Genomic DNA, 111,702 nt, shown 5'->3' with positions numbered 1-111,702 from the left:
GCTCGGCAAAGGTCTGGATGGATGCGGGCGTGTAGCCGCGGCGGCGCAGGCCCACGATGGTGGGCATGCGGGGGTCGTCCCAGCCGCTGACCTTGTGGTCGTACACCAATTGGGCGAGCTTGCGCTTGCTGGTGATGACGTAAGTGAGGTTCAGGCGCGCAAATTCGTACTGGCGGGGGGGCGGGCTGGTCAGCAGGCCACCTTCGGTCAAACGTTCCAGCAGCCAGTCGTAGAAGGGGCGCTGGTCTTCAAACTCCAGCGTGCACAGGCTGTGGGTGATCTGCTCCAGCGCGTCCTCGATGGGGTGCGCGTAGGTGTACATGGGGTAGATGCACCAGGTGTCGCCCGTATTGTGGTGCGTGGCGCGGCGGATGCGGTAGATGGCCGGGTCGCGCATGTTGATGTTGGGGCTGGCCATGTCGATCTTGGCGCGCAGCACCATCGATCCGTCTTCGTGCTGGCCGTCCTTCATCTCGCGGAAGATGCGCAGGTTTTCTGCCGGGGTGCGGCTGCGGAAGGGGCTGTCCACGCCGGGCTTGCTGAAGTCGCCCCGGTTCACGCGCATTTGTTCGGCGGTCTGTTCGTCCACGTAGGCGTGGCCGGCTTCGATCAGGTATTCGGCCGCGCGGTACATGAAGCCGAAGTAGTCGCTGGCCTGGTAGGGGGCGGCGCTGCCGGGGGCCTGGCCGATCTGTGTCCAGTCAAAACCGAGCCACTTCACGGCGTCGATGATGCTGTTGACGTATTCGGTGTCTTCTTTTTCGGGGTTGGTGTCGTCAAAGCGCAGGTGGCACACGCCGCCGTAGTCACGCGCCAGGCCAAAGTTGATGCAGATGCTCTTGGCGTGGCCCACGTGCAAGTAGCCGTTGGGTTCGGGCGGGAAGCGGGTGCGGATCTTGGCGGGGTCGGGCTCGCCCTGGGCGTGGTGGGCGGCGTCGCCGGGGGTGCCGGCCCAGCGGCGGGTGGCGTAGGTGCCTTTTTCCAGGTCGTGTTCGATGATCTGGCGCAAAAAGTTGCTGGGCTTGACGGTTTCAGCGGCCGCAGAAGTGGCAGTGGCGGCGGTATTGGCGGGGGAGGGGGTGCTCATCCAGCCATTTTAGGCGGCGGTTTCGTGACGGTTTACGCATTAAAACAAGCGCGTGTACGTTCAGACACAACGTAAAGACGGTTTTGTGCCATCCTTTTAGGCACTTGGTGCGTTGTGTACCGGTGAGGTGTGTCCTTTTGGTGGGCCGCCCTCATTCACTAGGAGATTTCCATGACGAAAACCCGTTCTGTTTCTACTGCGGCCGCTGTGGCGGGTGTGGCACTGGCCCTGTTGGCTGGTGCTGGCTCCGCCCAGGCCCGCGATGTCAATTGGTCCGTGGGCATTGGCGTGCCCGGCGTGGTGGTGGGGGCCAGCAATGGCTACTACGCCCCCGCCCCGGTGTACGTGGCACCGCCCCCACCGGTGTATTACGCTCCCCCTCCACGCCCCGTGTATTACAGCGCTCCCCCGGTGTACTACACACCACCCCCAGCGGTGGTTTACGGCGGTTATGGCTATGGCCATCGCCACCACGGGCACGGCCACGGTCGCCACTGGGACCGTTGACTAGCCCCCAGCGGCTGGTCTGTCACCAACCTCTTGGGCGCGAGTCGCTCACAGGCAGCGTTGCACAGGCTGCCTTTTACAGCGGTCCTTCGGGGCCGCTTTTTTCTTGGCGCCTCATAATCCCGCACTCTGGCCTGCCAGCGTGGCAGGCGCATCGCCCCGGAGACTTGTCTGTGACTGCCAATAAAACCGTTTTTGTCCTCAATGGCCCCAACCTGAACCTGCTGGGCACCCGCGAGCCCGCCGTGTACGGCGCCGCCACCCTGGCCGATGTGGAAAAGCTCTGCACTGACGCCTGCAATCGCCACGGTTTTGCGCTGCGTTTTCACCAAAGCAACCACGAAGGGGCCTTGGTGGACTGGATTCATGAGGCTGGGCGCCTGCATGCAGCGGGCGAGCTGGCAGGCGTGGTCATCAACGCCGGGGCCTACACCCACACCAGCATTGCCCTGCACGACGCCATCAAGGGCACGGGCATCACCCTGATCGAGCTGCACATCAGCAACGTGCACGCGCGCGAGGCCTACCGCCACCATTCGTACATGGCGGCCGCCGCCAAGGCGGTGATGTGTGGATTTGGCGTGCTGGGCTATGGCCTGGCGATTGACGGGCTGGCGCAGTTGCTGGCCCAGCAGCCAGCGGCCTGATGACCGGGCGCGGGGGATCTCACCACCATGGCCCCGCTGCCCCTGCAGGTCTCTGAGGACGAGGTTGAAATCACCGCCATGCGCGCGCAGGGCGCGGGCGGGCAAAACGTCAACAAGGTATCCAGCGCCGTTCACCTGCGGTTTGACGTGGCGGCATCGTCGCTGCCCGAGGGCGTGAAGGAGCGCCTGCTGGCCCTGCGCGACACCCGCATCACCCAAGACGGTGTGGTGGTCATCAAGGCCCAGCAATACCGCAGCCAGGAGCTGAACCGCGCCGACGCCCTGGAGCGCCTGAACGCGCTGGTCAACAGCGTGGCCGTGCCGCCCCGCGTGCGCAGGGCCACCAAACCCACCTATGGCTCGCAACAGCGGCGCCTGCAAAGCAAGACGCAGCGGGGCGAGACCAAGGCGCTGCGGGGCCGGGTGCGCGACGGGTCCTGAGGCTTGCGCGTCAGGAGGGATGTGCAGGTGTTGCCCACAGTGCGCCATCGGCCTGTCAATGGTTGATTGGCATCACCCGTAGAACAATCTGTCTGCCCTGCAGGGCTTGGTATCGCAGGCTATCAGTCCTACATTCATGGCATCCCTTGTTGGAGTTGTCATGTCTGCCTCTGTCCAAGCCCCCGTTCCAGTTTCTGCTGCCATTCCCGCCCTGTTTGTGTCGCACGGCGCGCCCTTGTTTGCGCTGGATGCGGGCACCACCGGCCCGGCGCTGACGCAATGGGGCCAGAGCCTGAAGTCGCAGTACCCGGGCTTGCGGGGCGTGGTGGTCATGTCGCCGCACTGGATGGCGCGGTCTGCGCAGGTGATGACCGGGCCGCAGCCCGCCACCTGGCACGACTTTGGAGGGTTTCCCCCTGCGCTGTATCAGCTGCAATACCCAGCCCCCGGCTCACCCGCGCTGGCGCAGGAGGTGCTGGGCCTGCTGCAAGCCGCTGGCGTGGCCGCCCAAGGTGACGCCGCACGCCCCTTTGACCATGGCGCCTGGGTGCCGCTGATGCATCTGTTCCCGCAGGCCGACGTACCCGTGGTGCAGGTGGCCCTGCCCGTGGGCGCTGGCCCGGCCGATGTGTATGCACTGGGCGCCGCTTTGCGCAGCCTGCGCAGCCAGGGCGTGCTGGTGGTGGGGTCGGGCAGCATGACGCACAACCTGGCCGAGTTTTTTGGTGGAGAGCGCGAACCTGCGCCCTATGTGCTGGAGTTCAGCCGCTGGATCGAGGACGCTCTGGCCCGTGGCGACATGGCCGCGCTGCTCAACTACCGCAGCCAGGCCCCCCATGCCCACCGCGCGCACCCCACCGAAGACCACTTTTTGCCCATCTTCTTTGCGCTGGGTGCAGCGGGCGACGACCTGCACGCAAACTACTTGAGCCGGGAGGTGATGTACAGCATGCTGTCAATGGATGCTTTTGCGCTGGAGCCGGTGCACTGACACGGAACTTCTCGCACTCCACACGTTTTTGACCCTAAACCGTTCGAGGCGCTCACATATGCTTAACTTGCCGCTCACATTTTTGCAGCGCCCCGCTGCCGCCACCACACCCCGGCCCTGGCTGCTGGTGCTGATGCATGGCGTGGGCAGCAACGAGCAGGACCTGTTCAGCCTGGCCCCGCAGATCCCGGACCGGTTCCATGTGCTGAGCCTGCGGGCGCCGTTTCGCATGGGGCCGGGCTCGCATGCGTGGTTTGATTTCTCCATCGAGCCCAATGGCGAGCGCACCATCAACGAAGAGCAAGAGTCGCAAAGCCGCGCCCTGGTGGCCCAGGCCCTCGAGTCTGCTGCCGAGCAGCTGGGCATTCCGCCCGAGCGGGTGGTGGTGGGCGGCTTCAGCCAGGGCGGCATCATGGCGTTGTCGCTGCTGCTGACCCGGCCTGCCTTGATGCAGGCGGGCTTGGTGTGGCACAGCCGCCTGCTGCCCCAGGTGGTGCCGCTCACCGCGCCTGCCGACGCGCTGCGCGGCAAGCAGCTGTGGCTGAGCCATGGCACGCATGACAACGTGATCCCGCTGGCCAACGCTCAGGCCATTGCCCACCACATGGCGCCGCTGCCGGTGACTGTGACGTACCGCGAGTTCCCCAGCGCACACGAAATTCGCCCGTCCGAGCTGGCGGCCACGGTGGCCTGGTTGGAGTCGCTGTCCACCACACCGACGGCGTTTTAAGCAGGGCCTGTTCGCGGGCCGGCCGGGGCGGGCTACATCGCGTTACCGGGGCCTGGGTGTGCGGTTGTCCAATCGTGTGCGCCCCATGTGGGACTGAGAGGGAACGCCTGACGCTGCGTAGGCTCGGACAAGGGTTGTTCCTGTGTTGAAGGAGAGCCCATGCCCGATCAAGACACCGCAGAATTTCGCCCCGCGCCAGAGCGCACTTCTCCCGCCCTATGGATCGTGCTGGTCACCTTCGCATGCGTAGTAGCGGCTGGCGCTGCCTGGTGGTTCTGGCTGCGGCCGGTAGAGCCAGCGGCAGCGCCACCCCCTGTGGTCGCCGCTCCAGCCGCACCGGCAGCGCCCCCGCCCGCCCCCGAGGCGTCGGGGCCGCAGAACCCGGTGGATGCGCTGGCGCCGCCCGACGCTGCCTTGCCCGCGCTGGCTGAGTCCGACGCCCGGGTGACAGAGCTGTTGGCCGAGCTGCTGGGCCGCGACAAGCTGGCGATGTTTCTGCAGACCGATGGTTTTGTGCGCCGCGTGGTGGCCACGGTGGACAACCTGGGGCGTGCCCACGCGCCATCGCGCATGTGGCCGGTGCAGCCCGCGGCGCAGCGGTTTGTCGTGGATGGCACGGGCGACGCGCCCACCACCATAGCAGCGGCCAATGCCGCACGCTACAGCGCGTTCTTGGCGTTTGCCGAAGCGGTACCGATGGAGCCCGCCGTGGCGCTGTACGCGCGGCTGTACCCGCTGTTTCAGCAAGCGTATGAAGAGCTGGGCTACCCCCGGCGCTACTTCAACGACCGCCTGGTGGCGGTGCTAGACCAACTGCTGCAGGCGCCCGAGCCCGCGGGCCCGCTACAGGTCAAGCTCACGCCCGTGAATACCGACGTGCCCAACCTGCGCCCCTGGGTGCGCTACGAGTTTGTGGACCCCGCGCTGGAGGCGCTGCCCAGCGGCCAGAAGATCCTGCTGCGCATGGGCCCTGCCAATGAGGCACGTGCCAAGGCGCTGATCCGCGAGCTGCGCAAGCGGGTGGCGACGAGTGACGTCGCGCGCAAGTAAGGCCCTCTAGCCTGTCATGGGGTGGGAAGTGGCAGAGCCGTCTTGTAGCGCACCTGCTTGAGTGCAAAGCTGGACCGGATCTTCTCCACGCCTGGAATGGGCGACAGCTGCTCCAAGATGAACCGCTCCAGCGCCCCGATATCGGCCAGCGCCACGCGGATCAAGTAGTCGCTGTCACCGCTCATCAGGTAGCACTCCATCACCTCGTCGTGCTCGGCAATGCGGCGTTCAAAGTCGGCCAGGGCTTCTTTGCTTTGCGTCTTGAGGCTGATGCTGATGAACACATTCAGGCCCAGCCCCAGCGCCGCCGCGTTGGCCAGCGCCACATAGCGGCTGATGACGCCTGCGGCCTCCAGCGCCTTTACCCGTGCAAGGCAGGGCGAGGGCGACAGGTGCACGCGCCGCGCCAGCTCCACGTTGGACAGAGAGCCGTCGGCCTGCAGCTCGGCCAGAATGCGCAAATCAAGGGTGTCCAGTTTCATGTGCTGCAGTTTACGGCTTTGGCGGCATAAAGTGCCATGACGGCACGGCGCAAAAGGCAAAACGGCAACTCATTTGGAGCCAGCCTCGCTACAGTGGCTGCCATGAACGCCCTCACACCCCACGCCCTTCTGCAACAAGCCCCCGGCGCCCCGCTGGACGCCGACCCCGAAGAAACCGCCGAGTGGCGCGATGCCTTCTTGGCGCTGGTCGCCACCGAAGGCCCCGAGCGAGCGCGGCACATGCTGCAAGAGCTGGTGCGGGTGGCACGCGCGCAACGCATTGGCTGGCAGCCCGACCTGAACACCCCCTATGTGAACACTGTGGCGGTGCGGGACCAGCCCGTGTTCCCCGGCGACCTGGCCATCGAGGAGCGCGTGGCCTCCATCGTGCGCTGGAACGCGCTGGCCATGGTGGTGCGGGCCAACCAGGCGTATGGCGAGCTGGGCGGCCACATCGCCAGCTACGCCAGCGCGGCGGATCTGTTTGAGAGTGGCTTCAACCACTTCTTCCGCGCCCGCGAGGGGCTGGGCGATGGACAGCACCGTGGGGATCTGGTGTTCTTCCAGCCGCACAGCGCGCCGGGTGTGTATGCGCGGGCTTTTCTAGAAGGGCGCCTGTCCGAGCTGGACCTGCAGCACTATCGCCAGGAGCTGACAGCGCCGGGCGCAGGCGCGCAGGGGCTGTCGAGCTATCCGCACCCCTGGCTGATGCCGGATTTCTGGCAGTTCCCCACCGGCTCCATGGGCATCGGCCCCATCAGCAGCATTTACCACGCGCGCTTCATGCGCTACCTCACGCACCGGACCCTGCTCAACTGCGAGGGCCGCAAGGTGTGGGGCGTGTTCGGTGATGGCGAGATGGACGAGCCCGAGAGCATGAGCGCCCTGACCCTTGCCGCGCGCGAGGGCCTGGACAACCTGGTCTGGGTGGTCAACTGCAACCTGCAGCGCCTGGACGGCCCGGTGCGCGGCAACGGCCGCATCATCGACGAGCTGGAGCGCCTGTTTGCGGGCGCGGGCTGGAACGTGGTCAAGCTGGTCTGGGGCAGCGACTGGGACGGCCTGTTCGCCCGCGACCTGACCGGCGCGCTGGTGCGCACGCTCGAAGGCACGGTCGATGGTCAGATGCAGACCTTCGCCGCCAAGGACGGCCGCTTCAACCGCGACAACTTCTTTGGCCAGAACCCCGAACTGGCTGCGCTGGCCCAGGGCATGACGGACGAGCAGATCGATCGCTTGAAGCGCGGCGGGCACGACCTGGTGAAGATCCACGCCGCCTACGCCGCCGCTGCTGCCCACAAGGGCCAGCCCACCGTGATCCTGGCACACACCAAGAAGGGCTACGGCATGGGCACGGCCGGGCAGGGCAAGATGACCACGCACAGCCAGAAGAAGCTGGACGACACCGACCTCATCGAATTCCGCAACCGCTTCAACCTGCCGCTCACCGACGAGCAGGCGACCAGCCTGGCGTTCTACAAGCCTGCGGAAGACAGCCCGGAGATACAGTACCTGCGCCGCCACCGCCAGCAGCTGGGCGGCTACCTGCCGCGCCGCCAGACGGCCTGCGACGTGCTGCCCGTGCCGCCCCTGGCCAGCTACGCCCAGTTCGCGCTGCAGGCCGATGGCAAGGAAATGAGCACCACCATGGCCTTTGTGCGCATGCTGGGCAGTTTGCTCAAAGACGCCACATTAGGCCCGCGCATCGTGCCCATCGTGGCCGACGAGGCGCGCACCTTCGGCATGGCCAACCTGTTCAAACAGGTGGGCATCTACAGCAGCGTGGGCCAGCGCTACGCGCCCGAAGACATCGGCTCGGTACTGAGCTACCGCGAGGCGCTGGACGGCCAGATTCTGGAAGAGGGCATCAGCGAAGCCGGTGCGATTGCGAGCTGGACGGCAGCCGCCACCAGCTACAGCGTGCACGGCTTGGCCATGCTGCCTTTCTACATCTACTACTCCATGTTCGGCTTCCAGCGCGTGGGCGACGCCATCTGGGCGGCTGCGGACCAGCGTGCGCGTGGCTTCTTGCTCGGCGCCACGTCGGGCCGCACCACGCTGGGCGGTGAGGGCCTGCAGCACCAGGACGGCACCAGCCACCTGGTAGCGGCCACCATCCCCAACTGCAAGGCCTACGACCCGGCCTATGCGGGCGAGATGGCCGTCATCATCGACGCCGGCATGCGCGAGATGGTGACCGAGCAGCGCGACGTTTTCTACTACGTCACGCTGATGAACGAGAACTACGCCCAGCCCGACTTGCCTGCCGATGCGGCAGAAGGTGTGCTGCGTGGTTGCTATGTTTTCAGGAGCTACTCAGGCAATATGCACGAGCGCGACAGCGCGATTTCGCCCCAAAGCGTCACCCTGATGGGCTCTGGCGCCATCCTGACCGAGGTGGTCAAGGCCGCCGAGCAACTCGCCAGCGAAGGCGTGGATGTGACCGTGCTCAGCGTCACCAGCTGGAGCGAGTTGGCCCGCGATGGTGTGGCCTGCGAACAGCGCTGGCTGGCGGGCGATGCCCAGCCTGCCCCCGCATGGCTGACCCAGCAACTGGCCGCAACCCGTGGACCGGTGATCGCCGCCACCGACTACGTACGTGCCGTGCCCGAGACGGTGCGCGCGTTCATCCCCGAAGGCCGCAAGTACATCACCTTGGGCACCGACGGCTTTGGCCGCAGTGACACGCGAGCGGCGCTGAGGCAGTTTTTTGGGGTGGATGCTGCGAGCGTGGCCCAGGCCGCGCGGCGCGCGCTGGCTGCTGGCTGATGACTGGCTGGGTGCTGCACGAGCGCCTGCCGTCGTTTTGCTTTGCTTCCCGCTCTGTTGCCGGATGGCTGCGGGGGTGGGGTGAACGCCATTGCCCAATTTCGCCCAGGCTTCCTACAATGGTTCAGCAACCGTGAGAGGGCGCCATGGCACATGTTATCTGGGACCATAACCCGCCGACCACCTGGATAGCCAACGTGGACGGGCAAGCACTTTGCTCCATCAAGCGCAAAGACATTGGCGGGTGGACCGCCGCCTGGACAGACGACCGCCTGTGGCCGCCACCCGCCCATCTGCCCAAGGCCATGCCGCAGCCCACCCAGTTTTTCAGCAGTCTGGAAGAAGCCAAGCAGGCGGTGGAAAGCGCTCTGGGCGCTTGAGGCGGCGCCATGGAGCACGGCTGCAGTCTGAGTGACTGCGCTTGCATATACCGGCGGCGGCGGGCGCTGCGACTCCAATCATTCTATGAGGGGCGTGGGCTCCCACGCATGCGGCTACGCTCAGCCCGCAGGGCGATGGAAGAACGCATCCAGCACTGGCATCAATCCCGGAAACTCCTGGGCAAACCGTTCGCGGTTCACAAAGTACGCCTCGCAGGCCACCGCAAAGAACTCGGACTGCGAGGTGGCGCCGTACGCGTCCAGCCAGGGCCGTTCGGCGCCGAAGCGCTCGGCCATGATCACGCGCTCGCGAAACTGTTCGTAGGCGGGCTCCCAGGCTGCCCACCACGCCTCATACGCCGCACGGCCGGTGCGTGCGCCCATAAAGCCTGCGGGCAAGGGCGGGCAGCCGTTGGGTTGGCCGTTCTTCATGTCGAGCTTGTGCACGAACTCGTGCACCACCACGTTGTGTCCGCGCGCCGTGTTCTCGGTGGCGTTGCTCACATGCTGCCAGCTGAGCATGATGGGGCCGCGCTCCATGGCCTCGCCCAGCAGCACCTGGGTGTGCTCGTGCACCACTCCTGCCTCGTCCATCGTTTGGCGGCGGGCCACGGCTTCGCCAGGGTGCAGCACGATGCCCACAAAATCGTCGTACCAGTCGAGTGCCTTGGCGGGGTCGCCCCAGTGCAGCAGGGGCAGGCAGGCCTGCGCGGCAATGTCGATGGCCATGGCGTCGGTCACCGTGAGGCCATGGGCGCCGTGGAATTCCTTGTGGTGCAAGAAGAGGGCGCTCAGCACGCGCAGTTTGGCCTGGTCGTGCAGCGACAGCGCGGCCAGAAACGGGTAGCGCTGCACGGTCTGCAGCCACAGCGTGGCGGAGAGGTCCGGCACCGGGGCCACGGTGGCGCGCACGCGGCGCCAGAGGCGGTTGAGCAAGGGGGGCATGGCGATCGGGCTGCGGGAGGTGAGCCCGCTCAGTTCATGACCGCTGTTACTTGGGGGCCAAGGACAGCCGTTCCAAGCCCGTGCTGGACAAACGCAGTGTTTCCAGACGGGGGGGCAATGCCGCAGCATCCCAGTCGCTCAGCACCACGCGCTGCAGCCCAGGGGCCAGCACATGCTGGGCAGGCCGGTGGGTGTGGCCGTGGATGAGGGTGTGTGCGTCAGCGGCCTGCAGCCAGGCGACGGCGGCGGGGCCGTCCACATCGGCATAGCTGGCGCCGGATTGTTTTTTGGCCTCGCTCTCCTGGCGGATGCCACGCGCCTGCACGCGGCGCTTGGCCAGGGGCTGGGTCAGAAACTGCTGCTGCCAGTCGGCACTGCGGGCCTGCAGGCGAAAACGCTGGTAGTCCACATCGTCCAGGCACAGCAGGTCGCCGTGGCTCAGGACATACCGCTGGCCGCCAAAGACCAGGACTGTGGGGTCTGCCAGGCCGGTGATGCCGCACGCGGCCAGGAAGTCAGGGCCCGCCAGAAAATCGCGATTGCCGTGCATGAAGTACACCGGCAGGCGCTGCGTGGCGGCCCGCAGAAGTGCGCAACCCTGGGCCTCGAAGCTGCCGGGCTCGCGCAGGGCATCGTCGCCCACCCACACCTCGAACAGGTCGCCCAGGATGAAGAGGGCGTCTGCCGGAGTGCTCTCCAGATACTGCTGGAACGCAGCCACCGTGGCGGGCTCGCTGGCCTGCAGGTGCAGGTCCGAAATGAAATCGACCGTGCGCCAGTACGGTGGAGCAACAAGCTCCTCGAACGGGGGCACGGTCGTCAACGGGGCGGCAGTCAAGGCCCGGATCAGGCGGTGGATTTACAGGGCCACGGCCTTGTCGATCACGACGGCGTCGAAAGGCACGTCGTCATGGAAGCCCTTGCGGGTGGTGCGCACGGCCTTGATGGCGTCCACCACGTCCTGGCCCTTCACGACCTTGCCGAACACGGCGTAGCCCCAGCCTTGTGCGGTGGGCGAGCTGTGGTTCAGGAAGGCGTTATCCACCGTGTTGATGAAGAACTGCGCGGTGGCGCTGTGGGGGTCGCCAGTGCGGGCCATGGCCACGGTGTACTTGTCGTTCTTCAGGCCGTTCTTGGCTTCGTTCTCGATGGGGGCCTGGGTTTCCTTTTGCTTCATGTCGGCCGTCATGCCCCCGCCCTGGATCATGAAGTTCTTGATCACGCGGTGGAACACGGTGCCGTTGTAGAAGCCGCTGTTCACATAGCTCAGGAAGTTGGCGGTGGACTTGGGGGCTTTCTCGGCGTCCAGTTCCAGGGTGATCACGCCTTGGGTGGCGGTTTCGGCCACGTTGATGGTCACGTGGAGTTCAACTTGTGGATTGCTCATAATTTGATTCCTTAATTAATTATTCTGACAATATGAAATTTAGAGAGGATTCATTTTTTACGTTGATGAGTTTAATCAGCGTGCCACCTTGAGTTTTTCCAGCCACCTCCCAGGTTACAGATGTGACTATGAAATACTCGCCAGTCGGTATATTTTTAAAAGTAAAACGTCCCTGAGCATCTGCGGTTGTATCTCGGGTGTAAGCGGCAGCCTTTACATTATGTGTAGTGAGTGGATATGGGTAGTGCGATTGATTTTTGTAATATTCTTTTGCGAAAGGTGTTGCTGGTTCCAGAAAAACCTTATTTCCGGCCGCATACTTCACATCGCCTCCTCGAGTTTTGAGAAATGCCTGCCCTGTAACCTCAGTTTTTCCATTTTTTTCCAGTGTTTGATACTGATTTTCCGGGAAAGTCGCTTGTGAAGCCGTGTCTGAGGAAGCAGAAATAATGTAGACGGGTGTGGTGGGCACGTTCTGGTGCGGGCCCTTGTTGCCGGTGGCCACAGCCTTGATCTTGTCCACCACGGCGGTGCCTTCTACCACCTTGCCGAACACGGCATAGCCGTAGCCGTCGGGGCTGGGGGCATTGAGCATGGCGTTGTCCTTCACATTGATGAAGAACTGAGACGTTGCCGAGTTGGGATCACCGGTGCGCGCCATGGCGATGGTGTAGGTGTCGTTCTTGAGGCCGTTCTTGGCTTCGAGCGGAATGGGTGCCTTGGTGGGCTTTTGCTGCATGTCGGGGGTGAAGCCGCCGCCCTGGATCATGAAGCCGTCGATCACACGGTGGAAGATCGTGCCGTCGTAGTGCTTGCTGTTCACATAGGCCAGGAAGTTCTCGACCGTCTTGGGAGCCTTGGCCGCATCGAGCTGCACCACGATGTCACCCATCGACGTGGCCAGCTTGACCTTGGGAGCATCTTGCGCCTGTACGGGTGCTACTGTAAACATAGCGGCCAGGGCAATGCTTGCCAGCGCTACGGTCGAATTTCTTCTGGAAATCATCCAATCACTCCCTCGAAAAAGATCTGCCATTGTTGGCCGCGGCGCGTCCAGTACTGGCGCTTGACCGGCCCCGTGCGTGCGCCTTCGGCGACTTCGCCGAACGTTACCACCATGGTGTCGGCCGAGTCTGTCCACCGCAGGTAAGACTTGTCCTTGAGCTGGAGTTCCCGTCCCTTGAGGGCGCGGGCCTCGGCCTGCAGCACCTGGGTCCATTCGTCCAGCGGCTTCTTGCGGTAACTCTGGAAGTCGGACGCATAAAAGCCCAGCAGGCGCTTCATGTCCCCTTCCGTCTTGGCGGTGCGCCAGGCATTGAGCACCGCGTCGAACGATTTGCGGTCGGCGGCCACGCTGTGGGGCGGCACCCATTGCAGTTGCCGCGCAATGACCACGGGGGTGGAGCGGGGCTCCACCGTGCGCAGGATGCGTTCGAGGTCGGGGTTGGCCAGCACCAGGCAGCCGTCGGTGGCCAGGGGCGCGCGCGAGAACTGGTCGGGCGGCGTGCCATGCAGCCAGATGCCGCTGCCGGTCTTGCCCCGGCTCTGGTCCAGCGGGTTGGGGTAGTTGATGGGCAGGGCGCCCGCGCCGTAGAAGTCCTTGAGCTTGGCCGGGTCCAGGCGGCTGGTGATGAAATACACACCCAGCGGCGTGCGCTGGTCGCCTTCCACCTCTTTTTCGATACCGAGCTTGCCCACGGAGGCGTAATAGTCGGCCACCAGCCGCAGGCCCTGCGCGGTGTTTTCAAAGAGGTACAGCCGCGAGCGCGAGGTGTCCACCGCAATGGCGTGGCGCGAGCGGGGCGACAGCTCCAGGAACTGCGCGGGGATGGCGTTGGCGGGGGGGCGGCTGCGTTGCGCATCCACACGCTGGCGCGATTCGGTGCGCAGCTCGGCCAGCGCCGCTGCCGCCTGGATGCTGCGGGCCGAGTCTGGCTCGGGGGCCACATCGCCCAGGTGCCGTAGCGGGCGCGTGCGCGACATCAGCAGGTCGCCTACGGCCAGTTGGGCCAGTTGGAAGTTGGGGTAATCGCGCGCCAGGCTTTCGGCCTGGGCCAGGGCTTCCCGCCCGCGCCCTTCGGCTACCAGCTTGTAGACCGCCATAAGGCGGGCCTCCGCCTGGCCGTCGCGCAGCTCTGCCGGCGCGGGGGCGACAGGGGGCGTGGTGGATGCTGCGTGCGCAGCGGCCGCACGCCGTGCCTTGGCGCCCTGCGGCAGGGCGGGCGTGGCCAGCGAGATGCCCAGCAGCAACAGCATCGCCGATGCGGCCCGGCGGCCCGGGGAGGTCAGGGGCACGAACATGCGAAACATCAATCAGCTGTGCGCTGGGGCAAAAAAAAAGCCCGCGCGGAAGGCGCAGGCGCCGCCTCGGGGAGCATGGTCAACCGCCCGTGGATTCGCGGACGATGGTCCAGCGACCGTTGTTGTGAACCAGGTCCAAGGTCTTGCGGCTGCTGACGTTCAGCGAATCAGCGCTGTAGGCCTGGCGGAAGCGGGCGGTGGCCTTGTCGCCTTGCACCGACACGTTGATGTCGGACAGCTTCACGCTGATCTTGGACTTGCCGACGATGCGCGCCTCGCGCTCCTTCTCCCAGACAGCACGGCCCTGGCGGCCTGGCGGGTCGAACGACTTGTCGTAGGCGCCCAGATAAGCCTTCATGTCCTTGGCGGCCCAGGCTGCTGCCCAAGCCTGAACGGCGGCGGTCACCGCCTGGGTGGACGCGTCAGCCGCCGCTGCTGCGGCAGGGGCCGGCGCGGGCGCCGCGGCAGTGCTGGCCGCTGGTGCCGGGGCGGCCGCAGGCGCTGGAGTCGGGGCAGGTGCCGGAGCCGGGGTGGCCGGCGCTGGTGCAGCCGCTACAGGGGCGGGGGCTGGCGTGGGCGCAGGAGCGGCTGCGGGACGCTGGGTCACCACCACGGCGGGGGCTGGTGCGGCGGCGGCAGGGCGACCGGCCTTGCTGCCGGGCTCGTTGGAGAACAGCTCGCGGATCAGCGCCAGCTTGGGTTTGACGGAGTTGGCGTTGTTGGCATCCAGCTGCAGCGCCTTGTTGTAGGCCTGGCTGGCCAGCTTGGCGTAAATGTCGCCCAGGTTTTCCTGCGCGGTGGCGTAGCTGGGGTTGGTGCGGATCGCCATTTCCAGCGCTGTGCGGGCCTTGTCCAGCTGATTCTGGTTGGCATACAGCACGGCCAGGTTGTTGTAGGGCTCGGGCAGCTCAGGGTACTCTTCGGTGAGCTTGGTGAAGGTGGCGATGGCGTCGGCCTGCTTGCCCGAGTCCGTCTGGGCCACGCCGCGCAAGAAGCGCAGTTGGGGGTCACGCGGGTTGGCAGCCAGGCGCTGGTCGGCCTTGGCCAGCGCCTCGGACGCCTTGCCCGCCTTGAGCAGCTGGGTGATGTCGGCATAGTCGTCCGCGTGGACCACACCCGTGCCCATCAGGGCGGTCAGTGCCAGAAGGCGCAGGAGGCGTGGGAGTGTGCGTCGGACTTGCTTCATGGGGGTACAAAGGAGTTGGGCGGCAGCCAGCCCGGGCGGGGGCTTATACTGCGGCGGATTGTAGCTGAGGGGGTTGTCATGACGGTACGCTGTTGCCGCTGGTGATTTTGCTGGACGCCCCTTGCCGGGCCACCCCCTTCCCAGGGCTGAGTTCCGCTGCTGCCGGGTGAGTCTCAGGCGCTCACCCACCCCCATCAAGTCTCCCGTTACTGAAATCCCATGAGTTTGCGCATCTACAACACGCTGTCGCGTGCATTGGAGGACTTTTCCCCGCTCGAACCTGGCCATGTGCGCATGTATGTGTGCGGCATGACCATTTACGACCTGTGCCACATCGGCCACGCCCGCATGATGATGGCGTTTGACGTGGTGCAGCGCTGGCTCAAGGCCAGCGGCCTGCGCGTGACCTACGTGCGCAATATCACCGACATCGACGACAAGATCATCAAGCGCGCGCTGGAGCGGGGCATCACCATCCGCCAGCTCACCGACGAGATGATTGCTGCGATGCACCAGGACATCGGCCTTTTGGGCATCGAGCCACCCTCGGTGGAGCCGCGTGCCACTGAATACGTGCCGCAGATGCTCTCGCTGATCGGTCAGCTCGAAGGCAAAGGCCTGGCCTACCGCGCGAGCAACGGGGATGTGAACTACTCGGTACGCAAGTTCGATGGCTACGGCAAGCTCTCGGGCAAGTCGCTGGACGAGCTGCGCGCTGGCGAGCGGGTGGCCGTGCTGGACGGCAAGGAAGACCCGCTCGACTTTGTGCTGTGGAAGTCCGCCAAGCCCGAGGAGCCGCCCGAGGCCAAGTGGGACAGCGCTTTTGGTGCGGGCCGCCCCGGCTGGCACATCGAATGCTCGGCCATGAGCTGCGCCACGCTGGGCGAAACCTTCGACATCCACGGTGGCGGCGCGGATCTGCAATTCCCCCACCACGAGAACGAAATCGCACAGAGCGAAGGCGCCACGGGCAAGCCGCTGGCCAAATTCTGGGTGCACAACGGCTTTGTGCGGGTGGACAACGAGAAGATGTCCAAGAGCCTGGGCAACTTCTTCACCATCCGCGACGTGCTCAAGAACTATGACGCCGAGACGGTGCGCTTTTTCATCGTGCGGGCCCACTACCGCAGCGCGCTGAACTACAGCGATGCCCACCTGGACGACGCACGCCAGGCGCTCAAGCGTCTGTACACGGCCCTCAGCCTGGTGACCCCGGCGCAGGTGGCGTCCATCGACTGGACCAGCCCCTTCGCAGCCCGCTTCAAGGCTGCGATGGACGAGGACTTTGGCACGCCCGAGGCGGTGGCCGTGCTGTTCGACCTGGCGAGCGAGGTCAACAAGACCCGCTCTGCAGAGCTGGCCGGGCTGCTGAAGGCGCTGGGTGGTTGCCTGGGCATCTTGCAGGGCGACCCGCAAGCGTTTCTTCAGTCGGGTGCTGCGGGGGTGGATGAGGCCGAGATTCAGGCGCAGATTGCCGCCCGGGCCGCAGCCAAGGCGGCCAAGAACTTTGCCGAGGCCGACCGCATCCGCAACCACTTGCTGGCCCAGGGCATCGTGCTCAAGGACTCTGCCGCCGGTACCACTTGGGAAGCCGCCCAATGAGCATGGTTTTGAAGCCAAATATGCCAGTAGTGCAGGTGGAATAAGCGGTGGCAGCTTCTAAAAAGATAGCAAGCGACGCCGCGGCGCCGCCACTGGTGCTGGCCACGCCCGACTACTGGGCCGAGGCCTGTAAGCACCTGGTGAAAAAAGACCGGGTGATGAAGCGCCTGATCCCGCAGTTTGGCGACGCCGCGCTGCAAACCAAGGGCGACCCCTTCATCACCCTGGCGCGGTCCATCGTGGGCCAGCAGGTGTCCGTGGCTTCAGCGCAGGCCGTGTGGGAGCGTTTTGTGGCGCTGCTGCCGCGCGGCCTGAAGCCCGCCAGCGTGCTCAAGCTCAAGATCGATGACATGCGGGCCGCAGGCCTGTCGGCCCGCAAGGTGGACTACCTGGTGGACCTGGCCATGCACTTTGAGGGCGGCAAGCTGCACGTCAAGGACTGGGCCGCCATGGACGACGAGGCCATCATTGCCGAGCTGGTGGCCATCCGGGGCATTGGCCGCTGGACGGCCGAGATGTTTTTGATCTTCTATTTGATGCGGCCCAATGTTTTGCCCCTGGACGACCCGGGGTTGATCAGCGGGATCAGCCAGAATTACTTCTCTGGCGACCCGGTGAGCCGCAGCGACGCCCGCGAGGTGGCCGAGGCCTGGAAGCCCTGGTGCAGCGTCGCGACTTGGTATATTTGGCGGTCTCTGGACCCCCTGCCTGTAACCTATTGACACCACTACAGGCACGCCGGTTACAGTGCGTGCCATTCGTGGCAACCCCGCCGGGTGCGATCCCCAAGGAGAAAAACGTTGGCGAAAAAGACCTTTCTGGATTTCGAGCAGCCCATCGCCGAGCTGGAGTCCAAAATTGAAGAACTGCGCTACGTGCAGACCGAGAGTGCCGTCGATATCTCGGAAGAGATCGACCAGCTGAGCAAAAAGAGCCAGCAGCTCACCAAAGACATCTACAGCGAACTGTCGCCCTGGCAGATCACCAAGATCGCCCGCCACCCCGAGCGCCCCTACACGCTCGACTACGTGCGCGACATCTTCACCGACTTCGTCGAGCTGCACGGCGACCGCCACTATGCGGATGACCTGTCCATCGTGGGTGGCCTGGCCCGCTTCAACGGGCACGCCTGCATGGTCATTGGCCACCAGAAGGGCCGTGACACGAAGGAGCGCGCTATGCGCAACTTCGGCATGAGCAAGCCCGAGGGCTATCGCAAGGCCCTGCGCCTGATGAAGACGGCCGAGAAGTTCAAGCTGCCCGTGTTCACCTTTGTGGACACGCCCGGCGCCTACCCCGGCATCGATGCCGAGGAACGCGGTCAGTCCGAAGCCATCGGCCGCAACATCTTCGAGATGGCGCAGCTCGAAGTGCCCATCATCACCACCATCATCGGCGAAGGTGGCTCCGGCGGCGCCCTGGCCATCAGTGTGGCCGACCAGGTCGTGATGCTGCAGTACGCCATCTACTCAGTCATCAGCCCCGAAGGTTGCGCGTCCATCCTCTGGAAGACCAGTGAGAAGGCGCAAGAGGCGGCCGACGCCCTGGGCATCACCGCCCACCGCCTCAAGGCCCTGGGCCTGGTGGACAAGATCGTGAGCGAGCCCGTGGGCGGCGCCCACCGTGACCACAAGCAGATGGCAGCCTTCCTCAAACGCGCTTTGGGTGATGCCTTCCGCCAGGTGGCAGACCTCAAGACCAAGGACCTGCTGGACCGCCGCTACGAGCGCCTGCAGAGCTACGGCCGCTTCAGCGACACCAAGGCAGACGCTCGCTGAGCAGCCTTGAACCCGGCGCTGGCCGGGGCTTTTGCACCAGTCCGGTGCGCTTTCAACGACCCTTCGGGGTCGTTGTTGTTTTTGGCGCCGAATCGTTCACGCGGCGCCTGTTTCCCCTCTGGCGCGCAGACTGCTACCGGATGTAACATCTTCGAACACCGCCTGCGCGGGCGGTTGAAGGGGTGCTCCATGTCGCTTCTGAAGACGCTCAAGGGCCAGATCCTGGTGGTGTCTGCCGCCTGTATGGTGGCAGCCCTGTTGGTGCTCACGCTGGTCAACTATTTCTCCGCCCGCGCACAAGCGCGGGTGGCGTTGGCAGAGGAGGGGCAGGCCACCGCCAAGAGCCATGCGGAGGCCATCGAAGAGTGGACCCGCGCGAAGGCGGGCATCATCGCGGCCTCCATCGCCGCGTTTGAAGAGCCAGAGCCCGCCAAGTCCCTGGCCATGCTGCGTGATGCGGGCAAGTTCAGCACGGCGTACTTTGGCTACGCAGACAAAAAGTACGTTTTCTCCGAAGCCCGCAACCTCCCCGCCGACTACGACCCCACTGCACGCCCCTGGTACAAGCAGGCTGCCCAGGCTGGCACGTCCGTGGTCACGCCGCCCTACATCTCGGCCTCCGACCAGAAACTGGTGGTGACCTTTGCGACGCCGGTGGGTGCGGGCTCCGCACTCAAGGGGGTGGCTGCCGGGGATGTGTACATGGAATCGGTCGTGGCCAATGTCGCGTCCATCCAGCCCACGCCGCAAAGCTTTGCCTTTCTGGTGTCCGCGGACGGCAAGATCATTGCCCACAAAGACCAGGGGCTCACGCTCAAGCCCATCACTGAACTCTCCAAAGACCTCGCGATCGAGCCGCTGCTGGCTGCTGCCAAGAACAAAGGACTGCTGCCGACCGACATCGCCGGGCGCAGCCGCCTGCTGAGTGTGGTGCCGATCGCTGGCACGTCCTGGATGCTGGTCGTGGCCCTGGACGAGAGCGAAGCCATGGCGCCGATCCGCGCCATGTTGGCCACATCGCTGATCTCCAGTGTGCTGGTGCTGGTCGTGGCCGTGGCGTTGCTGGGGGTGGTGCTCACCCGGCGTCTGCGCCAGCTCACGCTGGTGCGCGATGCCATGCACGAAATCGGCGCGGGCGACGGCGACCTGTCACGCCGCATTGACGCGCACGGCGAGGATGAACTGGCCCAGATCGCCGGCAGCTTCAACAGTTTTGCCGGCAAGCTCTCGGGGGTGTTGGCTCAGATCCGGGACGCCAGCAGTTCGGTGCGTGTGGCCGCCGAAGAGATCGCCACCGGCAATCACGACCTGAGCGGGCGCACTGAACTCACGGCATCCAGCTTGCAGCAGACCTCGGCCTCCATGCAGCAGCTGACCGAAACGGTGCGGCACAACGCAGACTCTGCGCGGCAGGCCAACCAGCTGGTCGCCCAGGCCTCCAGCGTCGCGCAGCACGGTGGTCAGGTGGTGGGCAATGTAGTGACCACCATGGACCAGATCAATGCGGCCTCGCGCAAGATCAACGACATCATCGGCGTGATCGACGGCATTGCGTTTCAGACCAACATCCTCGCGCTCAACGCAGCGGTGGAGGCCGCGCGCGCAGGCGAGCAGGGCCGGGGCTTTGCGGTGGTGGCGGGTGAGGTGCGCAGTCTGGCCCAGCGCAGTGCCGAAGCGGCCCGCGAGATCAAGACCTTGATCAATACGTCGGTCGAGCAGGTGGAAAACGGCTCGCGGCTGGTGCACGACGCAGGCACCACGATGACCGACATCGTGACCTCGGTGCAGCGCGTGACGGACATCATGGCCGAGATCACCGCGTCCACCAACGAGCAGAGCACCAGCATCAACGAGGTGGGGCAGGCCGTGGCCCAACTCGACCAGATGACCCAGCAGAACGCAGCGCTGGTGGAAGAGAGCGCTGCAGCGGCGCAGAGTCTGAAGGATCAGTCGGTGCGGCTGTCGGAGGTGGTGGGTACCTTCCGCCTGTCCACCGATTCTGCCCACGTTTCGCCACGGCTGTCCCCGCCGGGCGGTTGAGTCGCAAGGGTCGGGGCGTCGCGGCGCCCCTAGTGCACCTTGCTGCCGGAGAACGGGGCCCCGTGATAATCGGCGCCCATGAACTGTTGCCCCTGTCCAGATGCTTGTAGCCGTGAGTTGACTCCAATGGCTGCTGGTCCGAGCGCTGGGCCTTCAGCGCCTGGGGGCCAGGCGCCATGACTCAATCCATGGACGTCGCCCTGCAAGCTTTCGCGCCCGCCTTACCTCTGGCGGTGGCGTTGAGCGGCGGAGCGGACTCGACCGCGTTGTTGCTGGCCTGTGCGCACCGCTGGCCGGGGCAGGTGTTGGCCATCCACGTACACCATGGGCTGCAGGCGGCTGCCGACGGATTTGAGCAGCATTGCGTGGCCTTGTGCGGCCAGCTGGGTGTGCCTTTGCGCGTGCAGAGGCTGGATGCGCGCCCAGCGCCCGGTCAGAGCCCGGAGGATGCTGCCCGGCAAGCCAGATACCAGGCTTTGACGGCTGTAGCGCTAGAAGATCATGTCTTGGGTGCTATTCAATCCATAGCAATCGCACAGCACGCCGATGACCAGGTCGAAACCCTGTTGCTGGCCCTGTCGCGCGGAGCGGGCGTCGCGGGCCTTGCCGCCATGCCGGCCCAGTGGGAGCGGGGAGGGCTGGTCTGGCATCGTCCTTTGCTGCAGGTGGCCGCGTCGGATGTGCGCCAGTGGTTGAAGGCGCAGGGCCAAGCGTGGGTGGAAGACCCCACCAACCGCGACGAGCGCTACACCCGCAACCGCATCAGGGCGCAACTGCTCCCGGTTCTCGAGGCTGCATTCCCGTCCTTTCGGGAGACCTTCGCGCGGTCAGCGGCCAACGCCGCCCGGGCGGCAGAACTGCTGCAAGAGCTGGCCCAGCAAGACCTGTTGCAGGTAGGCCAGCCCCCGGAGATCAAGGCCCTGCAAATGCTCAGTCGCGCCCGCCAGGCCAACGTGCTGCGCCACTGGCTGCGCCACACCCACCTGACAACCCCGACGGCCGCACAGCTGAGCGAGCTGCTGAGTCAAATCAGCGCCTGCTCCACGCGGGGCCACCAGATCCGTATCAAGGTAGGCAGCGGCTTTGTGGTGCGCTCGGGCACTACGCTGGATTGGCTGAAACCCTAGGCGGCGTCTGACTTGGCCGGGCGGCAACTGTGCTGCGGGTGTTCGTTATCTTATGGGGCGTGTCGCCCTAGGCTATGGAGACTCACCGCTTGGCGGTTTGCACGAAGTGCCCCTGGAGCCCGTCCATGGTTTTCGGGAGCACGGCGTAGTTTGGCAAAGGCTGACCTCGGCGGGACCCCGTCCAAAATGAGGCATAATAGCGGGATTGGAAACGTGACCGAGTGGCCGAAGGTGCTCCCCTGCTAAGGGAGTATGGGGTGTAGAGCCTCATCGAGGGTTCGAATCCCTCCGTTTCCGCCAAGATAAGCCCCAAGTGCTCAAGCGCTTGGGGCTTTTTCTTTGGCGCCTGCTGCCGCCCCGTTCTTTCAGGCATCGCCTGCGAACTGTCAGGCTCCTCGCTCAGGTCACTCGTCGATGGATGCACTCCATCGGCTGCCCCAATCGTTTCCTTTGTGGACCTTGTCGATCTCGCGGCGGTCGCGTTTGGTCGGGCGCCCTTCCTGCAGCGTGGCTGCAGGTTCGGGAGCCAGACGGCGCATTTCCGCTGCCTTTTCGCGGGCGGCGATGCTGTCAGGGGTTTCCTCATACAGCTGCTGGGCCACAGGCGCGGGGCCCCGGGCGCCGCTCAGGCCCCGCACGAGCACCGTGCGTGCCACGGGCCCTTGGCGCAGCGCCACGGTGTCGCCGCAACGCAGGTCGCGGGCAGGTTTGGCCAGTTGGCCATTGACGGTGACCCGGCCCTTGCCGATTTCTTCCGTGGCGAGGCTCCGGGTTTTGTAAAAGCGGGCGCACCAGAGCCATTTGTCCAGCCGCATCGTCTCCATCGTGTTCATGGATGAGATTGTGCCGCCTGCATCGCCGGCGCGCTGTCAGTCAGTGGCGCAGGAAGTGGCAGGCGGACTACCGCATCCAGCCCGGTCACCTTGTGGCCCTGGACCCGGTTGGTCAGCACGATGCTGCCTTCCAGCGCCTGCACGATCTCATGGCAGATGGCCAAGCCCAGGCCACTGCCGGTGCGCACGTCGCCCGCCGAGAAGGGCTGGAACAGGCGGGCCGCCAGTTCGTCATCAATGCCGGGGCCGTGGTCGCTGATGGTGAGCGCCACATGCCGTCCGTCGCTGCGCAGGTCCACGGTCAGCTCGCTGCCCGGTGGTGCGTGGCGCACGGCGTTGTGCAGCAGGTTGCGGCTCAGCTCGCGCAGCATCCATTCGTGCGATTGCACCAGAGCGGGCTCGGTGTGGATGCCGAAGTCGAGGTCGCGCTGGGCGATGAGGGGCGAGATTTCCAGCGCCACTGCGCGCAGGACCTCGTCGAACCGGGTAGCGGGCGGCGCGCTTTGCTGGCGCAGTTGCTCCACCTTGGCCAGGGCCAGCATCTGGTTGGCCAGCAGCGTGGCGCGGTCTACCGTGTCGCTGATTTCGTGCAGGGCTTGCTGTGGCTCCACATCGCCGTGCAGGGCGGACTGCACCTGGGTCTTGAGCACGGCCAGCGGCGTGCGCAACTGGTGCGATGCATCACGCACAAAGCGCTTCTGGTGCCGCAGCAGGTGGCGCAGGCGCTGCATGACCTCGTTGGTTGCGTCCACCAGCGGTTGCAGCTCGCGCGGGGCCAGCGGGGCGGCGATGGGGCTCAGGTCACCTTCGCGCCGGGCCTGCAGCTGCTGGCTGAGCTGGCGAACGGGCTGGGTGGCGCGCTGCACCACCAGCACCACGGTGAAGGCGATCACCGCGATCAGCAGTGCCTGGCGCAGCAGGGTGTTGCGCAGGATCTGAAGGGCCAGGGTTTCGCGCACTTCCAGCGTCTCGGCCACCTGGATCACCGCCATGGCCCGCCCCTGGGAGCTGGCCACCGGCTGCAGCAGCACGGCGACGCGCACATCGCGGTCACGAAAGCGGTCGTCGTAAAAGTCCACCAAGGCAGCGTAGGGCGGGCGGGCAGGGATGCGGCCGTGCCACATCGGCAGGTCTTCAAAGCCCGACACCATCTCGCCCTTCAGGGTCGAGACGCGGTAGAACATCTGGCTCTGGTTGTCGGCTTCAAAGGCCTCCAGCGCGGAATACGGCACGATGGCGCGCAGCTGCGCTTCCTCGTCAAACCCCTTCACATCCAGCTGTTCGCTGATGCTCTTGGCAGATGCCAGCAGGGTGCGGTCGTAGGCCGTGTTGAGGGATGCCAGGGTCTGGTGGTACAGGCTCCAGGTGTTGAAGCCTATGAACAGCACCACCGGCAGCAAGATGCCCAGCAGCAGGCGCCGCCTTAGCGAGTGGTGGCGCACGCCTTCGGGGCTCATGTGTCGGCCCGCAGCAGGTAGCCCAGGCCGCGCAGTGTCATCAGGGTCAGGCCCGTGCCTGCCAGCTTTTTGCGCAGCCGGTACACCACGACCTCGATGGCTTCGTACTGAACGTCCAGCTGGCCCGGAAACACCAGCTCATACAGCCTTTCCTTGGTCACCGCATGGCCGGGCTGGGCCAGCAGGGCGTGCATCAAAGCGAGCTCGCGCGGCGTGAGCTCCATCACCTCGCCGTGGAGGTACAGGGCGCCGCTGTCCTTGTCGTATCGGATGGCGCCGATCTGCACGGTGCTGGGGGCGAGGGGCGCCACTGCGGGGTCTGCGCTGCGGCGCACCAGAGCGCGCAGACGGGCCTCCAGTTCGTCCAGGTCAAAAGGTTTGGGCAAATAGTCATCGGCCCCGGCGTTCAGGCCCATCACCCGGTCGCCGACGGTGCCGCGCGCTGTCAGGATGAGCACGGGGGTGCGCAGGCCGCGCGACCGGGCCTGCTGCAGTACCTGCAGGCCGTCCAGGCCGGGAAGGGTCAGGTCCAGGATGACGGCATCGGGCTGCAGCGCGGTCCACTGGCTGAGAGCCGCGCGCCCGTCGCCCACGGCCGTCACTTCCATGCCGCGCCGGGTCAGCGCGCGGTGCAGCGTGGCCTGCATGGTGGGGTCGTCTTCTACAAGGAGCAATTGCATGCGCGGCACCATAGCACCGTCTCGCCGGGCCCCGCGCATGAGTGTTTTCCCTGAGTCTGAGGACAGCCGTTTGACAGGCAGCGCGCGCATCATCGGGCGGTTCGCAAACCTTATCAGGAGACAGACACCATGCGTCGCGATACCTTTCTGAAATCCCTGGCCGCCCTGGCCGCAGCGGGTGCGCTGCCCGTCTCGGCCCAGACGGCATCTGCCATCAAGATGATGATTCCTGCCAACCCGGGTGGAGGCTGGGACACCACCGGTCGCGCGTTGGGCAAGGCAATGCAGGACGCAGGGGTTGCCAGCTCGGTCACCTACGACAACAAGGGCGGTGCCGCCGGCGCGATCGGCCTGGCCCAGTTCGTCAACGGCAGCAAGGGCGACCCGAATGCCGTGATGGTGATGGGTGCGGTGATGCTGGGCGGCATCATCACGGGCAAGCCCCCGGTGGGTCTGGACAAGGTCACGCCACTGGCACGCCTGACCAGCGAATACAACGTGTTTGTGCTGCCTTCCAACTCGCCTTTCAAGTCGATGAAGGACGTGGTGGACCAGCTCAAGAAGGATCCTGGCAGCGTGAAATGGGGTGGCGGCTCGCGCGGCTCCACCGAGCACATCGCAGCCGCCATGATTGCCCGTGAAGTGGGTGTGGACCCGGCCAAGATCAACTACGTGGCGTTCCGTGGGGGCGGCGAGGCAACCGCCGCCATCCTGGGCGGCAACGTCACCATCGGCGGCAGCGGCTACAGCGAGTTTGCCGAGTACATCGCTGCGGGCAAGATGCGGGCCATCGGGGTCACGTCCGGCAAGCGCCTCAAGGGCGTCGAGGTGCCCACGCTCAAGGAGCAGGGCATCAACGTCGAGATCGGCAACTGGCGTGGTGTGTACGGTGCTCCCGGTATCGACAAGGCCCAGCGTGACGCGCTGATCGCCTCCATCGAGAAGGCCACAAAGAGCAAGGCCTGGAGCGAGGCGCTGGCCAAGAACGACTGGACCCCCGCGTGGATGGCTGGCGATGCGTTTGCCAGCTTCGTGGACCAGGAATTCGCCAGCCTGCGCGCCACCATGGTCAAGTCCGGGATGGTGTGATGACTGAAGGCAGCACCATTCCATCGCCGCGCGCGCAGACCATCGTCGGCGCCGGTGTGCTGCTGGTGGCCGGAGGCATGGCCTTCGGCGCCTTGCAGATTTCCGGCGAGGCCGGCTACGGCGGCGTCGGCCCCAACTTCCTGCCGTGGCTGTGTACCGTGGTGCTGGCCATTTGCGGCGCGTGGCTGGTGTGGGAGGCACGCACCGGCGGCTACCGCGAGATGTCCGAAGCCAGCGGGCACCCCAAGGCCGATATCGGCTCTTTCGTGTGGGTGTCTGCGGGCCTTCTGGTCAACGCCGCATTGATTGGCACCGTGGGCTTCATCGTGAGCTGCACGATCTGCTACGTGCTGGCCGTGCAAGGCCTCCGCCGCGCAGCACGGCAGCCCCAAGCCGGCTCCGTCGGCACGTGGGTGAAGGATGTGCTGACCGGGCTGGCGATCTCGGCGCCTGTGTTCTGGGCCTTCACGCAGTTTCTCGCCATCAACCTGCCGGGCCTGACGGGAACGGGCTGGCTGTAAAGCCCCCCCATCCTCTGTCGCAGCCCGGCAAGACCCCTGACAACAACATCAAGAAGAGGTTCTGATGGAAATCTTTGATGCGCTTCTGGCGGGCTTTGCCACCGCCATCACGCCAGCCAACCTGCTGTGGGCGCTGGTGGGCTGTGCCCTCGGCACGGCCGTGGGCGTGCTGCCTGGCATCGGGCCCGCCGTGGCTGTGGCCATGTTGCTGCCCATCACCGCCAAGGTCGAGGTCACGGCCTCGATGATCTTTTTTGCCGGTATCTACTACGGCGCCATGTATGGAGGGTCCACCACGTCGATCCTGCTGAACACGCCGGGGGAGACGGCGAGTATGGTGACCGCGATGGAGGGCAACAAGATGGCCAAGAGTGGCCGCGCCGGTGCGGCGCTGGCGACCTCGGCGATTGGCTCCTTCGTGGCGGGCACCATTGCAACGGTGGTCGTGACGCTGTTCGCACCGGGCGTGGCGGAATTTGCCGTCAAGCTGGGGCCGCCGGAATACTTCATGCTGATGGTGCTGGCCTTCACCACCGTGAGCGCGGTGCTCGGCCAGAGCGCTTTGCGCGGCATGACAGCCCTCTTTGTGGGGCTGGCCCTGGGCTGCGTGGGCATGGACCAGATCTCTGGTGCCGCGCGCTACACCGCAGGCCAGATGGAGTTGCTGGATGGCATCGACATCGTGCTGGTGGCCGTGGGGCTGTTTGCCGTGGCCGAGGTGCTCTACGCAGCCATTTACGAAGGCAGCGTGAACGAGACGCAGAACAAGATGAGCCGTGTGCACATGACCGCACGGGACTGGAAACGGTCCTGGCCCGCGTGGCTGCGCGGTACGCTCATCGGCACACCGTTTGGCTGTATCCCTGCGGGCGGCACAGAGATACCCACCTTCCTCAGCTACGCCACCGAGAAGAAGCTTGCCAAGGGCGAGGACAAGGCCGAGTTTGGGGGCAAGGGCGCCATTGAAGGCGTGGCCGGCCCCGAGGCGGCGAACAACGCCACCGTGACGGCTGCGCTGATTCCGCTGCTGACGCTGGGCATTCCCACCAGCAACACCACGGCCGTGCTGCTGGGCGCTTTCCAGAACTACGGCATCAACCCGGGCCCGCAGCTGTTCACCAGCTCGGCGGCACTGGTGTGGGCGCTGATCGCCTCGCTGTACATCGGCAACATCATGCTGCTGGTGCTGAACCTGCCGATGGTGGGCTTGTGGGTCAAGCTGCTGAAGGTGCCACGCCCGCAGCTGTACGCAGGCATCCTGATCTTCGCCACGGTGGGGGCCTACGGCATGCGCCAGAGCGCGTTCGACCTGTTCCTGCTGTATGCCATCGGCATTCTGGGGGTGGTGATGCGCCGGTTCGACTTTCCGACCGCGCCGGTGGTGGTGGGCATGATCCTGGGCCCCTTGGCCGAGGCGCAGATGCGTAACGCCGTGGCGCTGGGCGAGGGCAGCTGGTGGATCTTCCTGCAGCGCCCGATGTCGCTCACGCTGGTGGTGATCGTGGCGCTGGTGTTGATCGTTCCGCGCGTGATGCGCCGCATGGCGGCACGCAAGCTGGCGTCTTCATAGAGGCCCCTGCGTCTGCGCACTCGTGGCGCACGATGCACGTAAAAAAACCGCGCTCCAGGGCGCGGTTTTTTCGTTTTCAGCTTGGGTTGTTGTGGCAAGCCTGGCACCGGGTTGTAGATCCCGAGCCTCCCCACCAGGAGACTTGCTCAACGGGGCTAGATGATAACATAAAATGCGAATAATTCTTATTTGCAAGGTGATGCATGGATTCACTTCCCCAGGAATTTATGGCGTTGTGCCGGCAGTGGGGTGAGGCGCAGCAACGCTGCAGCAAGCTGGTGGCCGCTCAGGCCGCGCAACTGGAAGCGCTGTCGGCGGAGGTGATGCGCTTGCGTGCTGCAGTGATCATCCGGGACACGCGCCTCGCGTGGGCGCAGGATGCCCTGGCACAGTGGCAGGCGGCTCAGCCGGGCCTGCCGCGGCGACAGTCCATGGCCCGCCATATCGGCGGGCTGGCAGAGCGCATCACCGCCTTGTCGCGCGAGTGCCTGCGATGGAAGCTGGCCGCATCGGCGCCGAGCACGTCGTCCCAGGCCCCCGCTGACTCCCAGAACGCGTACAGAGGCAAAGAGGTGGCCGTCGAGGAGAGGGCGCCAGCCATCAGCGACGTGGCACTGCATACCAGCCTGGCGGCCGCAGACTGGGTGATTTGCCAGACCGGCTGCATCAGCCATGACCAGTACTGGCGGGTGCAGGACCATTGCCGCCGCACCGGCAAGACTTGCATCCTGATGGACCAGCCCCTGGCGGCGCAGCCGGTGCAGCCGCCGTCCGCAGTGGTGCTGCAGTGGGGGCATACCGAAGAGCGTCAGGCGGCTGACAAGGTGCAGTAAATGCCTGATGCGCAGATAAATCATGCCTTGAATGCTATAAATAGAGTAGCAAATGGCTGAGGGCTACGCGCTGTCCTCCCGATGACCGTGGCAGGGACACGGATCCGCGTGCACCTCCGCGCTACCATCCGCCCATGCCCCTTCTCACCGATGACGCCCCCGCCTTGCCGCTGGATGCCCAGGGCATTCTGGAACTGGCGGCACGCTCCATGTTCCAGCTGTTCTCCAGCGTCAGCCAGGGCATGTTCCTGGTGGACCGCAGCGGGCGCATCGTGTGGGTGAATGAAGGCTATCAGCGCTTTCTGCCGGACCTTGGTTTTTCGTCGGTGGACCAGTTCGTCGGCCGCACGGTGGAAGAGGTGATCCCCAACACCCAGATGCGCCGCGTGCTGGAGACCGGCCAGCCCGTGCTGATCGACCTGCTCACCAACAAGGCGGGCACCTTTGTGGTCAGCCGTATCCCGCTGCGCGACGATGCGGACCGCGTGATTGGCGCCATCGGCATCGTGCTGTTCGACCACCCCGAAACCACGCTGCAGCCGCTCATCAGCAAGTTCGCGCTGCTGCAGCGCGACCTCGACGACGCCCGGCGCGAGCTGGCCAGCCAGCGCCGCCGCAGCCTGGCGGTGGCGGGCGATGGCGAGCGGCGGTCCAAATACACCTTTGCCAGCTTCATCGGCTCCAGCCCTGCGGCGGCCGAGGTCAAGCGCCAGGCGCGCCGTGCAGCGCAGTCCACCAGCCCCGTGCTGCTGCTGGGCGAAACCGGCACCGGCAAAGAGCTGCTGGCCCACGCCATTCACGCCGCATCGAGCCGCGCCAGCGGCCCGTTTGTGAGCGTGAACATCGCCGCCGTGCCCGACACGCTGCTCGAAGCGGAGTTCTTTGGCGTGGCGCCGGGCGCCTACACCGGCGCTGACCGCAAGGGCCGCGACGGCAAGTTCAAGCTGGCCGACGGCGGCACGCTGTTCCTCGACGAAATCGGCGACATGCCGCAGAGCCTGCAGGCCAAGCTGCTGCGCGCATTGCAAGAGGGCGAGATCGAGCCGCTGGGCAGCAACAAGCTTGTGCCCTTCAATGTGCGCATCCTGGCCGCCACATCGCGCGACCTGGCCGCGCTGGTGCGCGAGGGCAAGTTTCGCGAGGACTTGTTCTACCGCCTGCATGTGTTGCCCGTGCGCGTGCCGCCGCTGCGCGTGCGACGCAGCGACATTCCTGCGTTGGTCGAAGCCCTGGGCGAAGACCTGGCCCTGCGCAACGGCACCGCGCCTCCCGAGCTGCTGCCCGACGCCATGGCCCTGCTGGCGGGCCAGCCCTGGCGCGGCAACATCCGCGAGCTGCGTAATGTGCTGGAGCAGGCGGTCATGCGCAGCGACTCGCAGTCCATCGACGCCGCGCAGCTGGAGCGCATCCTGCGCGAGGCCGGCGTGGAGCCCGCCGCCCCCGCCCCGGTGCAAGACCCGGGCCACGCCACCGATGCCGACGACGAAAGCCGCTACCTGCGCCCGCTGGCCGAGCAGGTGGCCGAGCTGGAGCGCAAGGCCATTGCCGCCGCCCTGAAGGCCCATGGCGGCAACAAGCTGGCCACGGCGCGGCAGCTGGGCATCTCGCGCGCCACGCTCTATGGACGTCTGGAAAACCCTGAATAAAAATCAGACAAATGTCTAATATTTGGACATTTAATGTGTATTGAAATTAGTCAGTGTCGCCAGGGTGTCAGTAAAAGTATCTTTGAAATCAAGCACTTGGATGCTGGCACAGACTGTGCAATAAAGAAGCATCACAACAGGAGACATCGCCATGCAACGTCGCACTCTGGTCGCCCTCGCTTCCGCAGCCGTTACCGCCGCCACACTTTCTGCCCCCGCGTTCGCGCAGACCGGTGAAATCCGCATTGCCCACGTGTACAGCAAGACGGGTCCGCTGGAGGCCTATGGCAAGCAGACCCAGACCGGCCTGATGATGGGCCTGAACTACGCCACCGGCGGCAGCATGACCGTCAATGGCAAGAAGCTCGTCGTGATCGAGAAGGACGACCAGGGCAAGCCTGACCTGGGCAAGAGCCTGCTGGCTTCGGCCTACTCGGACGACAAGGCCGACATCGCCGTCGGCCCCACCTCCAGCGGCGTTGCCCTGGCCCTGCTGCCGGTGGCTGAGGAATACAAGAAGATCCTGCTGGTGGAGCCCGCAGTGGCCGACGCCATCACCGGTGACAAGTGGAACAAGTACATCTTCCGCACCGGCCGCAACAGCAGCCAGGACGCCATCTCCAACGCCGTGGCCATCGACAAGGCGGGCGTGGCGGTGGCGACGCTGGCGCAGGACTATGCCTTCGGCCGCGATGGCGTGAAGGCCTTCAAGGACGCGCTCAAGAACGCCAAGCTGGTGCACGAGGAATACCTGCCCACCACCACCACCGACTTCACCGCCGGTGCCCAGCGCCTGATCGACAAGCTCAAGGACGTGCCGGGCCGCAAGGTCATCTTCATCATCTGGGCCGGTGCAGGCAACCCGTTCAAGATCGCTGACATGGACCTCAAGCGCTATGGCATCGAGATCGCCACCGGCGGCAATATCCTGCCCGCCATGGCTGCCTACAAGAACTTCCCCGGCATGGAAGGTGCCACGTACTACTACTTCGGCATCCCCAAGAACCCCGTGAACGAAGCCATGGTGGCTGCGCACTACAAGGAGTTCAAGACCCCGCCGGACTTCTTCACGGCCGGCGGCTTCAGCTCTGCCATGGCGCTGGTCACGGCCCTCAAGGCCACCAATGGCGACACCAACACCAACAAGCTCATCAAGACCATGGAGGGCATGAGCTTCGAGACGCCCAAGGGCAAGATGACCTTCCGCAAGGAAGACCACCAGGCCATGCAGAGCATGTACCACTTCAAGATCAAGGTGGACCCGGCCTTTGCCTGGGGTGTGCCCGAGCTGGTGCGCGAGATCAAGCCTGAAGAGATGCAAGTTCCGATTCGCAACAAGCGATAAACGGTTTGCGTGGCCCCGCTGGCTGACGATTGTTCAGCCCAGCGGGGATCCATCCTCGCAGGGGCGGCCGCCCCTCTTTTTCCAGTGAATTGATGCATGAACCCCCGGGTGTACACGGGGGCTGGGTCGGTTTTTCTCAAAAATTATTTGGAGACAAGACAACATGGCTTTCAATTTCATCCGGGCGGCTGCGGCAGGGGCTGCGATGGCACTGTGTGGCGTGGGCAGTGTTCACGCTGCCGTCAACCTGCCAGCACTCAAGATCGACAAGACACAGACCACGGTGTCGGGCCTGTCCTCGGGCGGCTTCATGGCCGTGCAACTGCACGTGGCGTACTCGGCCACGTTTGCCAAGGGCGCGGGCGTTGTGGCGGGCGGCCCGTTCTATTGCGCCGAAGGGTCCATCGTCAACGCCACCGGGCGCTGCATGGCCAGTCCTGCAGGCATTCCCACCAGCACGCTGGTCAGCACCACCAACACCTGGGCCAGTCAGGGAGTCATTGACCCCGTGGCCAATCTGCAGAACTCCAAGGTCTACCTGTTCTCGGGCACGCTCGACAGCGTGGTCAAAACCGGGGTGATGGACGCGCTGCGCACCTACTACAACAGCTTCGTGCCCGCCGCCAACGTGGTCTACAAGAAGGACATTGCGGCAGAACACGCGATGGTGACGGACGACTACGGCAACGCCTGCTCCACCAAGGGCGCGCCCTACATCAGCGACTGCAACTTCGACCTGGCCGGCGCCATGCTGCAGCACCTGTACGGCACGCTGAACGCCCGCAACAACGCCACCCTGCCCACCGGCAATTACATCGAGTTCAACCAGAGCGAATTCATCAGCAACCACGGCATGGCCACCACGGGCTGGGCCTATGTGCCCCAGGCCTGCCAGGCGGGCGGCACGGCCACCTGCAAGCTGCACGTGGTGCTGCATGGCTGCAAGCAGAACATCAGCGATGTGCAGCAGCAGTACGTGCGCAACACTGGCTACAACCGCTGGGCCGACACCAACAACATCGTGATGCTGTACCCGCAGACCAGCACCGCAGCCACCAACAGCTGCTGGGACTGGTGGGGCTATGACAGCGCCAACTACTCCAAGAAGTCCGGCCCGCAAATGGCGGCCATCAAGGCCATGGTGGATCGCGTTTCCAGCGGCACGGGCGGTACCACGCCCCCCGACCCTGTGGCCCTGCCTGCCCCCACGGGCGTGAGCACTTCGGGCGCCACGGCCAACAGCATGGCCATCGGCTGGGCCGCCGTCACCGGCGCGGCCAGCTACAACGTGTACCGCAACGCCAACAAGGTCAACGCGCTGCCTGTGACCGCCACCAGCTACACCGACACCGGCCTGGCTGCCTCCACCACCTACAGCTGGACGGTGCGCGCTGCCGATGCCAACGGGGCCGAAGGCGCCACATCGGCCGCTGCATCGGGCACCACGCTGGCCGCATCGGGCGGCGGCACGGCCACCTGCACTACGGCCAGCAACTATGCACACACCCTGGCCGGGCGCGCTTATGCCGCCGGGGGCTACACCTATGCGCTGGGCTCCAACCAGAACATGGGCCTGTGGAACGTGTTCGTCACCAACACCCTGAAGCAGACCAGCACCAACTACTACGTGATTGGCACTTGTCCTTAAAGTGCGGGGCGCGCTGCCGCAGGGCAGGGCGCCCCACCCATTCCATCGATTGACTCAGACCGTGAAAGTGAACCCCCACCCATGAGCACCTTGGCCACCAAGGACTTGACCATCCGCTTTGGCGGCCACGTGGCGGTCAACGGCGTGACCTGCTCTTTCGAGCCCGGCACGCTGACCGCCATCGTGGGCCCCAACGGTGCGGGCAAGACCACCTACTTCAACCTGATCTCGGGGCAACTCAAGGCCACCAGCGGCAGCGTGATGCTGGGCGGGCAGGACCTCACAGGCCAGTCCGTTTCGGCACGCACGCACGCGGGCCTGGGCCGGGCGTTCCAGCTCACCAATCTGTTCCCCAACCTCAGCGTGCTGGAGAACGTGCGCCTGGCCGTGCAGGCCACACAAGAGGGCAAGCACCGCCGGGGCATGAACCTGTGGAGCATCTGGAGCGACCACAACGCGCTGACCCAGCGCGCCCGCGTGATCCTTCAGGCCGTGGCCATGACCGACCGGGCCGACACGCCCGTGGCCAGCCTGCCGCATGGCGACCAGCGCAAGCTCGAAGTGGCACTGCTCATGGCGCTGGAGCCGCAGGTCTACATGTTCGACGAGCCCACGGCTGGCATGAGCCATGACGAGGCGCCCGTGATCCTGAACCTGATCCGCGAGCTGAAGAAGGACAAGACCAAGATCATCCTGCTGGTAGAGCACAAGATGGACGTGGTGCGCGAGCTGGCCGACCGCATCATCGTGCTGACCAATGGCACGCTGGTGGCCGACGGCCCACCGGCCGAGGTGATTGCATCGCCCGTGGTGCAAGAGGCTTACCTGGGCGTCTCCAAGGACGCAGAGAAGGAGGCCGCATGAGCACGACACCAACGACCAACCTGCTCGAACTCAAGGGCGTGCACACGCACATCGGCGCGTACCACATCCTGCACGGCGTGGACCTGGCGGTGCCCAAGGGCCAGCTCACCATGCTGCTGGGCCGCAATGGTGCGGGCAAGACGACCACGCTGCGCACCATCATGGGCCTGTGGCATGCGTCGAAGGGCTCCATCCACTTTGGCGGCAAAGACATCACGGCGATGAACACTCCCGCCATTGCGGGCATGAACATCGCCTATGTGCCCGAGAACATGGGCATCTTTGCCGACCTCACGGTGAAGGAAAACATGCTGCTGGCCGCACGCAGCGCGCGCAACGCCGCGCAGATGGACGAGGCGCGGCTGCAGTGGATCTTCAAGCTCTTCCCCGCCGTGGAGAAGTTCTGGAACCACCCGGCTGGCAAGCTCAGCGGCGGCCAGAAACAGATGGTGGCCGTGAGCCGCGCCATCGTCGAGCCGCGCGATCTGCTCATCGTCGATGAACCCAGCAAGGGCCTCGCGCCCGCCATCATCAACAACATGATCGATGCGTTCGACCAGCTCAAGAAGAGCGGCGTGACCATCCTGCTCGTCGAGCAGAACATCAACTTTGCCAAGCGGCTGGGTGACACCGTGGCCGTGATGGACAACGGCCAGGTGGTGCATGCGGGCAGCATGGCCGCACTGGCGCAAGACGAAGAACTGCAGCGCTCGCTGCTGGGGTTGGCGCTATGAGTCGTATGAGCAATTTCAAGTGTTTTCGGGTGGTAGCGCAGGTATCTATTGCCGTGGCAGCTATCAAATATGTAGCTGATGTGCGTGGTGCGGCAGTGGCTGCTGGAGGTCGGGCATGAGCATCACCCGCGATTTCGACTGGAAGCCGCTGGCGCTGGTGCCGGCGCTGGCGCTGCTGGTGCTGCCCTTCATCGGCTCGCCCAGCACCTGGCTCACGCTCACGGTGGCGGGGCTGGCCATGGGCATGATCATCTTCATCATCGCCTCGGGCCTCACGCTGGTGTTTGGCCTGATGGACGTGCTGAACTTTGGCCATGGCGTGTTCATTGCACTGGGTGCGTTTGTGGCCACCAGCGTGCTGGGCGCCATGGGCGACTACACCCAGAGCGCCGAACTGTGGCGCAACCTGATGGCCGTGCTGCCGGCCATGGTGGTGGCCATGGCGGTGGCGGGGGCCGTGGGCCTGGCGTTCGAGCGCTTCATCGTGCGCCCCGTGTACGGCCAGCACTTGAAGCAGATCCTCATCACCATGGGCGGCATGATCATTGGTGAAGAACTCATCAAGGTCATCTGGGGCCCCGCGCAGATCCCGCTGCCGCTGCCCGAGGGCATGCGTGGCTCGCTGCTGGTGGGTGATGCGGCCATCGAAAAGTACCGCCTGGTGGCGGTGGCTGTGGGCTTGCTGGTGTTTGGTGTGCTGGCGTGGACGCTGTCGCGCACCAAGGTCGGCCTGCTCATCCGCGCCGGCGTACAAGACCGCGAGATGGTCGAAAGCCTGGGCTATCGCATCCGCCGCCTGTTTGTGGGCGTGTTCGTGGTGGGCTCGGCCTTGGCGGGCCTGGGCGGCGTGATGTGGGGCCTGTACCAGCAGAACGTCGTGCCCCAGATGGGCGCACAGGTCAATGTGCTGATCTTCATAGTGATCATCATCGGCGGCCTGGGCAGCACCGGCGGCGCGCTCATCGGTGCGCTGCTGGTGGGGCTGATGGCCAACTACACCGGCTTCCTGGTGCCCAAGGTGGCGCTGTTCTCCAACATCGCGTTGATGGTGGCCATTCTCTTGTGGCGCCCGCAGGGCGTCTATCCCGTGGCCAACCGCTGATGAGGGGCCGACTGACATGCTGAACCGACTTCTCTCCGGCGACTATCCGCGCAGCAAGGTGCTGGCGGTGATTCTGGTGGCCATCTTTGTTGGCCTTGCTTTTGCACCTTTCCTCTTCCCCGGCGTCAAGGCGCTGTCTGTGGCGGCCAAGGTGCTGATCTTTGTGGTGCTGGTTGCCAGCTTTGACCTGCTGCTGGGCTACACCGGCATCGTGAGCTTTGCGCACACCATGTTCTTTGGCATCGGGGCCTACGGCATTGCCGTGGCCACCACGCGCATGGGGCCCACCTGGTCTGCGCTGCTGGTGGGGCTGGCCGGCGCGCTGGTGCTCTCGCTGCTGCTGTCGCTGGCGGTGGGGCTCTTCTCGCTGCGCGTGCGGGCCATCTTCTTCGCCATGATCACGCTGGCCGTGGCTGCTGCGTTCCAGACGCTGGCCTCGCAGCTGTCGGACATCACAGGCGGCGAAGACGGCCTGACCTTCAAGGTGCCCGAGTTCCTTTCGCCCAGCTTCGAGCCGTTTGACGACCCCTTCCTGGGCGTGAGCATCGACGGGCGGCTGATCTGCTACTACCTGCTCTTCGTCACGGCCGTGGCGCTGGTGCTGGCGCTGCTGCGCATCGTCAACTCGCCCTTCGGCCGCGTGCTGCAGGCCATCCGCGAGAACGAGTTCCGCGCCGAGGCCATTGGCTACCGCGTGGTGGTGTACCGCACCACGTCCAGCGTGCTGTCGGCACTGTTTGCCACCATGGCGGGTGCCATGCTGGCGCTCTGGCTGCGCTACAACGGGCCGGACACATCGCTCAGCTTCGAAATCATGATGGACTGCCTGCTCATCGTGGTGATCGGCGGCATGGGCACGATCTACGGCTCGGCCATTGGCGCGGTGCTCTTCCTGGTGGCGCAAAGCTACCTGCAGGATCTGCTGCGCCTGGGCAGCGAGGCCGCCTCAGGCCTGCCCTGGCTGTCTGCGCTGCTGTCGCCCGACCGCTGGCTGCTGTGGCTGGGCGTGCTGTTCGTTCTGTCCGTTTACTACTTCCCCACCGGTGTGGTGGGGCGCCTGCGCGCGGCAGCTGCGCGCAAGGTGGGGTGAGTGGCCCGGCCGCGCCGGGTGACTGGCGTGGCCTGGGTGTGTGGGTGAGCTGTGCAACAAAGACGCAAAGAAAAAACTCCAGGAGACAAGCACATGAAGATCAGCATGAAGAACCCGCGTTTTCGTCCCTTTTCTCGTCCGTTCGTTCCCGCAGTGCTCGCCGCTGCGGTGTTGGCTGCCTGCGGCGGCAGTGATGGCGACAGCGCCGCACTCAACACCAAGCCCGCCTACCTGGGCGCCATCAGCGAGATCACGTACGACGGCACCAGCAACGACCTGCTGACGGCTGGCCTGGGCGCCACGGGGCTGGCGGCGGCCGTGCCACCGGCCTATGCCGACCCGCTCAAGCCCACCGCAGCCGAGCTGCGCCGCACAGCCATCCACACCAACTACCGCGCCATGCTCGACATGACGGCGGCCGGTGGCTACGGCACGCTGTATGGCCCCAACGTGGATGCACAGGGCAAGGTCACCACCGGCGAAGGCAAGGTCGCAGGCACTGAGTACATCGCATTTGCCGACGACGGCACAGGCCGCAAGAATGTCACCCTCATGGTGCAGGTGCCTGCCAGCTTCGACCCCAAGAAGCCCTGCATGATCACCGCGACGGCATCGGGCTCGCGCGGTGTGTACGGCGGCATCTCCACCGGCGAGTGGGGCCTGAAGAAGGGCTGCGCTGTGGCGTACTCTGACAAGGGCACCGGCGGCGCGCCGCATGACCTCATGAATGACACCGTGCCGCTGATCGACGGCACCCGCACCACGGCCACCGCAGCGGGCAAGAACGCGGCTTTCAACGCAGGCCTCACTACTACCGAGCTGGCCGCCTTCAACACCGCTACGCCCAATCGCTTTGCCTTCAAGCACGCCCACTCGGGCCAGAACTCTGAAAAGGATTGGGGCACCACCACCTTGCAGGCGGTGGAGTTTGGCTACTACGTGCTCAACCAACGTTATGGCGCCACCGATGCAGCGGGCCAGCGCCTCAAGACGCTGACCCCGGCCAACACCATCGTGATTGCATCCAGCATCTCCAACGGTGGCGGCTCCGCGATTGCCGCGGCCGAGCTGGACACGCAGGGCCTGATCAGCGGCGTGGCCGTGTCCGAGCCTGCCATCGAGATGCCTGCCAACCCCGGTGTCACCGTGCGCCGTGGCAGTGCTGAGGTGGCCGTCACCGGCAAGACGCTGGTGGACTTCACGACCTACGCCAACCTGTACCAGGCCTGCGCATCGCTGGCGCCATCGGTCAGCACCAGCCCTTACGCCGCCGCTTTTGCCGCCGGCTTTGGCAGTGCGGCCCTGCCGATTGCGCCCAATCGCTGTGCCTCGCTCAAGGCGGCAGGCCTGCTCACGGCCTCCACCACGGCCACGCAGGCCGAGGAGGCTTTGCAAAAGCTGCGCGCCTACGGCTGGGAGCCCGAGTCCAACGACTTGCATGCGTCGCTGGCTGCGTTTGAAGTTGCTCCGGCGGTCGCCGTCACCTTCGCCAACAGCCTGTCGCGCGCCAGCGTCAAGGACCACCTGTGCGGCTTCAGCTACGCGGCCACGGCGGCTACAGGCGCGGTGACAACACTGGCCCCCGCAGCGCTCGCTGGCATGTTTGCCACGGGCAATGGCGTGCCCCCATCGGGCGGTATCAACCTGGTCAACAATCTGGGCAAGCTGGGCCCGGCACGCGACTTCCTGTCGGTGTCGGACGCGGGCGTGGCCGACTGGAACCTGAGCGGTGCGCTGTGCCTGCGCAACCTCGTCACCGGCAACGATGCCGCCGCCAAGAAGCTGCAGGCCGGTGTAGACGAAACCCGCCGCAACGGCAACCTGCGTGGCAAGCCTGCCGTCATCGTGCATGGCCGTGCGGATGCGTTGCTGCCCGTCAGCCACACCTCGCGCCCCTACGCCGCACTGAACAAGAAGGTCGAAGGCGCTGCCAGCAAGCTCAGCTATGTAGAAGTGGCCAACGCCCAGCACTTCGACAGCTTCATCGGCCTGCCCACCGTGCTGCCGGGTTATGACAGCCGCTACGTGCCGCTGCACGTGTACCTGAACCACGCACTCGACGCCGTGTACGACCACCTCGCCAACGGCAAGGCGCTGCCCGCCAGCCAGGTGGTGCGTACGGTGCCACGTGGCGGCACACCGGGCAGCGCACCGGCCATCACCGCCGCCAACGTGCCGCCGCTGGCCACCACGCCCGCTGCCGCCAACGCCATTGCCATCACGGCGGGCGCCATCTCCATCCCTGACTGACCAGGACGCTGAACGATCTCTGTGGAAGCCCGGGACCCGTGCACTGCAGGTGCATGCCCCGGGCCATTCCAGGCGCAGTCATCACAAGGACGGAAGCAATGAACACTGTGAAGAGTTGGGTAGGCCGCGTGTCGGCCACCCTGTGGTGGGGTGGACCGATGGCGTTGGCATTGGCCGTGGGGGCGCTGGCCCCCGCGCGGGCCGCCGAGGTGGTGGTGGGGCAGGTGGCCCCGCTGTCGGGCGTGCTGGCCAGCACCGGCGCGCAGATGGTGCTGGGCGGCAAGATTTACTTTGACTGGGTCAACGCACAAGGCGGCGTGCACGGCGCCAGCATTCGCCAGGCGGTGGCCGACGATGGCTACAAGGTCGCGGACACGTTGACCCGCACCCGCGAGCTGCTGGCCAAGCCCGAAGTGGTGGCCCTGTACGGCTTTGCGGGCACGGCCAACATCACCCAGCTGCTGGCCGATGGCGTGCTGGAGCAGGGCGGCGCCGCACTGGTGGCTCCGTACACGGGTGGCGAGTCGCTGCGCAACCCGTTCAACCCCTGGATCTTTCATGTGCGTGCCGGTTATGCCGACGAAACCGAGCACATGGTGCAGCAGCTCACCACGCTGGGCATGAACCGTGTGGCCGTGATGTACCAGGACGACGGCTTTGGCAAGGCGGGCCTCGCGGGGGTGGAGGCGGCGCTGGGCAAGCGTGGCCTCAAGCTCGTGGTGTCTGCGGGCTACGAGCGCAATACCGACAAGGTGGACGACGCCGTCAAGGCCATCAAGGCCGCCGATGTGCACGCGGTCATCATGATTGCGGTGAACAAGCCCGCGGCGGCCTTCATCCAGCGCTACCGCGAGCAGGGCGGCGGCGCGCAGCTGTACAACATCTCGGTGGTGGACCCGACGGAGCTGGTCAAGCTCGCGGGCCTCAAGAACGCGCACGGCCTGGGCATCAGCCAGGTGGTGCCCTACCCCTACCGGCCGCAGCTGCCCGTGGTGCGCGAGTACCAGACGCTGCTGAAAAAGTACGCGCCCGACGCCGAGGTCAACTACACCAGCTTTGAGCAGTTCCTCGGTGCCAAGGTGCTGGTCGAGGCCCTGCGCCGCGCCGGGCCTGCGCCCACACGCGCCAAGGTCGTGAAGGCGCTGGAGTCACTGCAAAGCTATGACCTTGGCGGCATCACGCTGGGCTATTCGCCCACCAACCGTATCGGCTCGCGCTATGTCGAGGTCACTGTCATCGGCAGCAACGGCCGCCTCATGAAATGAGCGCGGCTCCAAAAACTCTCCTGGCGTTGTTGTTGCGTCTTGCCGTACTTTCAGTACTGTCTGCAACGCAACGCCTCGCCAGGACCGCCTCGCTGAGTTTTGTGAGCCGCTACCCGTCCACAGGTTGTTTTGTCCGCAGCCTGCATCTATCCACCGACTCACAAGGTTGACCACCATGACTCCGTTATCGCGCTACACCACCTGCGCTGGCTATGAAATCCATTACATGGAGTGGGGCGCGCCGGATGCCCCGGTGGTGATCGCGTGGCACGGGCTGGCGCGCACCGGCCGCGACATGGACCCGCTGGCCGCCCACCTGGCATCGCGCTACCGCGTGATCTGTCCCGACACATTGGGACGGGGCCTGAGCCAGTGGGCGCGCGCGCCGCAAGACGAGTACCGCCTGTCGTTCTACGCACGCATCGCGGCCGACCTCTTTGACCAGCTGGGCATCGAGAAAGCGCACTGGGTGGGCACATCGATGGGCGGGGCCATCGGTACGGTGTGCGCATCGGGATTGTTCGAGCCGCAGCTCAAGGGCCGCATCCAGAGCCTGCTGCTCAACGACAACGCCCCGCGCCTGGCGGATGCGGCGCTGGAGCGCATCAAGGCCTATGCAGGCCATCCGCCTGCGTTCGACACGGTGAAGGAGCTGGAGGCGTTCTTTCGGCAGGTATACAAGCCGTACGGCTGGCTCAGCGATGAGCAGTGGCGCCTGCTCACCGAGAGCAGCACCCGCCGCCTGCCAGACGGCCGTGTCACGCCGCATTACGACCCCGCCATGGTGCAGCAGTTCACGCACCACACCAACGACTACCTCATCTGGGATCACTACGACGCGCTCGACATTCCCGTGTTGTGCCTGCGCGGGGCCGAGTCCGACCTGGTGCTGCCAGACGTCACGGCCGAAATGTTGACCCGGGGCCCGGGATCACGCGGCCAGGCGCAGGTGGTGGAGGTGCCCGGCTGCGGCCATGCCCCTGCGCTCAATGTGCCCGAGCACTACGCGCTGGTGGACGGGTTTTTGGCCAGTGCGCAAGGCGGGCAATAGCCCGTTTGCCCGTTTGCCCGTCCGCACACCCGCCCGCGCTGAGGCCGTCAGCGTGGCACGCCGGGCCCGCAGCCCAAGGCCTGGCTCAGCTGCTCGGCAGGGATGGCCCAGTCTGCATCCGCCGCAATCGCCTCGCGCAAGAACTTGGCCTGGGCGGGCGACCATACCGCCACATCCGGCAGCGTGAAATTGACAGCCGTCGTGCGGTGCGTTGCGATGAACGTGGTCATCGACGCCTCGTCGGACGGCAGTCCCAGTTGGTCAAACAGGTCGGACATGGTGTGAATACCGGTTTCCATGGGTGCATCCTTGGTGTGTGGGGTGAAGATCGATCACGCGGCGGCTATCGCCCGCCTCCGTGGCCCGAGCGCTATTGCAGCATGGGCCGGCCCGGCGGAATGTAGGACGGTCTCGGAGTTGTTGGGCTGTCTCCATGCCGCTGAAGAACCTGTTCAAAGGCATAGGGCACATGAGGGGAGCTGGCCCACAGCCAATGCCAGCACCGCAGCCGCCACGCTGCAGCTGCTGCCGGGGGCTTGCCCGGGCCTTCAGAGGCACAGTTGTGCCAGCGCAGCTTGCAGGCCAGCCAGCCCACCCACACGCTGGTCGTTGATGAAAATCTGCGGCATCTGCCGCACCGAGGGGCCGCACTTGGCATAAAACGCCAGGCGCTCGGCCTCGTCATCGATCTTGATTTCTTCGTAGGGCAGCGAACGGGATTTGAGGAGCATCTTGGCCGACTCGCACTGCGGGCAGGCGGACTTGGAGTACACGGTGATTTGAAGGGTCATGGTGCGAGTTTACGGGGCGTGGAGCGGGCACCTCGGCACGGCAACTCACAGGCCCGCACCCCGACCTGTATGGAGTGGTTTACCATTCGGTTTGTTTTGTGACTGATTGGTAATTTATGTCCTTGCTATTCCCTTGGGTGCGCCGTTCCGTGCTGCTGGTGTCCACAGCTCTGTTGCTCGCGTTGGTCGGTTGCTCCTCCACCACTCCGCCCTCCGGCATCACCCCCGTCACGCCATTTGACCTGGCGCGGTACGAGGGGCGCTGGTACGAGGTGGCCCGGCTTGACCACTCTTTTGAACGTGGCATGACCGATGTATCTGCCACCTACCAGCGCCAGAGCGATGGCGGCGTGCGCGTGCTCAACCGGGGTTTTGACACTGGCAAGAACGACTGGCGGCAGGCCGAAGGCAAGGCCAAGTTCACGGGCGATACCAACACGGCGTCGCTCAAGGTCTCGTTCTTTGGCCCGTTCTACGGCGGCTACCATGTGGCCGCGTTGGATGCCGACTACCAATGGGCGCTGGTGGTGGGGCCAGACCGCAGTTACTGCTGGATTCTGTCGCGCACCAAGCAGTTGGCCCCTGCCGTTCGCGAGCAGCTCATCGCCCGCGCCCAGGCACTGGGCATCGACACGCAGGCCCTCATCTGGGTAACCCACGACCGCACCGAACCGCAGCCATGAGCGCACCCATTCCCAAACTTCCTATCGCCGTCATCGGCGCAGGCCTGGCGGGCCTGTCGTGCGCACAAGCCCTGCTGCAGGCGGGCCACTCGGTGCATGTGTTCGACAAGAGCCGCGGCCCCTCAGGCCGTATGAGCACGCGCCGTGCTGAAGACGCGGCAGGCCCCTGGCAGTGTGACCACGGCGCGCAGTACTTCACTGCACGCGATCCGCAGTTCCGCGCCGAAGTCGCCCGCTGGCAGCAGGCTGGTGTGGCCGCCCTGTGGGACGCACGCCTTGCCAGCTTTGACGGCGCAGTCTGGACCACGCCCGCCACCCCACTGGAGCGCTTTGTGGGCACCCCGCGCATGACATCGCCCGCCGGCTGGTTTGTGCAGGGCTTGCAGCAGGCGGGTGACCGGGCGCTGGCGCAGTGGCAAACCACCGTGCAAAAGCTGGAGCGCAACGCCGATGGCTGGTCGATCATCTCTGCCGAGCATGGCCTGCACTCGCAGCGCTACAGCGCCGTGCTGCTGGCCGTGCCCGCCCCGCAAGCCGTGCCCTTGCTGCAACCTGTGGCCCCCACGGGCGCTGCGGTGGCTGCCAGCGCACGCATGCGCGGCAGCTGGGCGGTGATGGTGCGTTGCCCCGCACCCGTGGCCTTGGCGTGGGACGGTGCCTTCATCAACACCGGCCCGCTGCGCTGGGTGGCGCGCGACAGCAGCAAGCCCGGCCGCACGGCCCCTGCAGGCACCGAAACCTGGCTGCTGCACGCCAGCCCCGAGTGGAGCGATGCCCACATCGAAGACACCGCCGACAGTGTGACCGCCACCTTGCTCGCTGCATTCCAGGCACTGGGCGGCCCCGCTCCTACGCAGGTGCAAGCCACGGCCCACCGCTGGCGCTATGCCGACACCGAACCCGCCCTCACGCTGGGGTACTGGTGGGATGCCGATGCGCTGCTGGGCCTGTGCGGCGACTGGATCAGCGGCGGCAAGGTCGAGGGCGCATGGCTCAGCGGCCAGTCACTGGCCCGCGCCGTGGCGGGCTGATCGCGGGCTAACGGGGCCAGAGCGGCGCAGGGCAGGGCATGAGCTACACCGTCGTCTGGTTCAAACGCGACTTGCGCGTGCATGACCACGCGCCGCTGCACCACGCTGCCGCCCAGGGCCCGGTGCTGTGTCTGTATGTGATTGAGCCCAGCCTGTGGGCCCAGCCCGATGCGGCCCTGCAGCACTACCACTTTGTGCAAGAAAGCCTGCACGACCTGGCCCAGGCCCTGCAGCGGCGCGGTGCCACGCTGCAGGTGGCCGTGGGCGAGGTGGTGGACGTGCTGGCCCGCCTGCACGCGCTGGCTCCCTTCCACACCCTGGTGGCCCATGAGGAAACGGGCAACGCCCACACCTACGCCCGCGACCAGGCCGTTGGCCGTTGGTGCCGCACGCAGGGCGTAGCCTGGCGCGAATGGCCCCAGCACGGCGTGGTGCGTCGCCTGCGCTCGCGCGATGACTGGCAACAGCAATGGCAGGCCTTCATGCACGCGCCCGTGGTGCCTGCCCCTGTGCCAGAGGCCCTGCACAGCCGCACGCTGCCGTGGCCCGCACAGCCCTGGCCCAGCGCGGCCGAGCTGGGTTTGGCGGCGCACGACCCACCCCAACGCCAGCGCGGCGGCCGCAAAGAAGGTCTGCGCGTGCTGCAAGATTTTTTGGCAGAGCGCAGCCAGGGCTACCGGGGCGGCATCTCATCGCCGCTCACCGCGCCCAGTGCCTGCTCGCGTCTGTCTCCCTATCTGGCCCTGGGCAGCCTGGGTATGCGCGAGGTGGTGCAGGCCACCCAGCGCCGCCAGCAACAGCTTAAAGGCAGCACTGAGCCTGGAGCCGCATGGCAGCGCAAGGGGCTCACCGCCTTCATGAGCCGCCTGCACTGGCACTGCCATTTCATCCAGAAGCTCGAATCCGAACCCGCGCTGGAGCACCACAACCTGCACCGGGGCTACAACGGCCTGCGCGAAGGCGAATGGAACCCCGCCCACTTCGAGGCCCTGGTCGCGGGGCGCACCGGCTGGCCCATGGTGGATGCCTGCGTGGCCATGCTGCGCGAGACGGGGTGGATCAACTTCCGCATGCGGGCCATGCTGGTGTCGGTGGCCTCGTACCCGCTATGGCTGCACTGGCGGACCGTGGGCGAGTGGCTGACCCGCCAGTTTCTGGATTACGAGCCCGGCATCCACTGGAGTCAGATGCAAATGCAGGCGGGCACCACGGGCATCAACACCACCCGCGTCTACAACCCCATCAAGCAGGCGCAAAACCACGACCCCCACGGCCACTTTGTGCGTCAGTGGCTGCCCGCCTTGCGCCGCGTGCCCGATGCCTGGCTGCTGGAGCCCTGGCGCATGCCGCCCGATGTGCAGGCCCGCTGCGGCGTGCGCGTGGGCCACGACATTGCCGTGCCGCTAGTGGAGCTGGACACCGCCACCCGCACGGCCAAGGCCCGCGTGCACGGCCTGCGCGCCCAGCCCACCGTGCGCGCCGCCCAGGCTGCGATTGTGGAAAACCACGGCTCCCGCCAGTTTCGCGATGGCGGCAGCCCGCAGGCCCGCGCCCGGGCTCGCGCACGCAACGCCGCCCAGCACCCCCAGCAGCAAACCCTGGACTTTTGAACCATGCGCATGCGCAAAAAATCCGACCTTCCGCAAAAGACCTGCCAACACTGCGGCCTGCCCTTTGCCTGGCGCAAGAAGTGGGAAAAGGTGTGGGACGAAGTGAAGTACTGCTCCGACCGCTGCCGCAGCGAACGCAAGCGCGCCGACAAGCCTGCAGGGGAGGGCGCAGCATGAGCACCGTGCTGTTCTGGTTTCGCAACGACCTGCGCCTGCACGACCAACCCGCGCTGCGCGCAGCCCTCACCAGCGGTGCCACCCACCTGCTACCCGTGGTGTGCCTGCCCGCGCCGGATGAACGCACGCCCTGGGGCTTTGCCCGTGTGGGCGCACACCGCCGGGCCTTCACGGCCGCAGCACTGCGCGGGCTGCAAGGGCAGATGAGCGCACTGGGCAACCCACTGCTCATCTGCCAAGCCCCACCCGCCACCGCCTTGCCGCAACTGGCAAAGGCCGTGGGTGCCACCACCGTGGTGTGCGAAGACATTGCCGCCCCCTATGAGCAGGCTGAGGTGGCCGCACTGCGCGCCGCAGGCTTGCAGGTGCGCACCGTGTGGCACAGCAGCATGCTGCCCCCGGCGCGCATGCCGTGGGCTGTGGACCAGTTGCCCGGCGTGTTTACCACCTTCCGCCAAAAGGTGGAGCGCGCAGGCATCACCCCCGCTGTGCCATTGCCTGCACCCGCCCGGCTGCTGCCGCCACCTGACGTGCCCGCGCCCGTGTTGCAGGCCGTGGGGGCAGAGCTGGGCGCCGAAGCCATCCAGCAACCCGCACCTCCGCAGGGCAGCGATGCCCGTTCCTCCTTCCCGTACGTAACGCCCGCGTGCGATGGCAGCGAGGCCGCCGCGCTGGCCCACCTCGCGCAGTACCTGGCCCGCAAGTTGCCCCACAGCTACAAGGACACGCGCAACGGGCTCACGGGGCTGGATTACTCCAGCAAGTTCTCGCCCTGGTTGGCGACGGGCGCGCTGTCTCCGCGCCAGATCTATGCCGATCTGAAAAATTTCGAGCGCGACCACGGCGCCAATGACGGCACCTACTGGCTGTGGTTTGAGCTGCTGTGGCGCGATTACTTCCGGCTGCTGCACCTGCAATACGGTGCAGCGCTGTACCGGGCGCGGGGGCTGTCAGAACTGCCGCCCGCCCCGCACAACCCGCGCGGTTTTGATCGCTGGTGCCGGGGCGATACGGGCCAGCCCCTGGTCGATGCCGCCATGCGCGAACTGGCTACCACCGGCTACCTCAGCAACCGCCTGCGCCAGGTGGTGGCCAGCTACCTCATCTACGACCTGCGGGGCGACTGGCGCGCGGGCGCGGCGTGGTTTGAATCGCAACTGGTGGACTACGACGTGTACAGCAACCAGGCCAACTGGCTCTACATCGCCGGGCGCGGCACCGACCCGCGCGGGGGGCGGCGCTTCAACCCCACCAAGCAGGCGCAAGACCACGATGCCGACGGCAGCTACCGCCGCCTATGGGGCACGGCATGAGCACGCCACAACCCTCTACCCCACAGCGTGCCCACACGCTTCGCCTGCTTCTGGGCGACCAGCTCAACCCCGAGCATTCATGGTTTGCCACGCCGGACGAAGGCGTGGTCTACGTGCTGATGGAAGTGCGGCAAGAGACCGACTACGTGCTGCACCACGCACAAAAAATCCTCGCCATCTTTGCCGGCATGCGCGACCTGGCCCGCCACCTGCGCGAGGCCGGGCACCGCGTGCGCTATGTGGCGATTGACGACGCCAGCAACCGCCAGTCGATGCCCGACAACCTGGCCGCCCTCATGGCCCACTACGGTGCGCACACGCTGCAATACCAACACCCCGACGAATGGCGGCTGGACGAGCAACTGCGCGCCTGGGGCGCAAAGCAAGCCTTTGCCGTGCAGGCCGTCAGCAGCGAGCACTTCTACACCACCCGCACCGAAATGGCCGAGGTGTTCAAGGGCCGCAAGCAGTGGCTCATGGAGCACTTCTACCGCCGCATGCGCCAGCGCCACAGCGTGCTCATCGATGCAGCGGGCGAGCCCGAAGGCGGCCAATGGAACTACGACCACGACAACCGCAAACCCTGGCCAGGCACCCCCGCGTTGCCGCCTGACGCCCGCCCCGCGCACGACCACAGCGCCCTGTGGGCCACCATCCAGGCCGCAGGAGTGAAGAGCTTTGGCAACCCTCAGGCCCACGCACTGCGCTGGCCGCTGAACCGGGCCGAGGCACTGGCATGGCTTGACCACTTCATCACCACCACGCTGCCCGACTTTGGCGCGTATGAAGACGCCATGAGCACCAAGAGCGCGCGGCTGTTCCATTCGCTGCTGTCCTTCGCGCTCAACACCAAAATGCTGCGCCCGCACGAGGTGGTGCAACGCGCTCAAGTCGCCTACCACGCAGGCACCGCGCCCTTGCCAGCGGTGGAGGGCTTTATTCGCCAGATATTGGGTTGGCGCGAATATGTGCGCGGCATCTACTGGGCCCACATGCCCGGCTATAACGAGCGCAACGCCCTCGGCCACAGCACACCGCTGCCGGAATGGTTCTGGACGTGCGAGACCAAAATGCGCTGCATGCAGCACGCCGTGGGCCAGTCGCTTCAGGATGCATACGCCCACCACATCCAGCGCCTCATGGTCATCGGCAACTTTGCGCTGTTGGCGGGGCTCGACCCTGCCGCCGTGCACCGCTGGTACCTGGGCGTGTACATCGACGCCTTTGAATGGGTGGAAGTGCCCAACACTGTGGGCATGAGCCAGTTTGCCGACGGCGGCCTGCTCGCCACCAAACCCTATGTGAGCAGCGCCGCCTACATCGACCGCATGAGCGACTACTGCAGCGGCTGCCACTACGACAAAAAGCAAAAAGTCGGTGAGCGGGCGTGCCCGTACAACGCGCTGTACTGGGACTTTTTTGCGCGCAACGAGGGCACGCTGGGCAACAACTTTCGCCTGGGCATGGTGTACCGCCAGTTGCAGAAGATGCAGGGCCCGCAGCTGGATGCGTTGCGTGAGCATGCGGCCAGTCTGCGAACTAGACTCGATGCGCTTTGATTCGACCCATCACGTCACCATGAAAATCCACGAGTACCCTGTGCCGCGCCTATCTGCCCAGATCATTCAGGAGTGGGCGCCTGAGCTTGCCGCCCGGTACGGCTGCACGGTAGAAGCGTTTTTGGCAAAGCCCGGCCACATAATCTTTTTCCCCTCCCAGACGCTTCGTCTCGAGCTCATGGATGAGTCTGTGGTGGAGTTCAAGTACGCGTTCGCGCTGGTGAGTGAGGCACGCCGCACCATCGCGGTTTTCACTGAGCACTGTGGACACCACGTGTTCCCGCACTACCAAACTAAAGTGCTCTGCGATGGCTCCCTGGTCTATGCGCAGGCCACACACCCCGGCGACTGGTCTTCACCATGAATTCACTGCCCCATGGCTACCGCGCCCTGGTCATCGGCGCCACCGGTGCCATCGGCAGTGCCTTCCTCGCCCACCTGCAGGCCGATCCGCGCTGCGCCTTGGCCGTGGGCCTGGGCCGCCACACCCAGCCGGCCGTCGATTTGGACGACGAGGCCACCATCGCCGCAGCAGCCCAGCAGCTCAAGGCACAGGGACCATGGCACTGCATCATCCACGCCGCAGGCCTGCTGCACGGTCCCCACGGCATGCCTGAAAAGCGTCTGGGCCAGTTGAACTACGCGCAGATGGAGGCCACCTTCCGCACCAACACCTTCGGCCCCGCGCTGTTGTTGGCCCACTTTGCACCGCTGCTGCCCAAGCAGGGGCGCGGCTTGCTGGCGGTGCTGTCGGCCAAGGTGGGCAGCATTGGCGACAACCGCCTGGGCGGCTGGTACAGCTACCGCGCCAGCAAGGCCGCGCTCAACATGCTGGTCAAAACGGCATCCATCGAAGTGGCCCGCACCCACCCGCAGGCCGTGCTGGTGGCGCTGCACCCGGGCACCGTCAATTCAGCCTTGTCAGCCCCGTTCAACGGCGCAGAAATTGGCCGCCCGGCAGTGGATGCGGCGGGCGACATGCTGCGGGTGCTGGATGGACTAACGCCTGAGGAGACGGGCAGCTTCTACGCCTACAGCGGCGCGCCGCTCCCCTGGTAAGCGTGGCGGGCGGTGCTATGGTTTTGATACCGCTTCCGCACCAGCAGTAAGCGCTGGCGGGCATTTTTCTCAAAGGCATGTCATGTGCCACTGTCCATGCGCGCCCTTCGTACGGCTTGCATGCAGAATGCCGCATGCATCCAACCCCATCGCCCGACACGATCCTTTTTGCTTCCCACACCACGGCCACAGCCGGGTCTGTGGCGCAGTGGGTAGAACGCCACTACGACCTGCCCGTGCAGCAGTGCTACCTGATCCGCCGCAACCTCAATGACAACTATGCGGTGCGAGCCGCGGATGGCAACCGCTACGTGGCAAGGCTCTGCGCCATTCGTCCGCGTGGTCCGTTCAATGTGGACTTTGAGCTGGCGTTGTTGACCCATTTGGAGTCGCAGGGCGTGGGCGTGGCCTCCCCCGTGTTGGCTGCAAACGGCGCAACCAGCGTGACCCTGCCGTTCCCGGAGGGCCCTCGTGTGCTGGTCCTCTTCCGTCACTGCGAAGGCGCTGTGCCCGATACCCCCGAAGACCTGCACCTGACCGGCGCCACGTTGGCCCAGATTCACAGCGCCGCGCAAAGCTACACCGGCCCCGCAAGCCTCTACGTGCTGGACGGCCACCATCTGGCAGGCCGCACGCTGGACTACCTTGCCGCCCATCCCGAGCTGGCCCCATCCGTGCTGGATGCCTACCGCGAACTGATCCACCGCCTTCTGGGGGAGTTGGCAGAGGTTGAAGACACCTTGACCCGCGTGATGTGCCACGGCGACACGCATGGGTTCAACAACCATGTGTACTCCGATGCCGAAGGTGTGCGCCGCGCCGCATTCTTTGACTTTGATGACGCCGGGCCTGGGTTTCTGGCCTATGACCTGTGTGTGTGGCTGTGGTCGAACCTGCCGCGCAAAGCACCCATGGAGCCTGACGAAGCCTTGCTGAGGCGCTGGCAGCAATACCTGGCTGGCTACCGCGCAGGCGGCGGCCATGTCACCGATGCCGACCTCGCCGCCTTGCCGCTCTTTGTGCAGTTGCGGCACCTGTGGAACATGGGGGAGGGAGTGGCGCGCATCCACCACTGGGGCGCCAACATGATGTCGGCCGACTGGATCAAGAAGCAGCCGGAGGTGATGGCCGCCTGGGCTCGCCTGGATTTGCCCGCTTGATGGGGCTTGCCCGGGCCCCTGCGGGTTGCGCGGGCACCCAAGCTCAGGTCATGTGGCGCGGGGCTGCGGGGTGCGTTAGCTGCTGCGCATCGCTGGGGTCTTGCTCCAGGCTGTACGGCACCGAGACAAAGGCCACGCTCAACACAAAAAACAGCGTGGCGGATACGGCCCGGGCGACGGGGAGCACAAAGTTCTTGAGGTCGGTGTTCATGGTGGTTCCTGCAGCGGCTAGAGGTGGAGAAGGGGCGGGGGTCATATGCCGCCTTGACCCTTGCAGCCATGTTGCCGGTGCAAGGCTGAACGGGTGCTGAACACGTGCTGAAAAGGTGCCGAGCGGCGCTTGCTCATCGCCTACTTGTAGTTCTCCCGCCGTTCCCCAAACTGTCTCACCCGCTTGCGCCACGCCCTGTAGCTGCCCGGCGCCAGGTGGGTGCGCATCAGCGCCTTCACTTCATCGTGGTGCAGGCCGTGGGCGGCGCGGATCTGCGCAAAGCTCACGTGATCGCTCAGCGCCATCTGGATGATCTCGCCCACGGTAGCTGCGTCAAGTGAGGCGTGTGGCGGGTTCACGGCGTGCGGTGTCGTCATGTTCATCAGGGTGCTGGCGTTGTTGCGAGGGTAGTGCGCCTGCATTCACCTTGCGCGGCGGTGGCCCTTTCTCCGTTGCCCTGCTCGCCCTCCACAGACCTTCGGTGCCGGCGTTCAGCGATCCACCGCCAGCCCCTCGGCCAGCGCCTCAAACACCACCCGTATCCGCCGTGATGTGCGCAGCTCGCGGTGCGACACCAGCCAGACGGGAAAACGCACCGGCGCCACGTCGTCCAGCACGCGGACGATGCCCGGCGTTTCGCGGGCGATCTCGTCCATCATGGCGCCGATGCCCATGCCCTGGCGCACCAGCGCCCAGTGGGTCACGGTGTGGTCTGCGTAGCAGGTGAAGTTGTCTTCGCTCAGGTTCAAGCCGTAGTGGCGCAGATAGGCAAGGTACCGGCCAGCGCGGTCTGAACCCACAAACTCCGCATTCACCGCGTCCTCCGCGCTGCGCGGGTGGCCGTGGGCCTGCACCCAGCTCTCCGACGCGTAAAAGCACGCCCGGGCATCGCGCACCAGGCGGGCAATCAGCTCGGGCTGCTCGGGCTGCACGTGGCGGATGGCAATGTCTGCCTCGCGGCGCTGCAGGTCGCTCAGCGCGTTGGACGAGATCACCTCCACGGCAATGCCGGGCGCCTGCGCTCGCAGGCGTTGCAGGATGGGCGGCAGCAAGTGCGTCGCCACTACATCGGTGGCCGACACCGACACCACGCCCCCTACTGCTTGCGACCGCCCGCTGGCAGCCAGGCCCAGGGCCTCTGCCGCAGTGCCCATGGTGCGGGCATGTTCCAGCAGATCCAAGCCGGTGGGCGTGAGCACCATGGCTTTGCCCACGCGCTCAAACAGGGTCACGCCCATCTGCTGCTCAATGGCGGCCACCTGCCGGCTCAGGGTGGGCTGGGTCAGTCCCAGCTTGCGTGCGGCGGCCGACAGCGAGCCGGTCTGCGCCGTTTGCAAGAACGCCTTCAGTTGGTTCCAGTCGAGGTTATCCATGCGTAAACGTATATGTTCACTGCAATTTATCGCAGTTTCCTGCGCTTCAATGCATGGATAGCATCTGTGTGTTGCTCATTGCACCTCTGTACTTCGCTGCTTCAGCTCTTCACCCGGTCTGCACACCATGTCGTCTTCTGCCATTGCTCCCGCCTCCCGCGCATTGCCCTCCGCCGCCAACCCGTCGGCTGCGTCCGCCAAGGCACGGTTCTGGGACCGCATTGCACCCAAGTACGCCACCGACCCCATTGCCGACCTCGCTGGGTACGAGGCCACGCTGCAGCGCGTGCAGGGCCTGCTGTCGCCCCAGCATGACGTGCTGGAGATTGGCTGCGGCACCGGCAGCACGGCACTGCGCCTGGCGCCCTTCACCCGCAGCCTGCTGGCCACCGATGTGTCGTCGCAGATGATCGCCATCGCCCACCAGCGGCTGGCCGCGCAGCCGTCGCCCGCCTTGCGTTTTGCTGTGGCCGACGCCGAGGCCATGGCCCCGGGGCCCGAGGTGTATGACGCAGTGCTGGCCTTCAACGTGCTGCACCTGATGACCGACCTGGACGACGCGCTCAGGCAGCTGGCAAAGGTGCTGCGCCCGGGTGGTTTGCTGATCTCCAAGACCGCTTGCGTTGCCGAGATGAACCCGCTGATCCCCTACCTGGCCGTGCCCCTGATGCGCGCCATTGGCAAGGCCCCGCCGGTGCTGTGCTTTGACGAGCAGCGGCTGCGCTCGGCCATGGTGCAGCAGGGCCTGCAAATCGTCTGCACCGAGCGGCACGGCACGCGCGGCAAGGACATTCGCGCCTTCATCGTGGCCCGCAAGCCGGGCTGAGTTTTACCCACCCCCTGCAACACAGCCTGGCGGCTTTGCAAGGCCGCAGGGCGGAGCTTTGCCTACAGATGTGCTGCCGGGCCCCCGCGCTCATCCCATGGACTGCAGAAGGGCGCCCTGACATTTGCCCTGCTGCGGCCCTGCCGTCATCACCCACCTCTTTGCCCACACGGCTTCGACCGCTCACCCACAACCTCCCATCACTGCCATTCACACCATGAACAACCGCAACCACCCCCTGTCCCTCACGCACGTCGCTGGCCTCGTCGCAGCCGTGACATTCCTCGCCGGCTGCGCGTCCACCCTCGACCAGGCGGGCCTGGAGCAACGCACGGGGCAAGCCATTGGCCGCACGGCAGGCCAGTTCACCATCACCGACCGGCAGGAGGAAACCGGCGGCCGCATCAACTACACCGTCAACACCCGCGACGGCGCCAGCTACCGGTGCTACGTGTACGGAGTAACGGGCTTTCAGAAGGCCATGACCTTCGGCCAGACACCCCACTCCGACGCCATCTGCACCGCCATGGTGGGCAGCGCGGGCAACGGCGGCGCACAGGCACCGGCAGCGGCAGCCCAGCCACAGGGCCGCAGTGCGCCCAAAGAATGCAATGCAGTGCTGCGCACGGCAGGGCGCTGCTGAATGGCACCGCACCGCTTTGGCCTGCGGGCCACATCCCTGTCTGCAACGGGCCTTGCACCATGAAGCCATGGCACTGGGCCAGCCTTCTGCTGGCAGTCTGCTTGAGCGGTTGCGCCAGCCTGCCCGGCGCCACCACCGACACGGTGGACGGGCGCACGGTGGAATACATCCAGGCAGGGCAGGGCACCCCCGTGGTGGTGTTTGAGAATGGGCTGGGCGCCCGGCTGGACTGGTGGTCCAAGGTCTGGCCCGACACCGTGGCAGAAACCCGCGCGCTGGCCTACAACCGCGCGGGCTACGGCCGCAGCGATGCGTCCCCCCAGCCGCGCGATGGGGCGCAGGTAGTGCAAGAGCTGCGGGCCTTGCTCAGGGCCCGCCAGCTACCGCCGCCCTATGTGCTGGTCGGGCATTCGCTGGGCGGCCTGTACATGCAGCTGTATGCGCGCCAATACCCCGCAGAGGTGGCCGCGCTGGTGCTGGTGGACTCCACCCACCCCGAGCAGATGCGTGGCGCTGGCAACCCCGACCTGTGGCCGACCTGGCTGAAAGTCGCCTTCCGTCTGGGCACCTCAGACGTGGTCAAACAAGAGCTGGCAGCGCTGGACGCCACCGGGCAACGCGTTGCCAGCCTGCCGGTGGACCCATCGGTGCCCGTGTTTGTGCTCAGCGCACTGCAAACCCCGGGGGCTTCATCTGCGCTGGCCGAAGATGTGCGCCAAAAGCGCGCCGACTTCGCCCACCTCTACCCCGGCTCCACCCAGGTGTGGGTGGACAGCGGGCACGGCATTCCGCTGGAGAAGCCCGAAGCCGTGGTCAGCGCAATTCGCGCCGCACTGCAGGCGGCCCGCGCGCCACGCTGAAAGCGGTGGCGGCCACGCTAGTGGCAATTTCATCGTGGCGCGCTGGCCAGACCCCGTGCCAGAATGACCCGATGAGCACCACCACCTCCTCCTTCCAGTCCAAGGCCGACGGCACCCGGGTCACCACCTACACCTGGGCCGAAACCCCGGGCCAACCGGTAGGCGTCGTCCAAATCTCCCACGGCCTTGCCGAGCATGGCGAGCGCTACGACCGCTTTGCGCGGGCGCTGAACGCCGCAGGCTTCATCGTCCACGCCGTGGACCATCGCGGCCACGGGCGCACGGCCGGTGGCAAGCTGGGTGACTTTGGCAGCGCAGGCTTCGGCGGCCTGATTGCCGACGTGGCCCAGTTCGGCGCACTGCTGCTCGCGCAGCATGGGCAGCAACTGCCCGTGTTCCTGTTCGGCCACTCCATGGGCTCGTTCGCAGCGCAGGCGGCCATCCTGGACCATTCTTCCACCTGGTCTGGCGTCATCCTGTCAGGCTCCACCGCCCTCGACCTGCTTGCCGCCGCCATGGCCAACGCCCCCGCCGATGCGCCCGCTGGGCTCGCGGCATTCAACGCAGGCTTTGAGCACCGCACCGGCTACGAATGGCTGTCGCGCGACGCTGCCGAGGTCGATGCCTACGTGGCCGACCCGTGGTGCGGCTGGGACGTGCCGCCCGATGTGATCCCCTCACTCTTCGCCCCCGCGCCCCGACTGGCCGACCCCGCACAACTCGCGCGCATTCGCAGCGACCTGCCCATCCTCATCGCATCCGGCGACGCAGACCCGTTGGCCGCAGGCGGCGTCTTGTTGGAGCAACTGGGGCAGCGGTATCGGGATGCCGGTGTGGCCGATGTGACAGTCAAGCTGTACCCGGCGGCGCGGCATGAGATATTGAATGAGACGAATCGGGATGAGGTGACGGGGGATGTGGTGGCGTGGCTGCGGGGGCGGGGCGACGTGGCTTAGCGCGTGCTCGACGTTTTGATTCCGATCTGATCAATGCTTGTTTTTGGGATAGGACAGATCGGTGCCGCTTTGCAAAGCTGACGCTCAACGTGGGCTAGGCAGCAATCGCGCGGCGCAACCTTTTCAGAATGTGTGCCCCGTCGGTGGTCATGTTGACCACCGTACTAGGCGCGCTCAGCGCTGAAAATCTCCTGGGCATACTCAAAACCTTTCGGGTTGGTGTTTTCAATTGATAGCAGCGCAACCTGTGCGAGTGTGGTGCGGCTTAGGTATTGGTTTAGCAATTCAAGCATAAGTATGAGGTAGCTCTTCTCTGCTTCATTTTCCACCCCCCGACCACGCTCGTTCGACTGCGAATACGTTGCAAATGGAGAGCCGTGGGAATGATTTGAAAGCAGTCGGTAGATGGGCTTGAAATGACCTCCAATCAAAGAAAAATGCTCTGCCACTTCGTCATCTGTGAGGTACATGTCGGAATGTCCTCTTTTAATTTTATCTGCTTTTACTTTTGCAAGTTTGGAATATGTCGTAGATCCTATTATTTTGGATTTTGCGCGAGGTAGGTTTTCTTCGAAGCTGTTTAGTATTTCTTGATTTGCGCCGAATTCTTTGTATAGTCGGTACTTTTCGGAATTCATGTGATAGAAATATAGATCCATCCGAAATGCTGATTCATCCTCGCTCAACCCTGGTTGGCTCAAATAGAGGTGACGGTGACATGTCTCTATCAAAGCACGGGTCAATGTGGCAACTGATGGAAAGTCCCAAAGGCCAGTGTTATTGATTTTGTTTCTTGGCAGCAGTGCATTGATTGACATTGCACTTAACGTTATTCGAGTGTAGATTTTCGTACTTTCAATGCCCAGGGTGGTTGTATGAATTCCACCGGATGAATCAGAAAAACTGACTGCAATTAGGACTAGTCGTTCAAACTTGTCGAGTGCTTCGCGATAGTTGACTTCAAGTGTTTTTGGATCGGAAGCCATGATGAATTTTGCGTAATATAAATTGAAAAATCTTTCGGTAGAGCTGGGTCGTGCGGAGTGTAAAAACTACATTCTGTATTGGTGGCTTGCGGTCTGCGCCTGCAAGCGCTGCGCCGCTTGAATTGTGGATTTAAAAATTCCTTGATTCAACTAAGATAAAATCGAAAGTTATATCGGATCTGCATTAAGGGCTTGGCCCATCGTCTGAACGTTTGACCGTAAATACAGCGGTTTCGGAAGTATGCCTAATGTCGGATTTTCCTCAAAAACACCATTGAGGAAAAACTGTTTCAAAGCTGGCTTTGATTAGTAGCCGCTGGCTTGTAGTTCGGAGCACGCCGACCGTAAGTCCATGCAGTGTCTAGAATATTCCGCAAGGCTCAGCATTTACCCCGCAAGTCCTGCGGGATGCATCACGTCAGACATCATCGAAAGAAGCTGCGGCATGGTAACAATTGAAGACCTTTATTCGACCCTGATCCGAGAAGGCGTACGCCGAAACCTCGACGTCGTGGCGGAGTTCTGCGTTGCTCCCCGCAACCGGCTGTTCGAGAAGAAAATCGATCTCGCGTGGGTCCGTAGGCGTGAAGACGCAAATCGCTTCGGCTCTCTGAGACGTTGGCAGATCGTGGCTGCGTTCGAAATTGAGGGGTACGACGTGCCTCTTGATCGCCTGGAATTGCACACGTCACAGATCAAGCAGCTCTGGGAAGAAGAGAGGGAGTGCTTCCCGTGCTTCGTACCCTTATACACGCGGGCGTTTCACCGCACTAATCCTGACTGGGGCAATGACAAGCCGGAACGCAAGATTCGGCAACGTGTTGAAGAGGCTCGGCGTCTGGGTGGCGTCGTGGATGTAAGGGACGGCCGTGACATGAGTTGGCTTGACGCTGTGGCCCGATGATGTCTACGTTAGGCGCCAAGCCGCGCACAACAATGCATAACGACCAGGCTCCAACCGAGGGAACTTGCAAGCTTACCGGCAAGACAGGCCCTTTCGTTGCGTCTCACATCATCCCTGAAGCGCTAACGCGACCCTCTGTGCGAGGACGTCCCTTGTTTCAGTATGAGGAAGGCCGGCCTCCTACCCGACGCTGGACGAGTTGGTACGACTCGGCACTTGTGACGGCGGACGGCGAGAGATATCTTTCTGACTTGGACAGTTGGGCGATTTCCGAGCTTCGGAAGCATCGTTTGGTTTGGAGCGGATGGAGGAGCGATCAGCAACTAGGAGAACTGAACACCATCTTCTTCAAGTCTCTTGGTATCAGATCTATTGAGAACATGGATACGAAGCGGCTTCGCCTCTTCTTTCACAGCCTTCTCTGGCGCGCGGCTGCAAGCGATAGAGACGAGTTCAGCGAAATTACGGTTTCACCTGAAGATCTTGCGGTACTGCGCGACGAAATATTGGGTTCGCTTGAATCTCCATTGAGCTTTTTCCCGGTTCAACTGACGCAACTTTCAACAAAGGGGGTCGTCCACAACCACGCTCCGATTCGCGACGTCAAGTACTTGCCGAATCCGTATATGTCGAATGGCTCCCCAGTCGCGTTGCCGACGTTTCGCTTTTACTTCGACGGGCTCATTGCACATATTCACTGTGCGACTCCGCTGGGGTATGGCTGCGAGGCATTGGGCGACCTGTTGCTCGGTAGCTCCACCTCGGTGGTGATCTCCACGATTCCTTTCGAGGATTCCGCCCAGGCGCTCAATTTGTCTAAGGTGTTGTCTGAATCCGGCGCCCGATTTGCTCCACCCGATGGGTTCGTAGCCAGATAATCCCGTTGAGGAGATGTCGGTTGCGCTGTCTTGCCACCTCTTATGTCGAGCGTTGAGCGCCCGCTTTAGGCTGCGACACTTAATGCGCTCGGCCGACAGTGCTCGTTCGACGGTTGCTGACTACTAACGCTGTTTGGCTGCCGGTACCCCAACCTTCGATTCGGTGTGTCGCGGACCTCTCTACCGCCCCCGTACCCCTCGCCCCTTCCGCGCACCCCCCGCCACCTGGCAAGCCTTCCGATACGCCCGCAGCGTCACCTCCGCCCGCTGCATCACCGTGTCCTCCACCGTGGCGGCACCGCCGGCCAACTCATCGGCCTGCGCCTGCAGCAACTCCGCCGGGCTCATGCCCGACGCCTCGCCCGTCAGCAGCGCAATCCCCTCGCTCACATGCCCCATGGTGTAGACGTGGAACAGCCCGCGCCGCACCGCGTCCAGCAGGCTGCGGTCCAGCATCAGGTGGCGTTGGTTGCGGGCGGGGATCAGCACGCCGTGGGTGCCGTCCAGCCCCGCCGTCGCGCAGGCGCGGAACCAGCCTTCGATCTTTTCGTTGATGCCGCCCACGGGCAGCACCTCGCCGTGCTGGTTCAATGCGCCGGTCACGGCAATGCCCTGGCGCAGCGGCAGGCCTGACAGGCTGGACAGCAGCGCGTACAGCTCGGCGCACGAGGCGGAGTCGCCTTCCACGCCGCTGTACTCCTGCTCGAACACGATGGAGGCGTTGAGCGCCAGCGGCGCGACGTGGCTGAACAACGCGGTGAGGTAGCTGTGCAGGATGAGTACGCCCTTGTCATGGATGGGGCCGGACATATCGACCTCGCGCTCGATGTTGAGCAGGCCCTCTTGCCCGGCAAAGGTGCGCGCGGTGATGCGGACGGGGAAGCCAAAGCGGTAATCGCCCAGGTCGATCTGCGTCATGGCGTTGATCTGGCCGGTGATGGAGCCCTGCAGCGTGATCAGGCGCTCGCCTTCGGTGATGGATTCGTGCAGTTCTTCTTCGGGCTGGTTGTGGCGCAGGGTGCGGGCGGCCAGGGCGGCTTGCACGTCGGCGGCTTGCACCACGGTGCCTGCGCGGGCCTGGCACAGGGCGGCGCTTTCGATGGCGAGTGCTTCGGTGTGGGCAAAGCGCGCGCTCTGGCGGCCTTGGTCGTCGGCCTCGCGGTGTGATTGCTCCAGCAGCAGGGCCACGGCACCGGCGGCAAAGTGGGGCAGGCCGCGCTTTTTGCAGACTTGCGCGACCAGGATGGCCGAGGACTGGTGGGTGCCGGGAGTGGCGATGAACCGGTCTGAAAAGTCCACCTTCACGCGAAAGCGGCGGGCGGCGTCGGGGTCGGCCTCTTGCAGGGCGTAGTACTCCTCCACCGATCCGATCAGCACGATCTTCACGTCCACGTCCACCGGCTCGGGCTGCAGTGCACCGGCCCCGCCGGGCGCATGGGCGGGGCCGCCGCCGCCACTGCCGTCCTCGATCTGCAGGCGCCCACAGCGCAGAAAGCGGCGCAGGCGCGGCCACAGGCCTTCTTCGGCGGCCAGGTCGTGCAGGTGCAGCAGGATGAAGCCGCCATGCGCTTTGAGCAGGCTTCCCGCGTGGATGCTGGCGTGGTCGGCCTGCACGGTGTCGGCGTCGGCGCCGTGTTCAATGCTGCCAAACAGGGTGCGGGCCGTGGGGTTGTCTTCCACCACCACAGGGGCGCTGGTGCGGCCGTGGTTGTCCACCACCACGTTCACCTGGCAGCGGGCCAGCAGGTCGTCCAGCGCGTCCTTGCGGTCGTCTTCGGCGTCCTGGCCTTGGTCGGCGTCGCCGGGCTCAAAGAGGTCGATGTGGTCCAGCACGGCGCGCTCTACCTGGTCCAGCCACTGCGTGAGCTTGACGGCGTCTTTGATCTGCTTGCGCAGGCCCTGGCGGATGCCGTGCAGTGCGTGCTCCACCAGGGGCTTGATGGTCTGGCGGCGCAGGGCGGCCAGGGCGTCGTCGCGCGTGCGCTCCAGCGGGCGGGTGGTTTCCAGAAACTTGGCGATCTCGGCGCGCAGCTCCAGCTCGGCGGCGTCGATCTCGGCGCGGCGCTCGCGGGGCAGGGCGCGCGCTTCGCCTTCGGTCAGCGGCTGGCCCTTGGGGCCGGTGAGGGTGAACACCATGTGCCCGGCCTCGCGGCTCAGGCGGAACTGGCGCGCTTCGGCAAATGCGTCCAGCGCGGCAAAGGCTTCGTTTTCTTGCGCTTGCCAGGTTTTTTCGATGCGCTCGGCCTCGGCCTTGAAGTCGGGGCTGGTCAGGCGCTTGGGGATGTCGGCCTGCAGGCTGCGCGCCATGTCGGCCATGCCCTGGCGCAGCAGGCGGCCTTCGCCCGCAGGCAGGCGCAGCGCGCGGGGGCGGTCGGGCTGGTCAAAGTGGTGCAGGTAGCACAGGTCGGGGGGCACGGCGCGTTTTGCGGCTTCGGCCTGCATGGCTTGGCGCAGCAATGACGCGCGCCCGCTGCCCACTTCGCCCAGCACAAACAGGTGGTAGTCCGGCTGCTGCATGGCCAGACCAAATTGCGCGGCTGCCTGGGCGCGCTCTTGCCCGATCCAGGGCAGGGGCAGGTCTTGCAGCTCGGCGGTGCTGGCAAAGCCCAGCGTGGCGGGGTCAATGGTCAGACGCAACTGGTGGGGGGCAAGGGCAAATGCGGGCATTGATGTGGGTGGAGGAGGGCGAAAGGGCGTAAGGGCAGAAGGGCGGTGCGGAGGGCGTGGCAGGCAGCCGTGCAGCACCTGGCGACCAAAATATGAGCCAAAACGGGCAGATGCGCTAGTGCAATATGCCCTGGTTGCTATCAATAATGTAGTGAATGGCGCTGGGTGTGCAGGCCGCCCGGTGCCATTCGCTTTCCCATTCGGATGCGCAATGGCATGGGCGTCTGCAGAGGCAACTGCATCAATGCGCAACCGGGCATACCCCGGCGGGCGCACCACCGGCCAGCGCGTGGCTGCGCGCATCGGCCAGTGCGGCGGCAGTGGGGGCCTCGGTGGGCCAGCCAGCCAGGTGCTGCTGGGCCACGCGGCTCAGCGCCGTGATCCAGTGGTGGTTGTCGTTCAGGCAGGGGATGTAGTGAAACTCCTTGCCGCCCGCGTGCAAGAAGGCCTCGCGCACTTCCATGTTGATTTCTTCCAGCGTCTCCAGGCAGTCGCTGGTGAAGCCGGGGCACACCACGTCCACCCGCCGCGTGCCCGCCTTGCCCAGCGCCTCGATGGTGGGCTGGGTGTAGGGCTCCAGCCACTTGGCCTTGCCAAAGCGCGACTGGAAGGTGATGCTGTAGCGCTCCTCGCGCAGGCCCAGGCGCTCGGCCAGCAGGCGGCCAGTCTTGCGGGCTTCGCAGTGGTAGGGGTCGCCCAGGTGCAGAGTGCGCTCGGGCACGCCATGAAAGCTCATCACCAGCTGGTCGGGCTGGCCGTGGTGCTTCCAGTGCGTTTCGATGGTGCGGGCCAGGGCGTCGATGTAGCCAGGGGCGTCGTGGTAGTGGTTCACAAACCGCAACTCGGGCACGTTGCGCGTGGCGGCGGCCCAGGTGTAGACGGCGTCAAACACGCTGGCTGTGGTGGTGGCGGAGTACTGCGGGTACAGCGGCAGGATGAGGATGCGCGTGGCGCCCTCGGCCTTCAGGGCATCGAGCTGGCTGGCGATGGACGGGTTGCCGTAGCGCATGGCGTGGCGCACCAGCACCGCGTGGCCCGCCTCGCCCAGCCAGCCGCGCAGCAGCGTGGCCTGCTTGGCCGTCCAGTGCGCCAGGGGCGAGCCCTCGGGCGTCCAGATGCTGGCGTATTTGGCGGCCGACTTGGCCGGGCGCGTGCGCAGGATGATGCCGTGCAGGATGGGCATCCACAGCAGTTTGGGAATCTCCACCACGCGGTGGTCACCCAGGAACTGCGCCAAATACCGGCGCACGGCCGGGGCCGTGGGTTCGTCGGGCGTGCCCAGGTTGCACAGCAGCACGGCAGTGCGGTCGGCCTGGCCGTGGGTGAAAGGGGGTTCGGGGTGGAAGGAAGGCATGCGGCATTTTCACCCACGCGCCGAGCCAGTGCGGGCTGGGAGCCTATTTGCGGCCTGGCGCACCACTGCCTGTGAGACCAGAGCGGGATACAGCGTCTTCATGCGTTGTTAGCCCCTTTTTGGGGTGCATCGGGTATTCCCTGATGTGGTTATGAAACCGGTTTCATAAACTGGCGCCACTTTGGAATAACGACTGTCCACCGTGAATTACCAGTTCCAGTTCGATGCCGTGTTTGCCGCGTGGCCCTTGCTGCTCAAGGGCACCTGGATCACCGTGCAGCTGTCGCTCACCGCCACCTTGCTGGGGCTGGTGGTGGCCATCTTTTGCGCCTGGGGCAAGACCGGCGGGCCGGGCTGGCTGCGGTTTTTGATCAACGCGTACATCGAGGTCATCCGCAACACGCCGTTTCTGGTGCAGCTGTTTTTCTTCTTCTTTGCGCTGCCATCCATCGGCCTGCGCTGGTCGCCCTACACGGCTGCGCTCACCGCCATGGTGGTCAACCTGGGGGCCTATGCGGCAGAGATCGTGCGGGCGGGCATCGAGTCCATTCCCAAGGGGCAGATCGAGGCGGGCAAGGCGCTCAACCTCAAGCCGTGGGAGATCTTCCGGTTTGTCATCCTCAAGCCCGCGCTCAAGGCCATCTACCCGGCGCTCACCAGCCAGTTCATCTTGCTGATGCTCAGCTCGGCCGTGGTGTCGGTGATCTCGGCGGACGACCTGACCTCGGTGGCGGCCAACCTGCAGTCGCAGACCTTCCGCAGCTTTGAGATCTACATCGTGGTGACGGCCATCTACCTGGCGCTGGCGCTGAGTTTCTCTGCGCTGTTCAAGCTGATTTATCAGCGCATGCTGAATTACCCCGACCGTCGCTGAGGAAGACCTGCCATGCGTACCTTCGGACTCTCCGAGTTTTTATTCATCGTGCAGGCCGCGCAGTGGACGCTGGCGCTGTCGGCCATTGCCTTCGTGGGCGGTGCGCTGCTGGGGCTGGTGGTGGCGCTGTCGCGCACCTCAGAGAACGCGGCGGCGCGCAATGCGGCGCGGGTGTTCATCCAGGTGTTCCAGGGCACGCCGCTGTTGCTGCAGCTGTTCCTCATTTTCTTTGGCGCACCGGTGCTGGGGTTTGACATCAACCCCTGGGTGGCGGCGGGCGTGGCGCTGGTGCTCAACAGCGCGGCCTTTCTGGCCGAGATCTGGCGCGGGTGTATCGAGGCCGTGCCGCGTGGCCAGTGGGAGGCCGCCCAGGCGCTGAACCTCAAGTACGTGGCCCGCATGCGGTTTGTGGTGCTGCCCCAGGCTTTCAAGATTGCGCTGCCGCCCACGGTGGGCTACATGGTGCAGATCATCAAGGGCACATCGCTGGCGGCCATCATCGGCTTTACCGAGATCACGCGGGCGGGGCAGATCATCAATAACGCCACGTTTCAGCCGCTGCATGTGTTCACCACCGTGGCCGCGCTGTATTTCGTGATCTGCTGGCCGCTGTCGCTGCTGGCCGCACGCATGGAGCGCAAGCGCGCCCGTGCTCTGGCGCGCTGACCCACGCGCCGCAACCTTCTTTTTTCTTTCTGTTCTCGTTCACACCAACCACCAGGAGACATGCGATGACTTTTTCTTTGCAACGCCGCACCGCTACCGCCGCTTTGGCTGCTTTGGGCCTGGGTGCCGCCCTCACGGCGTTTGCGCCGCTGGCCTCGGCACAGTCCGTGGCCGACATCAAGAAGAAGGGCGAGATCACCATCGGCATGCTGGTGGACTTTCCGCCCTACGGCACCACCAACGCACAAAACCAGCCCGACGGCTACGACGCCGACGTGGCCAAGCTGCTGGCCAAGGACCTGGGCGTGAAGGCCAACATCGTGCCCGTCACCGGCCCCAACCGCATTCCGTTTTTGCTGACCAACAAGGTTGATGTGCTGGTGGCCTCGCTCGCCATCACGCCCGAGCGCTCCAAGCAGGTGCAGTTCTCGCAGCCCTACGCGGCCGCGACCATCGTGCTGTACGGCAAGACCGGCGCCAACATCAAGAGCGCTGCCGATCTGAAAACCGTGCGCGTGGGCGTGGCCCGTGCCAGCACCCAAGACGTGGCAGTAACCAAGGCCGCGCCCGAGGGCACCGAAATCCGCCGCTTTGACGACGACGCATCGGCCATGCAGGCACTGATCTCGGGCCAGGTCGATGCGATCGGCTGCTCGGTCACCGTGGCCGCGCAGATCGCCAAGCGCGTGCCCGCCAACACGTTTGAGAACAAGTTCAACCTGCTGCAGCAAGCCATGGGCATTGCCCTGCGCCCCGGCCAGGACGAGCTGACCAAGGCCGTGAACGACTTTGTGGCCCGCAACACCGCCAATGGCGAGCTGAACAAGCTGTACCAAAAGTGGCTGGGCGCCGACCTGCCCAAGCTGCAGTAAGCCGGCCTGAACGATAAGGAGCCATTGATGAGCGACGCAGTCACGACCGCCCCCGGCACACCGCCGATCATCCGCATGGAAGGGGTCAACAAGTGGTACGACAGCTTCCAGGTGCTCACCGACATCAACCTGTCGGTGCGGCCCGGCGAGCGCATCGTGATCTGCGGGCCATCGGGCTCGGGCAAGTCCACGCTGATTCGCTGCATCAACCGGCTGGAGACGGTGCAAAAGGGCCGTATCGAGGTCGATGGCATCGACCTGACCGCTGGCGGCAAGAACGTGGATGCCGTGCGCGCCGAAGTGGGCATGGTGTTCCAGCAGTTCAACCTGTTCCCGCACCTGACCATTCTGGAAAACTGCACGCTGGCCCCCATGCGATCGCGCGGCATGAGCAAGGCGCAGGCCGAAGAAGTGGCCATGAAGTACCTGACCCGCGTGCGCATCCCCGAGCAGGCGCACAAGCACCCCAGCCAGCTGTCGGGTGGGCAGCAGCAGCGCGTGGCCATTGCGCGGGCGCTGTGCATGGCGCCCAAGGTGATGCTGTTTGACGAGCCCACCTCGGCGCTCGACCCGGAGATGGTCAAGGAAGTGCTGGACACCATGATCAGCCTGGCCGAAGACGGCATGACCATGCTGTGCGTGACGCACGAAATGGGCTTTGCCCGCAGCGTTGCCGACCGGGTGATCTTCATGGCCGACGGAAAGATCCTGGAGCAGGCGCCGCCGCAGCAGTTCTTCGGCCAGCCGCAGCACGACAAGACACGGCAGTTCCTGGGCCAGATCCTGACTTCCCACCACGCACATTGAGACCCGGCACGTCGTGCGGTTGATGGCCTCTGCCCTGGTGGGCAGAGCTTGAAAGAAACACATGAAGGTATTGATTTCCCTGTCCTCCTTCGGCGCGGCCGAAACCGGCCGCCACGGCCAGCTGTGGTGCACCGACCTGGCCCAGCAAGCGGGCGCGGATGGCGTGGAGGTGCGTGGCGAGCTGCTGCGCGACGCAGCCACCGAGCTGCCCGCGCTGGCGGGTCGGGCGGCGGTGTACTCCAGCCCTGAAGGCCTGTGGACCCCGCAGGGCGCGCTGGATGAAGCAGCCCTTGCGCGTGGCGTGCAGGCCGCGCAGGTGCTGCGCGCGCCACGCCTGAAGATGTCGATTGGCGGCTTTGGCTCGCCGTCGCATGCCTCGCTGCACCGCCTCCAGGCCCTGCTGCAGGCCGCCCCGCAGGTGGAGCTGGTGATCGAGAACGACCAGACCGCCACCGCTGGCACGCTGGCGGCCATGCAGGCCTTTTTTGCAACCCAGGCGCAGGCGGGGCTCGATCTGGGCATGACCTTTGACATGGGCAACTGGCACTGGCAGGGCGAATGCCCGCTGCAGGCCGCGCAGGCACTGGCACCCTATGTGCGCTATGTGCACTGCAAGGGCGTGCAGCGCCTGCCCGCCAAGTGGGTGGCGGTGCCGCTGGCCGATTCGGTGGCGCCCTGGCGCGCCGTGTTGCGTGCCTTGCCAGCCGATGTGCCGCATGCCATTGAATACCCGCTGGTGGGTGACGACCTGGTGGCGGTCACGCGCGAACAGGTGGCCTTTATCCGCGCTGCACGGGAGGCCGCATGACCGCCCCGGCTTTTGACGTCGCACTGTTTGGCGAGGCCATGCTGCTGCTGGTGGCCAACGAGCCCGGTCCGCTGGAGAACGCCACCGGCTTTCACAAGCGCACAGCCGGGGCTGAGACCAATGTGGCCATTGGCCTGGCGCGCCTGGGCCTGAAGGTAGGCTGGGCCAGCCGCCTGGGCACCGATTCGATGGGCCGCGCGCTGCTGGCCGCCATGCAGGGCGAGGGCATTGATTGCTCGCACGTGGTGTGCGATGCCACACAGCGCACGGGCTTTCAGTTCAAGGAGCGAGTGACCGATGGCCGCGACCCGCAGGTGGAATACCACCGCAAGGGCTCCGCCGCCAGCCAGATGGGTCCCGCCGATGTGGACGAGCCCTGGCTGCGGTCCGCGCGCCATCTGCATGCCACAGGCGTGTTTGCCGCCATCTCTGACACCAGCCTGCAGGCGGCCATCCGCACGCTGGAGGTGATGCGCGCTGCGGGCCGCACCATCTCGTTTGACCCCAACCTGCGCCCCACGCTGTGGTCGTCGCCCGAGACCATGCGCCACTGGATCAACACCCTGGCGACCTATGCCGACTGGGTGCTGCCGGGCATGGAAGAGGGCGTATTTTTGACCGGTGAGACCACCCCTGAGGGTGTGGCACGCTTTTACCGTGAGCGAGGCGCCAAGCTCGTGGTGGTCAAGCTTGGCCCCGAGGGCGCTTACTACGACAGCGATGTGGCCGGCACCGGCCGCGTGCCCGGCGTGCCCGTGGCCCAGGTGGTAGACACCGTGGGCGCGGGCGACGGCTTTGCGGTGGGCGTGATCAGCGCGCTGCTGGAAGGCCTGCCCGTGCCCGCCGCCGTGCGCCGGGGCGCCTGGATTGGCGCGCGCGCCGTGCAGGTGCTGGGGGACACCGAGGGGCTGCCCACCCGCGCACAACTGCAGGAGGCGGGCCTGTGAGCCTGACGCTACCTTCAACAGACGGCAGCACAAGCCCCGCGCGCAAACAGGTGCTGGTGTTTCGCGAACTGCCGCCCGACCAGCTCGCGCGGCTGACCGCCATGCACGACGTGACCGTGGCCGACCCGCGCAAGCCCGATGAACGTGCGCGATTCGATGCCGCGCTGGCACAGGCGCACGGGCTCATCGGCTCCAGCTTTCCCATCGATGCCGCCGTGCTGGGGCGTGCGCCCCGGCTGCAGGTGGTGTCCAGCATTTCGGTGGGCGTGGACAACTACGCGCTGGACGTGCTGCAGTCGCGCGGCATCATGCTGTGCCACACCCCCGGAGTGCTTGACGAAACGGTGGCAGACTCGGTGTTTGCCCTCCTTATGGCCACCAGCCGCAGGCTGGTAGAGCTGTCGCAGCTGGTGCGCGAGGGCCGGTGGACCAAGAACATTGGAGAAGACCTGTTTGGCAGCGATGTGCATGGCAAGACGCTGGGCCTGCTCGGATTTGGCCGCATTGGCCAGGCCGTGGCGCGCCGCGCCGCACTGGGGTTTGGCATGCCGGTGATGTACCACGCCCGCCGCCCGGTGGACCTGGCAGCCCAAGCCCCTGAATTGGAGGGCAAGGCCGTCCACACCCCACTGCCCGCGCTGCTGGCGCAATCAGACTTTGTGGTGGCCATGCTGCCCTTGTCGGACAGCACGCGGGGCATGGTCAACGCCGAACTGTTTGCCGCCATGAAGCGCGGCGCTATTTTTATCAATGGCGGCCGGGGCGCCACGGTGGTGGAGCAAGACCTGCTGCACGCGCTGGACCATGGCCCGCTGCGCGCAGCGGGGCTCGATGTATTTGCCACGGAGCCGCTGCCGCTGGCGTCGCCCCTGCGCACCCACCCGCGCGTGACACCGCTGCCCCACATCGGCTCGGCCACGCACGACACGCGCCATGCCATGGCGGCGCTGGCCACCACCAACCTGCTGCAGGCTCTGGCGGGCGAACGGCCCGCCGCTGTGTACAACCCCGTACCCGCATGAGCCCGCCGACACCCGCATCCTCCGCCACGCCCCGCGCCCGCCCCACCATTGCCGATGTGGCGGCTGAGGCCGGGGTGTCCAAGGCCACGGTGTCGCGCTACTTCAACCACCGTGAACGCCTGCTCAGCCCCGACATTGCGGCGCGGGTTGAGGCCGCCATCGCCAAGCTGGCCTACGTGCCCAGCCCCATGGCCCAGGCGCTGAGCCATGGCCGCTCGCGCCTGATTGGCCTGGTGGTGGCCGACATCACCAACCCCTATTCGGTGGCCGTGTTGCGGGGCGCCGAGAAAGCCTGCCAGGATGCAGGCTACCTGGTCATGCTGTTCAACCTGGGCAACGACCGCGAGCGCGAGCGCGCGGCCATCGACGCGCTGGCCAGCTACCAGGTGGATGGTTTCATCCTCAACACGCTGGGGCAGGGCGAGGGGCAGGCGGATGTGAACACCTTGCACGGCAAGCCCGCCGTGCTGGTGGACCGGCGCCACGCCGGGCTGGCGGCAGACTTCGTCTCGCTGGACAACCAGGGCGCCATGCGCGAAGCCTGTGCCCACCTGCAGCAGCAAGGCTGGCAGCGCCTGCTTTACATCACCCAGCCCTTGTTGGGCGTGAGTTCCCGCATCGAGCGCACGGAGGCCTTCCGTGCGCTGGTGTCCTCCAAGGGCTCGGCGGTGCGCGGCGCGGTGCTGGAGCTGGCGGCCGAGCAGGGCGATGAGGTGCTGGACCAGGCACTCACCGATCTGCTGCGGCAGGCCCGGCCCGGCGAGCGCTGCGCGGTGGTGGCGGGCAATTCGGTGGTCACGCTGCGGGTGGCTGCGGCCGTGTCGCGCATGGGGTGGACGTTTGGGCAACAGCTCGGCTTTGTGGGCTTTGACGACCCTGAGTGGGCGTCGCTGATCCGGCCCGGCCTAAGCGCCGTGGCACAGCCCACCGATGCCATCGGGCAACGCGCGGCGCAGTGCCTGCTGGAGCGCATCAACGGCCTGGAAGGCCCTGCACGCGAGAGCCTGCTGCCGGGCCTGCTGGTGGTGCGCGGATCTTCGTTGGGGCCTGCGGGCGCTTCATCCACAGACTGAACGCGCTGCATCCCCGGGGACCCTCTGCACGAATCTCGCTGGCCAAGTGGGCGCAGCGGATCGGGAAGGGCTGCAAGGCGCAAAACGCAGCAATAGCGGTAGCTATTGCGAGTATTTGCAACGCGGCAGACCGCCCGAGCCCGCTGATGCACACGGCGCGCTGATTTGTGCAGAGGGTCCCTAGGGCCTGCGGTATGCTTTGCGGCCCTCGCCCCGGCGCATCGCCGGGGCCTCTTTTTCGCCTTCATCCTTCAGGTGCGCCCTGTGCCAAATCCCTCTCTGGATACCTCCCGCATCCGTGCGATCTCCATCGACCTGGATGACACGCTCTGGCCCATCTGGCCCACCATCACGCGGGCCGAAAGTGTGCTGCTGGACTGGCTGACCCACCACGCGCCCGCCACGGCGGCACTCTTCTCGGACACCGAGGCCCTGCGCGCCATCCGCAACCAGATGGTGACCCTGCGCCCTGACCTGAAGGGCGACCTGAGCGCGTTGCGGCGCGAGTCCATCCGGCTGGCGCTGACGCAGGCCGGTGACGAGCCCGCGCTGGCCGAACCGGCGTTTGATTTGTTCTTTGCCGAGCGCCAGCGGGTGGAGCTGTTTGACGATGCGCACGACACGCTGGCCTTCCTGTCGGCGCGCTACCCGGTGGTGGCGGTGTCCAACGGCAATGCCGATATCCACCGCATTGGCATCGGCCACTACTTTCGCCACAGCATCAGCGCGTCGGACTTTGGCATCGCCAAGCCCGATATGCGCATCTTCCATGCGGCCGCCACGGCCGTGGATGTGCTGCCCCACGAGGTGCTGCACGTGGGCGACGACGCCACGCTGGATGCGCAGGGCGCGCTGAACGCGGGCATGCAGGCGGTGTGGATCAACAGTGCCAACCACCCCTGGCCGCACGACGACACACCGCCCCATGCCACGGTGGACAGCCTGACCGCGCTGTGCCGGCTGTTGGCCTGACGGGTTCTACTGGGTTCGGTTTCTTGCCTCAGGTCAAGGTTTGGGCGCGCGGCGGTTGAAGCTGCGGCCCGATCAGGTCACACTCCATCGTCGCTCAGCGACCCCTCCCACCATGCCCCGTACTCCCCCACCAATACCTGCCATCCGCACCATCGGCCTGATGCAGCCCATGACCTGGCTGGTGCTGGCCTGGCGCGACATGGCGCGGGCGGGCTGGATCAGTTTTGCGCATGGCCTGGCGCTAACCCTGTTTGGCGCCGCCATCTTTGCGGTGGCCCACCACCGCTTCTGGCTGCTGGCGGGGGCTCTGTCGGGCTTTCTGGTGGTGGCGCCGGTGTTGGCCACCAGCCTGTATGCGCTGAGCCGCGCGCTGGAGCGTGGCGAGGCCGCCAACCTGGGCGTGGTGCTCAAGACCTGGCTCAACTGGCAGAACAGCCATGTGAACAAATGGGGCAGAGACTACTGGTGCATGCTGCAGTTCGGGGCGCTGCTGGCGCTGGCCGCCTCGGGCTGGGTCATGACCTCGGCGGCGCTCATTACGCTGCTGGCGCCCGTGCCCATCGAGACGCCGCTCGACTTTCTGCGCCATGTGGTCATGGCGCGGGACGGCTGGTTGTTTGAAATCTGGCTGGCGCTGGGCAGCCTGATGGCCGCGCCCATTTTTGCATCCAGCGTGGTGGCCATGCCGCTGCTGCTGGATCGCCGCGCCACGTTGCTGCAGGCCGTGCTCACCGGCTGGCAGGCGGTCATCACCAACCCGCTGCCGATGGCGTTCTGGGCTGCCATCATCCTGGGCTTTACCTTGCTGGGCCTGGGATCGCTGCTGCTGGGCCTGATCGCTGTGATGCCCATGCTGGGCCACGCCAGCTGGCACGCGTACCGCGACCTGGTAGATGCATCCAGCCTGCCCGAGCGTGACCTGGTGGCCCCCGCTGTACCGAATGCCTCTGTGCGTCGGCCTGGAGGGACATCGTGATTTTTGGATTTACCGAGGCGCAGATCTCGGGCTTCTTCCTTACCTACGGGGTGGGGGCGTTCATTGCCTACATGCTGTTCATCATCGGGCAGCTGGCGTGGGAATCGAAGGCCGGACGCTTTGGTACGTTCGTGATCTTCCTGGGGCTGGGCGTGGGTTTTCTGGGGTTCCTGGCCAAGGTGGTGATCCAGTGGTGGCTGGAGCGATAGCCGCCCAGGCGGCCTGCTGCTCAATGCCCCGCGCTCTAGATTGCGTGCTTTGCGGGGCTTGGCACTGAGGCCTGCGCATTCATTTCTTTCCGTTGTGTTTTGTTTCATGTAGAAACTAATTGCAATGGCAGGAGGTGGTTGTGATGCTGCGTAACTCCCTGATCGTCGCCCTGCTGGGGCTGCTGGCCGAGGCGGCGGAAGCCCTGTCCCTGGGCGCGCCGCAAGGCAAGGTGTGGCTGGGGCAGCCCATCGACCTGGGCTTTGAAGTTCAGCTGGACCCTGGCATGTCGGTAGACGCCTTGTGCCCGCAAGTGCGGCTGGTGTCCGGCGATGCGGCTGTGCCGGCGGGGCGTGTCCAGGTGAGCGTGCGGCCGGGCGACCAGGAGCGCAACCCGGTGCTGCGGGTGCAGTCCTCCCACTTGGCCGACGAGCCGGTGCTGACCGCCCAGGTCTCCGTGCATTGCACGGGCCGCGTGATGCGCGAATACACCTTTCTGGCCGATCTGCCCGCCACCGTTGCGGCCGGGCTGAAGCCAGTGGCGATTCCCTGGGAGGTGCCGTTGGCAGATGCCTCCCCCTCACGGGCGGCTGGGGTGGCTGCCGGAGAAGCGTCCTCCGCAACCGCAATGGGCCCCTCGCGGCCGCGCAAGGTGTTGGCCGCCAGCCGGGTGGCCCGCAAGGGCGCAAGGGTGGCCGCAAAGTCTACCGGGGCTCCTGTAGCGCGCACCCCGTCCCCTGACACAGCGGCGATGGCCGGTGCGACCAGCGGGACGCAGCCTGCGCCCCAGGAACCACCCAGCACCGCGCCCAGCGTGGCGCCCGAGACCCCAGCAGCGCCCCCCGCACAGGCGTCGGCATCGTCCACCGCCTCGGTGGCTCCGGCTGCGGCAACTGCTGCGCCCGGCCCGGCCAAGCCCCGGCTGGTGATGGAGCCGTTGACCGCGCTGGTCACGCCGCCCGCCTCGGGCGAAGGGGCTCCATCCGACGGTGCGGCGCTGACGCCGCTAGCGGCTTCAACCCCAGAGGTCAACGCTCTGGACGGCGCAGGGACTGCCAGCGCGCGCATGCAGGCCTTGCAGGTGGAAGTGGATCGCATGCGCGCGCAGGCCGAGCAGGACCATCAGGCCACGCTGGCATTGCTGGCGCGCGTGGAGCAACTGAATGCAGGGCATTTCCCGGCGTCCCTGGTGTACGGGCTGCTGGCCATGTTGGCCTTGACGGTGGGTGCGGCCGGCTGGCTGCTGGCACGCATGCGGCGTGCCATGGATGCGTCGAACGAAGAATGGCGCAACACCTTGACAGCCTATGTGGCGCAGTCCTCTTTGCCCGCAGCGGTAGATGCCGAGGCCGAGCGCCGCACGGCCGTGCTGCCTGCCGACGATCGGCCCGCCGGGTTGCCGGAACTGCATGGTGCTGGCGTGTTGCCAGCGTAGAGTCGAGGTGGTGCGTGGCGCAGCTCAACGCGGCCAGGACCGCAGCCCCAGGTCCTGCGCCAGGCGGCGATAGTCGGCCAGGCTGCGCTGCACATAGTCGTCCAGGGCGGCGCCACTGAGCGCAAAGGGGTACAGCCCATGGCGGGCGCACAGGGCGGCATAGCCGGGTGCCGCCTGCGCTTCCTGCAGGGCAGTCGTCCAGGCGTGGGCGACTGCGTCGGGCACGCTGGCGGCCATGTAGAGGCCGCGCACGGTGGTCCATTGCAGGTCAATGCCCTGCTCGCGGGCCGTGGGCAGGGCGGCCAGGGTGCCGGGCAACCGCGTGGGGGCTAGCACCGCCAGGATGCGCACCGGCAGGCCTTCTGCAGCGGCCCGGGTGGCCTCAGCGGCGTCGCCAGTGAAGAGGTCGATGTGCCGGCCGCCCAGCGCCTTGAGCGCTTCGCCGCCGCCTTCAAACGACACAAAACGCACGCGCTTGTGGTCTTGCCCCGCTGCGCGCACCAGCAGCGCGGCCTTTACCCAGTCCTGGCTGCCCAGCGTGCCGCCGGCGCCAAATACCACGCGGCCTGAATCTTTTTGCAATGCGGCGACCACGTCCTGCAAGCGCTGGTAGGGGGCGTCACGGTGCACCGCCACCACGCCGTAGTCGTTGCCCAGCGTTGCGATCCAGCGCACGGCGCTCACCGGGTGCGGGCCGAAGCGGCCCTGCGCCAGGTTGAGCAGCGAACCGCTGGAGAACGCCACCAGCGTGCCGGGCCCTCCCAGGCGGCCCGTGGCCACCTGGTCAAATGCGACCGCACCAATGCCACCGGGAAGGTAGCGGGTGCGCAGCGGCGTGCGGCCAGGGCGTACGACTTGCAACGCCTGAGAGGCCAGGCCACAGGTCAGGTCAAATCCGCCGCCGGGGCGTGATGGCGCAATGCATTCCGCCGGCTCACGGGATGCGTCTGCTGCCGCCGGCAAAGGCGCCAGGCCCGCGCCAGTGCTGGCGGCGGCCGCGAGCGTCTGCAGCAGCTGGCGGCGGCTGCAAGGCGCGGTCAGCAGGCGGTGCGTGGCGGGCAAGGGCTGCGGCATGGGGTGTGCAACGTTCAATGGTTCAGCGGGCCGCGTCAGGCGCGGGGCCACCAGAGTATCGCCAGAAGCCCCGGCCCCTCGGCGCGCGCCTGCAGCCGCAGGCTGCCCCGGTGCCGCTCGGCAATCGACCGTGCAATCGCCAGCCCCAGGCCGGACCCGCCCGCCGTGGCCTGCGAGCCGCGCCGGTAGCGCTGGCCCAGGGCGTCGCGCTCGTCGGCGGGCAGGCCGGGGCCGTTGTCCTCCACGCTGATGCTCCAGCCCAGGCTGTCACCCGCGGCCGACACCGTGACCGTGCCGTGCGCCGGGGTGTAGGCGATGGCGTTGGCGGCCAGATTGGTCAGGGCCTCGCGCAACAGGCCACTGTCGCCCACGGCCTCGATGCCAGCGGCAGGCGTATGGATGCCAAAATCGATCTGCTTGGCGCGCGCCTGGGGCAGCAGCTCCAGCGCCACCGTGCGCAGCAGCGCGGCCAGGTCGAACGGCGTCAGCTCCACCGCCGCCGTGTCGCTGCGGCCCAATGCCAGCAGTTGCTGTGTGCTGCGCGTGGCGCGGGCGATTTCGCCCCCGATGGCGGCCAGCGTGTGCTGCACCTGCGTGCTGTCGCCCTCGCGGCGCGCGTAGTCGATCTGCATCTGCAGCGTGGTGAGGTGGGTGCGCAGCTGGTGCGAGGCGTCGTCCAGAAACTGCCGCTGCTGCGCCACCAGGTCTTGCGTGCGCGCCATCTGCTGATTGACCGCGTCCACCAGTGGGCGGATGTCGGCGGGCAGGTCGTTGGATGCCAGCGGGGTCATGTCGTCGCTGCTGCGGGCCTGCACTTCGCGCGCCAGCCGCGCCAGCGGGCGCAGCGCCACGGCCAGCAATGCCGCAGTGCCCAGCACCATCAGGGCCAGCACCAGCGCATCGCGCTGCACCGCGCGGCGCACAAAGCGGTCGGTGAAGTCCTGCCGCGACCGGGTGCTTTCAGCCACCTGCACCAGCACGGTGGATGCAGGCTCTGCACGTTCCAGCGCGCGGCGGTAGGCGGCCAGCCGCACGGATTCGCCAAAGTAGGTGGCGTCATAAAAACGCGGCACGCCGGGCTCCAGCGGCCCGGCGGGCAGGGGCAGGTCTGCATTGCCCAGCTCCACCAGCCCGTCGGACGACGCCACGCGAAAGTACACGTTGCCGCTGGCCGTGAGTTCAAAGAATTCCAGCATGCTGTACGGCAACTCGGCCGACAGGCCTCCCGAGGCGGTGGAGATGTTGGCGTCGATGGACTTGAGCGCGCCGAGCAGCGAGCGGTCGTAGGCTGCATTGGCAGCCTCCAGCGCATCGTGCCGGGTCATCCACAGCTCCACACCCGTCACCAGGGCCAGCAGCGGCAGCAACAGCATGGCCAGCAGGCGCCACAGGCTGGCGCGGCGCAGGCGTGCGGTCAGGCCCATCGGTCAGTCAGCCTCTAGCGCGTAGCCCAGGCCGCGCAGCGTGGTGATGCGCACACCGCTGCCGTCCAGCCGCTTGCGCAGGCGGTGCACAAACACCTCCACGGCTTCGGGGTGCACGTCGTCATCGTCGGTGAACACGCGGTCCAGAATTTGCTGCTTGGAAAACGGCTCGCCACTGCGCTGCACCAGCACGCGCAGCACGGCATGTTCGCGCGGGGACAAGGCCAGGGGCTCGCCGCGCAGCGTGAACTGCTTGCGGGCGCTGTCATACACCAGCGCGCCGCAGGCCTGGCGCTGGTGCTCGTTGCCGCGCGCGCGGCGCACCAGGGCGTGCAGGCGTGCCTCCAGCTCCGCCAGCTCAAAAGGCTTGGCCAGAAAGTCGTCGGCCCCCGCGTTAAGCGAGCGCACGCGCTCGTCCAGCGAGTCGCGCGCCGTCAAGATCAGCGCGGGTAGGCGCTGGTCGCGGTCGCGCAGGCGCTGCAATACGGCCTGGCCGTCCAGCCCGGGCAGGCCCAGGTCCAGCACCAGCGCGTCGTAGTTGTCGTGCTGCTGCAGCGCGCGGTCTGCCAGGCGGCCATCGTTCACCCATTCGACCTGGATGCCCGCATGCTCCAGCGCACGGCTGAGCCAGGTGCCCAGGTTGTGGTCGTCTTCGGCCAGGAGGATGCGCATAGGGGGATGCTACCGTTTGTGCGGAAGGCGCAGGGCTTGCATTCAGCGTGGAGCCATTCAATGCGGAGCGGTCAGGGCGCGCAGGCGCCAGCAGCCACACTGTGCGCACGCGCTGCCCAGGCCAGGCAGCCGTGCAAGGGCCGCCCCGCCGCACGGGATGCGTCCCCCTTCCCGCCCCGCGCAGCGGGGCGAGAGCAAGGGGGAAGACGCGAAGCGGCTCAGGGGGCTTCTTAGTCTGGCTTCACCTTCGCGCGCAGCAGCACCTTCTTCCATCGCTCCTGTTCGGACGCAATGAACTGCGCAAACTGTGCGGGCGTGCCGCCAATGGCCTCGGCCGCGTCCGCGTTCAGGCGCTCCAGCGAGCCGGGGGCCTTGACGGCCTTGGCGGTCTCGGCCGCCAGTTTTTCGAGGTTGGCCGGTGCCAGGTTGGCGGGGGCCAGCATGCCGTACCACTGCGTCATCTCAAAGCCCGGGAAGCCCTGTTCGGCCACGGTAGCCACGTCGGGCAGTTGGGGCAGGCGCTTGGCCGACCCGGTGGCAATGCAACGCACCTTGCCGGCCTTGATGAAAGGCAGCAGGGCGGCAGCGCCCACGGCAGCGGCATCAAGACGGCCCGAGAGCAGGTCGGTCATCATGGGGCCGGTTCCACGGTAGGGCACGTGCAGCATGAAGATCTCGGCGGTCATCTTGAGGTATTCAAACGCCAGGTGGCCCGCGCTGCCGTTGCCCGCCGAGCCATAGCTGAGCTTGGCCGGGTTCTTCTTGGCGTAGGCGATGAACTCCTTGAGATTCTTGGCGGGCACGTCGGGGTGCACCACGTACAGGCTGGGCACCTTCGCCAGCAGGCTCACGGGCTTGAAGTCCTTGTTGGCGTCGTAGGGCAGCTTGTCGAAGATGAAGGGGTTGACGGCCAGCGTGCCGATGTGGCCCAGGATCAGCGTGTGCTGGTCGTCCGAGCGTGCGACTTCACCCATGGCGATGTTGCCGGCGGCGCCGGGCTTGTTGTCTACATACACGCTCTGGCCCAGCGTCTTGCCCAGCTCGGCAGCGGTGGAGCGGGCCACGATCTCCGAGCTGCCGCCCGGAGCGAACGGCACCACAAACCGCACTGACTTGGAAGGCCAGGCCGCCTGGGCCGATGCACCGGTGGGCAGCAGGCCGCCCAGGGCCAAGGCGCCGCTGGCGCCCAGCAGGTGGCGGCGGGTGGGGGACCAGAGGGCGGGGTGTTCGTGTGAAAGCATGGGGGTGTCTCCGTCAAAACGATAGGCCAGAAGGCCAAAAGGCGAACAAGGCACATGCGGTATGCGTGTGGCGCCATGGTGCCCGGGCCGTGCTTTCGGAATGCTGTCAGCGGGCTTGGTAGTTACCCGGGGGTGGCCCGCTGGCCCTGGTGGTGTTGTGTCAGCCCGCCGCCGCGCAGGCTGCCACGGCGGTGCCGCTGAGCAACGCACCTTCCAGCGTCGCTGGGTAGGGCCCGTCCACATAGTCGCCGCAGGCCGTCAGCCCCGGCAACACCTGCATGGCGGGCCGCTTTAGGCCGGGGGTGCACGCAAACGTAGCGCGCTTTTCGACCACGGTCTGCACAGGGCGCAGGCCGGGCAGGCCCAGCTGCGCGGCAGCCTGCTGCAGCACCTGTTGCTCGATGAGTGCCCGGTCGCCATCGCTGGCGCTCACCACAAACGCCAGCAAGCCCTGCTGGCCGTCAAGCTGGCCCCGGTCGAACACGAACTGTGCCGGGTGCTCTGCCGTGTTGCGCAGCGCCAGCATGGGCAGGGGCAAGCGCGCGCCGCTGGCGTGGGCGTATACGGTGGTGATGGCCTCAAACCGCAGGGCATTGGCAGTGGTGCTCCAGCGGGCCGCAGCGGTCAGGCCCGCCGTGCTGGCAAGGCCGTCGACAAGACGCGCGGCCTCCCACGAGGGGGAGGCCAGGGTGATGTGGTCGAAGGCGTCGGGTTCTTCCGCCCCGTGCGCCGCGCCCACAGTCCCCGCTAACTGCCAGCGTCCGCTGGGCAGGGGCACCAGCCGCTGGATGCGTTGGCCGGTGACCACCTGGCCGCCTTGCTGCACCAGCCAGCGCATCGCGGCCTCGGGGAACAGCGCGCCCAGGTCGGTGCGGGGCAGCAGCAGGTTGGAACCACCGCGCCCGCTGAACAGGCTGTCTTGCAGCACCCGCAAAAACACCTGGCCGCTGGCCTCGCGTGCGGGGGTGTTGAGTGCCGACACGCACAGCGGGTCGATGAACTCGGCCATCAGCCGGGGCGTGAGCGGGGCGCACAGGTCTGCCACCGAGGTGTGGGGCGCGCAGCGAAAGCCGCGCAGCTGCCAGGCGGTGGCCGTGCGCAGCAGCGCGACCTTGTCTTGCCAGCCCCAACCTTTGGCGCGCACGATGCCCACCAGCGCATCGAGCGGCGGGGCCAGGTCGGGCAGTTGCAGGCCCTGGCCGTCGGGGAACTGCAGGGTCAGCGGCAGGCGCAGCAGCGCGGTGGTGGGGGCTACGCCCACCAGGCGCATGAGGCGCAGGCTCTCGGTGTAGGCACCAATCAGGATGTGCTGACCGTTGTCGAGCGTGGCCGCTGTGCCATCGGGCAGCGCGCCCGGCACGGCGCGGGCGCGGCCGCCTACGGTGCGCGCGGCCTCGAACACGGTGACCTGGCGGCCAGCCTGCCGGTGGGCGATCGCCGCGGCCATGCCAGCCCAGCCAGCCCCGATGACGGCAACTTTCTGCGGTGCCACGCCGGGCTACATCCTGCCCAGGGCCTGCATCTTCCAGGCCAGCCAGAACTTGCGCAGCGGCGTGAGGCGGATGCGCTGGTGCAGCACCTGGAAGTTTTCGTGCTCGATCTCGCGCAGCAGGGTGCGGTAGATGCTGGCCATCATCAGGCCGGGCTTCTGGGTGCGGCGGTCTGCGTCGGGCAGCAGGGCAAAGGCCTCGTCGTACAGCCGGTGGGCGCGCTCGGCCTGAAAGCGCATCAGGGCCGTGAAGCGGTCGGAATACTGGCGCTTCAAGATCTCGTGCGCTTTCACTTCGAACTGCTGCAGCTCGCTGACGGGCAGGTAGATGCGGCCCAACATGGCGTCTTCGCCCACGTCGCGGATGATGTTGGTGAGCTGGAACGCCAGGCCCAGCCGGTGGGCGTATTCGGTGGTGCGCGGGTCAGTCTGGCCGAAGATGCGCGCGGCCACTTCACCCACGATGCCCGCCACCAGGTGGCAGTAGCCCTTGAGGCCTGCAAAGTCGAGGTAGCGCGTCTGCTCCAGATCCATCTGGCAGCCGTCGATCACGGCCTGCAGGTGGCGCTGATCGATGCCGTAGTCGGCCGCGAGCGGCATCAGCGCCAGCATCACCGGGTGCGTGGGCTGGCCTGCGTAGGCCTTGGTCACTTCGGCCTGCCACCAGGCCAGCTTGGTGCGGGCCACGCCCGGGTCGCTCACTTCATCGACCACGTCGTCCACCTCGCGGCAAAACGCATAGAACGCCGTGATGGCCGCGCGGCGGGGCGCGGGCAGAAAGAGAAAGGCGTAATAGAAGCTGCTGCCCGAGGCCACGGCTTTTTGCTGTACGTACTGCTGCGGTGTCATGGGGCGAGATTGTCCCATGGCGCACTGGGGCGGGCCGGTTGTCGGGGTTTGAGGTGTTTTCGGGCGGATGCGCTAGTGCAGCATGCCCGGGTTGCTATTCAAATAATAGCTTTAGGGTGGTGTTGCAGAGGCGGCGGGTGCAGGGGCAGGCGCCTCGGGTTGCGACATCTCGCGCATCAGCGCGTCCAGGTCTTCGCCCTGGATCGACATCTCGGGCAGTGTGGCGGGTGTGCTGCGCAGCCACTGCGTGGTGGCGGGCACGGTCATCACCAGGGCAATCACGCCGGCCAGGCAGAGCAGGTAGGGCGCCAGCGCGCGCGCCACCGCGCCCATGGCGGGCCGGGGCGCCACCTGGGCGCGGGACAGCACCAGCGCGTAGCCCAGCGGCGGCAGCAGGAACCCCGCCTGCAGCACCAGCAAGGTGAGCGCGGCCACCCAGGCCGCGTCGTCCACCAGCGCCAGCAAAGGGGGCATGACGATGGGGATGATCAGGAAGATCAGCTCGAACGCATCGAGCACAAACGCCGAGCCCAGCAGCACGGCCAGCACCACCCCCATGGCCAGCAGGGGCTGGCCCTGCAGGGCACGCATCCATTCGGCCACCAGCGCATCGGTGCCGTAGGCGCGCAGCACCAGCGAGAACGTGACCGCCGCCACCAGCAGCGCAAACAGCGCACCGGTGAGCGCCATGGCGTCGTCCAGCACCTGCGCCAGCCGCCGCAGCGTGAGCTGGCGCGACGCCACGCCCCACACCAGCAGCAGCACCCCGGCGGTGGCGGCTGCCTCCACCGCCCGGACGCGGCCGGTGGTGACCAGTGCCAGCAGGGCCACGATGAGCGTGGGCACCACGCCCAGCGTCCAGCGCTCGCCGCGGGTCAGCGGCACGGGTGCTGAGGATGCGGCCCCTTGATCTGCGATGCCGCCAGTGCGGCGCTGGGCCAGCCACCAGGTCACGCCCATCCACAGCACCAGCAGCAGTGCGCCCGGCGCCAGGGCGGCCTGCAGCACGTCCTGGGTATTGATGATGCGGGTGCCTGCGTGGGCGCTGGCCAGCCCCAGCTGCGTGGCCAGGGTCAGGCCCTCGGTGTGGGCGCGCAGCATGGCATCGCCCAGCAGCAACAGCACCAGCGACGGTGGCACGATGATGCCCAGCGTGCTGGCCACGGCGACCAGGGCAGTGCGGCGGGCGGGCGGCATGCCTTCGTGGGCCCAGGCCTGCCCGGCGGTGTGCGACAGGGTCACCAGGCTGGCCCCCACCGAGCCGTTCATGGGCGCCATCAGCATGCCCACGCCCAGGCCCGCCATGTCGGGCGCCGCCCGTTGCCCTACCACGCGCGTCAGCACCTTGCTCAGGCCGCTGTACAGGCCGTTGACGAGTGCCAGATGGTTGAGCAGCGCACCCACCACGGCGTACAGCACCAGCGCCTGCAGCAGGTCGTGTTCGAGCAGGCCCACTACGCGCTCCGGCAGGCTGCGCAGCACCGCGCCATCAAACGCGCCCAGCGCCAGGCCCGCCACCGCGCCCAGGGTGCTGACGCCCAGCAGCACGGCGTAGGTGGCCCAGCCGGTGGTCATCATCAGCACCAGGGCCAGCACCAGCAGCAACAGGCCGATGGTGTTCATGGGATGGGACTCATGCAGGGTCCGCCGGTGTGCCAGTGGGCGTGCGCAGGGTGTGAACGGCCCTCCACAGGTCGGCCAGTGCTTGCAGGGCCAGCAGCACGGCCAGTATCAGCAAGGCCAGCTTGATGGCGAAGTAGCCGGGGTTGGCGGTTTCAGGAAAACTCTCCAGCCCCCGCACCGACCGCCACACCGTGGGCGCGGCGTTGATGCACACAAACACCGCCCAGGGCAGCACGGCCAGGGGTGCGCCCAAAAGGCGCATGGCGCGCACCGGGCCCCGGCCCGCATGGGCGAGGTCTGGGCGGCTCACCAGGTGAGCGCCGCGCCGGTCCGCATGGCGCAGGGCCACGGCCACATACAGCGCAAACAGCACCTGCGCGAGGTCGTTGGCCTGGCTGGACCCCGCACCCCACCCGTCGCGCAAAGGCCATTGCAAAAACAGCAGCAGCACGACCATCAGCGCCAGCGGCATCACCAGCGCGCCCAGGCGGTTGAGCCAGCGCTCCAGCGGCAAGGGGATGGGCAGGTCGGGCGGCAGATGCATGCAGGTGAAGGGGCTACGAAACGTGCCGCGAAGCGAGGTGCGAGAGGGATTGCGATAAGGGCCGGTGGGCGGCGCGGTTCAGCATTCGACCACATTCACCGCCAGCCCGCCGCGCGATGTCTCCTTGTATTTCACCTTCATGTCCGCGCCGGTCTGCATCATGGTCTTGATGACCTTGTCGAGCGAGACCACGTGCTGCCCATCGCCGCGCAGCGCCATGCGGGCGGCGTTGATGGCCTTGATCGCGCCCATGGCGTTGCGCTCGATACAGGGGATCTGCACCAGCCCGCCCACGGGGTCGCAGGTCATGCCCAGGTTGTGCTCCATGCCGATCTCGGCCGCGTTCTCCACCTGCTCGGGCGTGCCGCCCATCACGGCGGCCAGTGCGCCGGCGGCCATGGAGCACGCCACGCCCACCTCGCCCTGGCAGCCGACCTCGGCGCCCGAGAGAGAGGCGTTCTCCTTGTAGATGATGCCGATGGCGCCTGCGGTGAGCAAAAAGGTGGCAATGCCGTCGTCGTTGGCCGGGATGGGGCCCTGCAGAAAGTTGACGTAGTAGTGCAGCACGGCCGGGATCACGCCTGCCGCGCCGTTGGTGGGCGCCGTCACCACGCGGCCGCCAGCGGCGTTTTCTTCGTTCACGGCCATGGCGTACAGGTTCACCCAGTCCAGCATGGAGAGCGGGTCGCGCAGGGCGGCCTCGGGCGAGCGGCTCAGGTTCTTGTGCAGCTCGGCCGCACGCCGGCGCACATGCATGGGGCCGGGCAGGGTGCCGGTGCTGGCGCAGCCGCGCTGCACGGCGCCCGCCATGGTCTGCCAGATGGCCAGCAGCTGGCGCCGCACCTCGGCCGGGCTGCGCCAGTGCTGTTCGTTGGCGGCCATGAGCTGGGCCATGCTCAGGCCCGTAGTGCGGCACTGCGCCAGCAGCTCGGCCCCGGTGCGGAACGGGTGTGGCAGGCCCTGGCCATGGCCTGCGGTGTCGGCGCTCGCGCTGGCTGGGGTGTTGAGCACACGCTGCCCGGCTGCATCGACCACAAAGCCGCCGCCCACGGAGTAGTACTCGCGCATAGCGATGTCGTTGCCCTGCGCATCCAGTGCATGGAACGCCATGCCGTTGGGGTGCAGCGGCAGGCTTTTGCGGCGAAACAGCAGGTGGTCCTTTTCGACAAACGGCACGGCATGCTCGCCCAGCAACGCCAGCGTGCCGCTCTGGCGGATCTGTGCGATGGCGGGGGCGATCTGGTCGGGGTCGATATGGTCTGGCTCATGCCCGGCCAAGCCGAGCAGCACGGCCCGGTCGGTGCCGTGGCCCACGCCGGTGGCCGAGAGGGAGCCGAACAGCTCCACCGTGACCTGGTGCACGGCCGCCAGGCCGACGGTGTCGCGCACATGGCAGGCAAACTGCCGGGCCGCAATCATGGGCCCCACGGTGTGGGAGCTGGACGGCCCGATGCCGATCTTGAAGAGGTCGAAAACGCTGACGGACATGGTGGGGGTGACCCTGGCTCAAAAGAAGTGCCGCAACGCTTGTGGCGCGCGGGCACGGGCCGGCAGGGTGGGGCGCTGGCCGCCGCCCTGCCACGGTGGCCGCGAGGCTAACCGGGTGCGGTGGCCGGGGCATGCTCGCTATCCCTGCCCCGGCCGGGCCGAGTGCGCGGACTATCTCGGCCATTTGCTATTAATTGGATAGCTTGTGACGTATATAAATCAAGCGCTACAGGTCGTTTTGGCACTGCATGGCGCTCGGGCGGGCAAGTGTGTGAGCCCGTCTTGCGGCCCATGAATCTTTCTTACATCACCAGCGCGCGGCCCAGCATCACGCACCAGTCCCACCCACGGAGCTTGGGCCGGGTGTGCAGGCTGCCCCCTTTGAGGGCATCGACCTTGTCGAGGATGCGCAGGCCGCCTTGCACGACCAGCCGCAGCTCCCAGCCGGCGCGGCCGGGCAGGCGGTGCACCAGGGGGACGCCGCTCTGCATCATGGTGCGGGCCCAGTGGGCGCAGTCGGCAATCAGGCGGGCGTTCTCGCGGGTGCTTTGCAGCGCCAGCAGCTCGGACTGGCAGGCGCCATAGGTCGCGCAGTCGGAGCGGGGCAAATAGTGGCGCCCCCGGGGAATGTCCACGGACAGGTCCTGCCAGAAGTTGATGAGTTGCAGCGCGGTGCAGATGGCGTCGCTCTGGCGCAGCGCCTCGGCGTCGTGCACGCCATACAGGTGCAGCAGCAGCCGGCCCACGGGGTTGGCCGAGCGGCGGCAGTAGTCCAGCAGCTCGTCGCGGTCGGCGTAGCCTTCTCCGTCACGGGTTTTCTCCACGTCCTGGGCAAAGGCGCTCAGCAGGTCTTCCAGCAGCGGCACGGGCAGCTGGTGGCTGCGCAATACGCCTTGCAGCGGCAAAAACACGCTGGCCCAGCGGGGCGAGGGCGCCTGGCCCTGGGCGATCGCGCGCAGATCGGCCAGGTAAGCGGCCAGGTCTGCCAGCCGGGCGGCGGGCAGGGCATCGCCTTCGTCGGCAATGTCGTCCGCCGTGCGCGCAAAGCCGTAGATGGCGGCAATCGGCTGGCGCAGGTGGGGCGGGCACAACAGGGATGCGACCGGGAAGTTTTCGTAATGGGTCACGGGGGGCGCCACCGCATCAGTCGCAGTGGGCTGTGGCGCGGAGGCTGCGCCGGGTTGGGGAGAGGGGCTGGGACGGTCGTTCACACCCCGGATTGTCGCTTGACAAGCTCAAGGGCTTCTCATAGATTACTAACCGGTCAGTCAGTAATCATAAAAACCAATCCAGTGGGGGACAAGGCGGCTGGCCCCTGCACCTGTTCACAAGCGCCCTGCATGGCTGCGGGTCGCCGGTTGGCGGGTGCCTGGTGTACCGTCGCTGCGCGGGCGCTCCGGCCTGCGTTTTGCTTGCTGATCCTTGTGGCCCCTTCTTTTTTCACCGGATTTCCCATGCGCACTTCCTCCGCCCTGCGGCCCTTTTCACGGCATTCCAGGCTTTTGCTGGTGCTGGCCACCGCTACCGTGCTGGCCGCCTGTTCGCGTCCCGCACCGCCCGAGGAGCCCGTGCGCTCCGTCAAACTGATGACGGTGGGCGTGGGTGCGCTGCAGTCCAGCCTGGAGTATTCGGGCGAGGTGCGCGCGCGGGTGGAGTCGCGCCTGGGCTTTCGGGTGGCGGGCAAGATCGTGCAGCGCCAGGCCGAGCTGGGCCAGCGCGTGAAGGCAGGCCAGGTGCTGGCGCAACTGGACCCCAAGGACTACCAGCTGGCGGCTGACGCAGCGCGTGCGCAGGTGGCGTCGGCCACCACGCAGCGCGACCTGGCGGCGGCAGACCTCAAGCGCTACCAGGCGCTGAAAGACCAGAACTTCATCAGCGGTGCCGAGCTGGAACGCCGCGAGGCCACGCTCAAGGCCGCCCAGGCCACCCTCGACCAGGCGCGTGCCCAGCTGTCGTCGCAGGGCAACCAGGCTGCTTACACCACGCTGGTGGCGGATGTGTCGGGCGTGGTGACGGGTATCGATGCCGAGCCGGGCCAGGTGGTGTCGGCCGGCGCCCCGGTGGTGCGCATTGCGCAGGATGGCCCGCGCGACGTGGTGTTTGCCGTGCCGGAAGACAAGGTGGCGCAGATCACGACGGGCTCCGAGGTCGCCGTGCGTGGCTGGTCGGGTGGCAGCACGCTGACAGGCCGTGTGCGCGAGGTGGCTGCGAGCGCCGACGCGGCGACCCGCACATTCCAAGTCAAGGTGGCCATTGACGCGGCCGACGCCCCAGCGCTGGGCGCCACCGTGTACGCCACGCCCAAGGCGCTGAGCCACGCCGGCATTGCCGCCATCAAGCTGCCCACCAGCGCGCTGCGGCAGGAGGGCCAGTCCACCGCCGTTTGGGTATACGACCCTGCAACCAGCACCGTCAAGTCGCAGGTGGTGCAGATCGCCACGGCCGATGGCAACGATGCCGTGGTGGCCGGGGGACTGACCCCCGGCATGCAGGTGGTGGCCACCGGCGTGCATGTGCTGTCTCCCGGTCAAAAAGTGACGGTATACCAGCCAAAAGTGGCCCAGGCGCCGGTGAATAAAGCGCAAACAGCTCCTGAATCTGTAGCAATGCCAGCGGTGCCCTCGGCTCCTGCAACCGCTGCTGCACCCGCCACCGCCACGGCCTCTGCCGCCAACTGAGGCCCGCCATGACGCAAATCCAACCCAAAGAGGGGTTCAACCTCTCCAAATGGGCGCTCGACCATCCCGCGCTCACCCGCTACCTCATGGTGGTGCTGATGCTGCTGGGCTTTGCGGCCTACTTCCAGCTGGGGCAGGACGAAGACCCGCCTTTTACCTTCCGTGCCATGGTGGTGCGCACCTACTGGCCCGGTGCCACAGCCCAGCAGGTGGCCGAGCAGGTCACCGACAAGATCGAGCGCACGCTGCAAGAGGTGCCATACGCGGACAAGATTCGCAGCTACTCCAAGCCCGGCGAGTCGCAGATCATTTTCCAGATCAAGGACTCCTCCAAGCCCGGCGACGTGGCCAATGTCTGGTACAGCGTGCGCAAGAAGGTGGGCGACATGCGCTACACCTTGCCGCAGGGCATCCAGGGCCCGTTCTTCAATGACGACTTCGGGGACGTGTATGGCGTGATCTACGCGCTGGAGTCCGAGGGCTTCAGCTACGCCGAGCTCAAGCAGTTTGCCGATGATGCACGCCAGCAGCTGCTGCGCGTGCCCGATGTGGCGAAGGTCGAGCTGTTTGGCGTGCAGGACGAAAAGCTCTTCATCGAGATCTCGCAAAAGCGCCTGTCGCAACTGGGCCTGGACATGAATCAGGTGCTTGCCCAGCTGGGCCAGCAAAACGCTGTGGAGAGCGCGGGCACCATTCAGACGCCGCAAGACCAGGTGCAGGTGCGTGTGCAAGGTCAGTTCAACGCCATCGAGGACCTGCGCGCGATGCCGATCCGTGGCCCTTCGGGCGCGCAACTGCGGCTGGGCGACATCGCTGAAGTGCAGCGCGGCTATGTGGACCCACCGGGCGTGAAGGTGCGCCACCAGGGCCGCGAGGTAATCGCGCTGGGCGTCTCCATGGCCAAGGGCGGCGACATCATTGCGCTGGGCAAGGCGCTGCACACGGCCACCGACCGCATCGGCGCCACGCTGCCGGCCGGTGTGAATCTGGTCAATGTGCAGGACCAGCCCAAGGCGGTGTCCACCTCGGTGAATGAATTCGTCAAGGTGCTGATCGAGGCCGTGGTCATCGTGCTGGCGGTCAGCTTCATCAGCCTGGGATTTCACAAGCGCCCCGGCAACAACCCGCTGTGGAAGCGCTGGTACATCGACCCCCGCCCGGGGCTGGTGGTGGGCATCACCATCCCGCTGGTGCTGGCCGTCACGTTCCTGGCCATGTGGTACTGGGGCATCGGGCTGCACAAGATCTCGCTGGGCTCGCTGATCATCGCGCTGGGCCTGCTGGTGGACGACGCCATCATTGCGGTCGAGATGATGGTGCTCAAGCTCGAAGAGGGCTATGACAAGGTGCGCGCCGCCACCTTCGCCTACGAGATCACGGCCATGCCCATGCTCACGGGCACCTTGATCACGGCGGCGGGCTTCTTGCCCATCGGACTGGCCAAGTCCACCACGGGCGAATACACCTTTGCCATCTTTGCCGTGACGGTGATTGCGCTGGTGCTCAGCTGGTTCGTGTCGGTCTACTTTGTGCCTTACCTGGGCACGCTGCTGCTCAAGGTGCCTCCCCATGTGCTGGCCGCCCAGGCCAACAAGGGCATCACCGACGATCCGCATGAGGTGTTTGACAGTCCGTTCTATCGCAGCTTCCGCCGTCTGGTGGACTGGTGCGTGCAGCACCGCTGGATCACCATCGGTGCGACCATCCTCACTTTTGCCCTGGGCATCGTGGGCATGGGCAAGGTGCAGCAGCAGTTCTTTCCGGATTCCAGCCGGCCCGAGATTCTGGTGGACATCTGGTTCCCGGAAGGCACGTCGTTCGCAGGCAACGAGGCCGTCACCAAACGCGTGGAGCAGCGCCTGCTGTCCGAGCCAGGCGTGAATACGGTGAGCACCTGGGTAGGCTCTGGCGTGCCGCGTTTTTATCTGCCGCTGGACCAGGTGTTCCCGCAGAGCAACGTGTCGCAGTTCATCGTGGTGCCCCAAGACCTGAAGGTGCGCGAATCGCTGCGTGTGAAGCTGCCTGCGCTGCTGGCGCAGGAGTTCCCGGAAGTGCGCGGGCGCGTCAAGCTGCTGCCCAACGGGCCGCCCGTGCCTTATCCCGTTCAGTTCCGCGTGGTGGGACCTGATCCGCTGGTACTGCGCGAGCGTGCGGACGAGGTCAAGGCCCAGCTGCGCCAGAATCCCAACATGCGCGGGGTGAACGACAACTGGAACGAGTCCGTGAAGGTGCTGCGCCTGGAAGTCGACCAGGCCAAGGCACGCGCCCTGGGCGTGACCAGCCAGTCCATCGCACAGGCGTCCAAGACCATTCTGTCGGGCACGCAGGTTGGCCAGTACCGCGAGGGCGACAAGCTCATCGACATCCTGCTGCGCCAGCCGCTGGATGAGCGCAATGCCATCACCGACATCGCCAACGCCTATCTGCCCACGGCGTCGGGCAAGTCGATCCCGCTCACGCAGATCGCCAAGCCCGTGTTCACCTGGGAGCCCGGCGTGATGTGGCGCGAGAACCGCGACTACGCCATCACCGTGCAGGGCGACGTGACCGAGGGCCTGCAGGGCGCGACGGTGACGGCGGCACTGCTGCCATCCCTCAAGGAGATCGAGGCCAAGTGGCGGTCGGCGGGGCAGACGGGTTACCGCATCGAGGTGGCGGGCGCCGTGGAGGAAAGCTCCAAGGGCTCGGCGTCCATTGCGGCGGGGCTTCCGATCATGCTGTTCATTACCTTCACGCTGCTGATGCTGCAACTGCACAGCTTCAGCCGCGCGATGCTGGTGTTCCTCACCGGGCCGCTGGGCATGGCGGGTGTGGCGGCGTCCCTGCTGCTGCTCAACCGGCCGTTTGGGTTCGTGGCGCTGCTGGGCGTGATCGCGCTCATGGGCATGATCCAGCGCAATTCGGTGATCCTGATCGACCAGATCGAGCAGGACCGCGCTCGGGGCGTGCCTGCATGGGATGCGATTGTGGAATCGGCCGTGCGTCGTTTGCGCCCCATCGTGCTCACGGCCGCGGCCGCGGTGCTGGCCATGATCCCGCTGTCGCGCAGCGTGTTCTGGGGCCCGATGGCTGTGGCCATCATGGGCGGGCTGGTGGTGGCCACGGTGCTCACGCTGCTGGCACTGCCTGCGATGTACGCGGCCTGGTTCCGTGTCAAGCGGCCTGCGCCAGAGGTTCCTGGGGCGGCTTGACCGGCAGGGCTTCCGCATCAGGTAAAATAGAAGGTTGACCGATTTCACACAGGCGGCAGCTCAGCTTGCCGCCTGTTTGTTTGTAGAACCGCGCGGGTGGCGAAATTGGTAGACGCACCAGGTTTAGGTCCTGACGCCAGCAATGGTGTGGGGGTTCGAGTCCCCCCCCGCGCACCACCCATGTGAGACTTTGCGGAACACGGCGCTGCTGCGCTGCAGCCAGCACGATCCACATTCATAAGAGGAATAGCCATGGCCGTTACTGTTGAAACCCTTGAGAAGCTCGAGCGCAAGATCACGCTGAGCGTGCCCGTCACCCTGATCCAGTCCGAAGTGGACACGCGCCTCAAGCGCCTGGCCCGTACGGTCAAGATGGACGGCTTCCGTCCCGGCAAGGTGCCCATGAACGTGGTTGCCCAGCGTTATGGCTACTCGGTGCAGTACGAAGTGCTGAACGACAAGGTGGGTGAGGCTTTTGCCGTGGCTGCGAACGAAGCCAACCTGCGCGTGGCCGGTCAGCCCCGCATCACCGAAAAGGAAGGCGCTCCCGAGGGCCAGGTCACGTTTGACGCCGTCTTTGAAGTGTTCCCCGAAGTCAAGATCGCAGACCTGTCGGACGCCGAAGTCGAAAAGCTGTCCTCCGAAGTGACCGACAGCGCCATCGACAAGACCCTGGACATCCTGCGCAAGCAGCGCCGCAGCTTCGCCCAGCGCGCCCTGGACGCCGCTGCGCAAGACGGTGACCGCGTGACCGTGGACTTCGAAGGCAAGATCGACGGCGAACCCTTCGATGGCGGCAAGGCCGAAGACTTCCAGTTCCTGGTCGGCGAAGGCCAGATGCTCAAGGAGTTTGAAGACGCCGTGCGCGGCATGAAGTCTGGCGAAAGCAAGACGTTCCCCCTGGCTTTCCCCGCCGAGTACCACGGCAAGGACGTCGCCGGCAAGACCGCCGACTTCCTGGTGACCATCAAGAAGATCGAAGCAGCCCATCTGCCCGAAGTGAACGACGCCCTGGCCAAGTCGCTCGGCATCGCCGACGGTTCCGTGGAAGGCCTGCGCGCTGACATCAAGAAGAACCTGGAGCGCGAAGTCAAGTTCCGCCTGCTGGCCCGCAACAAGGCTGCCGTGATGGACGCCCTGGTGTCCAAGGCCGAGCTGGACCTGCCCAACGCCAGCATCCAGGCCGAAATCGCCCGCCTGATGGAAGGCGCACGCGCTGAACTCAAGCAACGCGGTGTCAAGGATGCCGACAAGGCAGAAATCCCTGAAGACGTGTTCCGTCCTCAGGCAGAGCGCCGCGTGCGTCTGGGCCTGGTGCTGGCCGAGCTGGTGCGCGCCAACGAACTGCAGGCCAAGCCCGAGCAGCTCAAGGCCCACATCGACGAGCTGGCTGCCAGCTACGAGAAGCCCGAAGACGTGGTGCGCTGGTACTTCGGCGACCGCCAGCGTCTGGCCGAAGTCGAAGCCGTTGTCATCGAGAACAATGTGACCGAGTTCGTGCTGTCCAAGGCCAAGGTGGTTGAGAAGGCCATTTCCTTCGACGACCTGATGGCGCAGCAGGGCTGATAGGCCCTCGGGCCGGGCGGCCTGCTTCGTGCAACTGCCCGGTTCTGGTTGTCAAGACACACCAGGGGCTTGTGCTTTCGTGCACAAGCCCCAATTCATTTCTGGGTACAGTACCTGCTTGACTGGAGAAATACATGAGCGCATTGGAAACACAAGGCCTGGGCATGGTCCCCATGGTCATCGAGCAGTCGGGCCGTGGCGAACGGTCCTATGACATCTACTCGCGCCTGCTCAAGGAGCGCGTGATTTTTCTGGTGGGGCCGGTCAATGACCAGACGGCCAACCTGGTGGTGGCACAGCTGCTGTTCCTGGAGAGCGAAAACCCCGACAAGGACATCTCGTTCTACATCAACTCGCCCGGCGGTTCGGTGAGTGCCGGTATGGCGATCTTTGACACCATGAACTTCATCAAGCCCGATGTTTCGACCCTGTGCACGGGCATGGCGGCCAGCATGGGCGCGTTCCTGCTGGCGGCGGGCGCCAAGGGCAAGCGTTTTGCGCTGCCCAACTCCAAGGTCATGATCCACCAGCCTCTGGGCGGCATGCAAGGCCAGGCGACCGAGATCGAAATCCACGCCCGCGAGATCCTCAAGACCCGCGAGCAGCTCAACAAGATCCTCGCCGAGCGCACCGGCCAGCCGCTGGAGAAGATCCAGCGCGACACCGAGCGTGACTATTTCCTCTCGGCTGACGAGGCCAAGGACTATGGTTTGGTCGATCAAGTGATCAGCCAGCGCGCCTGATCGCCCGAGGGCGGCGAAGCGGCGTTTTCCCGAGGGGAAGACGCCGTTTTTTATTTGGTTATCATCCCGACAACTTTCCGAAACAAGCAAGGCATTGCCCCCATGGCCGAGAAAAAAGGCTCTTCCAGCGAAAAAACCCTTTACTGCTCTTTCTGCGGCAAAAGCCAGCATGAAGTGAAGAAGCTGATCGCCGGTCCGTCGGTCTTTATCTGCGACGAGTGCATTGACCTGTGCAACGAGATCATCCGCGACGAACTGCCGGCGGGTGATCTGGCCCGCGAAGGCCGCAGCGACCTGCCCACGCCGGTCGAGATCAAGGCCAACCTGGACAACTATGTGATTGGGCAGGACGTGGCCAAGCGCACACTGGCCGTGGCGGTGTACAACCACTACAAGCGCCTGCGCCACAAGGACAAGGCCCACAAGGACGATGTGGAGCTGTCTAAGAGCAACATCCTGCTGATCGGCCCCACGGGCTCGGGTAAGACGCTTTTGGCGCAGACCTTGGCGCGCATGCTGGATGTGCCCTTTGTGATGGCCGACGCCACCACACTGACGGAGGCGGGCTATGTGGGCGAGGACGTCGAAAACATCGTCCAGAAGCTGCTGCAGAGCTGCAACTACGAAGTCGAGCGCGCCCAGCGCGGCATCGTCTACATCGACGAAATCGACAAAATTTCGCGCAAGTCCGACAACCCCAGCATCACGCGCGACGTGTCGGGCGAAGGCGTGCAGCAAGCGCTGCTCAAGCTCATTGAAGGCACCATGGCCAGCGTGCCGCCACAAGGGGGGCGCAAGCATCCGAATCAGGACTTCCTGCAGATTGACACGACCAACATCTTGTTCATCTGCGGTGGTGCCTTCGCCGGGCTGGAAAAAGTCATCGAGAACCGCACCGAGGCGTCGGGCATCGGGTTCGGCGCGTCGGTCAAGAGCAAGAAGCAGCGTTCTCTCACCGAGGTGTTCACCGAGATCGAGCCGGAAGACCTCATCAAGTTTGGTCTGATCCCTGAGCTGGTGGGCCGGATGCCTGTGGTGACGGCGCTGGCCGAGCTGAGTGAGGATGCGCTCGTGCAGATCCTGACAGAGCCCAAGAATGCGCTCGTCAAGCAGTACAGCAAGCTTCTGGCAATGGAAGGTGTAGACCTTGAAATTCGCCCGGCTGCCCTGAAAGCCATCGCACGCAAGGCGTTGGCCCGCAAGACGGGCGCGCGGGGTCTTCGCTCCATCCTGGAGCAAGCGCTGATTGGCACCATGTTCGACTTGCCTAATACCAGCAACGTCGAAAAGGTGGTGGTGGACGAGTCCACCATCGAAGAAAACAAGCCGCCGCTGCTCGTCTACCGCGAAGCAGCCAAGAAGGCCTGAAAAGGCGTGCAGAAGTCCGCTGGTGCCTCCATGGATCAGCCGGATTTCTTCACGCGGTCTGAGATGACCGGAGCGGGCGTCCTGTGGCCGCCCTTCGAACCATCAACCCTTGCGCCAGTACGGCTGCGTGCGAGGGTTGAAAATCCCCACATGTGGACCCACTTCCACAGAGCACTTTGAGGATTTCCATGTCCGGACATACCCCCCTGCCAGCTACCCCCCTTGACCTGCCGCTGTTGCCTTTGCGTGACGTGGTGGTGTTCCCCCACATGGTGATCCCGCTTTTTGTGGGCCGCCCCAAGAGCATCAAGGCTCTGGAGATGGCCATGGAGGCCGACCGCCGCATCATGCTGGTGGCCCAAAAGGCCGCAGCCAAGGATGAGCCTTCGGTGGCGGACATGTTCGATGTGGGCTGTGTCTCCACCATCTTGCAGATGCTCAAGCTGCCCGACGGCACCGTGAAGGTGCTGGTGGAAGGCCAGCAGCGCGCTCTGGTGACGTCGATTGAAGATGCGGAGTCGCTCTTCATGGCCTCCGTGACGCCGGTGGAGGCCACGCCGGACGCCAACAAGCCCAGCGAAATTGAGGCCCTGCGGCGTGCCGTGATGCAGCAGTTTGACCAGTACGTCAAGCTCAACAAGAAGATTCCGCCCGAGATTCTGACTTCCATCTCCAGCATTGACGATCCCGGCCGTCTGGCGGACACCATCGCTGCGCACCTGCCCCTCAAGCTCGAAAACAAGCAGGTGGTGCTGGACCTGTCGGACGTGAAGGCGCGCCTCGAAAACCTGTTCGAGCAGCTGGACCGCGAGGTGGATATCCTCAACGTGGACAAGAAGATCCGTGGCCGTGTCAAGCGCCAGATGGAGAAGAACCAGCGTGACTTCTACCTGAACGAGCAGGTCAAGGCCATCCAGAAGGAACTGGGTGAGGGCGACGAGGGGGCGGACATCGAGGAGATCGAGAAAAAGATCAAGCTCGCCAAGATGCCAGCTGAGGCGCGCAAGAAGGCAGAGGCTGAGCTCAAGAAGCTCAAGCTGATGTCGCCCATGTCGGCCGAAGCGACGGTGGTGCGTAACTACATCGACGTGCTCACTGCGCTGCCGTGGAGCAAGAAGACCAAGATCAAGCACGACCTCGTGAATGCCGAGGGTGTGCTCAACGAAGATCACTACGGTCTCGACAAGGTCAAGGACCGCATCTTGGAATACCTCGCGGTACAGCAGCGCGTGGACAAGGTGAAAGCGCCTATCCTGTGCCTGGTGGGACCTCCTGGCGTGGGCAAGACCTCGCTGGGTCAGTCCATTGCCAAAGCCACCGGACGCAAGTATGTGCGCATGGCGCTGGGCGGCATGCGCGACGAAGCCGAGATTCGCGGGCACCGCCGCACCTACATCGGCGCACTGCCGGGCAAGGTGCTGCAGAGTCTTTCGAAAGTTGGTACGCGCAATCCGTTGTTCCTGCTCGACGAGATCGACAAACTGGGCACGGATTTCCGGGGCGACCCGTCCAGCGCGCTGCTGGAGGTGCTGGACCCCGAGCAGAACCACACATTCGGCGACCACTATGTTGAGGTGGACTTCGATCTGTCCGACGTGATGTTCGTTGCCACATCGAACTCGATGAACATTCCGCCAGCGCTGCTGGATCGGATGGAAGTAATTCGCCTGTCGGGCTACACCGAAGACGAGAAGACCAGCATTGCCATGAAGTACCTGCTGCCCAAGCAGCTCAAAAACAATGGCGTGAAGGACGAAGAACTGCTCATCACCGAGCCTGCGGTGCGTGACATGGTGCGTTACTACACCCGTGAAGCGGGCGTGCGCTCGCTGGAGCGCGAGCTGTCCAAAATTTGCCGCAAGGTGGTCAAGGGATTGCAGCTCAAGAAGCTGGAGCCTCAGGTCGTCGTCACCGCCGACAACCTGCCGGACTTTTTGGGCGTACGCAAGTACACCTACGGCCGTGCCGAACTGCAAAACCAAGTGGGGCAGGTGGTGGGCTTGGCCTGGACGGAGGTGGGGGGCGATCTGCTGACCATCGAGGCGGCCATCATGCCTGGCAAGGGAGTGATCACGCGCACAGGTTCCCTGGGCGACGTGATGAAGGAATCCGTGGAGGCGGCCCGTACGGTGGTGCGCAGCCGCGCACGCATGCTGGGCATCAAGGACGAAACGTTCGAGAAGCGCGACATCCATATCCACGTGCCCGATGGCGCCACACCCAAGGACGGCCCCAGCGCCGGGGCCGCAATGACCACGGCCTTTGTCTCGGCCCTCACCGGCATTCCTGTGCGCGGCGATGTGGCGATGACTGGCGAGATCACGCTGCGGGGCGAGGTAACGGCCATCGGCGGCCTCAAGGAAAAGCTGCTGGCCGCTTTGCGCGGCGGCATCAAGACGGTGCTGATCCCTGAAGAGAACGTGAAGGACCTTGCAGAGATTCCGGACAACGTGAAGAGCGGCCTGGAGATCGTGCCTGTGCGCTGGATCGACAAGGTGCTGGAGGTGGCCCTGGAGAGCAAGCCCGTGCCGCTTACGGACGAAGAGGTGGCCGTGGCTGCTGCAGCGGTAGCTGTGTCGACGGATAAAGCCGCAGCGTCGTCTGCCGCCGTCGATGGATTGAAACATTGATGCAAATTTTTTTGGGAGCCCCAAAAAATGCGCTACAATTCATCTCATCGCAGCAAACGTTGTACAATGTAAGGCTTCGATAAATGCGGGAATAGCTCAGTTGGTAGAGCGCAACCTTGCCAAGGTTGAGGTCGAGAGTTCGAGACTCTTTTCCCGCTCCAATTTCCACAAAAAGGGAAGCAATTGCTTCCCTTTTTTGTCAGAGGAATGAGAGTTCCTGGCGCGGTAGCAAAGCGGTTATGCCCCGGATTGCAAATCCGGTTAGTCCGGTTCGACTCCGGACCGCGCCTCCAGATACGGTCTACAGCAGGTAAGTGACGAAGCCCTCAGGGCGAAGACGCAAGCAGAGATCGTTTCATGGGTTGGTAGTTGGATAAAATTTTTTTGGCTTGCAATCGAACACGGTCAAAAAGAGTTATATAATTTGAGGCTTGCTGATAAGCACTAACGGAAACGTTAGAGAAATCAGAAAACGCGGGAATAGCTCAGTTGGTAGAGCGCAACCTTGCCAAGGTTGAGGTCGAGAGTTCGAGACTCTTTTCCCGCTCCATATTTGAAAAGGGAAGCTTAGGCTTCCCTTTTTTCTTGGTGGTCCGGGGCGTGCTGTTTTCAAACAGCGGTCCTGACCAGAGATACGACAGGGCATTGCGCGCATGCGCTGCCCGGGTTACGCTGCAACGCAAGTATGCGCTCAGCAGCCGGCGCCCCGATGGTGAAATTGGTAGACACTGCGGACTTAAAATCCGCCGCTTTCCTGAAAAGGGGCGTGCCGGTTCGACCCCGGCTCGGGGCACCACTACGATTCAATCATGTCAAGTTACAACGCTCCCTTTGAAATCCATGTCCACGGACAGGTCCTCCTGCGGGCTGATGTCGGTTTCGACCAGCTTCAAGAGGCGCTCAAACCGCTGTGGAAGTACGCTGGAGCACGTTCGCTGGCCGACGGTGCCGCCAGTGCCTACGAAGAAGAGCCCGGCATCAAATACGACGCGCAAGAGCATTTGCTGCAGATGTGCTGGACGGTGCGTGGCGATGAGGACTTCCGCCAGTCGCTCGACGAGATGTGCATGAGCCTCAATGAGCTGGCCGAGCAAGGTGCAGCCATCGAGGTCACCTTCTACGACACCGACTTCGATGAAGACGAGGAAGAGCAGGGTGCAGAGTCACGCGACGACTTCGTGATGCTTTTTGTCGGCCCCACGCCCGCTGCCATCATGCAGGTGCAGCGTGATTTGCTGGTGCAAGACGTAGTGAACATGATGGAGCGCCACTTTGATGGCGCCGAACTGGGCGGCGTGGTTGCCGAGATCGACAAGCTTTTCAGCCAGCGCTTCGACGCCCTCGTGAATTCGCTGGAGATTGGCAAACCGCCGCGTGGCCCTGGCGGTCCCAGCGGTGGTCACGGCGGTGGTGGTGGCCGTCGCCCGCGCCACCTGCACTGATCTGCGCCGCCGGTTCGCGGCGCATGCGCTGCTTGTGGGGGCAAGCCCAGCGGCACACCTCACTCATTTCTTCCAGGCATTGGGTGATTTCTCTCGTCGCTTCAATGCGCATGTGCGTTCGCGCTACCCTATGTCCTGGCCATCTCGGCCTTGTTGCCCATGAGCACTGATCTTCCCTATCTGCGTTCCTACCCGGCTTCGTTGCAGGACCAGGCGCGTGATCTGTTGCAGCAGGGCAAGCTCGGGGCGGTTCTGCTGCGCAAATACCCACAGGCGCATGCCGTGCGCAGCGACAAGGCGCTGTATGACTATGCGCAGGAGCTCAAGGCACGCTACCTGCGCAACGCAGGCACGGTCAACAAGGTGCTGTTCGACAACAAGATCCACGTAGTGCGCCATGCACTGGGTTTGCACACCGCTGTGTCACGCGTACAGGGCAACCGGTTGGCAGCCAAACATGAGATTCGCATTGCCGCGATGTTCAAGCAGGCACCCGAAGAGTTCTTGCGCATGATCGTCGTCCATGAACTGGCCCACCTGCGCGAGAAGGACCACGACAAGGCCTTCTACCAGCTCTGTACCCACATGGAGCCTCAGTACCACCAGTACGAATTCGACCTCCGCCTGTACCTCACCCACGTGGAGCAGGCGGGTACGCGACTGTGGGGCTCGGACGCGTCCTGAGGATTCAGGGCTGTCAGCGCATCAGTTGCACCAGCTGATGGTGTTATCAAAAATGATAGCTGTCAGTGCAGATAAAACCTACGCTGGCGGTCTTTCTTCCCATCAAGGCACTGACACGCTCTGGCAGAGCCTGGCAGGCAGGTTCAGCCAGCGCTGGGCCGCTGCCTGCATCATGGCGACAGGGCCGGTGGTGAGCAGTTGTACGGACTCCGGGCCCTCGGGGGATGTGGGCTGCTCGGACGGAGGCAACGCGAGCAGGCCGGCCGCCTCCAAGAGGCGCCGCGTCTGGCGTGCCACAGGTTCACCCGTCTCGATGAACTGGACGTCCGGCCCCACCAGAGCGCGCAACTCGTGGGCCACAAAAATGTAGTGCGTGCAGCCGAGCACCAGAGTGTCCATCTGCCCGGGCCCGGTGCCAAAGCTGCCCATGGCCTGCACGTAGCGTTCGCACAGCGCACCGGTCTCCGTGGCATGGACAGGGCTGTCAGGGGCAGCGGCGGGCAGGGCCACGCTGCGCTCAATGGCGTGCGCCAGACCGTCGCAGGGCTGCACCACAAAATGGGCTTGGTCGGCCAGCGAGGCCATGAGCTTGCCGAACTTGGCACTGGTCAGCGTGCCCCGGGTGCCGATGACACCCACATGCCCTGTTTTGGTCACTGCCAAAGCAGGCTTCACGGCGGGCTCCAGGCCCACCAGGGGCAATTCTGGGTGGCTGCTTCGCACCTCATGGATGGCGGCTGCCGTGGCGGTATTGCATGCCACCACCAGGGCCTTGATGTGGTGCTGCTGGCACAGATACTCGGTGATGGCGTGTGTGCGGGCCGCCACAAAGGCGTCGCCGCGCTCGCCGTAGGGGGCATTGGCACTGTCGGCCAGGTACACGAAGCGCTCGTGGGGCATGGCGGCCAGCAGGGCGCGGAGCACGCTCAGCCCGCCGACGCCGCTGTCAAACACACCGATAGGAGAAGAGGCCTGCGGCATCAGGAAGCCCGTGGTTGGACAAAAGGCTGGATTGTAGGAAAACAGGAAATGCCTGCAGCGTTGGCTTTGGAGCTACGCCTCGGGCTGCGTCGCCGACCGCGCAGCTGCAGAGCACTGGGGGAAAGCAAAAGGCTCAGCGTGCGGGCGACTGGGTCTTGCTGGTGCCACCGGTGGGTGCGTCCGTAACTTTCGGGTGCGACAGCAGGTAGTAGCGTTTGACCACGGCCTTTTGCCCTTCTGAGCCCCCAGCGACCAGCTCGCTGCTGATGCTCACCAGCACGCCACTGGCCTGGTTGAGTTGTGCGGTGAGTGCGCACAGATACCAGGCGGCCTCTTCGCTCGCCAATTGCGTGGTATCGATCTGCAGGATGTCGATGCCGTGCTCACGACCATACAGGCGCGTGAGCGCGCTGCCTGTGGCAAACGATTTGCGCTTCGGGTCTTTCAGGTCGGGTACGCGTTCTACGGCTTCCCATGCCCAGCGCTTGCTTTCGGGCCACCAGGTACCCAGCAGCTCTGCATCGAACACCGTGCGCTTGCCCCCACGGAGCACGGTGAAGGTCTTGTTGAAAAAGTCCAGCGTGCGCAGTTGGCTGCCCGCCAGGTGCTGGCTGTTCAGCAGCTGTTGGCGTTCGATGTGGGATGCGATGCTGGCGTCCAACAGCGCGGCATCGCGGGTCGGCAGCGCGCCGCCAAAGGCGGTTTGCGCGTCATGCTGTGGAACCATGGGCGGGTTGGCGCTGGCCGCCAGGGGCAGGGCGCTGATCAGGGTGGTCAGCAGCAAGGCGCGCAGAGGCTGCTGAAGGGGCTGTGCAAACCCGTGGTTCAAAAGCATGGTGGAGGCAGCAAAGGCCGAGAAAGAGGAGTCGGATCGAGCCAGCATTTTTGCCGAACCGGATGCAGGGATGTGTGTCGGAGCGGCCACAAAAAACCGCCCGAAGGCGGTTCTTTGTCATTGCACCTTGTTGCAGCAGGCACCTTGCGGGCCCTGCCACAAAAACGCGCTTCAGGCCGCAGCGACGCCGATGCCCTTGAACTCTCCCGATGCGATGCGCTTTTGCCACTCGGCCGGGCCGGTGATGTGGGCGCTGGTACCACCGGCATCCACGGCCACGGTCACGGGCATGTCCACCACGTCGAATTCGTAGATGGCTTCCATGCCCAGGTCTTCAAAGCCCACGACCTTGGCGGTCTTGATGGCCTTGGAAACCAGGTAGGCGGCGCCGCCCACGGCCATCAGGTAGGCGCTCTGGTGCTTCTTGATGGCCTCGATGGCGACCGGGCCGCGCTCGGCCTTGCCCACCATGGCGATCAGCCCAGTCTGGGCCAGCATCATTTCGGTGAAACCGTCCATGCGCGTGGCGGTGGTCGGGCCTGCGGGGCCCACGGCCTCACCCTTCACCGGGTCTACAGGGCCCACGTAGTAGATGACGCGGTTGGTGAAGTCCACAGGCAGCTTCTCGCCCTTAGCCAGCATGTCCTGGATGCGCTTGTGCGCGGCATCGCGGCCCGTCAGCATCTTGCCGTTGAGCAGCAGCGTGTCACCGGGCTTCCAGCTGGCGACTTCTTCCTTGGTCAGGGTGTCGAGGTTGACCTTCTTGCTCTTGTTGTAGTCCGGCGCCCAGTCCACGTTGGGCCACAGGTCCAGGCTGGGGGGCGTGAGGTACACGGGGCCCGAGCCGTCCATCACGAAGTGCGCGTGGCGCGTGGCGGCGCAGTTGGGGATCATCGCAATCGGCTTGCTGGCCGCGTGCGTGGGGTACATCTTGATCTTGACGTCCAGCACGGTGGTCAGGCCACCCAGGCCCTGCGCGCCAATGCCCAGGGCGTTGACCTTTTCAAACAGCTCCAGGCGCAGCTTTTCGACATTGTCGAGTTCGGCCCCGCTGGCTTGCTTGGCCTGCAGTTCGTACATGTCCAGGTCGTCCATCAGGCTTTCCTTGGCCATGAGCACCGCCTTCTCGGCCGTGCCGCCAATGCCGATGCCCAGCATGCCGGGCGGGCACCAGCCTGCGCCCATGGTGGGCACGGTCTTGAGCACCCAGTCCACCACGTTGTCGCCGGGGTTGAGCATGTACATCTTGGACTTGTTCTCCGAGCCGCCGCCCTTGGCTGCCACGGTGATGTCCACGGTGTTGCCAGGCACGATCTCGGTGAAGATGACGGCAGGAGTGTTGTCCTTGGTGTTTTTGCGGGCGAACTGCGGGTCGGCCACGACCGAGGCGCGCAGCGTGTTGTCGGGGTGGTTGTAGCCACGGCGCACGCCTTCGTTGATGGCGTCGTCCAGGCTGCCGGTGAAGCCTTCCCAGCGCACGTCCATGCCCACTTTCAGGAACACGTTGACGATGCCGGTGTCCTGGCAGATGGGGCGCTGGCCGGTGGCGCTCATCTTGCTGTTGGTCAGGATCTGGGCGATCGCATCCTTGGCCGCCGGGCTCTTTTCGCGCTCGTAGGCGCGGGCCAGGTGGGCGATGTAGTCGGTGGGGTGGTAGTAGCTGATGTACTGGAGTGACGCTGCTATTGACTCTACTAAATCGTCGTATTTGATGGTCGTTGTCATCGTGGGGTAGGGGTAGAAGCTAGATTTGGCGGGCCCTAGAGGCACGCTGGGGTGACGCTAGGGGCAATTATCCCACCCTGCGCTGTAGGCACGCTTACGGGTACTTTTCTCACTGGTTAGGGGCTAGGAAACGTAGAAAACTTGCAATCACGTTTGTTGTAGTAGTGTTGCGCCGCCGCACTACTACATAGGGCAAAAGGTGATTTGCCTAGCACCTGAACACAGACTAGGGGACCTCTAGCGGTTGCATGTCGCAACCCGGTTTTGCAAAGAGGTACTACATGAGTCTCAAACTGGTAAACGGCGTCTATCACTGGCGCAAGACCATTGACGGTCACCCCATGTTCCGCAGCACCAAGACAGGTGATCTGAAAACGGCAGAGCAATTGGCGGCGATGTGGGAAGGCGAGGCGGTGCGAAGCATCGTGATGCAAGGCAGCAAGCCCATGAACCTCCACGCTGTCATCAAGTCGTTTCTGGAGGCTAGACGGGGCACTGGCGGGTATGCCAACGCTTGCACCCACATGCGGCACTTCCAAGCCTTGCCAAACGTGCGAATGAGCGACCTCAAGTACGAGGACGTTATGGGTGTGATCGAAAAACGCCGTAACGAGGGAGCGAGCAACAACACTCTGGTGGTGACCGTTTCGTATTGGAATGCGTTGGTGAACTTTGCCTCGGAGCGGAACTGGTCAACGGCAGTCAAGTTGCCTCGCATCCCGGTTGAGAAGACGCGGATGCGCTTCATCACCAGCGAAGAAGAGGCAGCGCTGTTCGCCGCCATAGACCCAACTGCAAAGTACCCAGGCAAGTGCGAGCGAACTGATCGGGCGAGGCAAGACAACTGGGACTTGTTGGTGTGTTTGCTGGATACGGGCGCTCGCTACCGCGAGATTGCGCGCATGAACTGGAACCAAGTCGATCTTGAGTCCGGCACGGTGTTCATCGTTCGGCAGAAGGGCGGCAATGACACAACGTTGTTGATGAGCACACGGCTGCGCGAGGTCATGACGCGCCGTAGAGCGGCGGTGGAGGGGCAGTGGGTGTTTCCTACCAAGATGAAGCACAACAACAACTACCTGTGGCTGAAGGCGGCGTTAAAGCGTGCAGGCATCACCCACGATGCAGGCAAGATCACGCTGCATACGGCTCGCCACACAGCGGCAAGTCGGCTGCTTCATGGCGGACTGAACATCTTGGAGGTGAAGGAGTTCTTGGGCCACAAAGCGCTAGCAAGTACCCAGGTCTATACGAACATCCTGCCGGGAGCAGTGGCGGAAAAAGCTCTGCGGATTCTGGAAAAGCGGTAGAGCTATCGAGGGGCGGGGCAGCAAAGCTCTGTACGATGCCGATCACCATCAATACGGGAGGGGAAATGTTCAAAGTCGTCATTCTTTCGGCGCTGTTGTTGGCCGGTCAAACGGCCTCAGCGGAAACGGTGCAGGTCAAGTACAACGGGCCGGTGTCCTTGGATGCCTTCACCTGTTCCGTCGTGAACGAAGGCAGTGATGTGAAGCGAATTTGCTACGACAAGGCAGAGCGCTACATGGTCATCCAGCTCAAGTCCACTTACTACCAATACTGCTCAATCGACGCCACAACTGTGCAGAACCTGCAAAGCGCTAGCTCAAAACGTGAGTTCTTTGAGTCACGCATTCGGGGCACTGGTAAGGATGGTCCGTTTGATTGCCGAACACATCCTGTGCCGAAGAAGTATCGTAACTAATGCGTTATTGACAAAGGGGAGCAATTGCTCCCCTTTCATTATTTTTCACTTCTCAGTATCTCTTGCAGGACTTCCGCCTGTTCCCAATCTGTCAATGTCTGGGTAAGGTATTCTTCTTCTTCCAGGCAATCTTTCAGGTTTTGTTTGGCAATCTCAAGTCCCTGTTGGGCAACCAAGTAATCTCTTTGCGCCAATGCGAGTGCTTGTTCCTGCTCTTTGCGCTCCCGATAAGCGCGAACGGTTAGGGTAACTCCTGGGCTGCTCATTATTCATCCCCTTCTGTGGCAAGGACGAAGAACATGTTGCGGAGCTTGATCTTATCTTCGTTGCTCAGGCTCAGGCTTCGTTGTGTTTCGCCATACACGTAATCCAAAGCGGCATCTCGAATGGCATCGCGATTCTCAGTGTTGTATCTGGCCAATGTCAGGTAATGGTATGCCTGGGTCAATGACGTGAATTCCGTTGTATCGTTATCAATGTTCATTTCTTATTCTCCTAGTGGGTTCTATTGCCCACCTTCTACTTACAAGGACGATAACAGATTCGCTGAATAAGAGCGAATTATTGACGATTCTTTAGTTGGACAAAGAGCTACATCTGGCTACAATGCGGCCCAGCTTACCATGGAGGGAAACAATGGATTTTAGGCTGTACCAGACAATGGGTTATACCGAAGGCAATAGGCCCGATTACCGTTGTCCATCATGTGGATCACATTTACAGGATGGAGAACTTGTATCTAGGAACACCGCAGAAACACGCAGAGATAAGAACGATCCAGATTTTGAACCCGAGTGGGTGCGGGAAACGTTCAGGCACGATTTGACCTGCTCACATCCAAACTGCGGCGAACCAATCGTTTTGGTTGGTGAAGCTAGGGTTTTGGAGTTCAACACTGCGGGTGAGTACGGGTATGAACCTGAATACGCAATGTATTACGAGCCACGATACTTCATCCCACACCTCCGGATGTTTGAGGTTCCTCCAAACACTCCAGAAAAGGTTAGGAAGAGCATTGATGCGTCCTTCAACCTATTCTTTGTGAGTTCTGGCAGTGCGCTCAACGAGATCAGAAACGCTGTTGAGTTTCTGATGGATGAACTAGGCGTGGCCCGGCATGAGACAGACTTGTTGACCGGTGAAGTCGTTAGATGGGACTTGGACAAGCGGGTTGGCAAGATGCCCAACCAGGGCGGGCCGAATCTAAAGCAACACATTGGTGCTATCAAGACTCTGGGCAATTGGGGATCACACGCTGTAATGACCAACAGGACTGACGTTTTGGAAGCTTACAAAGTCCTCCACTACGTGCTGGACGAAATGTATTTGCGACGTGGAGAAGTAGTGAAAGAACTCTCCAAACGAATCAAGGACGACGACCGAGGCAAGTAGTCAGTCCATGTCCTCGTCATCCCCAAAGATTGTGGCAAGCCCTGTCACGGGGACTTTCTGGAACAACTTGCGGGCTTCCTGGGGTTCGTTGGTACACATCCAGGACTGCTTCCAGATAAGCACTTTGCTCTTGGTACGGCGGCCGTAATACTCCCGGCCTACGATGTGGATCACGCCCTGGATGCGGCGTATCTGGGCGTATTGCAGGGGGAGGATCAAGTCTTGACCTTCTGGTGTTATCAGCCGGGCTTCCATCCTGAGCCCGTAGTCATCCAGAGGGACAGGCCCGAAGTAGAGCTGGCCTGTGGTGCCAAGATCGTTGAGGAGGTCGCGGGGCTGGCGTCTTAGGCCTCGCTCCCGCATGCGATAGACAGTTAAAAACACTGTGAAAGAATACAGTGTTTGCTGGCACCGGTGCATCTGCCAACGATGGATAAAACCATGACAGTATGAGGGTTGTATGGTATCTTACAAAGTTATGGCACAGTACGGGCTGTCAGGTGCCTTAGTGCCCTGACCACACAAAAATCTACGCACACACCCATAGCTAAAGACACACGACCAAAGTCAACGAAAACGTCTAATTCAAAGATCACGACTACAGCCAACTAATACGCCAACGATAGCAACTATGAACATCACGAAAACCGAAGCCTTGGTGCTTCAACAACTAGCCGGTGCATCCGGGTCTGAGTTGTACGGTTTGCAAATGGTTAAGGAATCAGATGGCGCTCTGAAAATGGGCACTGTCTACGTGATTTTGGGCCGCTTGGAAGACAAGGGCTTCGTTGAATCGCGTCGTGAAGAATTGGAAGACAGTTCTCCGCGTTCCGTACCACGTCGTCTGTACAAAATTACAGGCCAGGGTCGCCGAATCTTCAACGCTTATACGGCTGCAATGGCAGCGTATGAGCATGGTATTCACGGGGACATGGTAAATGCATAAGCAGGAAGAAAAATTTGGAACTTTCACGCAGTATGACCCGAAGACTGGCGGCTACGTGGTTTACGAAGTGAAGACAGAACTGAGTATTCACGACGATGCTTTGCTGGAAGAGGATGCTTTTTATGAGGAGCGTGATCCCGTCGAAATAGATGAAAGATTTGCCCACTATGTGAAGGCGTACAAGGCCGGTTACATGAGGGCAAAATTGGCTGGAGATGCCCTAGTTCAAACACCGCGCAAGATCGAGCGGGCACCCGGATTTGCGTTGTTCGGGTTCTTGTCCACTATCTGCAGCAAGAAGTTTGTGGAGCGCGAACTCTCCGCTCTTCTGGCTGACGGCAATGTCCAGTACCAGGAACTGCTGGCAAGCGGCGACACAGCAGGCGCGTGGCGCTGGAAGTGGTCGATGCGTATAGCAATGGTCTCAACCGTGTTCCGGGGTGGTCTCGGCGCGTTGCTGGGGCTGGTCAAGTTCAAGGCGCAGTCCTCCGAGTAGGAGTGAGTTTTTTAAAAATGGGGCCTTGTGCCCCATTTTTTATGGGGCTGCATTCCTTCTCTCGGTAGTTTCGTCAATGCTAGATTTGGCCTGAAAATTTCCGTTTTAAGCAGTAGCGCCTCTTGGGGCAGTCCAGAATAATCTGAGCATTAGAGGGTGCGATGTTTCACGTATTAATCGATACCAGTGTCTGGCTCGACCTGGCCGAAAACCAGCGGCAGACGCCTCTGATTGATGTTGTGTCGGAACTGGTCAGTGAAAAGCAGATTGCGCTTCTGGTCCCGGAACTGGTGCTGCAAGAGTTCAAGGCGAACCGTGATCGTGTGGCCGCCCGATCTGCCCGAAGCTTAAGTACGCACTTCAACCTCGTCAAAGAAGCTGTCCGAAATGCCCCCTCCAGCGTGCAGAAGGACCAGGTGCTGACCTACCTTTCAGACTTGGACCACCGCATCCCCATCGTAGGTGCAGCAGCGAAGAGTGCTTTGGATCAAATTGAAGGCATGCTGAACGCGGGAATCATCCTCAAGACGAGTGACGCTGCAAAACTCAAAGCCGCTGATAGAGCACTGCACCGGAAAGCCCCATTTCAGCACGACGGCAAGAACGGCATGGCCGACGCCATGATCATCGAGACGTACTTTGAAGCCGTGCGGTCAGGTAAGGCTCGTGAGCGATTCGCGTTCGTAACTCACAACAAGAGCGATTTCAGTCTTGCCGGGGGAAACCAGAAACTGCCTCACCGCGACTTAGCCGGAGGATTCAGCAAGATCAAGTCGATGTACTTCATCACGCTGGCCGATTGCATTCGGAAGATTGATGACATCTATCTAGATCCACTTTTTATGAAGGCATTGGGGTATGAGTTTGAACCCCGTAACCTTAGCGAAATTGTCGATGCAATGGAGGAGCTGACCGAGCAGGTCTGGTACAACCGGCATAAGAATCTTGCTTGGAAAATCAAGCAAAAGAAGGTCAAGGTTGTTACTCAAGAACAATGGGCCAAGGCCGGCAGCAATAACAGTACACACATTGTTGACTCAGTATGGGACGGCGCAAAACGTGCAGCCGCCGACACTTTAAAGCGCCTTGGAAAGGCTAAATGCGGCCCGCATGACGATTTCGAGTGGGGGATGATCAACGGGAAGCTTTCGGCGCTAAGGTGGATGTTGGGTGACGACTGGGACATGCTCGACACCTGACAGCGCTTAACCTTTCACATTTGCTTGAGCCGCGTAACGACGACTCTCATTGCGACGCGTACATTGCCTTCGGAAACACTAAAGTTCGCGGTAGGCTGTGCTTTCCCTATTTCTATGCTTCTATGTATGGAAACATGTCTTTTGAGGGAAAGGCTAAACAACCTGATCGACCCCTATGCCATTGGCTTCGAAGTAGTCGCGAAGCGCGACGTATTTCTCTCGGTATTTTGGGGAGCGAACGTCTTTCGGGCTAAACCAAAGACTTATTGCGCTCGCCTTGGTGCTTTCTGTCTTTAAACCCTTCTCGCGGTAAAACAGCGGCGACAGCTGGTGCAGGATCGCGCAAGCGGACTTCTGATGCTCTTCCTTGTTTTGCGTGAAAGCGTTGATTGAAAATCGCAACGAACCCAGTATCACGTCCACTAAACTGCAAAAATGTGATTGGCCGATTGCGGTGATGTGAAACCCGATGATGTTATTGATCTGCATGCTGCTGCTAAAAGGCAGATTGCCAGTTAAACCTATTGCGATTTTTTCATTAAGGTGTTCGTCAAGCTTCTTATCGTTAAATCGGTCAATTAGGACTAAACCTGAAGTCTTCGTGCGATTAAGTAGGCAATCGAAGTGGTAGCACAACGTGTTAATGCCGTTACGTCGGGCATCGTCTGAACTAGTCGCGATGTCATGTAGCAATAGGTTTATAAGCAGCTTCACTTCATACTTAGCAGCGGCAGCCATGTACGCTTGCTTTAGACCAATAAAGTCTTGATGTGACATGCCTTCTGGGCCAGGATTAAACTTCAGGAGGAAGTCTTTTTTGACGGAGTAGCGCTTCCTAATTGCGGCTAGCTCATCGGTCAATTGTTTGGCCTTGGCGCCGTCGATGGCAATACCTCCGTAGACAAAAAAATCTCCAGCATTTTTTTGGAAATTGGTTTCGTCGCAGTAGAGCAGGTGCATTGAAGTAGCTTACTGTAGCCCATCGATAGTTGCACTTTAACATTGCAAGCATCTGCTGCTGGAGGTTCGCACTAAGTGTCGGGCACCACTCTGCGGGTGGTCACCATGCTGCACTAACTTGGCAACGTGGATGGACTGAGCAGACAACAGTCGTCAATTGAGAGTCGAAATCTTCCACCACAGATGGCGATTTTGGAGGGTGGTCCACGGTCTCCATGATCCACAGGAAAGGGGTACTCCCCTCGCTCACTGTGCGTCTCCTTCATCCTTCCTTTCTATGCCTGTTGCCACAGCTTCACTGGCCCCTTGCATCATCCTCGCAACCAGCAGGTTCACTTTGATTTGCTCACAGGCATGGTGAAGCTCTGGCTGTGCGGCAGGGGAATAACTCACAGTTATTCAAATGAACCTTGCTCGCTCCAGATAGTTCACATGTTATTCACCCAGAACAATCCGCTAAGGTATTGTTGACTTTCTACTTGATAGAGTCTTAGAGGTCAGTACGACCTATTGCGTACTCTGCCTACTACAGCATGCCAAATAAGCCTTTAGCCACGGTAGGTTAAGTGGCTACTTGTGGTGATTGCAAAGAACCTACTGGCAGTCTTCGGGCAAGCGTTTCAATAGGCTTAGTCTATGCTTTAGGTTCGTATCTTCTAATTGGCTAGAAGTCAAACGTAAAACCCGTGTAAAGTTTGGCGAGTGTGAACAACTTACCATCTGCAAAGTATTTTTGAATAACTGTGTGTTCTTCCCCTAGCATTACACCAGAGCCTCACCATGCGTTCATTTGGTGATTGCTTACCGCTAGGTTGCATCATCCTCTACGCTTCTATCAAGCTCTGGCTGTTTGGCTGTCCGTGCATCAAACAATCAACTGGGGAAATGACGTCAAAAATCACTGCTGTTTAGAGAAGAATCAAGCATTATTTGAGGTCAAATCTCATGCTTCATGAGGAAAAGTCGTCACCGTTGACTGATTCTAGACGTCACTTTTTCTTCTGAGTATTTGTCTTAAAAATCGTGAAGAATCAAGAGATTTTCAAGAAACACTACAATTCGTTGGAAATCTACGAGGGTTGACTATTTTTAAAGAATGCGCTCCTGGTTGTCAGTGCCGGTATACAGTGCTGGTTGTCAGTGCTGGTTATTGGGATGGAGATGAGCGCAGATGGTTGTTGGTTCTCCATTCCGGCTCACACCACATTTCGAATTCGAGGATGCTTATCCACAAGCGTAAAATGGAAATTGTGAGTGCCGGTCATCCTGTATCTGTGCTTGAGTAACCAGTTATGTACTCGATCACACATAGCCTTTCTCGCATCCTCAATGCCTATTAGTCTGAGTATTCCGGCTGAGTTCATCACTAGGGCTTCTGAGTTGTAATCTGGTTTTCTTATCTTCTGTGCCAGATAGTCCTCTACTGCGATAAAGTCTCCTTCGATCTGTTTGATCGCTTGGTCCTTTATCTCCTGTATGGTTACTTGTTCCCACTGCTCGTATCCATCTGGCTGTCCTGTTCTATTTGCTGCTTTCCAGTTCATTTCTAATCCACCAGGATTGTTCTTCCTTTTGTCTTCTCGTCCTGGTTGTGTAATGAATACTCCTTTGCTCATTATTATCTGCTCCTAAATTCATCACGAATCTTTCCTCTTGGATGGTTGGGGCCGGTATTCGTGCTTCTTGTTCGATTTCAATCTTCATCGCGGATTGTTCTTGCCATCAATTTATCGGATGAAAAAAGCCCCGAGCGCTAGAAACACCCGGGGCTCAAACTTCTCAAATTTCAGGAAGACAGCAATGACGAAACTGTCACTACTATTTATCTAGGGGTCATAAGGCATCTCGTTGCTGAGCCAGCGAAAGGGTCTGTAACTGTAAGAACGCGTGACGTCCTCGCGACGGTAGAGCTGGCAGAAGTCGAAGAACTGTACGTCTTCAACAAGGATCGCTCCTTGTTGGTGAACACGTGGCGATCAATGTGAGCTGGCCCTTGTTCATGGTGACGCGAATCCGCAGAAGAACACAAACTAGGGGGTGCCATCAGCCTTAGAAATGACCGTTGCATTCTTCCCAGATGGTTGCATCGTGACATCGTTGGTTGAACTCGTCCTAGTGCTTGTCAGAGTCGAGTTGTGCGCAAATCTTTCCTGTAGATAGCCTTTGACATGTGGTTGCGCGTACCAGGCACCCACGACAGTGCCTATCGCCAGAATGATGTGTGGCAGCTTCTCCAGCAGGTGTCCGAGTAGCATCCAGACTGGCTTTGCGCCGCTGTCCACGTAGGGCTGCAGGGGCGAAGGCTTGTGTACCCGGGCGCGGTTGGTGCGGGGCAGTTTTGGCATGGTTGCGATCTCCATGCCTCTATTGTCCGGGATGCCACATTGAGTCACGGACGCGCGGACTTACCAAAACGCCTTATTGGTAGCGGTTTTCTTACCCTTTCGCATTATTGGTGGTGATAAGGCCGGAGTTGTCTTCCGGCCTATCGCTCTTTCTGCCTTGTGAACGGCCTAGATCACCATTCAAGCAAGCCGCTATCCACTATGGGTGGAGCGTTTTCATCTTCCAGTCTCTTCTTAGTAGTGCGGGCTGCTAGCTTGGCTTTATTTGTTACTGGGACTGCGGTCACCCAGTCATAGCGCTCAACCATGTGGGTTTGTTGCTTGCGGAAATCAAAGTCGTTTACTAGGATGCCCGTCGAGTAAACGTGATACCTTTGTCCAGGCTCCAAAACACTCGTATCGAATGTTGAGTTTGGGGGAATTCTCCAATACTCTTCTTTCCCACCTATGAATAACTTGTAATACACAGTGCGGGGTGTCAGGCGGTCGATAACTATGTCCAGCTTGCGGGGTTTCAGTTTGTTCGTCATGTTGTTTCTCCTTGAGCGGGTTGTGTTTTGCTTTGCTCACTCTTATTAATCAAGAAGTCAATAAAAGTCACAAATAAGAGCGAAAAAATGACGATTTCTTTTCCCAAAAGGAAAACCCGGGGTGTTTAGTCCCGGGTTCCTCATCTTCCTTAGCGGGCGAGTGTTCAACCCGCGTAGCACATTCACTCATTTGGAGTAAAGTCAAGCCACCTTATCTCTTCCCCGCCTGCTTGACTTTCCCAATGTGCAATTGGGGTAATGAATTTGGCGGCCTAAAAACAGGGTGGGGAAACACCTTTGAGCGACCTAGCTATTGGTCAGTGTTTCCCCGGTTACCAGGAGACCTTTTTGGAGAACATGACGAACATACCCTCCTGGTAACTTAAACTTATTTATTTGTCAGGTAGTAACCCTTGGCTTTCATACAAGCCATAAGTATTTCGCGTTCCCGCATGGCTTGTTTGATTCCGTCAGTGAAACCAGCGGCCATTGTGACGCTTGCTCCCCATCTTGGACCTGAATCAACATAGCCGTGCTTGGTACTCTCGTATTCGCAGTAACCCAAATCTGCGTTTGATTGTTCTGCGTTTATGCCTTCTTTCGTGTAGTGCTGATTGGATGCGCATCCGGTAATTGCCAGAACTGTAAACGTTATTGCGATCAGTCGTTTCATTATTTGCTCCTAGTTGTTAATGGAAGCCGGAGGATAATAATTCCGGCCACGGGGTCAAGC

General features: G+C 64.1%; 106 protein-coding genes, 6 tRNA genes and 1 pseudogene (1 of these 113 running past the window's edge). 74 read left to right on the top strand and 39 right to left on the bottom strand.

The genetic code is table 11. The features are described from left to right. Positions 1-1,087, bottom strand: the 5' portion of a protein-coding gene (locus ACOYR4_RS16045) for a glutamine--tRNA ligase/YqeY domain fusion protein (protein WP_422847289.1). Its footprint begins 776 nt before the window's first position; 1,087 of the gene's 1,863 nt are visible here — the first part of the coding sequence; it begins with the start codon at positions 1,085-1,087; the stop codon falls past the left edge of the window. Between the two features lie 171 nt (positions 1,088-1,258). Between ACOYR4_RS16045 and ACOYR4_RS16040 the strand changes: the two genes are divergently transcribed. The 6 genes from ACOYR4_RS16040 to ACOYR4_RS16015 all read left to right on the top strand — a co-directional run bounded on the left by ACOYR4_RS16040 (position 1,259) and on the right by ACOYR4_RS16015 (position 5,453). Beyond that, a complete protein-coding gene (locus ACOYR4_RS16040; RefSeq protein WP_056640282.1) occupies positions 1,259-1,594 on the top strand; it encodes a hypothetical protein in 336 nt (111 codons plus the stop codon). A 173-nt stretch (positions 1,595-1,767) separates the two neighbouring features. Continuing rightward, positions 1,768-2,241: a type II 3-dehydroquinate dehydratase gene (gene aroQ, locus ACOYR4_RS16035; protein WP_015014979.1), complete on the top strand. Its 474-nt coding sequence runs from the start codon at positions 1,768-1,770 to the stop codon at positions 2,239-2,241. Between the two features lie 27 nt (positions 2,242-2,268). Then, on the top strand, positions 2,269-2,682 hold the full coding sequence (gene arfB / locus ACOYR4_RS16030) for an alternative ribosome rescue aminoacyl-tRNA hydrolase ArfB (RefSeq protein WP_015014978.1): 414 nt from the start codon (positions 2,269-2,271) through the stop codon (positions 2,680-2,682). A gap of 160 nt (positions 2,683-2,842) precedes the next feature. Then, positions 2,843-3,673 (top strand): DODA-type extradiol aromatic ring-opening family dioxygenase, encoded by an 831-nt coding sequence (locus ACOYR4_RS16025; RefSeq protein WP_422847288.1) that lies wholly within the window; start codon positions 2,843-2,845, stop codon positions 3,671-3,673. Between the two features lie 58 nt (positions 3,674-3,731). Continuing rightward, positions 3,732-4,403, top strand: coding sequence for an alpha/beta hydrolase (locus ACOYR4_RS16020; RefSeq protein WP_422847287.1), 672 nt, complete (start codon positions 3,732-3,734; stop codon positions 4,401-4,403). Between the two features lie 159 nt (positions 4,404-4,562). Beyond that, positions 4,563-5,453: a DUF3014 domain-containing protein gene (locus tag ACOYR4_RS16015; protein WP_422847286.1), complete on the top strand. Its 891-nt coding sequence runs from the start codon at positions 4,563-4,565 to the stop codon at positions 5,451-5,453. Between the two features lie 14 nt (positions 5,454-5,467). On the opposite strand, the gene ACOYR4_RS16010 is transcribed toward ACOYR4_RS16015, so the two are convergent. Further along, positions 5,468-5,935 carry an Lrp/AsnC family transcriptional regulator gene (locus ACOYR4_RS16010; protein WP_121942485.1) on the bottom strand — a complete coding sequence of 156 codons (468 nt, stop codon included), beginning with the start codon at positions 5,933-5,935 and terminating at the stop codon, positions 5,468-5,470. Between the two features lie 102 nt (positions 5,936-6,037). Here ACOYR4_RS16010 and mdeB point away from each other — a divergent pair, with 102 nt between their 5' ends. Both mdeB and ACOYR4_RS16000 read left to right on the top strand, forming a co-directional pair. Beyond that, positions 6,038-8,704: an alpha-ketoglutarate dehydrogenase gene (mdeB, locus tag ACOYR4_RS16005; RefSeq protein ID WP_422847285.1), complete on the top strand. Its 2,667-nt coding sequence runs from the start codon at positions 6,038-6,040 to the stop codon at positions 8,702-8,704. Positions 8,705-8,850: 146 nt separating this feature from the next. Next, positions 8,851-9,084 carry a hypothetical protein gene (locus tag ACOYR4_RS16000; RefSeq protein ID WP_015014971.1) on the top strand — a complete coding sequence of 78 codons (234 nt, stop codon included), beginning with the start codon at positions 8,851-8,853 and terminating at the stop codon, positions 9,082-9,084. 120 nt (positions 9,085-9,204) lie between these two features. Here the strand turns inward: ACOYR4_RS16000 and ACOYR4_RS15995 are convergent, their stop codons facing one another. From ACOYR4_RS15995 to ACOYR4_RS15970, 6 genes and pseudogenes are all read right to left on the bottom strand, one after another. Continuing rightward, a complete protein-coding gene (locus ACOYR4_RS15995; RefSeq protein WP_422847284.1) occupies positions 9,205-10,029 on the bottom strand; it encodes a zinc-dependent peptidase in 825 nt (274 codons plus the stop codon). A gap of 46 nt (positions 10,030-10,075) precedes the next feature. Beyond that, positions 10,076-10,852, bottom strand: coding sequence for a UDP-2,3-diacylglucosamine diphosphatase (locus tag ACOYR4_RS15990; RefSeq protein WP_422847283.1), 777 nt, complete (start codon positions 10,850-10,852; stop codon positions 10,076-10,078). A gap of 36 nt (positions 10,853-10,888) precedes the next feature. Next, positions 10,889-11,416, bottom strand: a complete 528-nt coding sequence (locus ACOYR4_RS15985) for a peptidylprolyl isomerase (protein WP_015014968.1) — start codon at positions 11,414-11,416, stop codon at positions 10,889-10,891. A gap of 436 nt (positions 11,417-11,852) precedes the next feature. Further along, positions 11,853-12,422, bottom strand: a pseudogene (locus ACOYR4_RS15980) (peptidylprolyl isomerase); the annotation flags it as partial. After that, positions 12,419-13,672: a L,D-transpeptidase family protein gene (locus tag ACOYR4_RS15975; RefSeq protein WP_422849676.1), complete on the bottom strand. Its 1,254-nt coding sequence runs from the start codon at positions 13,670-13,672 to the stop codon at positions 12,419-12,421. The pseudogene ACOYR4_RS15980 and the gene ACOYR4_RS15975, both read right to left, overlap by 4 nt. 124 nt (positions 13,673-13,796) lie before the next feature. Then, positions 13,797-14,903 (bottom strand): L,D-transpeptidase Cds6 family protein, encoded by a 1,107-nt coding sequence (locus ACOYR4_RS15970; RefSeq protein WP_422847282.1) that lies wholly within the window; start codon positions 14,901-14,903, stop codon positions 13,797-13,799. 219 nt (positions 14,904-15,122) lie between these two features. Between ACOYR4_RS15970 and cysS the strand changes: the two genes are divergently transcribed. The 6 genes from cysS to ACOYR4_RS15940 all read left to right on the top strand — a co-directional run bounded on the left by cysS (position 15,123) and on the right by ACOYR4_RS15940 (position 21,750). Next, complete coding sequence (gene cysS, locus ACOYR4_RS15965) at positions 15,123-16,505, top strand: cysteine--tRNA ligase (RefSeq protein ID WP_422847281.1); 1,383 nt, start codon at positions 15,123-15,125, stop codon at positions 16,503-16,505. A gap of 47 nt (positions 16,506-16,552) precedes the next feature. Next, the gene (locus ACOYR4_RS15960; protein ID WP_295942934.1) at positions 16,553-17,227 is read left to right on the top strand and encodes a DNA-3-methyladenine glycosylase family protein; all 675 of its coding nucleotides are present in this window, start codon (positions 16,553-16,555) and stop codon (positions 17,225-17,227) included. A gap of 78 nt (positions 17,228-17,305) precedes the next feature. Next, on the top strand, positions 17,306-18,283 hold the full coding sequence (locus tag ACOYR4_RS15955; RefSeq protein WP_015014962.1) for an acetyl-CoA carboxylase carboxyltransferase subunit alpha: 978 nt from the start codon (positions 17,306-17,308) through the stop codon (positions 18,281-18,283). A gap of 189 nt (positions 18,284-18,472) precedes the next feature. After that, a complete protein-coding gene (locus tag ACOYR4_RS15950; RefSeq protein WP_422847280.1) occupies positions 18,473-20,323 on the top strand; it encodes a methyl-accepting chemotaxis protein in 1,851 nt (616 codons plus the stop codon). Positions 20,324-20,499: 176 nt separating this feature from the next. Next, positions 20,500-21,450: a tRNA lysidine(34) synthetase TilS gene (tilS, locus tag ACOYR4_RS15945; protein WP_422847279.1), complete on the top strand. Its 951-nt coding sequence runs from the start codon at positions 20,500-20,502 to the stop codon at positions 21,448-21,450. Between the two features lie 207 nt (positions 21,451-21,657). Beyond that, a tRNA-Ser gene (locus ACOYR4_RS15940) sits at positions 21,658-21,750 on the top strand. Between the two features lie 104 nt (positions 21,751-21,854). Here the strand turns inward: ACOYR4_RS15940 and ACOYR4_RS15935 are convergent. Genes ACOYR4_RS15935 through ACOYR4_RS15925 form a run of 3 tightly spaced genes read right to left on the bottom strand, consistent with a single transcriptional unit; the run spans position 21,855 to position 24,420 of the window. After that, positions 21,855-22,283 carry an RNA-binding S4 domain-containing protein gene (locus ACOYR4_RS15935; RefSeq protein WP_422847278.1) on the bottom strand — a complete coding sequence of 143 codons (429 nt, stop codon included), beginning with the start codon at positions 22,281-22,283 and terminating at the stop codon, positions 21,855-21,857. After that, positions 22,280-23,740, bottom strand: coding sequence for a sensor histidine kinase (locus ACOYR4_RS15930; RefSeq protein ID WP_422847277.1), 1,461 nt, complete (start codon positions 23,738-23,740; stop codon positions 22,280-22,282). The genes ACOYR4_RS15935 and ACOYR4_RS15930 overlap by 4 nt, the downstream gene beginning before the upstream one ends. Then, a complete protein-coding gene (locus tag ACOYR4_RS15925) occupies positions 23,737-24,420 on the bottom strand; it encodes a response regulator transcription factor (RefSeq protein ID WP_060987090.1) in 684 nt (227 codons plus the stop codon). The genes ACOYR4_RS15930 and ACOYR4_RS15925 overlap by 4 nt, the downstream gene beginning before the upstream one ends. 129 nt (positions 24,421-24,549) lie before the next feature. On the opposite strand from ACOYR4_RS15925, the gene ACOYR4_RS15920 reads away from it, so the two are divergent. The 14 genes from ACOYR4_RS15920 (at position 24,550) to ACOYR4_RS15855 (ending at position 41,428) form a co-directional block, all read left to right on the top strand. Beyond that, entirely contained in the window at positions 24,550-25,509 is a 960-nt protein-coding gene (locus ACOYR4_RS15920) for a Bug family tripartite tricarboxylate transporter substrate binding protein (protein ID WP_015014956.1), read from the top strand. Further along, positions 25,509-26,030, top strand: coding sequence for a tripartite tricarboxylate transporter TctB family protein (locus ACOYR4_RS15915; RefSeq protein WP_060987085.1), 522 nt, complete (start codon positions 25,509-25,511; stop codon positions 26,028-26,030). The genes ACOYR4_RS15920 and ACOYR4_RS15915 overlap by 1 nt, the downstream gene beginning before the upstream one ends. A gap of 64 nt (positions 26,031-26,094) precedes the next feature. Then, a complete protein-coding gene (locus tag ACOYR4_RS15910) occupies positions 26,095-27,600 on the top strand; it encodes a tripartite tricarboxylate transporter permease (protein WP_060987086.1) in 1,506 nt (501 codons plus the stop codon). Between the two features lie 203 nt (positions 27,601-27,803). Continuing rightward, positions 27,804-28,433 carry a DUF2325 domain-containing protein gene (locus tag ACOYR4_RS15905; RefSeq protein WP_422847276.1) on the top strand — a complete coding sequence of 210 codons (630 nt, stop codon included), beginning with the start codon at positions 27,804-27,806 and terminating at the stop codon, positions 28,431-28,433. A gap of 134 nt (positions 28,434-28,567) precedes the next feature. Continuing rightward, complete coding sequence (locus ACOYR4_RS15900) at positions 28,568-30,079, top strand: sigma-54 interaction domain-containing protein (RefSeq protein ID WP_110961060.1); 1,512 nt, start codon at positions 28,568-28,570, stop codon at positions 30,077-30,079. Between the two features lie 151 nt (positions 30,080-30,230). Continuing rightward, the gene (locus tag ACOYR4_RS15895; RefSeq protein WP_422847275.1) at positions 30,231-31,424 is read left to right on the top strand and encodes a substrate-binding domain-containing protein; all 1,194 of its coding nucleotides are present in this window, start codon (positions 30,231-30,233) and stop codon (positions 31,422-31,424) included. A 163-nt stretch (positions 31,425-31,587) separates the two neighbouring features. Continuing rightward, entirely contained in the window at positions 31,588-33,072 is a 1,485-nt protein-coding gene (locus ACOYR4_RS15890; RefSeq protein WP_110961062.1) for a PHB depolymerase family esterase, read from the top strand. 81 nt (positions 33,073-33,153) lie between these two features. After that, positions 33,154-33,936: an ABC transporter ATP-binding protein gene (locus tag ACOYR4_RS15885; protein WP_015014949.1), complete on the top strand. Its 783-nt coding sequence runs from the start codon at positions 33,154-33,156 to the stop codon at positions 33,934-33,936. Continuing rightward, entirely contained in the window at positions 33,933-34,670 is a 738-nt protein-coding gene (locus ACOYR4_RS15880; RefSeq protein WP_060986967.1) for an ABC transporter ATP-binding protein, read from the top strand. The genes ACOYR4_RS15885 and ACOYR4_RS15880 overlap by 4 nt, the downstream gene beginning before the upstream one ends. Before the next feature lie 115 nt (positions 34,671-34,785). Continuing rightward, positions 34,786-35,772, top strand: a complete 987-nt coding sequence (locus ACOYR4_RS15875) for a branched-chain amino acid ABC transporter permease (protein ID WP_056640195.1) — start codon at positions 34,786-34,788, stop codon at positions 35,770-35,772. A 16-nt stretch (positions 35,773-35,788) separates the two neighbouring features. Then, on the top strand, positions 35,789-36,862 hold the full coding sequence (locus ACOYR4_RS15870) for a branched-chain amino acid ABC transporter permease (protein WP_015014946.1): 1,074 nt from the start codon (positions 35,789-35,791) through the stop codon (positions 36,860-36,862). A 93-nt stretch (positions 36,863-36,955) separates the two neighbouring features. Then, positions 36,956-39,112 carry a D-(-)-3-hydroxybutyrate oligomer hydrolase gene (locus ACOYR4_RS15865; RefSeq protein WP_422847274.1) on the top strand — a complete coding sequence of 719 codons (2,157 nt, stop codon included), beginning with the start codon at positions 36,956-36,958 and terminating at the stop codon, positions 39,110-39,112. A 98-nt stretch (positions 39,113-39,210) separates the two neighbouring features. Next, positions 39,211-40,377, top strand: coding sequence for an ABC transporter substrate-binding protein (locus ACOYR4_RS15860; protein WP_422847273.1), 1,167 nt, complete (start codon positions 39,211-39,213; stop codon positions 40,375-40,377). Between the two features lie 175 nt (positions 40,378-40,552). Continuing rightward, on the top strand, positions 40,553-41,428 hold the full coding sequence (locus ACOYR4_RS15855) for an alpha/beta fold hydrolase (RefSeq protein ID WP_422847272.1): 876 nt from the start codon (positions 40,553-40,555) through the stop codon (positions 41,426-41,428). Positions 41,429-41,475: 47 nt separating this feature from the next. On the opposite strand, the gene ACOYR4_RS15850 is transcribed toward ACOYR4_RS15855, so the two are convergent. Both ACOYR4_RS15850 and ACOYR4_RS15845 read right to left on the bottom strand, forming a co-directional pair. Then, complete coding sequence (locus ACOYR4_RS15850) at positions 41,476-41,727, bottom strand: DUF2789 family protein (protein WP_015014942.1); 252 nt, start codon at positions 41,725-41,727, stop codon at positions 41,476-41,478. Positions 41,728-41,976: 249 nt separating this feature from the next. After that, positions 41,977-42,219 (bottom strand): glutaredoxin family protein, encoded by a 243-nt coding sequence (locus tag ACOYR4_RS15845; protein ID WP_422847271.1) that lies wholly within the window; start codon positions 42,217-42,219, stop codon positions 41,977-41,979. 116 nt (positions 42,220-42,335) lie between these two features. Here ACOYR4_RS15845 and ACOYR4_RS15840 point away from each other — a divergent pair, with 116 nt between their 5' ends. The 9 genes from ACOYR4_RS15840 to ACOYR4_RS15800 all read left to right on the top strand — a co-directional run bounded on the left by ACOYR4_RS15840 (position 42,336) and on the right by ACOYR4_RS15800 (position 50,811). Further along, on the top strand, positions 42,336-42,902 hold the full coding sequence (locus ACOYR4_RS15840; RefSeq protein WP_422847270.1) for a lipocalin family protein: 567 nt from the start codon (positions 42,336-42,338) through the stop codon (positions 42,900-42,902). Then, complete coding sequence (locus tag ACOYR4_RS15835) at positions 42,899-43,933, top strand: NAD(P)/FAD-dependent oxidoreductase (protein WP_015014939.1); 1,035 nt, start codon at positions 42,899-42,901, stop codon at positions 43,931-43,933. Before ACOYR4_RS15840 ends, ACOYR4_RS15835 begins: the two co-directional genes overlap by 4 nt. 38 nt (positions 43,934-43,971) lie before the next feature. Continuing rightward, complete coding sequence (locus ACOYR4_RS15830) at positions 43,972-45,543, top strand: FAD-binding domain-containing protein (protein WP_422847269.1); 1,572 nt, start codon at positions 43,972-43,974, stop codon at positions 45,541-45,543. Positions 45,544-45,546: 3 nt separating this feature from the next. Continuing rightward, a complete protein-coding gene (locus ACOYR4_RS15825) occupies positions 45,547-45,720 on the top strand; it encodes a DUF2256 domain-containing protein (protein ID WP_422847268.1) in 174 nt (57 codons plus the stop codon). Next, complete coding sequence (locus ACOYR4_RS15820) at positions 45,717-47,033, top strand: DASH family cryptochrome (protein WP_422847267.1); 1,317 nt, start codon at positions 45,717-45,719, stop codon at positions 47,031-47,033. Before ACOYR4_RS15825 ends, ACOYR4_RS15820 begins: the two co-directional genes overlap by 4 nt. Continuing rightward, complete coding sequence (locus ACOYR4_RS15815) at positions 47,030-48,592, top strand: cryptochrome/photolyase family protein (RefSeq protein ID WP_422847266.1); 1,563 nt, start codon at positions 47,030-47,032, stop codon at positions 48,590-48,592. The genes ACOYR4_RS15820 and ACOYR4_RS15815 overlap by 4 nt, the downstream gene beginning before the upstream one ends. A gap of 19 nt (positions 48,593-48,611) precedes the next feature. Beyond that, on the top strand, positions 48,612-48,956 hold the full coding sequence (locus ACOYR4_RS15810) for a hypothetical protein (protein WP_422847265.1): 345 nt from the start codon (positions 48,612-48,614) through the stop codon (positions 48,954-48,956). Next, positions 48,953-49,651, top strand: coding sequence for an SDR family NAD(P)-dependent oxidoreductase (locus ACOYR4_RS15805; RefSeq protein ID WP_422847264.1), 699 nt, complete (start codon positions 48,953-48,955; stop codon positions 49,649-49,651). The genes ACOYR4_RS15810 and ACOYR4_RS15805 overlap by 4 nt, the downstream gene beginning before the upstream one ends. 134 nt (positions 49,652-49,785) lie before the next feature. Further along, complete coding sequence (locus ACOYR4_RS15800; protein ID WP_422847263.1) at positions 49,786-50,811, top strand: phosphotransferase enzyme family protein; 1,026 nt, start codon at positions 49,786-49,788, stop codon at positions 50,809-50,811. Positions 50,812-50,854: 43 nt separating this feature from the next. Here the strand turns inward: ACOYR4_RS15800 and ACOYR4_RS15795 are convergent, their stop codons facing one another. The 3 genes from ACOYR4_RS15795 to ACOYR4_RS15785 all read right to left on the bottom strand — a co-directional run bounded on the left by ACOYR4_RS15795 (position 50,855) and on the right by ACOYR4_RS15785 (position 52,395). After that, a complete protein-coding gene (locus ACOYR4_RS15795) occupies positions 50,855-51,022 on the bottom strand; it encodes a hypothetical protein (RefSeq protein WP_209820007.1) in 168 nt (55 codons plus the stop codon). 140 nt (positions 51,023-51,162) lie between these two features. Further along, entirely contained in the window at positions 51,163-51,399 is a 237-nt protein-coding gene (locus tag ACOYR4_RS15790; protein WP_309825077.1) for a DUF2805 domain-containing protein, read from the bottom strand. A gap of 114 nt (positions 51,400-51,513) precedes the next feature. Next, a complete protein-coding gene (locus ACOYR4_RS15785; RefSeq protein WP_422847262.1) occupies positions 51,514-52,395 on the bottom strand; it encodes a LysR family transcriptional regulator in 882 nt (293 codons plus the stop codon). Between the two features lie 127 nt (positions 52,396-52,522). On the opposite strand from ACOYR4_RS15785, the gene ACOYR4_RS15780 reads away from it, so the two are divergent. From ACOYR4_RS15780 to ACOYR4_RS15765, 4 genes are all read left to right on the top strand, one after another. Beyond that, positions 52,523-53,221, top strand: a complete 699-nt coding sequence (locus ACOYR4_RS15780; RefSeq protein WP_015014930.1) for a class I SAM-dependent methyltransferase — start codon at positions 52,523-52,525, stop codon at positions 53,219-53,221. Positions 53,222-53,438: 217 nt separating this feature from the next. After that, positions 53,439-53,864, top strand: a complete 426-nt coding sequence (locus ACOYR4_RS15775; protein ID WP_422847261.1) for a hypothetical protein — start codon at positions 53,439-53,441, stop codon at positions 53,862-53,864. A 59-nt stretch (positions 53,865-53,923) separates the two neighbouring features. Then, a complete protein-coding gene (locus ACOYR4_RS15770; protein WP_422847260.1) occupies positions 53,924-54,724 on the top strand; it encodes an alpha/beta fold hydrolase in 801 nt (266 codons plus the stop codon). 71 nt (positions 54,725-54,795) lie between these two features. Then, positions 54,796-55,680 carry an alpha/beta fold hydrolase gene (locus tag ACOYR4_RS15765; RefSeq protein WP_422847259.1) on the top strand — a complete coding sequence of 295 codons (885 nt, stop codon included), beginning with the start codon at positions 54,796-54,798 and terminating at the stop codon, positions 55,678-55,680. Between the two features lie 164 nt (positions 55,681-55,844). On the opposite strand, the gene ACOYR4_RS15760 is transcribed toward ACOYR4_RS15765, so the two are convergent. Then, positions 55,845-56,666, bottom strand: coding sequence for a DUF5677 domain-containing protein (locus ACOYR4_RS15760; protein ID WP_422847258.1), 822 nt, complete (start codon positions 56,664-56,666; stop codon positions 55,845-55,847). Between the two features lie 445 nt (positions 56,667-57,111). On the opposite strand from ACOYR4_RS15760, the gene ACOYR4_RS15755 reads away from it, so the two are divergent. Then, positions 57,112-57,570, top strand: coding sequence for a hypothetical protein (locus tag ACOYR4_RS15755; protein ID WP_422847257.1), 459 nt, complete (start codon positions 57,112-57,114; stop codon positions 57,568-57,570). 251 nt (positions 57,571-57,821) lie between these two features. Then, complete coding sequence (locus tag ACOYR4_RS15750) at positions 57,822-58,448, top strand: hypothetical protein (protein ID WP_422847256.1); 627 nt, start codon at positions 57,822-57,824, stop codon at positions 58,446-58,448. 180 nt (positions 58,449-58,628) lie between these two features. Here the strand turns inward: ACOYR4_RS15750 and ACOYR4_RS15745 are convergent, their stop codons facing one another. Together ACOYR4_RS15745 and hemH are read right to left on the bottom strand one after the other, a co-directional pair. After that, on the bottom strand, positions 58,629-61,115 hold the full coding sequence (locus ACOYR4_RS15745) for a Lon protease family protein (protein ID WP_422847255.1): 2,487 nt from the start codon (positions 61,113-61,115) through the stop codon (positions 58,629-58,631). A gap of 241 nt (positions 61,116-61,356) precedes the next feature. Beyond that, a complete protein-coding gene (hemH, locus tag ACOYR4_RS15740) occupies positions 61,357-62,469 on the bottom strand; it encodes a ferrochelatase (RefSeq protein WP_422847254.1) in 1,113 nt (370 codons plus the stop codon). Between the two features lie 202 nt (positions 62,470-62,671). Here hemH and ACOYR4_RS15735 point away from each other — a divergent pair, with 202 nt between their 5' ends. From ACOYR4_RS15735 to ACOYR4_RS15680, 12 genes are all read left to right on the top strand, one after another. Beyond that, positions 62,672-63,343: an amino acid ABC transporter permease gene (locus ACOYR4_RS15735; protein WP_056064535.1), complete on the top strand. Its 672-nt coding sequence runs from the start codon at positions 62,672-62,674 to the stop codon at positions 63,341-63,343. A gap of 12 nt (positions 63,344-63,355) precedes the next feature. Next, positions 63,356-64,009 carry an amino acid ABC transporter permease gene (locus ACOYR4_RS15730; RefSeq protein WP_015014909.1) on the top strand — a complete coding sequence of 218 codons (654 nt, stop codon included), beginning with the start codon at positions 63,356-63,358 and terminating at the stop codon, positions 64,007-64,009. 65 nt (positions 64,010-64,074) lie between these two features. After that, complete coding sequence (locus ACOYR4_RS15725; protein WP_056747112.1) at positions 64,075-64,881, top strand: transporter substrate-binding domain-containing protein; 807 nt, start codon at positions 64,075-64,077, stop codon at positions 64,879-64,881. 27 nt (positions 64,882-64,908) lie between these two features. Continuing rightward, complete coding sequence (locus ACOYR4_RS15720; RefSeq protein ID WP_060984970.1) at positions 64,909-65,688, top strand: amino acid ABC transporter ATP-binding protein; 780 nt, start codon at positions 64,909-64,911, stop codon at positions 65,686-65,688. Between the two features lie 61 nt (positions 65,689-65,749). After that, positions 65,750-66,496 carry a sugar phosphate isomerase/epimerase family protein gene (locus ACOYR4_RS15715; RefSeq protein ID WP_422847253.1) on the top strand — a complete coding sequence of 249 codons (747 nt, stop codon included), beginning with the start codon at positions 65,750-65,752 and terminating at the stop codon, positions 66,494-66,496. Beyond that, positions 66,493-67,443, top strand: a complete 951-nt coding sequence (locus ACOYR4_RS15710; RefSeq protein ID WP_142081163.1) for a sugar kinase — start codon at positions 66,493-66,495, stop codon at positions 67,441-67,443. The genes ACOYR4_RS15715 and ACOYR4_RS15710 overlap by 4 nt, the downstream gene beginning before the upstream one ends. Then, complete coding sequence (locus ACOYR4_RS15705) at positions 67,440-68,465, top strand: 2-hydroxyacid dehydrogenase (RefSeq protein ID WP_422847252.1); 1,026 nt, start codon at positions 67,440-67,442, stop codon at positions 68,463-68,465. Before ACOYR4_RS15710 ends, ACOYR4_RS15705 begins: the two co-directional genes overlap by 4 nt. Then, positions 68,462-69,538, top strand: coding sequence for a LacI family DNA-binding transcriptional regulator (locus ACOYR4_RS15700; RefSeq protein ID WP_309825061.1), 1,077 nt, complete (start codon positions 68,462-68,464; stop codon positions 69,536-69,538). Before ACOYR4_RS15705 ends, ACOYR4_RS15700 begins: the two co-directional genes overlap by 4 nt. A 264-nt stretch (positions 69,539-69,802) precedes the next feature. Then, positions 69,803-70,510, top strand: coding sequence for an HAD-IA family hydrolase (locus ACOYR4_RS15695; protein ID WP_422847251.1), 708 nt, complete (start codon positions 69,803-69,805; stop codon positions 70,508-70,510). 112 nt (positions 70,511-70,622) lie between these two features. After that, positions 70,623-71,486, top strand: a complete 864-nt coding sequence (locus ACOYR4_RS15690; RefSeq protein WP_209820021.1) for a DUF2189 domain-containing protein — start codon at positions 70,623-70,625, stop codon at positions 71,484-71,486. Next, positions 71,483-71,695 carry a DUF2788 domain-containing protein gene (locus tag ACOYR4_RS15685; RefSeq protein WP_110961089.1) on the top strand — a complete coding sequence of 71 codons (213 nt, stop codon included), beginning with the start codon at positions 71,483-71,485 and terminating at the stop codon, positions 71,693-71,695. Before ACOYR4_RS15690 ends, ACOYR4_RS15685 begins: the two co-directional genes overlap by 4 nt. Before the next feature lie 143 nt (positions 71,696-71,838). After that, entirely contained in the window at positions 71,839-73,128 is a 1,290-nt protein-coding gene (locus ACOYR4_RS15680; RefSeq protein ID WP_422847250.1) for a type IV pilus assembly protein FimV, read from the top strand. Positions 73,129-73,152: 24 nt separating this feature from the next. On the opposite strand, the gene ACOYR4_RS15675 is transcribed toward ACOYR4_RS15680, so the two are convergent. The 10 genes from ACOYR4_RS15675 to hpnC all read right to left on the bottom strand — a co-directional run bounded on the left by ACOYR4_RS15675 (position 73,153) and on the right by hpnC (position 84,743). Further along, a complete protein-coding gene (locus tag ACOYR4_RS15675; protein WP_422847249.1) occupies positions 73,153-74,202 on the bottom strand; it encodes a tripartite tricarboxylate transporter substrate-binding protein in 1,050 nt (349 codons plus the stop codon). Between the two features lie 35 nt (positions 74,203-74,237). Beyond that, a complete protein-coding gene (locus ACOYR4_RS15670; protein WP_422847248.1) occupies positions 74,238-75,626 on the bottom strand; it encodes a sensor histidine kinase in 1,389 nt (462 codons plus the stop codon). Between the two features lie 3 nt (positions 75,627-75,629). Then, the gene (locus ACOYR4_RS15665) at positions 75,630-76,298 is read right to left on the bottom strand and encodes a response regulator (RefSeq protein WP_015014896.1); all 669 of its coding nucleotides are present in this window, start codon (positions 76,296-76,298) and stop codon (positions 75,630-75,632) included. 230 nt (positions 76,299-76,528) lie between these two features. After that, positions 76,529-77,539, bottom strand: coding sequence for a tripartite tricarboxylate transporter substrate binding protein (locus ACOYR4_RS15660; protein ID WP_343736413.1), 1,011 nt, complete (start codon positions 77,537-77,539; stop codon positions 76,529-76,531). 160 nt (positions 77,540-77,699) lie between these two features. Then, positions 77,700-78,986: a hydroxysqualene dehydroxylase HpnE gene (gene hpnE, locus ACOYR4_RS15655; protein ID WP_422847247.1), complete on the bottom strand. Its 1,287-nt coding sequence runs from the start codon at positions 78,984-78,986 to the stop codon at positions 77,700-77,702. A gap of 51 nt (positions 78,987-79,037) precedes the next feature. Then, positions 79,038-79,877 (bottom strand): presqualene diphosphate synthase HpnD, encoded by an 840-nt coding sequence (gene hpnD / locus ACOYR4_RS15650; RefSeq protein WP_422847246.1) that lies wholly within the window; start codon positions 79,875-79,877, stop codon positions 79,038-79,040. 111 nt (positions 79,878-79,988) lie between these two features. Then, positions 79,989-81,500, bottom strand: coding sequence for a TRAP transporter large permease subunit (locus ACOYR4_RS15645; RefSeq protein ID WP_422847245.1), 1,512 nt, complete (start codon positions 81,498-81,500; stop codon positions 79,989-79,991). Positions 81,501-81,510: 10 nt separating this feature from the next. After that, entirely contained in the window at positions 81,511-82,044 is a 534-nt protein-coding gene (locus ACOYR4_RS15640; protein WP_422847244.1) for a C4-dicarboxylate ABC transporter substrate-binding protein, read from the bottom strand. A 78-nt stretch (positions 82,045-82,122) separates the two neighbouring features. Next, positions 82,123-83,532 (bottom strand): L-serine ammonia-lyase, encoded by a 1,410-nt coding sequence (locus tag ACOYR4_RS15635; RefSeq protein ID WP_295940893.1) that lies wholly within the window; start codon positions 83,530-83,532, stop codon positions 82,123-82,125. Between the two features lie 302 nt (positions 83,533-83,834). Then, positions 83,835-84,743, bottom strand: a complete 909-nt coding sequence (gene hpnC / locus ACOYR4_RS15630) for a squalene synthase HpnC (protein ID WP_422847243.1) — start codon at positions 84,741-84,743, stop codon at positions 83,835-83,837. A gap of 243 nt (positions 84,744-84,986) precedes the next feature. Between hpnC and ACOYR4_RS15625 the strand changes: the two genes are divergently transcribed. The 13 genes from ACOYR4_RS15625 to ACOYR4_RS15565 all read left to right on the top strand — a co-directional run bounded on the left by ACOYR4_RS15625 (position 84,987) and on the right by ACOYR4_RS15565 (position 97,834). Then, complete coding sequence (locus ACOYR4_RS15625) at positions 84,987-86,210, top strand: efflux RND transporter periplasmic adaptor subunit (RefSeq protein ID WP_110961317.1); 1,224 nt, start codon at positions 84,987-84,989, stop codon at positions 86,208-86,210. An 8-nt stretch (positions 86,211-86,218) separates the two neighbouring features. Beyond that, positions 86,219-89,401 carry an efflux RND transporter permease subunit gene (locus ACOYR4_RS15620; protein ID WP_422847242.1) on the top strand — a complete coding sequence of 1,061 codons (3,183 nt, stop codon included), beginning with the start codon at positions 86,219-86,221 and terminating at the stop codon, positions 89,399-89,401. A 90-nt stretch (positions 89,402-89,491) separates the two neighbouring features. Beyond that, positions 89,492-89,578, top strand: a tRNA-Leu gene (locus ACOYR4_RS15615). Positions 89,579-89,653: 75 nt separating this feature from the next. Next, the gene (tig, locus tag ACOYR4_RS15610) at positions 89,654-90,967 is read left to right on the top strand and encodes a trigger factor (RefSeq protein ID WP_015014886.1); all 1,314 of its coding nucleotides are present in this window, start codon (positions 89,654-89,656) and stop codon (positions 90,965-90,967) included. A 134-nt stretch (positions 90,968-91,101) separates the two neighbouring features. Beyond that, positions 91,102-91,710: an ATP-dependent Clp endopeptidase proteolytic subunit ClpP gene (clpP, locus tag ACOYR4_RS15605; protein ID WP_015014885.1), complete on the top strand. Its 609-nt coding sequence runs from the start codon at positions 91,102-91,104 to the stop codon at positions 91,708-91,710. Positions 91,711-91,812: 102 nt separating this feature from the next. Beyond that, entirely contained in the window at positions 91,813-93,078 is a 1,266-nt protein-coding gene (gene clpX / locus ACOYR4_RS15600) for an ATP-dependent Clp protease ATP-binding subunit ClpX (protein WP_015014884.1), read from the top strand. Between the two features lie 188 nt (positions 93,079-93,266). Further along, complete coding sequence (gene lon / locus ACOYR4_RS15595) at positions 93,267-95,708, top strand: endopeptidase La (RefSeq protein WP_422847241.1); 2,442 nt, start codon at positions 93,267-93,269, stop codon at positions 95,706-95,708. Positions 95,709-95,793: 85 nt separating this feature from the next. After that, positions 95,794-95,869 (top strand) — tRNA-Gly (locus ACOYR4_RS15590). A 58-nt stretch (positions 95,870-95,927) separates the two neighbouring features. Next, positions 95,928-96,001, top strand: a tRNA-Cys gene (locus tag ACOYR4_RS15585). 181 nt (positions 96,002-96,182) lie between these two features. Continuing rightward, a tRNA-Gly gene (locus tag ACOYR4_RS15580) sits at positions 96,183-96,258 on the top strand. 153 nt (positions 96,259-96,411) lie between these two features. Beyond that, positions 96,412-96,504, top strand: a tRNA-Leu gene (locus ACOYR4_RS15575). Between the two features lie 13 nt (positions 96,505-96,517). Further along, on the top strand, positions 96,518-97,150 hold the full coding sequence (locus ACOYR4_RS15570; RefSeq protein WP_015014841.1) for a DUF6806 family protein: 633 nt from the start codon (positions 96,518-96,520) through the stop codon (positions 97,148-97,150). A gap of 159 nt (positions 97,151-97,309) precedes the next feature. Further along, positions 97,310-97,834, top strand: a complete 525-nt coding sequence (locus tag ACOYR4_RS15565) for a M48 family metallopeptidase (RefSeq protein ID WP_209820033.1) — start codon at positions 97,310-97,312, stop codon at positions 97,832-97,834. Positions 97,835-97,936: 102 nt separating this feature from the next. On the opposite strand, the gene murI is transcribed toward ACOYR4_RS15565, so the two are convergent. From murI to ACOYR4_RS15550, 3 genes are all read right to left on the bottom strand, one after another. Then, positions 97,937-98,815, bottom strand: coding sequence for a glutamate racemase (gene murI, locus ACOYR4_RS15560; protein WP_209820034.1), 879 nt, complete (start codon positions 98,813-98,815; stop codon positions 97,937-97,939). Positions 98,816-98,948: 133 nt separating this feature from the next. Further along, positions 98,949-99,650: a DUF6882 domain-containing protein gene (locus ACOYR4_RS15555; protein WP_209820035.1), complete on the bottom strand. Its 702-nt coding sequence runs from the start codon at positions 99,648-99,650 to the stop codon at positions 98,949-98,951. 171 nt (positions 99,651-99,821) lie between these two features. Further along, complete coding sequence (locus ACOYR4_RS15550) at positions 99,822-101,375, bottom strand: fumarate hydratase (protein WP_422847240.1); 1,554 nt, start codon at positions 101,373-101,375, stop codon at positions 99,822-99,824. 281 nt (positions 101,376-101,656) lie between these two features. On the opposite strand from ACOYR4_RS15550, the gene ACOYR4_RS15545 reads away from it, so the two are divergent. Continuing rightward, positions 101,657-102,685, top strand: coding sequence for a tyrosine-type recombinase/integrase (locus tag ACOYR4_RS15545; RefSeq protein WP_422847239.1), 1,029 nt, complete (start codon positions 101,657-101,659; stop codon positions 102,683-102,685). Between the two features lie 35 nt (positions 102,686-102,720). After that, positions 102,721-103,101 (top strand): KTSC domain-containing protein, encoded by a 381-nt coding sequence (locus ACOYR4_RS15540; protein WP_422847238.1) that lies wholly within the window; start codon positions 102,721-102,723, stop codon positions 103,099-103,101. A gap of 38 nt (positions 103,102-103,139) precedes the next feature. On the opposite strand, the gene ACOYR4_RS15535 is transcribed toward ACOYR4_RS15540, so the two are convergent. Both ACOYR4_RS15535 and ACOYR4_RS15530 read right to left on the bottom strand, forming a co-directional pair. Beyond that, positions 103,140-103,367 (bottom strand): hypothetical protein, encoded by a 228-nt coding sequence (locus ACOYR4_RS15535; RefSeq protein WP_422847237.1) that lies wholly within the window; start codon positions 103,365-103,367, stop codon positions 103,140-103,142. Beyond that, complete coding sequence (locus ACOYR4_RS15530) at positions 103,367-103,585, bottom strand: hypothetical protein (RefSeq protein ID WP_422847236.1); 219 nt, start codon at positions 103,583-103,585, stop codon at positions 103,367-103,369. The genes ACOYR4_RS15535 and ACOYR4_RS15530 overlap by 1 nt, the downstream gene beginning before the upstream one ends. 152 nt (positions 103,586-103,737) lie before the next feature. Here ACOYR4_RS15530 and ACOYR4_RS15525 point away from each other — a divergent pair, with 152 nt between their 5' ends. Continuing rightward, the gene (locus ACOYR4_RS15525) at positions 103,738-104,493 is read left to right on the top strand and encodes a DUF4145 domain-containing protein (RefSeq protein WP_422847235.1); all 756 of its coding nucleotides are present in this window, start codon (positions 103,738-103,740) and stop codon (positions 104,491-104,493) included. Here ACOYR4_RS15525 and ACOYR4_RS15520 read toward each other — a convergent pair whose 3' ends face one another. Then, positions 104,494-104,712 carry a hypothetical protein gene (locus ACOYR4_RS15520; RefSeq protein ID WP_422847234.1) on the bottom strand — a complete coding sequence of 73 codons (219 nt, stop codon included), beginning with the start codon at positions 104,710-104,712 and terminating at the stop codon, positions 104,494-104,496. A 412-nt stretch (positions 104,713-105,124) separates the two neighbouring features. Here ACOYR4_RS15520 and ACOYR4_RS15515 point away from each other — a divergent pair, with 412 nt between their 5' ends. The 3 genes from ACOYR4_RS15515 to ACOYR4_RS15505 all read left to right on the top strand — a co-directional run bounded on the left by ACOYR4_RS15515 (position 105,125) and on the right by ACOYR4_RS15505 (position 107,134). Beyond that, a complete protein-coding gene (locus ACOYR4_RS15515; RefSeq protein WP_422847233.1) occupies positions 105,125-105,439 on the top strand; it encodes a PadR family transcriptional regulator in 315 nt (104 codons plus the stop codon). After that, positions 105,432-105,935, top strand: coding sequence for a hypothetical protein (locus tag ACOYR4_RS15510; RefSeq protein WP_422847232.1), 504 nt, complete (start codon positions 105,432-105,434; stop codon positions 105,933-105,935). Before ACOYR4_RS15515 ends, ACOYR4_RS15510 begins: the two co-directional genes overlap by 8 nt. Before the next feature lie 161 nt (positions 105,936-106,096). After that, the gene (locus tag ACOYR4_RS15505; protein ID WP_422847231.1) at positions 106,097-107,134 is read left to right on the top strand and encodes a PIN domain-containing protein; all 1,038 of its coding nucleotides are present in this window, start codon (positions 106,097-106,099) and stop codon (positions 107,132-107,134) included. A gap of 153 nt (positions 107,135-107,287) precedes the next feature. Here ACOYR4_RS15505 and ACOYR4_RS15500 read toward each other — a convergent pair whose 3' ends face one another. The 4 genes from ACOYR4_RS15500 to ACOYR4_RS15485 all read right to left on the bottom strand — a co-directional run bounded on the left by ACOYR4_RS15500 (position 107,288) and on the right by ACOYR4_RS15485 (position 111,642). After that, on the bottom strand, positions 107,288-108,094 hold the full coding sequence (locus ACOYR4_RS15500) for a DUF3800 domain-containing protein (protein ID WP_422847230.1): 807 nt from the start codon (positions 108,092-108,094) through the stop codon (positions 107,288-107,290). Between the two features lie 1,196 nt (positions 108,095-109,290). Beyond that, a complete protein-coding gene (locus ACOYR4_RS15495; protein ID WP_422847229.1) occupies positions 109,291-109,710 on the bottom strand; it encodes a hypothetical protein in 420 nt (139 codons plus the stop codon). A 902-nt stretch (positions 109,711-110,612) separates the two neighbouring features. Further along, the gene (locus ACOYR4_RS15490; protein ID WP_422847228.1) at positions 110,613-110,969 is read right to left on the bottom strand and encodes a hypothetical protein; all 357 of its coding nucleotides are present in this window, start codon (positions 110,967-110,969) and stop codon (positions 110,613-110,615) included. 388 nt (positions 110,970-111,357) lie between these two features. Next, positions 111,358-111,642 carry a hypothetical protein gene (locus ACOYR4_RS15485; RefSeq protein WP_422847227.1) on the bottom strand — a complete coding sequence of 95 codons (285 nt, stop codon included), beginning with the start codon at positions 111,640-111,642 and terminating at the stop codon, positions 111,358-111,360. Positions 111,643-111,702 lie beyond the last annotated feature (60 nt).

The sequence above is a fragment of the Acidovorax sp. M14 genome, from assembly GCF_049331375.1.
Taxonomy (GTDB): Bacteria; Pseudomonadota; Gammaproteobacteria; order Burkholderiales; family Burkholderiaceae_C; genus Acidovorax.
The sequence above is the reverse complement of the archived record's forward strand: the minus strand, read 5'-3'. Positions and strand labels throughout refer to the sequence as shown.

What these genes read in the sequence shown, in the direction of transcription:
- ACOYR4_RS15730 (WP_015014909.1), top strand. Translation starts at nt 63,356, where the DNA reads ATGCGTACCTTCGGACTCTCCGAGTTTTTATTCATCGTGCAGGCCGCG.
- ACOYR4_RS15640 (WP_422847244.1), bottom strand. Translation starts at nt 82,044, where the DNA reads ATGCATCTGCCGCCCGACCTGCCCATCCCCTTGCCGCTGGAGCGCTGG.
- ACOYR4_RS15830 (WP_422847269.1), top strand. Translation starts at nt 43,972, where the DNA reads ATGAGCTACACCGTCGTCTGGTTCAAACGCGACTTGCGCGTGCATGAC.
- ACOYR4_RS15495 (WP_422847229.1), bottom strand. Translation starts at nt 109,710, where the DNA reads ATGAGCAAAGGAGTATTCATTACACAACCAGGACGAGAAGACAAAAGG.
- ACOYR4_RS15720 (WP_060984970.1), top strand. Translation starts at nt 64,909, where the DNA reads ATGAGCGACGCAGTCACGACCGCCCCCGGCACACCGCCGATCATCCGC.
- tig (WP_015014886.1), top strand. Translation starts at nt 89,654, where the DNA reads ATGGCCGTTACTGTTGAAACCCTTGAGAAGCTCGAGCGCAAGATCACG.
- ACOYR4_RS16000 (WP_015014971.1), top strand. Translation starts at nt 8,851, where the DNA reads ATGGCACATGTTATCTGGGACCATAACCCGCCGACCACCTGGATAGCC.
- ACOYR4_RS15900 (WP_110961060.1), top strand. Translation starts at nt 28,568, where the DNA reads ATGCCCCTTCTCACCGATGACGCCCCCGCCTTGCCGCTGGATGCCCAG.
- ACOYR4_RS15550 (WP_422847240.1), bottom strand. Translation starts at nt 101,375, where the DNA reads ATGACAACGACCATCAAATACGACGATTTAGTAGAGTCAATAGCAGCG.
- ACOYR4_RS15760 (WP_422847258.1), bottom strand. Translation starts at nt 56,666, where the DNA reads ATGGCTTCCGATCCAAAAACACTTGAAGTCAACTATCGCGAAGCACTC.
- tilS (WP_422847279.1), top strand. Translation starts at nt 20,500, where the DNA reads ATGACTCAATCCATGGACGTCGCCCTGCAAGCTTTCGCGCCCGCCTTA.
- ACOYR4_RS15530 (WP_422847236.1), bottom strand. Translation starts at nt 103,585, where the DNA reads ATGAACATTGATAACGATACAACGGAATTCACGTCATTGACCCAGGCA.
- ACOYR4_RS15805 (WP_422847264.1), top strand. Translation starts at nt 48,953, where the DNA reads ATGAATTCACTGCCCCATGGCTACCGCGCCCTGGTCATCGGCGCCACC.
- ACOYR4_RS15935 (WP_422847278.1), bottom strand. Translation starts at nt 22,283, where the DNA reads ATGAACACGATGGAGACGATGCGGCTGGACAAATGGCTCTGGTGCGCC.
- ACOYR4_RS15745 (WP_422847255.1), bottom strand. Translation starts at nt 61,115, where the DNA reads ATGCCCGCATTTGCCCTTGCCCCCCACCAGTTGCGTCTGACCATTGAC.
- ACOYR4_RS15555 (WP_209820035.1), bottom strand. Translation starts at nt 99,650, where the DNA reads ATGCTTTTGAACCACGGGTTTGCACAGCCCCTTCAGCAGCCTCTGCGC.
- ACOYR4_RS15895 (WP_422847275.1), top strand. Translation starts at nt 30,231, where the DNA reads ATGCAACGTCGCACTCTGGTCGCCCTCGCTTCCGCAGCCGTTACCGCC.
- ACOYR4_RS15950 (WP_422847280.1), top strand. Translation starts at nt 18,473, where the DNA reads ATGTCGCTTCTGAAGACGCTCAAGGGCCAGATCCTGGTGGTGTCTGCC.
- ACOYR4_RS15835 (WP_015014939.1), top strand. Translation starts at nt 42,899, where the DNA reads ATGAGCGCACCCATTCCCAAACTTCCTATCGCCGTCATCGGCGCAGGC.
- ACOYR4_RS15885 (WP_015014949.1), top strand. Translation starts at nt 33,154, where the DNA reads ATGAGCACCTTGGCCACCAAGGACTTGACCATCCGCTTTGGCGGCCAC.
- ACOYR4_RS15710 (WP_142081163.1), top strand. Translation starts at nt 66,493, where the DNA reads ATGACCGCCCCGGCTTTTGACGTCGCACTGTTTGGCGAGGCCATGCTG.
- ACOYR4_RS15775 (WP_422847261.1), top strand. Translation starts at nt 53,439, where the DNA reads ATGAACAACCGCAACCACCCCCTGTCCCTCACGCACGTCGCTGGCCTC.
- ACOYR4_RS15670 (WP_422847248.1), bottom strand. Translation starts at nt 75,626, where the DNA reads ATGGGCCTGACCGCACGCCTGCGCCGCGCCAGCCTGTGGCGCCTGCTG.
- ACOYR4_RS15500 (WP_422847230.1), bottom strand. Translation starts at nt 108,094, where the DNA reads ATGCACCTGCTCTACTGCGACGAAACCAATTTCCAAAAAAATGCTGGA.
- ACOYR4_RS15485 (WP_422847227.1), bottom strand. Translation starts at nt 111,642, where the DNA reads ATGAAACGACTGATCGCAATAACGTTTACAGTTCTGGCAATTACCGGA.
- ACOYR4_RS15915 (WP_060987085.1), top strand. Translation starts at nt 25,509, where the DNA reads ATGACTGAAGGCAGCACCATTCCATCGCCGCGCGCGCAGACCATCGTC.
- ACOYR4_RS15860 (WP_422847273.1), top strand. Translation starts at nt 39,211, where the DNA reads ATGAACACTGTGAAGAGTTGGGTAGGCCGCGTGTCGGCCACCCTGTGG.
- ACOYR4_RS15780 (WP_015014930.1), top strand. Translation starts at nt 52,523, where the DNA reads ATGTCGTCTTCTGCCATTGCTCCCGCCTCCCGCGCATTGCCCTCCGCC.
- ACOYR4_RS15975 (WP_422849676.1), bottom strand. Translation starts at nt 13,672, where the DNA reads ATGCTGTTGCTGCTGGGCATCTCGCTGGCCACGCCCGCCCTGCCGCAG.
- ACOYR4_RS15865 (WP_422847274.1), top strand. Translation starts at nt 36,956, where the DNA reads ATGAAGATCAGCATGAAGAACCCGCGTTTTCGTCCCTTTTCTCGTCCG.
- ACOYR4_RS15995 (WP_422847284.1), bottom strand. Translation starts at nt 10,029, where the DNA reads ATGCCCCCCTTGCTCAACCGCCTCTGGCGCCGCGTGCGCGCCACCGTG.
- ACOYR4_RS15635 (WP_295940893.1), bottom strand. Translation starts at nt 83,532, where the DNA reads ATGTCCGTCAGCGTTTTCGACCTCTTCAAGATCGGCATCGGGCCGTCC.
- ACOYR4_RS15535 (WP_422847237.1), bottom strand. Translation starts at nt 103,367, where the DNA reads ATGAGCAGCCCAGGAGTTACCCTAACCGTTCGCGCTTATCGGGAGCGC.
- ACOYR4_RS15680 (WP_422847250.1), top strand. Translation starts at nt 71,839, where the DNA reads ATGCTGCGTAACTCCCTGATCGTCGCCCTGCTGGGGCTGCTGGCCGAG.
- ACOYR4_RS15845 (WP_422847271.1), bottom strand. Translation starts at nt 42,219, where the DNA reads ATGACCCTTCAAATCACCGTGTACTCCAAGTCCGCCTGCCCGCAGTGC.
- ACOYR4_RS15810 (WP_422847265.1), top strand. Translation starts at nt 48,612, where the DNA reads ATGAAAATCCACGAGTACCCTGTGCCGCGCCTATCTGCCCAGATCATT.
- ACOYR4_RS15815 (WP_422847266.1), top strand. Translation starts at nt 47,030, where the DNA reads ATGAGCACGCCACAACCCTCTACCCCACAGCGTGCCCACACGCTTCGC.
- ACOYR4_RS15665 (WP_015014896.1), bottom strand. Translation starts at nt 76,298, where the DNA reads ATGCGCATCCTCCTGGCCGAAGACGACCACAACCTGGGCACCTGGCTC.
- ACOYR4_RS15910 (WP_060987086.1), top strand. Translation starts at nt 26,095, where the DNA reads ATGGAAATCTTTGATGCGCTTCTGGCGGGCTTTGCCACCGCCATCACG.
- ACOYR4_RS15920 (WP_015014956.1), top strand. Translation starts at nt 24,550, where the DNA reads ATGCGTCGCGATACCTTTCTGAAATCCCTGGCCGCCCTGGCCGCAGCG.
- murI (WP_209820034.1), bottom strand. Translation starts at nt 98,815, where the DNA reads ATGCCGCAGGCCTCTTCTCCTATCGGTGTGTTTGACAGCGGCGTCGGC.
- lon (WP_422847241.1), top strand. Translation starts at nt 93,267, where the DNA reads ATGTCCGGACATACCCCCCTGCCAGCTACCCCCCTTGACCTGCCGCTG.
- cysS (WP_422847281.1), top strand. Translation starts at nt 15,123, where the DNA reads ATGAGTTTGCGCATCTACAACACGCTGTCGCGTGCATTGGAGGACTTT.
- hpnD (WP_422847246.1), bottom strand. Translation starts at nt 79,877, where the DNA reads ATGACACCGCAGCAGTACGTACAGCAAAAAGCCGTGGCCTCGGGCAGC.
- ACOYR4_RS15515 (WP_422847233.1), top strand. Translation starts at nt 105,125, where the DNA reads ATGAACATCACGAAAACCGAAGCCTTGGTGCTTCAACAACTAGCCGGT.
- ACOYR4_RS15510 (WP_422847232.1), top strand. Translation starts at nt 105,432, where the DNA reads ATGCATAAGCAGGAAGAAAAATTTGGAACTTTCACGCAGTATGACCCG.
- ACOYR4_RS15700 (WP_309825061.1), top strand. Translation starts at nt 68,462, where the DNA reads ATGAGCCCGCCGACACCCGCATCCTCCGCCACGCCCCGCGCCCGCCCC.
- ACOYR4_RS15690 (WP_209820021.1), top strand. Translation starts at nt 70,623, where the DNA reads ATGCCCCGTACTCCCCCACCAATACCTGCCATCCGCACCATCGGCCTG.
- hemH (WP_422847254.1), bottom strand. Translation starts at nt 62,469, where the DNA reads ATGCCTTCCTTCCACCCCGAACCCCCTTTCACCCACGGCCAGGCCGAC.
- ACOYR4_RS15880 (WP_060986967.1), top strand. Translation starts at nt 33,933, where the DNA reads ATGAGCACGACACCAACGACCAACCTGCTCGAACTCAAGGGCGTGCAC.
- ACOYR4_RS15725 (WP_056747112.1), top strand. Translation starts at nt 64,075, where the DNA reads ATGACTTTTTCTTTGCAACGCCGCACCGCTACCGCCGCTTTGGCTGCT.
- clpX (WP_015014884.1), top strand. Translation starts at nt 91,813, where the DNA reads ATGGCCGAGAAAAAAGGCTCTTCCAGCGAAAAAACCCTTTACTGCTCT.
- ACOYR4_RS15620 (WP_422847242.1), top strand. Translation starts at nt 86,219, where the DNA reads ATGACGCAAATCCAACCCAAAGAGGGGTTCAACCTCTCCAAATGGGCG.
- ACOYR4_RS15905 (WP_422847276.1), top strand. Translation starts at nt 27,804, where the DNA reads ATGGATTCACTTCCCCAGGAATTTATGGCGTTGTGCCGGCAGTGGGGT.
- ACOYR4_RS16025 (WP_422847288.1), top strand. Translation starts at nt 2,843, where the DNA reads ATGTCTGCCTCTGTCCAAGCCCCCGTTCCAGTTTCTGCTGCCATTCCC.
- ACOYR4_RS15985 (WP_015014968.1), bottom strand. Translation starts at nt 11,416, where the DNA reads ATGAGCAATCCACAAGTTGAACTCCACGTGACCATCAACGTGGCCGAA.
- ACOYR4_RS15890 (WP_110961062.1), top strand. Translation starts at nt 31,588, where the DNA reads ATGGCTTTCAATTTCATCCGGGCGGCTGCGGCAGGGGCTGCGATGGCA.
- ACOYR4_RS15800 (WP_422847263.1), top strand. Translation starts at nt 49,786, where the DNA reads ATGCATCCAACCCCATCGCCCGACACGATCCTTTTTGCTTCCCACACC.
- ACOYR4_RS15785 (WP_422847262.1), bottom strand. Translation starts at nt 52,395, where the DNA reads ATGGATAACCTCGACTGGAACCAACTGAAGGCGTTCTTGCAAACGGCG.
- ACOYR4_RS16040 (WP_056640282.1), top strand. Translation starts at nt 1,259, where the DNA reads ATGACGAAAACCCGTTCTGTTTCTACTGCGGCCGCTGTGGCGGGTGTG.
- ACOYR4_RS15540 (WP_422847238.1), top strand. Translation starts at nt 102,721, where the DNA reads ATGCCGATCACCATCAATACGGGAGGGGAAATGTTCAAAGTCGTCATT.
- ACOYR4_RS16020 (WP_422847287.1), top strand. Translation starts at nt 3,732, where the DNA reads ATGCTTAACTTGCCGCTCACATTTTTGCAGCGCCCCGCTGCCGCCACC.
- clpP (WP_015014885.1), top strand. Translation starts at nt 91,102, where the DNA reads ATGAGCGCATTGGAAACACAAGGCCTGGGCATGGTCCCCATGGTCATC.
- ACOYR4_RS15770 (WP_422847260.1), top strand. Translation starts at nt 53,924, where the DNA reads ATGAAGCCATGGCACTGGGCCAGCCTTCTGCTGGCAGTCTGCTTGAGC.
- mdeB (WP_422847285.1), top strand. Translation starts at nt 6,038, where the DNA reads ATGAACGCCCTCACACCCCACGCCCTTCTGCAACAAGCCCCCGGCGCC.
- ACOYR4_RS15825 (WP_422847268.1), top strand. Translation starts at nt 45,547, where the DNA reads ATGCGCATGCGCAAAAAATCCGACCTTCCGCAAAAGACCTGCCAACAC.
- ACOYR4_RS15660 (WP_343736413.1), bottom strand. Translation starts at nt 77,539, where the DNA reads ATGCTTTCACACGAACACCCCGCCCTCTGGTCCCCCACCCGCCGCCAC.
- ACOYR4_RS15715 (WP_422847253.1), top strand. Translation starts at nt 65,750, where the DNA reads ATGAAGGTATTGATTTCCCTGTCCTCCTTCGGCGCGGCCGAAACCGGC.
- ACOYR4_RS15525 (WP_422847235.1), top strand. Translation starts at nt 103,738, where the DNA reads ATGGATTTTAGGCTGTACCAGACAATGGGTTATACCGAAGGCAATAGG.
- ACOYR4_RS15930 (WP_422847277.1), bottom strand. Translation starts at nt 23,740, where the DNA reads ATGAGCCCCGAAGGCGTGCGCCACCACTCGCTAAGGCGGCGCCTGCTG.
- ACOYR4_RS15755 (WP_422847257.1), top strand. Translation starts at nt 57,112, where the DNA reads ATGGTAACAATTGAAGACCTTTATTCGACCCTGATCCGAGAAGGCGTA.
- ACOYR4_RS15855 (WP_422847272.1), top strand. Translation starts at nt 40,553, where the DNA reads ATGACTCCGTTATCGCGCTACACCACCTGCGCTGGCTATGAAATCCAT.
- ACOYR4_RS15675 (WP_422847249.1), bottom strand. Translation starts at nt 74,202, where the DNA reads ATGCCGCAGCCCTTGCCCGCCACGCACCGCCTGCTGACCGCGCCTTGC.
- ACOYR4_RS15925 (WP_060987090.1), bottom strand. Translation starts at nt 24,420, where the DNA reads ATGCAATTGCTCCTTGTAGAAGACGACCCCACCATGCAGGCCACGCTG.
- arfB (WP_015014978.1), top strand. Translation starts at nt 2,269, where the DNA reads ATGGCCCCGCTGCCCCTGCAGGTCTCTGAGGACGAGGTTGAAATCACC.
- ACOYR4_RS16010 (WP_121942485.1), bottom strand. Translation starts at nt 5,935, where the DNA reads ATGAAACTGGACACCCTTGATTTGCGCATTCTGGCCGAGCTGCAGGCC.
- ACOYR4_RS15870 (WP_015014946.1), top strand. Translation starts at nt 35,789, where the DNA reads ATGCTGAACCGACTTCTCTCCGGCGACTATCCGCGCAGCAAGGTGCTG.
- ACOYR4_RS15850 (WP_015014942.1), bottom strand. Translation starts at nt 41,727, where the DNA reads ATGGAAACCGGTATTCACACCATGTCCGACCTGTTTGACCAACTGGGA.
- ACOYR4_RS15795 (WP_209820007.1), bottom strand. Translation starts at nt 51,022, where the DNA reads ATGAACACCGACCTCAAGAACTTTGTGCTCCCCGTCGCCCGGGCCGTA.
- ACOYR4_RS15505 (WP_422847231.1), top strand. Translation starts at nt 106,097, where the DNA reads ATGTTTCACGTATTAATCGATACCAGTGTCTGGCTCGACCTGGCCGAA.
- ACOYR4_RS15765 (WP_422847259.1), top strand. Translation starts at nt 54,796, where the DNA reads ATGAGCACCACCACCTCCTCCTTCCAGTCCAAGGCCGACGGCACCCGG.
- ACOYR4_RS15820 (WP_422847267.1), top strand. Translation starts at nt 45,717, where the DNA reads ATGAGCACCGTGCTGTTCTGGTTTCGCAACGACCTGCGCCTGCACGAC.
- hpnE (WP_422847247.1), bottom strand. Translation starts at nt 78,986, where the DNA reads ATGGCCGCGGCGATCGCCCACCGGCAGGCTGGCCGCCAGGTCACCGTG.
- ACOYR4_RS15840 (WP_422847270.1), top strand. Translation starts at nt 42,336, where the DNA reads ATGTCCTTGCTATTCCCTTGGGTGCGCCGTTCCGTGCTGCTGGTGTCC.
- ACOYR4_RS15490 (WP_422847228.1), bottom strand. Translation starts at nt 110,969, where the DNA reads ATGACGAACAAACTGAAACCCCGCAAGCTGGACATAGTTATCGACCGC.
- ACOYR4_RS15645 (WP_422847245.1), bottom strand. Translation starts at nt 81,500, where the DNA reads ATGAACACCATCGGCCTGTTGCTGCTGGTGCTGGCCCTGGTGCTGATG.
- ACOYR4_RS15970 (WP_422847282.1), bottom strand. Translation starts at nt 14,903, where the DNA reads ATGAAGCAAGTCCGACGCACACTCCCACGCCTCCTGCGCCTTCTGGCA.
- ACOYR4_RS15545 (WP_422847239.1), top strand. Translation starts at nt 101,657, where the DNA reads ATGAGTCTCAAACTGGTAAACGGCGTCTATCACTGGCGCAAGACCATT.
- ACOYR4_RS15625 (WP_110961317.1), top strand. Translation starts at nt 84,987, where the DNA reads ATGCGCACTTCCTCCGCCCTGCGGCCCTTTTCACGGCATTCCAGGCTT.
- ACOYR4_RS15875 (WP_056640195.1), top strand. Translation starts at nt 34,786, where the DNA reads ATGAGCATCACCCGCGATTTCGACTGGAAGCCGCTGGCGCTGGTGCCG.
- ACOYR4_RS15565 (WP_209820033.1), top strand. Translation starts at nt 97,310, where the DNA reads ATGAGCACTGATCTTCCCTATCTGCGTTCCTACCCGGCTTCGTTGCAG.
- ACOYR4_RS16015 (WP_422847286.1), top strand. Translation starts at nt 4,563, where the DNA reads ATGCCCGATCAAGACACCGCAGAATTTCGCCCCGCGCCAGAGCGCACT.
- ACOYR4_RS15790 (WP_309825077.1), bottom strand. Translation starts at nt 51,399, where the DNA reads ATGACGACACCGCACGCCGTGAACCCGCCACACGCCTCACTTGACGCA.
- ACOYR4_RS15570 (WP_015014841.1), top strand. Translation starts at nt 96,518, where the DNA reads ATGTCAAGTTACAACGCTCCCTTTGAAATCCATGTCCACGGACAGGTC.